Below are 100826 nucleotides of genomic sequence, written 5' to 3'. Positions count from 1 at the left end.
CTCACCCGTCCGCCGCTAACCATCAGGAGTGCAAGCACTCCTTCAAGTCCGCTCGACTTGCATGTATTAGGCACGCCGCCAGCGTTCGTCCTGAGCCAGGATCAAACTCTCCGTTAAAGTTAAGTTTGAACTGCTCATATCTTTTGACGAGGTATTGCTACCTCATTCACAAACGTTGCTCGTTGTTCAGTTTTCAAAGAACTTGTATTTCTATTTAAGCAGCTAATGTCTTGTGTCATCAGCGCTTAATTATTATATCCAATCGACATTTTCTTGTCAACAACTTTTTTTAAGTTGTTTTTGTTGTTTCTTTCAACAAGTTTCGTGTCGAAGTGACAAGAAATAATTTATCATATATCCCCCTATACTTGCAATAAGAAAAAAATTACATTTGATATAAAGTGATGAAGAGCGGTATATAATATGCCGCCCTTCATCCTTATTACCTATTAGCCGCTGTCATTCTGTCTGTTTGGTTCACTGTAATACGAGAATGCTCTCCGTCTCCGGTAATCAAAGCACCATCCTTAATCGTAACGATCCGATCACATAAGTCGAGCACACGCTCATCGTGGGTGACCATGACAGCAGCCTTTTGTCTAGATTTCACTTCGGCAGCGAGCATCTCCACTACTGCTCTGCCCCGCTTGGAATCAAGGCTCGCTGTTGGTTCATCTGCTAGTATAAGATTAGCGTCATTCATCATCGCTCGTGCGATCGCAACACGCTGCCGCTCTCCGCCAGACAACTTATCCGGATAGTGATGCATGCGATGCACCATATCCACTTCTTTCAGCAGTTCCACCGCTCTATCATTCGCAATCTGGTCGCTGCATTTCGCCAGCTTCGCCACTAGACGCAGTTGGTCAATTACCGTTAGATAAGGGACTAGATTAGAGGATTGAAATACAAACCCGATATGCTCTAACCGAACACGGTTAAGCTTTCCCGGAGATACAGCAGTAACATCCGTTCCTCCAATCATAACGCGGCCGCTCGTTGGTGTAAGCAGTGCACCTGCAATAGAAAGAAACGTACTTTTCCCCGAGCCCGATGGGCCTACAACCGCCACAAACTCACCTTTTCCCACACGAAGTGATACTTGCTTAAGTGCCGTTACTACCGTGTCCCCTTCCCCATAGCTTTTACTCACTTTATCCATTACGAGTATATCTGTCATCTACTCCACCCTCCCAATCGCTTCTATGGCATCTACCTTCGCAATTCGACGAAGTGACAATAACGCGCCTACGATGGAGACCCCGATAAGCAGTACCGAGAATGGCGCAAGTACACCTACTCCCAATTCAAACGGCATCGTATCCGGGAACATAGAGGTCATCCCGAAGGTTAACCCAATACTGAGCGCAACCGACACAATCGCAAGCAGTGCCACTTGACCTATTAGATTGGAGGCCAGGTAAGAGGTGCTCGCCCCAATCGCCTTAAGAACGCCGAACTGATTCGTTTTTTGCAACGTAATAACATAGAAGAACACAGCCTGAACAAAAGCTGCAATTACCACCAAGAAGGACAGCATCATGGACAGCGAGCTCTGTTCTTCCTTATATCCTGGAATCCCCTTTAGCGCCTCCTGCTTCGTCGCGAGCTGAATTCCTTCTACATTATCAGTAAGAGTCTGTTTGATTGCTTCATCTCCAGTAACCGCTACTGCATTTAGATGTGGCATTCGCTGGTCAAGGGAAGTCATAAGCGACTTCAATCCCTCCATGTCCATAAAGACGACCGGCATATGACTTATCGACTGATGCTCCGCAAAACCTACTACTTTCAATACTGCGTCAGTATCTTTAATACGAAGCGTATCTCCCAACTTAACACCCTTCGTCTTAAGCGATGCATCCACTACAACCTCATGGTTCCCGCTCCCGGACAATGATCTCCCTTCCGTAACCTTCGGCATAAGAATGCTGTTATGTTCAATGGCGAACAGCGTTACATCTACTTTCTTGTCCGCCTGCTCTGACGCCACTGTTAGCATCGTCTGAATAAGTGGAGCTGCAGCCGTTACTCCTTCTTGTGCTCTTATCTCTTCAAGCTTCTCCTCCTTAAGTGAGGAACGATTCAATTTATTATCGCTATCTGCTTGGAAGACAAGATAGTCTGCATTCATTTCCTTAATGGCTGACGTTGTTGCAGCTGATAGACCATTCGCAAGCCCTGATACGATAAACGTCAAACAGGCAACCAGCACCATAATGAGTCCAATCAGCATAAATCTCGATTTGGCATGCTTCATTTCTCGAATCGCCAAGAACATCTCTCTTTCACTCCTATCTACTACAGAATATGAATTCAAAGGCAGCGGCCTACCGCATAGCAAGCCTTTTCTGCTTCGGTATTCCGAGCCAAGCTCTAACCGAACTTCTCTGTGAACATGTTCTTATTGTAGATAGGCTTCATGAACCGAATATGAACATCCGATTACAGTTCGACTTATTATAGAAGGAAGAATTAAAGTTATCAGCGTGTTCGACACCTGATCATGATTGAATGGGGAAAGCAATAATACTAGTACTTATGAAGGAACAACTTCACCGTGGATACGGGGCACAAATTCATTGTCCAAATGAGGGGCAATCGTCTGCCTACAAAAAAAGAGCAAGTATTTACCCCATGATGAGATAAATACCCGCTCCTATTCTTGCAGCAATTATAGCAATTACATTGTTATATTCAATTCAATACGAGCTGCACTCTCTGGAAGCTTCACACGAAGCTCCTGACGTGCTGCATCATAGCTCCAACCAGACGCTTGCTTAGCCAACTGCTCAGCAGATACGGATTCGCCGAGTTCGCCAACGCTCTTCGGAGCAGATGCAAGACCAATCAGGCGGAAACAGATGCTGTCACGCTCGGAATCATAGCCACGTGTTGTATATTCCGTAGACAACTGAATGCACTGTTCGGACTCAGTCACTTGGATCAACATTTTGTTCCATTTGCCGTTCTCATATTCGAACGTCAAACCATCATCCTCATACCACTCCAATTGAGAAGTATGGCCTGCACCTTGCAAGTAAGCCACTGCCGCCACATATTCTTCTACAGCCTTCTCGCCTGCATGCTGACGTACTGGGCCTTGCAACAGAATAGCTCCTGAGCGAACGAAGATCGGAAGCTTATCAAGCGGTGCATGCACATGAATATGCTGCTTGCCTGCAAAGCGCTCCCCGCTCCAGTAGTCCACCCACTCGCCTTCTGGCAAGTATACGGAACGATATTGCGTATTCGGGCGGTAAATCGGTGCAATAATAACCGAATCACCCACCAAGAACTGATCGCACAGGTTGTATACTTCAGGATCTGTCGGGTATTCCAGTACAAGCGGACGCATGAATGGAAGCCCTGTTGTTGAAGCTTCATAGAACCAGTGATACAGGTAAGGCATCCATTCATAACGCATCGAAATGTACTGCTGGCAGATTTTCTCGATTTCTTCACCGAACGACCATGGCTCCTGACGAAGCATATCGATCGCACTATGGTTGCGGACATATGGGAAGAATACGCCCATTTGCGTCCAGCGAGCAAGCAATTCGCCGCTAGTATGGTGTGCAAATCCACCGATATCTGGACCTGCAAACGGAACACCGGATACACCCAGGTTCAATACCATTGGCATTGCCATAGACATATGCTCCCAGAAACTGCGGTTGTCGCCTGTCCATACGGCTGCATAGCGCTGCACACCGCTGTAGCCTGCACGTGTCAAGACGAACGGACGCTTGCCTTCAAGCAACGCCTTTAAGCCTTCGTAGCTTGCTTGGGACATGAACATGCCGTACAAATTGTGAATTTCACCATGCGTCTTGCGGTCCCCTTCATTTTTATGAATGACGTTCACGTCCATCGTCTTCGTTTCATTGAAGATTGCTGGCTCGTTCATGTCGTTCCAGATGCCATCGATGCCGAGTTCGGTATAGAAGCTCTGCTTCTCCTTCCACCAGTCACGCACGCGTGATTCCGTGAAGTCTGGGAAAGCACTCTCTCCAGGCCATACTGGCCCTGTGTAGATTTCGCCTTCCGCTGTCTTACAATAATAGTCGTTGTCGACACCTTCCATATATACCGCGTACAACGGATCCTTCTTCACGCCTGGATCGACGATCGGCACGATGTGGAAGCCAAGCTCCTTGAGCTGATCCATCATGTCCTTCGGATTCGGGAAACGATTCTCATCGAATGTGAAGACACGATATCCGTTCATATAGTGAATGTCGAGATGGATAACATCACATGGAATTTCCTTCTCACGGAACGTATGAGCCAAGTTCAATACTTCCTGCTCATCCATGTAGCTGTAACGGGATTGGTGATAGCCAAGTGCCCATTTCGGCGGCAGCGGCATACGGCCAGTCAAGTCGCCGTAACGGATAATAACATCCTTCATCGAAGGCCCTTCGATCCAATACAAATCGAATTCGCCTGTCCATGTTTGCATCATCGCCATATCAGCAAACGTACGCATATCGAATACGGTTTTGCCTGGATTATCCAAGAACAAGCCATAGCTGTTGCCTTGGTTCAATACTGTTAGGAATGGAATGGATTGATACAAAGCTTCCATTTCCGGCACATGCGGTGCATATACGTCGGAGTTCCACATCGTATAGCGCTCGCCGCGCTTGTCGAGGAATCCTGTTTTCTCACCTAGTCCGTAAATATGGTCGTCCTTGTCCAGGGCAACAAATGCCGTATAGTCGCCCACGGATTCACGGTTACGCTGCAGGCTGACCAATTCTACATTTGGCTGGCTCTCGTTGCTAATGCGGAACGCACCAGATTGACGATCCACTTCGAGAAGCGTGTGGCCGATTGTAATAGATACAAGCTCCTCCGTAGTAGACCACTTCATCGTTTGTGGAATACGACTGTCCTTGTTCACGATTGCCGGGGACGTCTTCCAGTCCGGCTGATGTCCTCTATATGTCTTGATGCGGATTACTCCGGCACCAACTGAAGTGATTGCGAGATTGAAGTATTTACCGACTAGCCATAACGAACCATCTTGCTCAGCAACACGAGAGATCGCTCCTAGCTGTACACCTGTCTGTGTATGTGTCTGTTCACTTGCATTGTCCGGATGTATAGCTGCACTAGTATCTTGCATGATAATCCCTCCGCTGTTCTACCCTAGAATTTGTATCGTCCGCTTTTTGATCACGAGATCATTTACGATGCAACCGGGCATCGAGTCTTGCATTTACTCATGGAGTTCATGCAACCTTCCCAATGATGAAAAGCGGACTTTCTTTCTGCCTAAGTTAAAACCTTCATTTCCCTCTGCACATACCGCAGGCTCATCAGCCCTTGCTTGCACCTGCTGTCAAGCCTTCCACGAGGAAGCGCTGCAGGAACAAGTACAGTAGTGCAATCGGAACTGCGATCAATACCGCACCAGCGGCAAACATCGTAAAGTTCGTCGATGCATTATTGACCATGTCCCACAGTCCAATCGCCAGTGTGTAGTTCTCTTTGGAGCGAAGGACGAGACGGGCGAAGATAAAGTCACCCCATGCGCCGGCAAATGTCATCAGCCCTACGTACGTAATCATCGGCTTTGACAATGGCAGCATGATTTTACGGAATACAATCCAGTGCGTCGCACCATCGATGCGAGCGGATTCCTCCAAGCTCTTCGGAATCGTATCGAAGAAGCCTTTGACAACAAATGCCCCTAGCGGCGCACCCGCTGAATATACGAGAATCAACGCGAAATGCGTATCAAGCAAGTTCAATTGCATCAGCAAAATGTAAATCGCAATCATACTCATGAAACCTGGGAACATCCCCAGTACAAGCATCCCAGACATGAGGTTTTTACGGCCATAGAACCGGAACCGAGATAATGCGTATGCCGTCATGACGACGAGAATGACACCGAAGATCATATTGAAGGTTGCAATCTTCAATGTATTCAAGTACCACAGTCCATATTGATATTCCTTAGAAGTAAACAAGCTTACGTAATGTTCAAAAGTCGGATTGCTTGGAATGAGCGAATCACTGAACAGCGAGGTACCCGGACGAATGGATGACATAACGATCCAAATTGTCGGATACAGGACGCATACTGCAATTGCAATAAGCAGCAAATAACTGAAGGACAGACGAATAAGCGACTTTTTCTTAGCTCCTGTACTCATTGGATCATGTCCTCCTCTTTGAATGATTTCGTCCGGCGGTAACTCCAGATCGACAGAGATGCAACAATAATAAAGATGATAATACCGATCGCTGCTGCGATGTTGTACTTGTTGTTATCGAGTGTCAGCTTATATAACCACGTAACAAGCAAGTCGGTGCTTCCCGCGTACTGGTACTCACCATTTGGCGGGTTACCGTTCGTCAGCAAGAAAATAACGTTAAAGTTGTTAATATTACCTGCGAACTGACCAATCAAAATTGGTGCTGTTGAATACAGAATCATCGGCATCGTAATGGCCTTGAACTTATGCCATGCAGTTGCTCCATCTACCTCAGCCGCTTCATACATATCTTTAGGAATGGTTGTCAAGATCCCGATAACAAGTACCATCGTAACGGGAATACCTACCCACATGTTGACAATCAATACCGTTACTTTCGCCCAGAAAGGATCAGAGAGCCATGGAAGCTTACCTAAGCCGAAGTAGCTCAAGTATTGGTTGATCGGCCCAAATTCTCCGTTAAACATGTTCTTCATAATCAAGAACGACAACATTTGTGGAATTGCGTATGGGATGATGAAGATTGTGCGCCACATGGTCTTCATTTTCACACCCGGTTGTTGAATCAAGAGTGCGACCAGAATACCGCCGAAGTAGCAAGTAACGGTAGCAAGTATTGCCCAAATGATGGTCCATGTCAGTACGCCATAGAACGTGCCGCTCCATGTACCAAGCTGTAGAAGATCAACAAAGTTCTGGAATCCAACCCAGCTGACCAGATTTTTCGGTGGAACATGATCCGGTGCAGAATAGTTCGTAAAGGCAAGCAAAATCATAAAGATGATCGGCATGATCGTAAAGAACAATACCGCTGTTGCTGGCAGTGCCAGGAACAAGTAAGCAAACTTCGTTTCTTTGACATATGCCAAACTTTCAAGGAAGTTATTCGGTTTCTTGCCTTCTTCCCGCAGCTTCCCAACTGCTTTCGCGTCTTTGACGACGAGTACGTATATCCAGATGAAGATAAACAAGACAAGAAGTGTGATTAATCCGGTAATGAGCAAATGAATAGAATGGTCACCATGTACGGGTTTGTACACTCTCCCGACCTTAACCATTTGGGATGTTTGTGTTCCGAGCGTGTATATTCCCCATATCGCTCGCGGCAAATAGTTAATCAGGTAAAATAGTCCGACTGCTTCAAGCAGCATCAGCAAAATACCTTTGAGGTACTGACGATTAAAGAGTTGCCCCAATCCCCAGAACAGAGCAGACAACACAGCTGCCTTCTTGCCTGTGCCAGGCGAAGCTTTCATTGGCGACGGCTCTTGCGAAGGACTATTCGTATGGTTTGCGGTTGTCGACACCGATTGTGTAGTGCTCATATCGCCTTTCTCCTTTCCTACTCTCCAATAGCTATCCAATAAGTATGCATGGTAGGCATGTATCTAGGAGGTCTGTCTAACAAACAGCCCGGGCAAGCGTGATTCACTCCCCGGGCCACTTGTGTTACTCCTTACTTGATCGCATCTTTTATTTGTTTAACGGCGTTATCAAGCGCTGCCTTAGGATCTTTGCCTTTATTCAAAATGTCTGCCAAGCCTGCGGCCATTGGGCTCCACACGTTACCCATCTCAGGGATAACCGGCATTGGGTAGGAGTTCTTGAATTGCTCAAGTACAGCTACTGTGAATGGATCGCTTGTTACTTTTGGATCTGCTGCTGCTTCTTTATTAGAAGGAACAAGACCGTTCAATTCGTAGCTCTTCAATTGAGCTTCCTTCGTGGAAGCGAACTCTGCGAACAATTTCGCTGCATTTGGATATTTCGTGTAAGAGTTAACATACCAAGCTTTTACACCAGAGAATGTTTTGGACGGTTGGCCGTCAATGCTAGGAATTGGAGCTGCACCCAGGTTAATGCCTGTTTTCTTCAAGTCTTGGATTGCCCAAGGCCCATCGACGTTCATTGCCAATTGGCCGTTCGCGAACAAACCTTTCTTAACATCGCCTGTTACGTCAGACGTCGTAAGTGGAAGCACTTGCTTCGCAAAGTTTTGCAGGAACTGAGCACCCTTCAATGCGCCTTCGTTGTTCAAGCCAACGTCTGTCTTGTCAGTGCCTTCTTTACCGAATACATATCCTCCCGTGGAAGCGAGGAACAAGTAGTCATAGTAGAAGTTTCCGATTTCCCACATGTACGTATATTTTTTATTTTTCAAGTCATTCATTTTCTTCGAAAGCTCAATTACTTCTTCCATTGACTTAGGTGCTTCTGGAACAAGATCCTTGTTGTAGAACATGATGAGTGTTTCTACGGAACGCGGATAGCCGTACAGCATTCCGTCGTAGCTTGTTGCGTTGATTGCCAATTCAGAGTTTTGTGCACGTGTTTGCTCTTCAAAGTAATCGTTCGGCAAAAGAAGTCCGGCTGTAACTGCCTTACCCAAGTTATCGTGTGGGAATACGACTACATCTGCCCCGATGCCAGCTGGCCCATCATTCATCAGCTTGTTTACTTGGTCAGGTGCTGCTACTTCTTCGTATTTCACGTCAACATTGTACTTCTCTTTGAATTGCTTCGCGATTTCTTCCATAAACGTGCGAGATTCTTTACTTTCCCATACGAGAAGGGATGCGCCCTCTTCCGGCTTAAGCTCTTCGTCGCCTGCACCGTTATTCGCTGTTTCCTCATTCGTCGTTGAGTTGTTGTTCGCAGAGGAGGAATCTTTCCCGCCTGTGGAACATGCTGTGATTGTAAAGACCATCATGACTGACAACAACATTGCTACCCATTTCTTCATGTTAGAAATAGCCCCTTTCAATTCTGGTACAGGATCTGCATGGACAATGCGCAAAGGTGAAGGCTGATGTTGTATTTCAAAGCAATTGCGCTATATTTATGCAAACCTTTGCACAATGAAGTAAAAAAAATGATTCCTTGCTAGTTATAGTGTTGTAAACGGTTACCTTCAAATCGAATTATACACACTGTGCCTATGCATGTAAAGCGTTTGCATAAAACTTTTTTTTGCATTATACTTTGGGACATCAACGGAATATTTTCCATTATTAAGTGAGGTTTCGATTATGGCAGTAACCATTATAGATGTAGCTGAGAAAGCCGGCGTGTCTCCATCTACGGTATCGCGTGTTATTTCCAATGACTCTCGTATCAGTCAGAAGACAAGCCGTAAAGTACGTAAAATCATGGATGAACTCGGATATCACCCGAACGTGATGGCGAAAAGTCTTGTTACGAAAACGACGAATAATATTGGCGTTATCCTCCCCCGCCCTGCGGATGAGTTGTTCCAAAACCAATTCTTCTCCGAAATAATTCGAGGAATTGTGAGTAAAGCTGCGGCATGCCATTACGATGTATTGATGACCTCAGCAACAAATGAAGAGGAAGAAATTAAAGCAGTCGAGAGACTTGTACATGGCCGCAAGGTAGATGGCATTATCCTATTGACTGCACATAAGGATGATCCGAGCATCACTTTCTTGCATGAAAAGAAGTTCCCATTCGTGCTTGTCGGACGCAGTGAGCATTATGCCGATGTTACTTCTGTCGATAACGATAATATTGCAGCATCACAAGCCATTACACGTCATTTGATCGAACTTGGGCATAAACTAATCGCGTTCGTCAGCGGCCCATTCGAACTGACCGTATCAAAGGATCGTCTGGATGGCTACAGTAAAGCTTTGTTAGAGGCCGGCATTCCATTTGATAACAATTATACATTTGAAGGCGCATTCACTCCGGAATCCGCGGGTCAGATTACAGAAAAGCTCCTTCAGCTGGAGCAGCGACCTACTGCGATTATCGCCATCGACGACGTAGTCGCATTCGGCATTATCCGTACGCTCTGGAACAACGGGCTGCGTGTTCCTGAAGATTTCAGTGTTGTGGGCTTCAATAATACGCTATTGGCTGAAATGTGCTTGCCGCAAATCTCTAGTGTAGATATCGGTACGCATCAGATGGGTCAATCCACGGTGCAAGCTCTTGTACAGCGCATTAAGGGCGATGGCTTTGATCAAGCCCGAATTCTTATCCCTCATCAAATTATTTGGAGAGATTCTGTGCAAACGCCTGCATCAGAATAGTTTGTATGAACGATAGTTTAGTAGATCTATGAGTAATTCTGTGAATAGTGCTGTTCGTAGTGCTGTCCGTAGTTCTGTCTGTAGTTGTTCGAGCGGTTGCTGTTGCTTGAGGTTGTGGACATATGTGTAATTGAATCAATCGGATCAACTCTATAGTTTGAAATACATCGATATAACCTGCAACGAGGAGAATGATCTCATGACCATATCTAGCAAGTGGATGAATTGTTTACGAACGGCATTTCTCGTGTCGGCCATTTCTCTCGTTTTTACAGGCTGTCAGTCGCAGGCGACTGCTCCTTCTTCAGATAAGACTGTGCAGGATAATAAATCTACCGAAGCTGCCTCGGGGACAGTCACAAGCAAGTTGAAACTGGCTGATGCGTTGACGCCGATGGGGACAAGCAATGGGGTCTACTATGAAATTTTCGTTCGCTCCTTCTACGACACGAACGGAGACGGAATCGGTGACTTAAATGGCGTTACGGCGAAGCTTGATTATTTGCAGGAACTCGGGGTTAAGCACCTCTGGTTAATGCCAATCAATCCTTCCCCGTCTTATCATGGTTATGATGTAACGGACTATTACGGAATCAATCCGGATTACGGAACGATGGACGACTTTAAGCGTCTGCTTGAAGAGGCCCATAAGCGAGACATCAAGATTGTGATGGATTTCGTGGTCAATCATACGAGCAGCGAGCATCCGTGGTTCAAGGAATCAATGAAAGGCAAAGACAATCCAAAACGTGATTGGTATATGTGGGCCGAGGATTTGAAGCTTGATCCAGCAATAAGAGGCGCTTGGGGGCAGCAGGCTTGGCATGAGAGAGACGGAAAGCATTATCTCGGTGTCTTCTGGGAAGGCATGCCCGATCTGCATATGGACAATGCTGAAGTACGAGCCGAAATCAAAAAAGCAGCACAATTCTGGCTGAAGCTCGGTGTAGATGGCTTCCGATTGGATGCAGCCAAGCATGTATATGAGGACTTTTACAATACGAGTCAGAATCCAGATGTCGTGCAGAACAATCAAAAATGGTGGCAGGAATTCCGCCAAGCTGTTCAAGAGGTAAATCCTGAAGCCTATCTCGTTGGCGAGGTATGGGATTCTCCAGCGGTTATTGGACCCTTCCTTAAGGATGGACTGCACTCCGCATTCAACTTCGATATGGCGAAGCGGATGATTTCGATGGTGCAGGATGAGAAGGATTCCGATATCGGTTCGATGATGAGCCGTATCTATACGTTTTACAGTAAGCAGTCAGACGGCAAGTTCGTCGACGCTCCATTCCTGACAAATCATGATCAGAATCGGGTCATGAGCGAGCTTCAAGGCAATGTGAATCATGCCAAGATGGCTGCTTCCGTACTGCTGACACTGCCAGGCAATCCATTTATTTATTATGGTGAAGAAATCGGCATGCTAGGCTTGAAGCCTGACGAACGCCTACGTGAGCCAATGAAATGGACGGCAGATGAGAAAAGTGCAGGGATGACTACATGGGAGCCCGCCTCTTCAAATAAAACGGTGACTCCTATAGAGCAGCAGATGAAGGATCCGAGTTCACTGTGGAGCCACTATAAAAAGCTGATTGCGTATCGCAATTCGGATAAGGCGCTGCAGCAAGGCGGCATTCAATCGTATAAAACGAACACCTCTGAAGTAGCCGGCTATTACCGTGTAACGAAGGAAGATGCGCGTCTTGTGCTCCACAACTTGTCCGGCAAGGAGCAACAGATACAGTTGTCAGCGGACACGGCTGCTGTACTGGAGACATTGGTGTTCTCTAGTGTGGACGGCGCTGCTCTGAAGGATGGAGCTTGTACTCTTCCGCCATACAGTACGATCGTGTTAGCGCCATAGACATTTGCATTTGGAGTTTATAGGCTTCTGGTGAAATGGAGTGCAGTTGTCTAGCGCTGGTGATGTCTTTCTGTTTCGGCTAGGTTAGCTATGTAAAGCTATTCGTTTATTTTATTCATATTGTTAATTGTTAATGATGTTCTGATTAATACGACCATGTTAAGGGAGGACTTTAGATGTTACTCGAAGCTATTTATCACCGTCCGAAGCAAAATTGGGCTTATGCGTATGACTGTAAAACCATTCATGTTCGCATCCGTACGAAGAAAAATGATGTTGAGCGTGCTGCCGTTTATTTTGTGGACAAGTTCGATTGCGAAGGCGGTATTAGTAGAGCGGATATCGTTCCGATGACATGTTTGTATCAGGATGAGCTGTTCGACTATTGGCAAGCAGAGATTGTCCCTCCTTTCCGTCGCTTGGCCTATGCCATTAAGCTAGAGTCCGGTACTGAGCATGTATGGATGACTGAGCGCGGATTCCAAGAGGAAGATCCTGCGCCTGCCCATCGCTGGTTCGAGTATCCGTTCTTGAATCCAGCAGATATCTTCACTCCCCCAACATGGGTAAAGGATGCGGTATTCTATCAGATCTTCCCTGAGCGCTTTGCGAACGGTGATAAGAGCAATGATCCCGAAGGTGTGCTGCCATGGGGCGGAGAGCCAAAGCCGGATAATTACTTCGGCGGGGATTTGCAAGGGGTTATTGATCACTTAGATCATTTGGAGAAGCTGGGTATTACCGCGATTTACTTTACGCCGATCTTTGAGGCGACTACGAATCACAAGTATGATACGAAAAATTACATGCAGGTAGATCCTCATTTTGGCTCGAACGAAAAGCTGAAAGAACTGGTCGAAGCCTGCCACAGCCGAGGCATTCGCATTTTGCTTGATGCAGTGTTCAATCATAGTGGTTATGCGTTCGAACCTTATCGGGATGTGCTCGAAAAGGGAGAGCAGTCCGCTTACAAAGACTGGTTCCATGTTCGCCAGTTCCCATTAGAGGTTGTGGACGGGATTCCAACATTCGATACGTTCGCATTTACACCGATGATGCCAAAACTGAATACAGAAAATCCAGAAGTGAAGAAGTATTTGCTAGAAGTTGCACGCTATTGGATCGAAGAAGTGGGCATCGATGGCTGGAGATTGGACGTGGCCAACGAGGTCGATCACCAGTTCTGGCGTGAGTTCCGTCAAACGGTGAAGGCTGTGAATCCAGACGCTTATATTCTCGGCGAGATGTTCCATGAAGGCATGATGTGGCTGCAGGGTGATCAGTTCGATGCGGTTATGAACTATCCATTCACGTATGCATTGCATGATCTCTTCGCTGAGGAAAAGGTAGACGGATTGCAGTTCTCGCAGGCGATCCAACATCAGTTAGCGAGCTATCCACAGCAAGCTAATGAAGTGATGTTCAACCTGCTCGACAGCCATGATACGACTCGCCTGCTTACGCTGTGTGGCGGCGACAAGCGCAAAATGAAGCTGGCTGCCTTGTTCCAACTGACGTTCCTCGGTACGCCGTGCATCTATTACGGTGATGAAGTAGGCTTGGATGGCGGACATGATCCAGGCTGCCGCAAATGCATGGAATGGGATGAAGCGAAGCAGGATCAAGATCTGCTGAGCTTCTATCAGGGCGCAATTGCGCTTCGTCACGCCAATGCTGCGCTTCGTACAGGAAGCTTCCGCTTTGTCCATGCCTTGGAGAGCGACCGAGTAATAGCGTATGAGCGCGCTGCTGAGGATGGACACTGGTTGTTCGTGTTGAATGCATCTGAGGAGAAACGCACAGTGGATGTAGCAGCATTCGATGGATGCGATGGAAATTGGACGGACGTTGAGCTGGTCAGCGGTAAAACTGGCCGTGATAAGGTGCAAGGTTCTAGTACCGAGTTGCAGGTTGAAGTTGAGGGCATGAACTGGCGGATATTGAAGATGGAGAGATAATCTTCTTCATGTAGAAGAAAGGATCTTCTAGTGAAAGCTAGAAGTCTAGTTGATTGAGTATGGAATGTTCATTCTTGCTTTGCTCACCTACTTAAAGAAAAAGTAGACCGCCCTCTCGCAAAGGTATGCGGTCTACTCCTGTAGATTTGCTCACTTCGATAAAGCCAACCGCTCATCTAGCGGTTATTGTGGGAAGAAGGTCGCAGTTACCGCTGCGATCTTCTTTTTATTATACACAAATTTTATCATACATATTCTTACTGTTCAATGATGCGATTGCTTAATCAGCCGTTTAGAAAGCAACTGTACAGGTGCAATACATGTCGTTTGTGAGACGCATATCATTGATGATGTATCGATATAGTCACTAATACAGTCAGAGATGTAGTCATTTATACGAATACTGATGCTGTTACTACAGCAGTTTTAAGCAATTGATATTGCACTCCCTGGTTTAATCTCTGACATATCTACTAATTAGCTTATACTCCGGCCATTTCTTACCCTTACTCTGCGGAACTTCCTGTGCCAAGCGCCTCATTCAGCAACTGGATCAGCTCATTCTCGTCAGTAATGACAGGGATTCCGAGCTGCTCAGCTTTGGCGAGCTTACTGCCTGCCTTCTCCCCTGCGATAACCAGATCGGTCTTCTTCGATACGCTGCCAGTTACTTTCGCTCCACATGCTTCCAGCTTGGCAGTCGCTTCATCGCGTGTCAGCAATTGCAGGGAGCCTGTTAATACGACTGTTTTGCCATAAAACATCGAATCTGTATTTACCTCAGCCGGCTTCTCAGCGGATTGCGGCTTCACACCCAGCTCCAACATGCGGTCGATGCTTGCACGGTTAATCGGATCCGCGAAATACGTTACGATACTGTCTGCTACAATCGCCCCGACATCCTGAATCGCCACAAGTTCCTCTTCAGAAGCCTGCATGATGTTGTCCAGCGTGCCGAAATGCTCAGCTAATGCCTTTGTCGTTGTTTTGCCCGTATTCGGAATTCCGAGCGCGAACAAGAAGGCCGGCAAATCACGTGTTTTACTCTTCTCAAGTGCTGCCAATAAGTTGCTCGCCTTTTTCTCTCCGAATCGATTCAAGCCAACCAATTGATCAAGTGTAAGTGCAAACAGGTCGGACGGCTCATGTACATTCAATTCATCGTGCAACTGCTCGGCAGTCATGACACTGAATGTTTCAATGTCCATCGCATCTCGCGAAGCAAAGTGCGCCAGACGTGCTACGATTTGCGGCTTGCAGTTCAGCTTGTTATTGCAGAACAAGTGAGCACCCCGCATCTCAAGCGTGTAACCGCAAGACGGGCATTCCGTCGGATAAACGATTTCTTCGCCGCCTTCCTCATCAGGAACACGTCCAAGAATCTCTGGAATGACGTCGTTCGATCGACGAATAAAAACGCGTGCGCCAAGCGCATGTTTCAAGTTTTTCCGTTCGATATCACCAATGTTGTTCAGTGTGCAGTTCTGTACCGTTACACCAGCCAGCTCAACAGCTTCAACTCGGGCTACTGGCGTAATCTTGCCGGTACGTCCGACTTCCCAGCTTACCGATTCGAGCACGGTTGTCGTTTCTTCCGCCTCGAACTTGAAGGCTACCGCCCAACGCGGGAACTTATCTGTGTATCCGAGCACCTCGCGGGTACGCATATCGGTCAGCTTGACGACAGCTCCATCAATTAAGTAATCAAGGGATGGACGTTGTTCCTGAATCTGATGAAGTTCATCACGAACCTGCTCAATCGTATCGAAGTACGTAACATACGGGTTCACCTTGAATTGATTGTCCTTCAAAAATTGCATCATTTCCTGATGGTTATCGAAGGCAACCCCATCGGCATAGCCCACGTTATAGAAAAAGGCACTCAGCTTCCGCAGTGCTGTCACCTGAGGATTCAAGTTGCGAAGAGCTCCAGCCGCTGCGTTGCGAGCATTTTTGAGCGGCTCTGCTGCCGTTTCATTATAAGCCTCAAGCACGGACAGGTTCATAATGCCTTCACCTTGAACTTCGATTGTCCCTTCTTTGAAAGGAATAGACAGAGGCACGGAACGGATCGTCTTTACCTGCGGCAAAATCCCCTCGCCAATGACACCATTGCCACGTGTAGAAGCCTGTACTAGCAATCCATCCGTATAGGTCAAATTAAGTGTCAAGCCATCAAACTTCAGCTCCACGACATAAGATGGATCCGGCAGCGGCTCCTCGTTCGGATGCTTCGTGTTATAATCCTGGATCAGCTTCAGCACACGCTGATTCCAAGCGAACAAATCCTCTTCATCCTGCGCTTTGTCCAAGCTCCATAGACGGGATAGATGGCGATGCGGCTCAAACCCCTTGAGCAGATCGCCCCCAACCCGCTGGGTAGGAGAGTCGGGCAATACGGTGCCTGTCTCTTTCTCCAATGCTACCAATTCATCATAAAGCTTATCGTATTCTTTGTCCGAAACGACAGGATTGTCCAGCGTATAATAATGGTGATTGTATCGATGTAATTCCGCCACGAGTTGTTCCATGCGGGTTTGCGCATTCGCATTTGTCAAAGAGGTGGCTCCTTCCTCATTTCAAATCATCTATTGGATAGTGGTAGTCTACTTATACTTTGTTAATCGGGGCAAAAGCAGCCAATAACCGCTTCACACCCACTGGCGCAGGGAAGGCAATTTGCAGCTCCGTATCCGTGCCCTCACCCTTAACCGACACGATCACGCCTACGCCCCACTTGGCATGGGATACTTTGTCCCCTGGCTGATAGTCTCCGGGTTGGGCTCCCGCTTGCTTCACTTTTTCCGCTGCTGATGTTACTGTCACACTTGATCCGCTACTTGCGGCTGCTCCAGCTCCACCTGAAGCACGCCATCCTGTTTGAGCGCTGCTTCCAATGCCTCTCGTGCCTGGAGCTTGTGCTCCACCACCGCCTGAATAACCTAACCCACGCCCTCCGTATGAAGCAGAAGCAGCATTGCGGCCGTAATGATCCACCCTTCCATAGCGTGTGCCCTCTGGCGTCGCGTCTTCCTTAACTTCATCCGGTATCTCCTGCAGAAAACGTGAAGGAGGATTGGCATTTGTTCGACCAAACAAAGTACGTGTACGTGCGCAGGTAAGGAATAATTGCTTCTCAGCACGAGTAATCCCTACGTAAGCTAGTCGTCGTTCTTCCTCCAGCTCCTCATTGTCGCTGAATGCACGGCTGTGCGGGAATACCCCTTCCTCCATACCTATAATAAAGACAACTGGGAATTCCAAGCCTTTTGCACTGTGCATCGTCATCAAGATGACGGCATCTTCCTCTTCGTTGCCTTCCTCGTCGTTCATCGAATCAATATCTGCGATCAGTGCAAGATCCGTCAGGAACGAAATCAAGGACTTGTCCTCATTGCGCTGCTCGAATTCCTGAGTAACGGACAAGAACTCGTCGATGTTCTCGAGACGTGCCTTCGATTCCAGCGTATTCTCACGCTGCAATTCCAGCTTATATTCGGACAGTTCAAGCATTTTTTCCGTTAATTCCGTTACGGACAAATACTCCACCATATGATTCAAATTATCGATGATCGCGCGGAACTCACGCAGCGCGCCCTTGGTTTTCGGCGAAATATCAAGGGCATCCATGTCAGCGATAACCTTCATCATCGATACTCCACGAGTAGCTGCTGCTTCAGCCAGCTTATTCATTGTCGTGGCCCCAATGCCCCGCTTCGGTACATTCACAACACGCTCTAAGCTGATATCATCATCCATATTCGATATGAGACGCAGATAGGCAAGCAAGTCCTTAATCTCTTTGCGATCATAGAACTTAACGCCTCCGACGATCTGATACGGAATATCTGACTTAATCAGAATTTCCTCGATAACACGGGATTGCGCATTCGTCCGATACAGTATCGCATGGTCGGCGTAATGCTTGTTCGCCATATGGTTCTTTTTAATCTCGGATGTTACGAAGTAACCCTCATCATGCTCTGTATCTGCTTGATAGAGCTTAATCTTCTCTCCCTCACCCGATTCCGTCCACAGCTTCTTCGGCTTGCGTCCAGTGTTCAGCTTAATGACTCCATTCGCGGCATTCAGAATATTGGAGGTCGAGCGATAGTTCTGCTCCAACATAATCGTCGTAGCCTTCGGGTAGTCACCCTCGAAATTCAGAATGTTCGTAATATCGGCGCCGCGCCAGCGATAGATCGACTGATCGCTATCCCCGACGACGCAAATGTTTTGATGCTGATCAGCCAGCATCCGGCACAGCATATATTGCGCACGGTTCGTATCTTGATACTCGTCGACGTGAATGTATTTGAATTTCTTCTGATAGAAATCCAATACTTCAGGGACGTCCTTGAACAATTGAATCGTCGACATGATGAGATCATCGAAATCAAGCGAATTATTGCTCTTTAGACGTTTCTGATACATCGTATACACCTTGGCTACAATTCCATCAAAGTGGTCGCCAATCTTCTGTTCGAAGCGGCTTGGCGTCAGCAATTCGTTCTTCGCTGTACTAATTGCAGCTTGTACTGCGCGTGGATCGAATTTTTTCGTATCCAGGTTCAATTCCTTCATGCATCCGCGAATAACGGACAACTGATCCCCTGAGTCAAGAATCGTGAAGTTCGAGGTAAACCCGATACGTTCAATATCTTTGCGTAGGATTCGCACACACATGGAGTGGAATGTGGATACCCAAATGTCTCTTCCATCTGGGCCAACCAGCTTGGATACCCGCTCCTGCATCTCTCGTGCAGCCTTGTTTGTAAACGTAATGGCTAGGATGCTCCATGGCGGTGCCTTCCTCGTAGCGATTAGATATGCAATGCGATGCGTTAGCACGCGCGTCTTGCCTGATCCCGCTCCCGCCATAATGAGCAATGGCCCTTCAGTGGTCTCAACAGCGCGTCGTTGTTCAGGGTTCAAGCGCTTGATAGCGTCTTGAATGTCGATGGAAGCCCCGTAGCTTCCATAATTATTCGAATACGAATTCGAGTTTGAGTTGGTGCTACCATTGGAATCCGGTCGTAAAAAGTCAAACATTTCGTGCGCAGTCTCCTTTCTGCAGTTATGTGAGATGTATTTATTTAGGTCGATAATTTGGTAAGAAAAACTCCCGGCAGTGCAGCCATGTAAACACACCAGACTATTTATACCTAAGAGTGTCTGTTTTAAATGATCATTAGAAAAGCTATATCGTTAGCTTAGTTTCCTTTACTGCATCTACAGTCGCGAGGGCAGCTTCCAAGTCGTCATAAACGACATTGCCTACAACTACTGTATGAGCTGAGGTAGCCGCTTCTTGGGCTTGCTTTACCGTACGGATTCCGCCCCCATAGAACAACTGGGCTTGCGTCAGAGAGCGTTTCACCTTCTTAACCAGCTCCATATCGCCAAACATGCCGCTGTACTCCACATACACGACAGGAAGGTGCATCAGCTTATCCCCTGCCTGAGCATATGCAGCCGCTTCTGCTGGAGATAATTGCGTGTCTGCTCCTGTAATCTTAGCTGCTGTCGCTTTTGGATTCAAAATAATATATCCTTCTGGGATTAACAAATCCCACGGGATCATATAACCATATTGTTGAATCGCTTCACGATGCTGGCCTATAAGCCAATTAGCATTCTCCGTATTCAGCACCATCGGAATCATATAGGCATCAAAGCCAGGCACGACCGCATCCAATTCGGACACTTCGAGGACGACCGGCAGCTCATATCGCCGTATGCGGGACATAAGGTCTACCGTGTTCTCAAAAGTGACTCCGCTCGATCCCCCGACCATTATGGCATCAGTTCCAGATAAACATACACGATCCAGCGCCTCATCGCCAATTTCTTTGTCCGGGTCAAGCTTGAATACGTGCCGCCAGTCATCTATCGGTTGCAAAGGCGTCTTCACGTTGCGTTTCCTCCAGGTCTGCCGCTCATGGATGTAAGTGGTGCGATGAGCGACCTTAATAATAATGTTCTATATTGTAGTGTACCAGAAATAAGCCTATGGGTGGAGGGAAATGGGTGCCAGATATGAGGCAGGGAAATAAGAGTGAATAGAATGTATGTTCTTATTGTAATGGAAAATGCGTTGAAAGTGAACATGTCCTTTTTAGGTTCCTTACTTTCCAGCTACATAATCCTCGTTTGCTATAGGGTTACGTATGCTTTTCATGCTTCCTTATATAAAGAAAAAGTGCTTAAATTTGTGTTCCTACAAGGAACATACTTCTAGCTGATATGTTATAATCACTACAGTTAGATAACATGTCGAGGAGTGTCAATTTATGAGTTTGCCTGTTCAATTGAACAAGAAGCTCAGCCAAAGTACGAATCTTCTCATTGCAGAGGACATTGCAGCTTATAATCGAAAAACAGAACGAATCAAGCTATCCATTAATATAGGATTAATATCTATAGAATACATTCTGTATATAATCGGCTTTCTTACACTGTTCTATTATAAAGTTGTATCTGATTACGATTCGTTTACTTGGAGCGAGCTTCACACCAGCATTGCTAAAATACCAGTACTTGCTGACTACGCGTTATTGATTGGCATCATTTTTACGATTTATACGGCAATGCTGTATCAACAAGGGATGTTTAAAAGAAATCGCGATATCCGAATGATTGATGATACGATCTCAGCAATAAAAGCTGTTTCAACTTCATTTCTAATTGCATTAGGAATTGCATTCTTTTTAAAAACAAGTATCGTATACTCTCGTGTGCTCATCCTAATGCTAGCGATTCTTATGGTGTTCATTTTCCTCTTATCTCGAATTATGAGGAATTATGCTCAAGTTCTTTTGCATCGTTCGAGAAGATACAATAAAAACGTATTAATAATCGGCGCAGGCAAAGTCGGAATACAGATTCGAAATCATGTTATGGCAAACACAAGCTGCCATTTTGTTGGATTTTTAGATGATTATAAAAATAGCGATCAAGTATTAGGCACTATTCAGAACATCGAGCAGCTCATCGCTCGTCATAAAGTACAGGAAATCTATATTACCATTCCATCAGAAAAGAACATCATAAATGAACTTATAACCTCCATTCGGAAGTATGACGTTCAAATCAAGATTATTCCTGAGCTATTCGAATTGGTGACCTCCAGTATCTCATTTGATCAAGCTTACGATTATCCTTGCATTGAAATTGTGAAAACCCCTCTTAGAGGACTGAATTTGTTTTTAAAACGAGCGGCTGACATCATATTATCCTTACTTGGCATTATTATGATTTCTCCGATCCTGTTGATCGTCGCTCTATTTATCAAATTCGACTCTAAAGGGCCTGTATTCATACATCAAAAACGAATCGGAAAAAATGGCGCTCCGTTCCACATGCACAAGTTCCGTTCTATGGTTAATAATGCAGAAGAGCTAAAAGAGCAGCTTGAAAAGTATAACGAAGCAGATGGCCCAGCATTTAAAATGAAAAACGATCCTCGTATCACTAGGGTTGGACGGTTTATTCGGAAATTTTCAATCGATGAGCTGCCACAGTTATTTAATGTGCTAAAAGGTGAAATGAGTCTTATCGGGCCTCGTCCACCATTGCCAAATGAAGTGGAGCAATATAGCGATTTCCAATGGAGACGATTAGATATCCGCCCTGGAATTACAGGATTGTGGCAGGTTAGCGGTCGCAGTGACATTAATTTTGATGAGTGGGTTAAGTTAGACTTATACTACATTGAAAAGTGGAGCATTTCACTTGAGTTAAAGATCTTGATCAAAACAATCCCTGTAGTCCTAAAAGGTGAAGGCGCTTATTAATGTACATATGGTACTCACGGTTTTAGAATATATATAAAAACAACAAATGCACTCTCTTCTATAAGCAAACCATGAAGAGTGTGCATTTTATTATGAGGACGGGATTAGCTTTTTAATTAGCTTTGATACAGCATTTAATGTAATGGAGATGATAAACTTTGCACCGATCCCCATATACATTAGGCCAGTTACCCAAATCGGATACTTCGAACGATAGTGTTTATTATAAAACAATGCCATTGCCCTGTGAAATTCATATGTTATTCGCATAGGCTTATTCCGACTACTAGCACGTTTATAATGCAATATTGTGGTCTTCGGATAATAGTAATTCGTCCAACCTGCTTCCTTTAAACGATAACACCAGTCCGTATCCTCAAAATACATAAAGAAAGACTCATCCAACAACCCTACATTTTCAATTGCCTCTCGCCGTACCATCATAAAAGCTCCTACCAAACAATCGATCGGATATGATTCATTCGGATCAAGATCCTCGCGATGGTAAGCGTTGATTTTCGGGTGTTTGGGAAACAATTTCGATAACTTGGACACGTAATATAACGTAGCCAAAGGAGTTGGAAAGCCCCGCCGACACGCTTTATCCAATGAACCGTCGGGCAGCAGCACTTTACACCCGGAGGCTCCAACTGTCGGATCGTCATCCATGAATCGGATCATGATACCGAGCGTGTCAGGTTCGATAACGGTATCCGAGTTCAAGAGTAGAACATATCGCCCCTGAGCAATGCGCATGCCCTGATTGTTCGCCTTCGCGAAGCCTAGGTTCTCAGTGTTGGGGATCAGTCTTACTTGCGGAAATTGCTCTTGGATAACGGATACAGAGTCATCCCGCGATGCATTATCTATAAGAATGACTTCGTAACTATAAGCTGTTATAGATTCATATACTGATTTTAGACAGTTCAGTGTTAACTGTTTGGTGTTATAGTTCACGATGATAATGGATAAGTCTATCATTTTAAAATGTCTCCCTTAATCATCATAAGACGAAAAACGAGATTGTCCAGCATGGACTGACGGTACAGTCTAGTAGTTAATGAATACCTTATTCGATCGAAAAAACCTCGATTAGGCAGTAGAAATTCCATTAGTTCTCTTCTAAATTCTTGAGACAAATGCTCTCCCCAGCATCGTTCAAATTCTTTGGCTTGATTCCAGTAAATTTTGTCATGGCAATGTTTGAGATAATTGTCACACTTCTTCATTATTCTCTCTTTGATGCCATTCTGCCCACCAACAACATTGCCTTGATGCTGTCGATAATAAATACTAGGTTCATGATCATATATGATTTCCCCGAAAGCAGAAACAGTCAAGTATACCCACCAATCATGCATAACGATTTTATTAGGATTTGGTAAGTTACTCGTTATCATTTTGGCCGCTGAACGATTTATCATTATCGTAGCACCAACAGCAATGTTCTCAATTAAAGCATTATAAAAAGACGGGTCGCGCTGTGGAACAGGGGGCCAACTATTAAGCGGCTGCAGCATTTCATTTACCATTAGAGTCGGCGTTACGTACATGATGGGTCGGTCTCCAGAATATTCCCTCAGAGAACGTATTCCCCGCTCCAGCCTATCTTCCATCCATACATCATCTTGATCACAGAAGCAGATATACTCCGTATCCCTATGGACATGGCTCGAAAAGAGATCAAAAAAACTCGCTATAACGCCTATATTTTGCTCGTAGAAAGCTTCCACCTGATTAGGAAATTTACATATGTAATCTTGAATAATGGCTTTTGTTTTATCAGATGAGCCGTCATCTCTTATCGTAATGAAGAAATGAGAGTGAGTCTGATTCAGCAGACTCTCAAGCTGCTCCCTCAGATATTTTTCCCCATTATAGGTCGAAACAAGAATCTGTACTTTATCGTGTTTTCTCCCCACTCTCATTCACTTCCCATTCTACTTTTGGTTCAAAAAATCTTGCAATGCCTCTCGCCAATGACGAATCGGTACAAAGCCATTCACACGTATAGCCATCGGTTCCATAACAGAATAACGCGGACGTTGCGCTGGGCGCGGAAACTGTTCCGTCGTGCAAGGCTCAACTATTACGGGCATCCCTGCCTCTTCAAATATCGCTTTCGCGAATTGGCACCATGTGCAAGTTCCCGAATTGGAAGCGTGATAGATGCCATACTTATCAGTTATTACAAGTTGCTCCAAAAATAATGCCAGATCACACGTATATGTCGGTGATCCCCACTGATCATCAACGACCTGCAACGAGTCTCGCTCCTGGCCTATCTTCAACATCGTTTTGACGAAGTTGTTGCCTGAAGCTCCATACACCCATGATGTTCTCACAATGAACCAACGAGAACATAACGATTGGATCAAGTGTTCTCCTGCTCGTTTTGACTTGCCATATACAGTTAACGGATTGGTATTATCATACTCATGATATGGACTTGAATTGTTTCCATCAAATACATAATCCGTGCTTATATAGCACATTTTTGCATTTACTCTTTCTGCAGCAACAGCTATATTTCTTGTTCCAATAGCGTTTACTAAATATGCATTATCTTGATCCGTTTCCGCATTATCCACTGCTGTATAGGCTGCACAGTGAATGATCGCTTCCGGTTGAAGCTCATTAATTACACGATTGCACATTTTATCGTCTGTAATATCTAGCTTGACTCTATCTAATCCAATTACATCGTGACCTTTTTCAGAAAAAAGGCGGACTACGTCCGCCCCTAATTGCCCATTAGCGCCTGTTACGAGTATCTTCACACTTTACTCCCCCAGCCGTGTCCCATATTGTTGGTCATAATAGGCCTGATACGCACCAGACTGTATTCTTTCCCACCATGACCGATTGTTCAAATACCAGTTTATCGTCTCTTTAATCCCTGTTTCAAACGTATGCTTTGGCTTCCAGCCCAATTCAGTCGTGATCTTAGTTGCGTCTATACCATAACGACGATCATGTCCTAGTCTATCTTCAACATACTTAATTAATGATTCCGGTTTTCCAAGCTGCTCCAATATCGTTCTAACAATATGAATGTTAGTACGCTCATTATTACCGCCTACATTATATACTTCGCCATTGCGACCTTTGTGAATAACCAAATCAATAGCACTGCAATGATCCTCAACATACAACCAATCACGAATATTAAGCCCATCCCCGTAAATCGGGAGCTGCTTGTCATTTAAAGCATTGGCGATCATTAATGGAATTAACTTTTCAGGAAACTGATACGGTCCGTAGTTATTTGAGCAACGCGTAATATTGACAGGAAGACCAAACGTTTCATGATACGCCCTAACGAGCAAATCCCCTCCTGCCTTACTCGCAGAATAAGGACTATTTGGTGTCAGTGGTGTCGTTTCGCTAAACAATCCAGTCTCCCCGAGAGTTCCATAAACTTCATCTGTGGATACTTGCACGAACTTGGTAACTCCGTATTTCTTAGCAGCATCGAGCAGTACTTGCGTTCCAAGCACATTCGTCTTCACAAAGATTTCAGGCTCAAGAATGCTGCGATCCACGTGGGATTCAGCCGCGAAATTTACGACAACATCTATACCTTCACTGAATAATTGTCCCATTGCTTGTGCGTCAGCAATATCCGCCTTCTCAAAGCGATAATTCGGGTTATGCTGAACGTCTGACAGATTTTCTAAATTACCTGCATATGTCAGAGCATCTACATTAACAATTTTATATTCAGGGTACTTATTCAGCATATAGATGACAAAGTTGCTGCCGATAAATCCGGCGCCACCTGTTATTAGTAATTTCATAGGGCTAACTCCTATTCAAAATTTATTTCCGCTTCTTGAAGGGTAGGATGTAATTTATCTTTATCAGACAATATTGGCTTGGATGTCGGCCAATCAATACCTAAGGCTGGATCGTTCCACAGAATCCCACGATCATGCTCAGGTGAATAGTACTCATCCACTTTATATAAAACTTGAGTATTAGACACTAATGTACAAAAACCATGTGCAAATCCCTTAGGTACCAAAAGCTGTCGATGATTGTGTTCGCTAAGAATGACTCCAACCCATTGACCGAAGGTTGGTGAATTCTTGCGAATATCAACGATGACATCATATATTGCCCCAGATATTACCCTAACTAATTTTGTTTGCGCCTTAGGATTAAGCTGATAGTGCAATCCTCTAATCACGCCTGCTTCAGCAGATAGTGACTGATTGTCTTGCATAAAATTAAATGAAATAGCTTGTTCCTGCAACTTCTGTTCATTATAGCTTTCCATAAAAAAGCCCCGGTGATCTCCATGGATCACCGGTTCAATTACATATGCGCCTGAGAGAGATAGTTCTATTACCTTCACATTACTGCACTCCTTACAACTTTAATTTCCCGAATTCTTCTCCGAACGTAATATCTTTAGCGAGCTCATTCGCTTTTGCTAGTGATGCATGAGTGCCCGCATCCGTCCACCAACCTTGAAGAATATCAAACGTAAGTTCATTACGCTTTATGTAAGCATTATTAACGTCTGTAATTTCAAGTTCCCCACGTCCAGATGGCTTAAGCGTCTTAACAATATCAAACACCGTGTGGTCGAACATATAAATCCCTGTAACCGCATAGTTGCTTTTGGGTTGTTCTGGTTTTTCCTCAATCGAAACAATATGATCGTCTTGCAATTCTGCTACGCCATACCGCTTTGGATCATGAACCTCTTGAAGGAGTATTTTAGCTCCATTTTTCTGTTGACGGAAGTTGTACACGTAGTTGGAGATATCATCTTCAAATACATTATCCCCAAGGATGACAACCATTTGATCATCGCCTACAAATTGTTCCGCTAAATCAAGAGCCTGTGCAATCCCACCAGCCTCATCTTGGACTTTGTAGGTGAAGCATACTCCCATATCGGATCCGCTTCCTAGAAGATTAACAACCTCTCCCATGTGTTCCTTACCCGTGACAATAAGAATATCCTCTATATTTGCCTTTTTTAATTTGTTTACCGCATGGAATATCATGGGGTATTTCCCAACGGGTAATAAATGCTTGTTAGTTACTTTCGTTAAAGGGTAAAGGCGTGAACCTGTACCTCCTGCAAGAATAATCCCTTTCATAGTCCACCCATCCTTACTTTTTTTACAAACAAAGAAAACATAGCTCTAATACTCATGCATCATTCTCAACTGCTAAGATGGAATTATTTTGAAATCAAAATAACTCCAATTACAATGATACCCGCTCCTATCCATTTTGTTAAGGAAACCGGTTCATTAAATACAATTAAAGCAACTACCATACCAAATACATACGCTAGACTTTGAATTGGATATGCAGTGCTTAATGACATTCTTGAGAGAACAGCAAACCATACCAAAGTTGCTAAAGCATACAACAATAAACCTGCAAGAATATGTGGAGTAAACATTGCTTTCCAAGAAGTAGCTAGTGTAACTCCACCCATTCTATCTAAACCCATTTTAAATAAGACTTGACCTGCTACGAGCATTATAATATTCATCAGCAGAAGCAATGCATTCATTTATTTTTCTCCTTTTTATGCAATTCTTCCGTCAACCGAATAACTTCTAATTTTAGCAATCCCAATTCTTGTGAGAGTTCTTTTACTTTTGTGGAAGACTTAGATGCATTTATTGTCATGGAAAATAAGATCGCATAGGAACAAAAGGAAACTAGTAAAAATAAAGCATTTACAGGCAATTCTATCCCCATCGCGTGAGCAAGAAATCCAATAAAATTAGGGAAAATAGATATCATAAGTATGATAAGCATCAATATTAACCACAACATTGTATATTTTAATTCTAATCTATATTTCTTGATTAAATTGAATAGAAATAAGGCACAAACTATTGCTCCAACTATTAAAATAACTTGTAATTTTAATGATATCATACATAACCTCTAAACGATTTGTTTTCTAAATCTATCTATTAAAATGGCTAAGGATACCTTAAGCATATAATAAAGAGATTTGAATGTAGTAATAGAAGACTTTCCTTCCTTTCTTTCTTGCATAATAACTGGGACTTCCTTTATACGATAACCATTTCTCAATAGGTACATGATTGATTCAGGTTCTGGATAATCTACTGGGTATCTTTTTGAAAACTCATTAATAACTTTTTTGTTGCATGCTCTAAATCCAGAAGTAGGATCTGTTATTACTCGTTTTGATAAAAACTTTAACAAGTATGTAAAATAAGCAATACCAACTCTTCTCATGAACGTTGATTGGAACCCTTCTTTATTAATGAATCGTGAACCAATCACCATATCTGCTTTCTCCTCAGTAATGTACCGAACTAAATCCATAATATATTCCGGTTTGTGCTGACCATCTCCATCAACTTGAATTGCTATGTCATAATCATGTAGCCTAGCATATTTATACCCAGTCTGTACCGCCCCACCAATCCCTAAATTACATGGTAAGTTGATAGTCAAGGCATTTATATCGTTACAAATAGATTGAGTATCATCTGTTGAGCAATCATTTATAATTAATATATCTACTGCACTATCACATTCAGAATTAATTTTGCTTATTAATTTTTCTATATTTTTTCCTTCGTTATAGGCTGGGATTATTAAAAGAATTCTCATTCTAACTAAAACCTCCATCATAAGGAAATGTTACCCTTGCGTTTTTTCTGTATGTGCATATATATGAAAGTGAGGTTTTCCATAACTTATTGTTGTAAATATTTTAGAATCCCCATGATTCACAGTGTTAGATCAGTAAATAATAACTAAATACGATTTCTCTTACTCACTATATCTTCATAAGGGATTCTAAAATAAACTGTTCATTAATAACTAACTTTATAAATAGACCAAGGATCAACTTTATCACGATACAATAAAGAAATATCGCCTCTTCGAAGTAAAGAGTCTGGTACCTCTACACTAGTAAAAATATATTTTACCCCTAACTCCCTAACGGTTTCAATCGGAATATAGATAATGCGATTTGTGCCATTCACCTTTTCACTTTTTTCATGATCAAAAGTTGCAAATTCTAATGGCCCCTCAGTTAACCGCATATCAATATGTGCAAACTGATTCCACATGTCAATGAACTTATGTTCCTTGTCAATAACACTCATCATTTTCCAATCTGGATAATAGTAGGTACCAGTCGTTCTTGCAACTCCTTGAGCAGAAACTAAATTTGAAATAGTAGGGCTTCCACTAACCATCCATCTTCCACTATCCATATTGTTTAACTCTCTAATTTTTTTCATTGTAGTTTTTTCAAACATTGAATCCAAGCCCTGGGTAATAGGATTCACCATACAAGTAGAGACAATTGAAAGTAGTGTGAGCAATCCCGCAAACTTGCGTATTTCTTTTTTTCCTCCAATTAGTAATAAATAACCCATGTAACTTAACAATGCAACGATAATTATCATTATTGCAGTTCCTGCGGTAAATGATTTAAAAAAACCAAAAACATTTTCACTATTTGTTAATATACAAAGTGTCAAAAAACCAACGGTTCCAGCTATTAGGCTTGCATTTTTATTTGAATAACATCCCGCAATCTTTCTCTCCAGTAAAGGTAATAAACAAATAATTAGTAAAGTAAAACCAAATCCATATGCATATGTTATTCTTACTGGATAAGTAAAGCTCAATAATGTGATCTTGTTAATAAAAGAAGAGCGTGGGAGCCAAGCAACTAGCATAAGCATTACTGAAGCACCAAATAATAAACTAGGTAATAACAATTTATTACGATTCCGCCAAATAAGCCCCAAAGTAACAATTATCAAAAAAGGAATAAATGTATAAAATTGACTGATTTCACTGGCATTCAAAAATTGTGGCCAATGAACGCTTGCTGTAAAAACATTTACAAACTGATATAACTCATAATCCCACGGTAATGATATCCATGGCCTACTAGATCCAGGATATATAGTGTTCATTATAGTCGTCATTGCTGGATTAGATTTAGAATAAAAATGAACTATAATACCCAAAAAAGGTGCAATTGCAAGCACATAATGAACTAATTTCTTTAATGCAAATGGTTTTTTACTTTTATTATCAATAATTAGATAAACAAGAATAGCCATAAAAATATAGGCTAGCGGCACTTGTGTTGCAGGATACATTGTTAGTGCATATACCAATGCAAAAAATCCTACCCCCAGCAAAGCAAGAAATTTACTAATGCTTTTTGTAGAGTTTAGATATTTATTAAAAAGAACTAAAGCAAATTGACCACTCATTAACATTAACATGAGAGTCTGTGAAAGCCACCACTGAACAGGAGGTGCAAAAGAAATAATAAGGGCTGTAAATACTGCATACCGATAACGTTTTGTTAGTAATAGACCCATTTCAAAAGAGGCCATAAAAAGTAGAACTATGCGCGACCACCAATAAAAGGAAAAGGCGTATTCAGGTGAAAGAATGAGGAAGCCCCATAAATCGGGACGAGCAATAATAACAATATCTTTTACAGGCGCAAACGCTGATACAACCATATCGTTGCCATCAAAACTTAAGTTTGTATTGAAATAGGATAATGGATCACTCCCCATTACCTGTGCAAAATAGTATGGTTTTTCAGTAGCCCACTCATCACCACGAATACCTTGTGGAATCCCCAGCAAAGTGCTCTGCTTATAATTTTCTGTATTACCTTGTAGCATTCCGTCGTAAAACCCTAGCGAAGAACCCGTAAAGCGCCCTCCAACCATTAAGAGTAAGAAGACTGCAGCAAAAATGTAGCGATATTTTATTGATTTTTTAATGCCAAAATATAATATAAGACCAAAAATAAAAAGAAAGATGAAAATAAAATATACTCTCCCTGTGGAAAATATCAATGCAGGAGAAAAGTAACGATATAGCGTATTCCATTCAAATATCTGTGCTACTCTGGCAATCGTACGAAACAGTACTACATCTATTAGTAATGCAAACAAAACAGAATAGAGTAGTACAAGAAGGAATCCTAAAATTCTTTTTTCTTTTTGTCTCGAACAAATGATCTTATTACTTCCTATCAAAATTTTAATGAACCAAATAATCACTTTTTTGAACAAAGACAGGATTTTATTCCCTATTAATAGCATTAAAGATAACCCTATAAAAATCAATTCTTTTCGTATTAAGTCCTGTCTTATAGTGGCATGCATATCATTTAGAAGGTTCATAGAGTAAATATGACCATCAGAACCAGAAGTATGAATCTGTATAACATTATTTTCAATATTATAACTATCTATATCATTAATATTATTGAACTTGCGCATAAATTCTTTACTATCATAATTCACCTCGTAAATCGGTGACTTCAGAATTGTAAAAGAATGAACTTTATAAGAAGAGGCAATAGTTCCAAAATCTATCCGAAGCTTATTCAACTTTTCTAAAGATAATGGGACGGATATTGTTTGAATTCCGCCCCCAGATAATAAAGTGTCAGGCCCCATATGCGTGTCGTCAAATGGATAACCTTCCAAAGAATTGTCATAATAAAAACTTAGATTCACATCTGCTCCACCTGTAGAAACTTTCATCTCAATCGATGGTTCAAATAAATTGAATACAACTAAATTACAAATTAAAAAAAAGGAGAGGGCTATTACTAACCTTTTATTTTTCATAACTATCTCTTTCATCTATTGATTGGCTCCTGTATCCACATATATGTGTATATTTATTAACTTTATCTAAACAACTTTACATGAACCTTCTTTAAGAATGCTTTAAATCCTTGGTTTCGTATAACAGAAATCGCTTTGGAAGAATAACTTTTGGATTTTTTCATGATTTTCCCTGAATTTAATTTTCTCGCAAAGTGGTCATTTCCATATTCAAAAGGATTTTCGATACTAAACATTACGTCATAATCTTTACGATATAATTTTCTTATAGAATCACTTACTTTTTCTCCAGATGAATAGCAGCTATAAGACCACTTCGTCTTTGATATCGCATCTGAATCATTTGAATCATGAATTACAGAGTAACTAGAATATAGTTCTTTAAACGGGTGATCCCCTTCAGGAAGCCATTCTCTCATGCATTTTTGCGCAGAATCACCATATCCAGAAAAATGAATAAAACGCAAAGGATCCCCTTTAACATAAACTCCGTCTTCTTTTTTTGTCATTTCGCAATTTAAAAGCGACCATGGAGCAAAATCATATCCTCTATGTTTAAATATTTCGACATCAAAGAAGCAAGGGGCTAAATCAACCCACTTTTGATCTGTGAACACGCCATTAGCGATGTCATCATAGCAAAAGAGATATAGGCGATCAGCCCACCAATTAATAAATTTTTGTGCTTCATCACTTCGATTCACACCTAAGAAACCTAAATTATAGACACCATGAGCAGTACTGGAAAGTTCCATATCAATATTTCCAGGATCGAGCAAATGAGGACATAGAGCAATTGGTCTCTCATTTAAGAGTCCTCTTAGTTCTACAAAATCGGAATAAACAAAAATATCAGGATCAAGATAAACAAACTGCTGTTCACCAGGAAACGCCTTATACAAATATCTGAAAAATTGTCCTTTAACGGAAGTAGAGGCTTCGACAATTGCATGCTTAAAAATAAAACGATCAAAATTACCTTCCCAAGCATCCTTAGCTAAAACAATATGATCAAAATAAGGGTATTCATACTGCGGTAAGACTTCACGCTCCACTAAACAAACTACAAAAACGGAATCTGGAATATTTTCTTTGACTGATTTAGCTAATGCACGTGCCTTATGTAAATAGTTAGCGCATATCGATGTGAATATTATCATTTCTTACCTCGTTTTCATTTCATAATGTATTTTTTAATGATTGTTTTCAATAATGGTATACGCTTTATTTTTTCTAAAATAGTTATACCATCTTGTAGTGCTCTGTTTAAAAATATTTGTTCAATAAGAGCTGCTCTTAGACCGACCGCATATTGATCCTTATACTTCTCATAGAGTACAGGATGATGTTCATATATATGTCTATATGTTTCTTGAACAATTTGGACATTAGTCATAAATTCTGTTGTACGTGAAGTAGGTTTAATTCTATACCGGAATAGAACTTCTGGGATCTGATGAATCTCACGACCTATTTCCAAAATAGAAAGCCAAAAGTCATAATCCTCCATTCCATGCTTCATGTTTGTATTAAACCCGCCAACATTCTCCCAATCTTCTTTGTAAAACAATGCTGTTACAAAAACGATATTATCTAGAAGCATTTTTTCTAAAGAATAGTTAGGGAGATCCCACCGCCCACTTCGCTCACCAAACAACTCCGCAAAGCAGTAAACAACCCCTACTCGTTCATCTTTCTCCATAATGCTCACAGCTTTTTCTATATACTCTGGCTCGATAATATCATCAGCATCTAATGGCAAAATATATTTCCCTGTTGCTTGCGAAATCCCTTCATTTCTTGCGCCTGCAGGACGAAGTCTTTTTGTTTTTAATAGTTTAATGTTGGATTCAGATATATTATCTAGAATTTGTAGCGTGTTTGGATCATCTGACCCATCATCAATAATTATTACTTCAATATCTTTGTAAGTTTGAGCATTTACAGAAGCTAACGCCTCTCTTATATATGCCCCATCGTTGTAGCAAGGCATTATTACACTAACTTTACTCACCAGATCCCCCCCTAGTAATGCCACCAAACAGTAATACCTTTAACATTGTTTTAAATCTACGATTTCTCATTTCTGTTGTAATATGATGCAACACACTTTGTGTTTCATCTAATCTATACTTAACATTATCCATTTGTTCTTTCATGTTTATCAGTTCCATTTCCATCTTTTCTAGCTGAATTTTTTTTATATTATTTTGTTCTTCCATCCCCGTTATTTTAGCGGCAAGGAATTTGTTTTCAAATACTTTCTCTTCCAATTCATAGTTAATCTGATTAATTACTACTTCATTCTCCCCTAATTTAGTATTAAGGTGATTGTTGATTGAAATTTGTTCCCCAACCTTTTTTTCACTTAACCACAGCTCTTCTTCCTTTTTCTGATATCCGATCGTCCAATCTAAAATCGTACAAGTGAAAAATATCTTAATGTATGTTGCCCTTGAAAAATCTCCATTTATCAAGAATTGTGGATCATAAGTGTAAAATTCGTAGCCTACACCATCCGTGTATTTTTCAGCATTAAGTGAACTTACATTCATTACCGTTCCATCTGTTTCGATTTTCTGTATTTCAATGCAGCTCGCCTGTCCTTCAAGCGGATCAAATCTCAAGCTTTTAGCATCTCTTAATTGTTTCTGTGTAAATAACGCGACAAAGCCGGAAGAAGTATACATTGAGTTATTGCTTTCATAATTGGCATCTGAAAATCCATTACCCAAATCCAAGAATAAGCTACTGCGTAACACATTCTCTTTCATTTTCTGTGTTGCTGCTTTTTCCAAATCAATAGGAACGATATCTTTGGAAAGACTGTGTAAGTCCTTAATACCTACATACTGATTAATAAAGTGAGATTCCCAATTCAGGAAACATTCCTCAACATCTACATTGATACCGATTAAATCATACAATACTGGTTTCGTCAAAAACCCACAAAAATCGTGTTCCTCTGCAAATTGTTTCAGCATACGCCAAAGAATAAACTCCATCGGTATCTGACATGATTTATGCCACTCATAATCTATAACTAAATAACGGTCATTATCCACAAAAATATTACCTGAGATCATATCTACATTGACATTGTCATTCCATCGAAGTTCCTGTTCACATTGCTTGTTCCCAAATATCTCTCCGAAAGCTTGCGAATAAGATTGTTTTTGCAATGGTACGTTCCAAAACAATACCTTTCTAAAGTGATTGATATGCGAAAAAAACTTCTCACTATCATTTTGTTGGCATGTTTTGATCAAAATTTCTTCTAAACTATCTTCCGTTATAAAAGGAAATGATAAGACGTCACCATTTTGTTGGCACTCTATATTGTTTAAAATACCACTACCATATTCATAATTACTAAAGCGCTTCATTGTAAGCAAATGTTCATGCCCCGCTGGCAACAGAGCTTTTTTATATACATTTTTCTTGTTAGTGTCAAAATAAGTACAGATTTGAAACTTTTCATTTCGATTTGCGCTCAATTTAACATACGAGACATTTGCCGGCTCTTCATCGGGTTCGACAGCAACTTCTACTAAAAACGAATTACTGAATTTATCTATGACACCCAGTTTCATAAGTGAAACATAAACTTTTCTTTCTTCGAAAAGTTTAACTCTGGACATGTCCATTGGATAATCGAAGCTGGACGGCTTTCTTTCAAGTAGCGTCTCATCTGTAAAGATTTCCGACGGGAACTTATAATCAGGATAAGGATAATAGTATTTTATCGAACATAGCCCAGCTTTGCTTATTTGTTCATCTAATTCTATCTTAGAGAAAGTCCTAACTTTCTCACCATTGTCGTATTCGTTCAAACCAGAAAAAAATACCCCAGTATGATCTTCTTTTGAGCCAGAAAAATATTTAAGTCCCATCCTATTTTCAATCGACAATAGTATTTTTCCTTTATCGTTCAAATGCATTGCCGACAATTTCAAGAAATCTATATACGGCTGCTCACTCTCAATCATATAAGCAGCATACTCTAGTACACCATTAATAATAATATAGTCAAACTTGGATTCTATCGGCAATTTTTGAAAGTCGCAAACTACTATTTCCAGGTTGTCAAAATGCTTATGACGTTGATAATTAATTTCTGCACGTCTTTTTGTCAACTCTACAGCAACTACTTTTGAACCAAGCTCACATAAAAGTCCTGTTAAAGCGCCACAACCAGCACCAATTTCTAAAATGCGGCACCCCTTTTTAAATGGGAACCAATTTAAAATATTATGACGGAGATGGGACATATGGTAAACAACAGGCCATCTTCCATCTTTATGCCAGTCACATTTACCACTTATTGCGTACTGCAGTAATTCAGATTCTATATCTCCATCAGAGTATACATCGTCAGTACTTGGTACGTAATAATCAAGATTAAATTTAGCCATTCAACTCCCACCCCAGTCTTGAAATCATTATTTTTTTCTACTTCAATTCACGTCGCTTTTTGGAAGCCGTACTCGCTTGCCCAATATCAAAATGTACTTGAATGTCACTAATTTGATCATCTATTATGGTAAATGATTTGATAGATGAATAATTATCTATCTCTGTCAAGAAAACTCTATCATTTATAAATGAAAAATAATAAGGGACTCCTTTCATGCCCAATAGGTCATAGATATCTTCACAATTCGTTTCAAGTTGATTTAAATCCTTAATTCTAATCAATCTTGGTTCTATTTCACCATTCCCAGTTTGATATACAGTTATATAGAAGTATGAACCTATTTTAGCAATATCATTCATGCCAAGTAGCTCAAATGGGACTGTATACTCGTCAATTAGGTTAAAGGATAAATCAGCTATTTCAGCTACAATAATCTTCCCTGGACCTGATACAAAATACATTTTCCCATCAATGATACTAAATGATCTAATATAGGCGCTTCCCAAATACTCAGGTTTCACAACTTTTTCTATAATTACTTTCTCCCCAGTATTTCTTAACACAAATACATGTTGAGAGGATGCAGATAACCCGTAGAACAATCCACTCTTACTGTCATACACAATTTTATTTGGTTGTTGTCCGATATTTGTCAACGATTGAATTTCTACAAAAGAAGTACCTGTTTGTCGAATAACCTTTATAGTATCATTTTTGGAATCATCGATTAATAAGACTTCACCATCACTTGCAATGATATGAGGATTATGAAATAAAACTTCTACCGTATTCCAATTTTCTAAAGGCGCAGTGATACTGTCACTATAAATAATTCGGTGATGCCAGCAATCAACGATGAAATAAGATTCATTAAACTTTGTGATGTATGTCGGAGAATACAATCTTTCTTGATATCTATCCACACTCACGGTTTCATTTTCTTTTTTCTCGTAATAATTCATACTACTCATGTATGCATTACTAACTTCAACCGTGTTTCCAATCATCTTCACTTTTCCTCGTTCAAGCCATATCACTCGGGAACACATTTCGCGAATTTGTTCGATACTATGCGACACCAGAATAACCGTTGCTCCACCGTGAATTAATTCCCTCATTCTTTGAGAGCTCTTTTTTTGGAAATGCGCGTCACCAACGGATAAAATCTCATCTACAATTAAGACATCGGGGTTAACAAGTGTAGCAATAGAAAAAGCCAGTCGCATTGTCATACCTGATGAAAAGTTACGAACAGGAACATCCATAAATTCTTCAAGTTCCGAAAATTCGACTATTTCGTCATATTTACTTTCTAGATATTCTTTCGAATAGCCAAGTACGGCTCCATTTAGAAATATATTTTCTTTTGCCGTCAAATCAAAATCAAAGCCCGCACCAAGCTCAAGCATAGGGGCAATGCTTCCTTTAACACTTACGGTACCTTGATTTGGCGATAAGATTCCCGAAATGATTTTGAGCAATGTGCTTTTACCAGCTCCATTACCACCAACAATACCTACTACCTCACCTTTTTTAATAGAGAAAGATACTCCATTTAAAGCTACAAACTCTTTATATTCTAATTTTCCGGTAAGTTTCTTAACCACAAATTCCTTGAGACTCATGATGCGATCATTCGCCATGCGGAATTTCATAGATATATTACTTAGTTCAATCAAGCGAATCCTTCTCCTTATAGATTAAGTATGAATTTGTTTTGTGTTCGTTTGAATACATACATTCCAACTAATAGGGATATAGCTGCAAAAGCACCACAATATACCCATGCCTTCAGAATTGGCACTCCATTATATAGAATAATAAATCTTAAAAATCTAATAAAATGATACATAGGATTAAAGCTTAATAAAGACAGCATGTGTGACGGAAGTATAGACTCCGGATAAAAAATAGGAGTCAAATACGTCCATATCGTTAGTAGTACCCCATATAAAAACTGCGTGTCTCTAAAGAAAACCATTAATGAAGATAACATTAGAGAGAGACCTAATGTAAATATAAACATACAAGCCAATACATATAAAATAGATATATGAGCAAAAGTAATGCTCATTCCTGACGCTATAATTACAATGTAAAGTGCCAACAAGGAAAATAAGAAATTGACCCCTGTAGACAGGACACGAGAAAGCGGATAAATGTACTTTGGAATATAAACTTTGTTTATTAATGAAGCATTTTGAATAATGCTCGCCATTGATTGAGTAGTAGCTTCTGTTAGATAATTAAACATAACAATCCCACTTAACAAATAAACAGAGTAATTAGGGATATCGAACCGGAATAAACTAGAAAACACCATATACTGCACAATAGATATAAGCAAAGGATTCAAAAGGCTCCAAATAATCCCTAAAAATGATCTTCTGTACTTTGTTTTAAAATCTCTTTTCACTAATTGAGAAAGTAAAAAACCATATTTACGATAAATGTTAATAGTTTTAGTAATCATATGCTTAACCCCACAAGTTCAAAATAATAAATAAAACAAACCCCCAGATAAATGGGCGTTTTTTTTCTTAAAAGAATTTATTTGCTTGTATTTAAAACGGTTTGAGTAATCAATTCCAACTTTTCAAACTCCTTTCACTTAAATGAAAGATATTACCATATTCATCTAAATTGTAATTAATCAATTTAAACTTCATACCGACATAAGCTACTTAACATTCTCTGGGTGATTGTATGTTCGATAATTTATGCTAAAATTGAGTTTATAATTCGTTAGTAAAGGAGCGTAAAAATTGTCGACTTATGGATATACTGGCTCCAAAGCCAAGAAAAACAGCGAAGCCTCCAAAGCACCATGGCTGCTGCTTGGAGTCATCATCTTATTCTTACTATGGTCCTCATTCAAAGTTGCACTATTTAACGGACAAATGGCAGATTTCGATCAACCAATATATGTAGCTGCATTATTATCCGCTATTATAGCTATGATAGCCATCGCTGTTGGTTGGAAGCAATTTAATTGGTCTAGCCGCAAAGACTTATTGTCTCTCTGCGTATTCTTATTGCCTGCCAGCTTCGCGTTATCTACGATATCAGCAGCATCAAATTACTTGGCAGTCAACATGTTAATTATCATGCTGATGTACGGCATATTTTTTGTCGCTTCTTCCATTATAGCGCAAGATGGTGTCGTAAATCGAACATTAAATCTAGCTATCATGATCATTTCTTATATCGTCGTCTTTTTTGGATTGTTTCATTGGTTAGGAAATGGACCTGGTGTGACGGCACTTATCAAGTGGCTGGGGATTTCAACAACGCCATCTGGAGCATACTTGAATGCAGTTATGAGTGACTCTAATGGCGAGCGGCTGGCATCTGTCTTCCAATATGCAAATACATACGCTGGTTTTTTAATGGCATTTCTGTTGGGAGCGTTACTCTTCATTAGTAAGTCTCAGAATTGGTGGAGGAAATCTGTCCATTCATTTATGATTGTACCCATTATGTTATCCATCTTTTTAACTTTATCTCGTGGTGGACTACTTCTCCTCCCCGTTGCGTTTATCGTTGTTCTTGTTTTTTTAAAGCCATATCGTCAATTGATGTGGTTTATGCATTTAATTATCAGCGGAGTAATCACGGTTCTTATTTTGAATCCAGTTACTGAAATTGGTCTACGGGTTCAGAAAGATTTTTCCGTATCTGATTCCTTGAAGGGCTGGGCCTATATCATAGTCGGCTCTATACTCTCTGCAGCAATATCTTATGCACTTGAACGCTGGATTTCGCCGTGGTTAGAACAAAAAACAACTACAATTTCTAATAAACGATGGGGAAGTTTCCTAATACCTGTCGGCGGAGCAGTTTTGGCAGGTCTTCTGTTATTTGTTCTTATTGGAACGAATGTGAAAAATATGCTTCCTGAGAACATTGCAACACGGTTGGAAACTATTAACTTCCAACAACATAGTGTTCTCGAACGTATCACATTCTATAAGGACTCACTGAAACTCGTAGCGGATTACCCGTTAATTGGTGCCGGTGGAGGCGCTTGGGCCGCTCTTTATGCGAAATATGAAAACAATCCCTATGACATTCAACAAGCACATAGTTTTTATATGCAATACTTAGTTGAAACCGGGATCATCGGGATTCTCATTCTTATGGCTTTTCTTATCTATATTTATTGGAACTACATCCGATCATATATAAACGCCAATGATCAAGAACGAGATAGTTACTTTTTGTATTTCATTCTTTCAACGAGTATTCTTATTCATAGTGCAATGGACTTTAACATGAGTTATGTGTACATCGGTATACTTGTTTTCATATCTCTTGGGGGGATGACTGCATCCATTAAGTCAAAGCCAATCGAGAAACGTACACAAAAAAAATACCAGATTGCATTGACAAGTATTCTAGGAGTAGTTGGTATCGGTCTTTTCATCACTTCCATTCTCTTTGTTCAAGCATCTAGCTCGTTTGCAAGTGCAAAACAAATCGTCCTTGCAACTCAGGATTTTAACAAGACGATGGATCAGTTAAGAAAAGCAAAGAGCATTCGCTCTACTCACCCGGAATACGCAGCTTTCGAAGCACAACTATACATGTCAGTATATGAACAACAAAAAGACGAACAGTTCTTTACAGAAGCGGAAAAAGTATTGAAAAATGCACTGGGGGATAACCCTCATAATAAGTCGCTCCTATTGCAGCTAATCAAGCTTTATAACATAAAGGGGCTGGATGAGCAGGTCTATGCAGTATATTCTCAGAATGCCCCCAACTTCCCTTGGGATATGAAATGGTATGAAGAATATATGGACGTAGCTTTACGTGAAGGGTATAAATCTATAACAACAGCGCCAGATATAAAAGACGGTTATTTGGATGAAGTCATTGCCGCTTTCGAGCATGTCAAGGCAGGCGTGGAGCACTTGAAGACATTGCCGAAAGGACAACTTCAAGGCAATCCATTTTACGTTACTTCTAGTATGGCTATGAATGCTGGACGCGCATATGTAATGAAGGGAGATCCTGCTAAGGCGGCTGAAGCAATGAAGCCATACTTGCAAGAGAACTTAACTGACTCGAACAACCCTGAGGACAACCCTGGGAATAACCGTGAGCTCGCACGCTGGTACGTAGCCGCGACGATCCAGCAGGGGCAAGTAGATCAAAATTGGTATGATAAGCTTGTGGCACTAGGTTCAGACCAAAAAGAGCAGATTGATCAAATCGTGGGAATGAGATTTAAAACTGAATAAACGAATGGATACAACAAAAAGGAACGTTCTGATATCGGAACGTTCCTTTTTCTATTACCTTTATTTTTCATACTCAACTATCATACGCTTCATATACTCAAGTAAATCTCCCCGTAGCTCTGGGCGCTGCAGCGCGTAATGCAGTGTCGTTTCAATGTAGCCAAGCTTCTCACCAACGTCATGCCGTTGACCATCGAAATGATAAGCTAACACATTTTGTTCTGCGCTTAGCTGTGCAATCGCATCGGTAAGCTGTATCTCTCCATTAACCCCAGCTTTTTGCTGTTCTAGCAATTCAAAAATACGCGGTGTCAGTATATAACGTCCCATAATGGCCCAGTTAGAGGGTGCCGATTCTTTGTCTGGCTTCTCTACAAGCTGTTCCGCACGAATAATCCTTTCTTCTACAGCAGAACCTGCTACGAGTCCATAACGGGATACATGTTCCCAAGGGACTGGCTGCACACCAACAACCGAGGATTCGTAACGATCATATACGTCGATCATTTGTTTCAGGCAAGGTACCTCTGCTTGTACGATATCGTCTCCAAGCAGTACAGCAAATGGTTCGTTTCCGATAAATTTGCGAGCACACCATATTGCGTGTCCTAATCCACGGGGCTCTCTTTGCCGGATATAATGAATGTTGGCCATCTCGGAAGATTTCCGTACTTCCTCTAACAGCGCTAATTTATCTTTCTCCAGCAGGTTATGCTCGAGTTCAAAGTAATTATCGAAATGATCCTCGATAGCCCGCTTTCCCTTACCTGTAACAATAATGATATCCTCGATGCCGGAGTCTACAGCCTCTTCCACAATGTACTGAATCGTCGGCTTATCGACAATCGGCAGTATTTCTTTAGGCATTGCTTTTGTTGCAGGCAAAAAGCGCGTACCCAGCCCTGCAGCTGGAATAATTGCCTTTCTAATCTTCATCTTAAGCCTCTCCAATCTCTAAATCGTTCATCTATCTCCGCTCAAACCTGATGCTATCTTTAGTATACATGAAAAGGGATCAAGAAATATACTTACCAAGGTATACGTCATTGATATTATTACTCATTTAACTTATTGCTCCTGTTCAGTATCATAGTTAACGTAAGTAGCAATAATATGCATCCAACTTTTTTGATGAATCCCCTTCTGTACTTCCTCTTTGGATAAAACATACAGATTACTCACCATAATTAGCACATGTCATGGACTCGAAATGGACGCTTCCCTAACAAAAAGACCCGAACCCAGATTTCCATGCAGTTTCCTACATATTTCATCTGGTTCGAGTCCATTATTGTAGCTTTACGTTATTAAGTTAATAACAACTACTTACTTCACCAACTGCCCACGCGTTACGCCGAGCTGGTTCGTTGCCTTCAGCTTGCGCCATACTTCCGTGCCGCTGATTTCACCGCGAAGTGCACGGCCGTACAGGTCGATTACCTCTTGCACTTGCTCTGGCGTTTCCTCCAAGAACTCGACACGGTATGTGCCAACGCCAAGCTCCAGGAAGTTAACCAAATACTCTGCACCCGACTGCTCAATCGCGTTGTACACGGTATTACGGCAGCCCTCGTCTACCCGAACAGGGTGGGACATGCCGATGCGGTCACGCAGGGATACACGGTGCTCCTCGCACGGACGACCGCAGTTCGTGTAGTCTGTTCCTTCGCTTAGGAATGTGCAGTACACGCAGTGCTCGGTATGGAACATCGGCAAATGCTGATGGATGACGATCTCCAGCATCGATGTATCTGCATGACGCAGCATATCGACCATTTGCTGAATGTTCAAGTCATATGATGGTGTAATGCGATCCAATCCTGCTTCCTTGAACAGCTGTACCGTCTTATGGTTCGCCACGTTCAAGGAGAAGTCCCCGATCAGCTGCGGGAACGGCTCGCCTTCCGGCTTGCCAGGGCAGATGGCCAGCTGCGGATCATTTGCAGCCTGCTCTATAACCTCTTGGCTAGGCATCCCTGATGACGCCCTCTTGCTCTCCCATTCCGCCTTCTCCAACTGGTAGTAATTCAGTGCACCCGTGTTGCGGACGAGCACTGCATCCGGCTTCAGGTTCAAGATGTTGCGATGGTATCCGTTCTCGTTCGGCATATGGATGCGCGGCGTTACCAGTGCAATCGGCTTGCCTGCTGCGCGGCATGCTTCAATGGCAGCAGGGAACTGCTTAATGAATTCAAAGTCAGCGTAAATCAACGATACATCTGTCTTCACGGCAGCCTGCACCTGTTCCAAGTTGCGGCACATCGCTGTCAACTGAGCACCGCCAAACGGTACTGGCGTCTGCTCCTTAACAGCATCACCCATAGCCGCGATATCGTGCTTCACGTATACCGGCGGTTTCGGACGTTCTCCTGCAAGCTCCTCCACGGCATGGCGGCGAATCGCATTCAACTCGCGCATCGGAACGATAACATCGCCTTCAAGCGCCGATTCCAATGCCTCAAGCTGATACACTGTACCGCCCAGACGACCGAGTTGCTCACGCAAGAATGCCTCGTCCATCGGACGTTTTTGTGCAACCTCAAGCGGAAGCTCCGAATCCACTTGAACGACTGTTCCCTTTTGCACGTCCGTCCACCACGTACGCAGTGGCTCGCCAGCACGGCCTTCAACACGCACATGCACAGGGAAGACACGGTAAGGCTTGTCCGTCTCAAACGTGGCACGCATACGCTTATCGAGCGCCTGGTCGCTCGTCTTCCAGATCCGATCCCCAACATGAACGCGGCGCAAGTCCACGTCATTGCGTCCTGGCACGATGTCTACAATCCAGCCTTCCTCCGCTTCGCCTTCCAGCTTCACGCCTTGACGACGCAAATCGTAGATGCGTCCGCCCTCTTCCTTCTTCGTCGGATCACCAGCATCGAAGCCAATGCCGTCGCCGCGCTTCAGAGGCGCTTCCAGTTTACATACGACACCGTCACGCAGCACCTGCTGCACCGTACCCACATATACACCGCGGCTCTTCGGGAACGTTCCGTCCACAAGCTGCTTGTTGTTCGTCCCTTTCAAGAAGCCGTGCGTGAAGCCGCGAGAAAAGCTTTGCTGAAGCTCGCGAACTTCTTCCTTAGAAGGGCCTGCCCAATTGCCATCGAAATAGTCATCAATCGCTTTGCGGTACTTGCTCACCACGTTCGCCACATATTCCGGCTGCTTCATGCGCCCTTCAATTTTGAAGGACGTAACACCCGCTTCAATCAACTCTGGCACAATATCAATCGCCGCCAAATCCTTCGGCGACAGCAAATATGTCACATCACCCATCGGCTGATGCTCCCCGTCAACCATCATGTCATACGGCAAACGGCAAGCCTGCGCGCATTCCCCTCGGTTCGCCGAGCGGCCGCCCCACATTTCGGACGTTAAGCATTGTCCAGAGTAGGACACGCACAACGCACCATGCACGAACACTTCCATCGGTACGTTGGCCTTCTCACCGATCTTTTGAATTTGCTTCAGGTTGTTCTCACGGCCAAGCACAACACGTTCCATGCCATACGGCTTCGTAAATTCAGCCGCTTCTGGTGATGTAATCGTCATTTGTGTTGAGCCATGAATCGGGAAGTCAGGCGAAATTTCGCGAATCATTTTCACCAAGCCCAAGTCCTGTACGATAACCGCGTCTACACCCGCATCAATACAAGCCTCGATAAGCCCCTTCGCATCCTCAAGCTCATTTTCGAACACCAATATATTAAACGTCAGAAATCCTTTAACCCCATAACTATGCAAAAACGCCATAATGTCCTGCAAATCATCCATCCGGAAATTGTTCGCACGCGCACGTGCATTAAACTTCTCTACTCCGAAAAAGATCGCATCCGCGCCATTTGCCACTGCGGCACGCATGCAATCCCAATCGCCAGCCGGCGCCAGCAGCTCAATATCTCCACGCTGTATCCCTTGCTTCATTGTCGACATGCTCATCCTCCAAGCTAATTTATCCATTGCCGCATGATGCGGTCATCTCTATCTACTTATTTAAATATGCTTCAATTAGTATAGCGATCTTTACGCCGAAACTCCAGCATAGCCTAGAACTTCCTGCTCACTATGCCGTATACCTGCACGTAAGCTTGCTCGAAGCAGAGTCGCGTAAGGACATTTCCACCTACAACTAGACAACCAGCTGCACACGTAAGAAAAAGAAAAGCATCCCGCCATAGCTTGGCTAGGATGCTGTCTGCATCATGACTTCTTATTCGTCACTTGCTCCGTAAATTGAAAGGATTCCATCGTACGCTTGAAAGAGTCAAGCAGTTCTGGTGTTCGGGCCGTATCATCCACGGAGTACACGAGTGAGAACACCTTGCCTTCACGCGCAATTAACAGCAAATTCACGGTGAAGCTCAATTGACCGGCCTCACTGAATACTTTCATCTCGACCACATAAGCTTTATTGCCCTGAACCGTCGTCTTCTCTTGTTTCACGATCTCAACCTTGGTGTCGCCTTCCCCTTTATAGTAATCTTCCCATCTTGCAAGCGCCTCTTCTACTGTTCGCACTTGATCGACATACACGGAGAAATCACTATCCGGCCGTGAATAATAAGCAATCATGCCTTCGTCCATTTCAACATCATAGTTCTCTTCTCCCCAAGCATAGAACCCGCTCGTCCACCAATCCGGTACCTGCAAGGTAAATCCATAATTCGGAGCTTTGCGAGGTGAGCTGACAGACCAGTCCTTGTACCAGTCTTCCCCTTTCGGGAAGTCTTCGGGACTTTCAAGATCTTTCTTCACACTTCCATCAACCTTCACCGAGGAAAACAAGCGGTTTCCAAGAGAAATACCCTCTGAATTATCCGGACAATGATAGATCATCAAATATTGCACACCTTGATCGACAACGAGCAGATGCATGCTCACCTTCCAGTTCTTCTCGTCGACTTTGCTTTTTATTTTAATGGATTTTGCCATTTTCCCATCTGCAAGTTTTACGTCCTGCTCAGGATCGACCTGCAAATACTCAGACTTGGTGGTCTTTTTCATATAAGATAAATGTTTTTGCGCATATTGGTCGATCGTCAAACCAGGTGCAGCAGTGGCAATATTGTAATTGGCAGACTGTTCCCAATTTTTCGACCCATACGATTGGAAATACGTATCAGACGATGCCCACTCTACCGGCAAATCCATTGTCAGCCCTTTGCCCCACAACTCCGTATTGCGGTAGCCGTCCTTCACCGAGCTGATATTGGTTGCAGCACCAGCGGAAAAGCTCGGACGGAACGTATTTATGAACGGGACGTACTGCAGCATCTGCTTCGGTCGCTGCGCATTTGCATCAAATATACGGACGATGTATCGCTTGCCGTTGGTGCTGAACACACGCGCTAAGTACATATCCTCTTCATTTATAAAGACAGATTGTGCGTATGCAATCCCATCAACCTTGCCTGTGCTTGCTTCATACATTTCAGACTCATCGTCTAACTCTTCCGTTTGCAGATACTCCATTAATTGCTGTTCCGACGCTTGCCCCTTGAACGTATCTGCCCAATGCTCAAGCGGCTTCGATGCCCAATCCAGCGCATTGATTATTACATAGACATGTTCTGTTGGATCCGCAAACATAACAGCGAACTCCTCAGGGGATAAGCTCTCATGCGTCCAGCCCTTAGGGAGTACCATATTCCATTGATAGTAGGAATCTCCAACACGCGCAGCCTTCGCACTCACATCTACAGCAGCACCTGCAAGATTCCCTGCCTGTTTCCAGCGCAATACAATCGATTTATCCTTATCCACCGAATAAGTTGCACCAAAAGCTTGTGCCACCTGCTTCAACGGCACCATCGCAGTACCGCCAGTCATTTCCGGGGCTACTGCCAGTGTGACAAGCTTGCCGTTCAGCATCGCCTGCTTCTGGCCGATTCTCATCCGAATGGAGGCAGCATCGCCTTCCAATATGACTGCATTATCCTGTTCCCATTTCAAGGCCGCATCGAACACATTCGTGAAGATACTAAGCGGCACCATCGTTGTTCCTTGACGAACGTATGGCTTCACAATCGCTAACTTCTCACCGTTCCATGTCGCACTCGTACTGCCCACTTTCAATCGGAGCATCTCCTGCTGCCCAGCCGCGGCAGTTGCTGCCACAGCCGGAGACGGAGACACGTTCCACCCAATCGTTCCCGCTACGACGGCGGCTATTGTCATAATCGCTACACTCTTCCGCCAATGATGGCTCGAGAACGGATATCGAATCGTTTTCCCCATATGAAGCACTCTCCCCTTAGCTCTTCATCTATGAAATATTCCCTTCAGTTTTCATGCACTTCTACTTCTACTTCTACTTCTACTTCTACGTTACTTATCAGCTTCTGCTGACTTCTCCTTAACAGTAGGCTTTACTGCTTCACTCAGCACTATCATCTTCGCAACAAGATTCCCCTTCGACTGCATCGTTAGCTTTACTTGTTGCCCTGGCAAAAATGACTTTAGTGCCTCATGCACATCGACAAGAGTCTTCACTGGCTTACCGTTAATGGCATACAGCACATCGCCTTCCGTTATGCCTGCCTTCTTCGCCTGGGCGCTTACAACGTTCGTAACCTTGATCGGAACATCTGTCGGCAATCCAACATACGCAGCCCAGCTCTCTTCCAGTTCAACGCCAATCGAGGCCCGCTTCACCTTGCTATATTTGAAAAAGTGCTCCACAATCAAGTTTACCGTGTCAGACGGTATCGCAAATCCCATGTTCTCAATCCCTACAGCAGCGAACTTCAACGTATTGATGCCAATCACTTCACCATGCATATTCACAAGTGGCCCCCCGCTATTGCCGGGGTTAATAGCCGCATCCGTCTGAATCAGCTTGTAACTTGAATCAACAGCCCTGTCGATACCGCTAATAATCCCGGAAGTCGCAGAATTGCGCAGTGTAAACGACACTGGTGTTCCAAGTGCAACGACCCCTTCGCCCACCTTAAGTGTTGGGTTCGGACGTACAAATGTGGCAGGCTTCATGTTTTGTGCATTGATTTTAATCAGGGCAATATCACTTTCCTCATCAGCGAACCACTTGCTTACCGGATAGGATTTCCCTTCCGGCGTTACGACCACTGGCTTCTGCAGTGCTAAAATGACATGCGCATTCGTAACAATCCAGCCATCCTTGCGCACAACGACTCCCGTTCCGTGAGACAGCCAGTTGTCTGAATCATCTTCTGCATCGATCTGACGGCCAATAATCGATACAACGGATGGGCTTACCTTTTCCACAATAGTAGGAATATCATTAGGCTTGTACTGATATGTATTCGACTTGCTATCATATGTACCTTTGCCGCCGGCTACCTGCTCAAGCGCCTCCGCTTCTACATATACCTTGTCCTTCACCTTTACGGCTCGAAATGACGCCTCAGCACCTGCCGCAGTTGGCAGAACAGATGCTCCAACCAGCAAGGAAACGATAAAAAGCACAACTCTGTGTCTTCCCATTCTTCTAGATAACTTCACTTCTGATGCATGATTTGTATGTATTCTCTTCCCTTGCCCAACCATCCGGTTGCTCCTCCTCTTGCCCCCTATGAAATCAGGGCATTCCAATCTATGCTTCCATTCTCCTCCAACCTCAGATCATATGCAAGAAAAAAAAGACTCCTTGATGTTATCCACCAAGGAGTCTGTCTGTAGGACATGTATGTATCGCCTTATGTGATATGTGAAGATCAATTGTTCAAAGGCTTGATGGCGATTACCAACCCTGCACCATTACCCAATCCGCATATAAAAAGACAAGCAAGCTCACAACGGCGAAGCCGAGCGCAAATAGGTTGCGAGGACGCTGCTTGACTTGGCGTAGAACTGCCCAGATCAAGAGTAAAGTAAACGCAATCATAAATAGATCAAAATGCTGATAGGTGCTTTCGCTCTGTTGTGCTGCTTCGGCCAAAAACATGGTGTGACCTCCCTCTACACGTTCATTATACTCATATGCATCTATGTTATATTTACCCAGCAAAAGAATCAAGGCAAATTTTTCATATTTAACAAGATTGTCACCAATATTTCATGATTTATCCCTTGTCATTGAAACCCTGCATGATAGTTGTCATTGAGTGAGAGATTAGATGGACATGTTTTCGCCACATCATTCCGTACCTGTGCCTTTCACTTTACTTGGCTTAATTCTCCCGATGCCATTCATAAGAGAAATTGAATGTATTCATCAGAAATTATAATAGCACTTGTCTTCACCATGCATTGTCGCCTTGCTGGAAATATGTTACGATTACCTCATCTATAAAACATACTATTTATATCGGAATAAACAAGTTTAGAGGAAATGAGGGACTGCCAATGGCTTATGATCCAATTTGGATGCAAGACCCTGTAAAGCTGAATAAGTTCGAGTTTGTCAAAATGGAGAAGGACGGTCTTGATGTCATTCGCGATATTATCGAGACGTATGCGCAGCAAGGCTATGAATCCATCCCCGAAGATGACAAAGGTCGTTTCAAGTGGGCCGGTGTCTATGAGCAGAAGCCGAAGGACGGACATTTCATGATGCGCATCCGCATCAATTCCGGTATTATGTCCGCCGCTCAAGCTCGAACGCTAGCCGATATCGCTGAGCTATACGGCCGAAGCCTGATGGACGTAACAACACGCCAAGCGATTCAGTACCACTGGCTGAGAGTCGAGGACTTCCCCGATATCTTCAACCGTCTTGAACAGGTTGGACTCTATTCCTATGAGGCTTGCGGCGACTGCCCGCGAACGATTGTCGGCAATCCGCTTGCTGGCATTGATCCCAATGAATTAATGGATACAACCGATCTCGTAAATGAAGTAAATGATTTTTTCCTCTTGAATCGAGACTTTTCCAACTTGCCGCGCAAATACAAAATGTCGATTTCCGCCAACATCTATAACAATGCGCATGCTGAAATAAATGACTTAGCCTTCACCCCTGCCGTCAAAATCATTGATGATGAAGAAGTGATCGGCTTCCACGCCCATGTCGGAGGTGGATTGTCCGCCAAGCCGCACTTGGCGCAAAAGCTTGATATGTTCATACGCCCTGAGGAAGTGCTCAAGGTCGCCATCGGCGTAACGACACTATTCCGTGACAATGGATTCCGTGAGAAGCGCCATCATGCCCGTCTGAAGTTCCTTATCGCGGCTTGGGGTGTAGAGGCTTTCCAGAATCGCTTGGAGGAGCTGATCGGCAAGTTCCCTACTCGTGGTGAGGATAGAACCGTCGGCTGGCAAGCAGCCTACTTCGACGGCGTACATCCACAGAAACAGAACGGCCTCTTCTATATTGGACTCAACGTGCCAATCGGCCGGTTGGATAGCCACGAGTTCCGCCAGCTGGCTGACGCAGCTGAACAATACGGTGACGGATTACTACGGACAACGATGTCCCAGAACATTGTTCTGACTGGCATACCTGAATCTCACATTGACGAGGTTCTTGCTCTCCCCGTGCTGCAGCGCATTACGCCACATCCTAAGCCATTCATGAGCCGGACGGTATCATGCACAGGCAACGAATTCTGCAACCTAGCGATCGTAGAAACGAAGGAACGCGCAAGACGCGTAGCTGACTATTTGGATGAGCATATCACCGATCTGGATGAACAAATTCGCATTCACTTCATTGGTTGTCCTAACGCCTGCGGTCAGAAGCATGTCGCTGATATCGGCTTACAGGGCTCTCTCGTGAAGACGGAGCAAGGCATGGTCGATGCTTTCGATATCGCAGTCGGTGGCATACTCGGCCCGAATGCCCGTTTCAACACAACGTTGAAAGGGCGTGTAAAGGGCGACGACGTCCCATACGTCATAGAACAGCTCCTTCGCTTCTATAAAGAGGAGCGCAAAGCAAATGAGACATTCCATCATTTCTTCCTCCGTGTCGGTGCAGAAGCGTTCCAGCAGCGCCTGACCGAGATTCTAGCTGCTCCTATCGGCTAAGCCTAATGAGAGAGAATACATCCACCCCGCACCAGCCTCCCCTGTTATGAACAAGAGACCAACCTTAGCTAAGCGCTCTGGCTGGTCTCTTCATTTCACAGCATATGATTTATTGAGAAAAGTTCTGCATTATTACTTGTCTTCGTCCAGCATGCACCATACTCTGCGATTATTATACTGCAGCCTTCGTACGATTAATCGCCTTAGCTAAAAATGACTTGCCTAACATTGCTCCTAACATTACTTATCGTACCATGATTCAGCCTAACATGTGCTGTAAGTTGCCTTATGCCTATTACTCGTCCTTCAGTTGAATCTCCTCGTAAGAACGAATCATCACATCTGCGGATTCAGGCGCTGTATCAAATTGATTCGCTTCATCAATGAAGATTTGAAGACTTGAGCCAGCAGCGTGTCCCATTTCCATATCCCCAACCGAATCTCCGATCACAGCTATCTCATGTGGTTCCAGACCGATCTCTCGGCAGGCCAGCTCCACCATGTCCGGATAAGGCTTCCCTTGAGCTACACAATCATCGCCAACGACCGCATCGAAATAATGGCGGATTCCCATCTTCTCCAAATGCTGCTCAGATGGCCCCTTATCATCTGCTGTTACAACCGCCATCTTAAGTCCATGCTGACGGCAGCGTTCCAGAAACGGCACAACGCCTGTTACCGGGATTATATTAGCATGCTCCAGCAATTGCTCATTTGCCTGCTCAAACACCTCAGTTACCCGCTGCACAGCGCGGTTCCACGGCACTCCTTCTTTATAGAGCAAATAAGTCGCGATCGAAATCATCTGCGTCGGAGAACCCATCGCCAGTGGCCCTTGCCGATCATGCGAACGTATCGATCCATCTGGCTCGATGTGAACGCCTAAAATATATCCCGGATCTTCCGGCAAAGAGCCGCCCTCTTGCTTCAGCTCCTGTTCCAATCCCTTCATTACCGTCTCCGCCCACCAGCCCCACAGGCTAATGAACTGTAACAGCGTTCCATCCTTGTCGAACAAAATACCGCGCACCTTTGCACTGCAAGAACCTACTTGAAGCTGAACCATCTGCACCATCCTCTGCAAGATCATTATCGTTGCCCTACCATTTCGGCATACATAGCTCGGTCTCCTGCTGCATTCCTTAACTGCTTCAACATTTCTCGACATGGGATCGGGATGTTAAATGGCAATTCCAGGAGACACATCCAAAACACATTTAATAACACGTTCGAAAAACAAACTGCACAAAAAGGCACGGCCAGCTGTTATAAGCCGTACCGTGCCTGTATCGTACATCAATGAAACGATGCTGATTCTACACTTGCTGCGCTTCCCGATCCTTCTTCGTTAGCTGCTTCGTACGCTCCGCATCGCGCTCCAAGATCGGCTTCAAGTACTTGCCTGTATAAGACGCAGGTACCGTGACGACTTGCTCCGGCGTTCCGTGCGCAACGATTGTTCCGCCTCCGCTGCCGCCTTCTGGACCCAAGTCAATAATATAGTCTGCGGTCTTAATAACATCCAGATTGTGCTCGATAACGAGCACCGACTCACCGGAATCGACAAGTCGATGCAGCACATGCAGCAAGCGATCAATATCCGCAACGTGAAGACCTGTAGTCGGCTCATCCAGAATGTAAATCGTCTTGCCTGTGCTCCGGCGATACAACTCAGCTGCCAGCTTCACGCGCTGTGCCTCACCGCCAGACAATGTTGTCGCAGGCTGTCCGAGCTTCATGTACCCAAGGCCGACATCAAGCAATGTCTGAATCTTGCGATGGATACGAGGAACGTTCTGGAAGAACTCCACTGCATCCTCGATCGTCATTTCCAGCACATCTGCGATGTTCTTCCCTTTGTATTTCACTTCCAGCGTCTCACGATTGTATCGCTTGCCCTTACATACCTCACAAGGTACATAGACGTCAGGCAGGAAGTGCATCTCAATCTTAATAATCCCGTCTCCACGACATGCTTCACAGCGTCCGCCCTTCACGTTGAAGCTGAAGCGTCCCTTCTTGTAGCCACGGATCTTCGCTTCATTCGTTGAAGAGAACAGGTCACGGATATCATCGAATACACCTGTATACGTGGCTGGATTCGAACGTGGCGTTCGCCCAATTGGGGATTGATCGATATCAATGACTTTATCGATATGCTCAAGTCCTCGAATTTCCTTGTGCTCACCTGGGCGTACCTTTGCCTTGTTCAAATCTCGCGCCAGCGTTTTGTACAAGATCTCGTTGACGAGTGTCGACTTGCCTGAGCCGGATACGCCAGTTACTGCGGTGAAGACGCCCAGTGGAATCTTTGCATGAACGCCGCGCAAATTGTTCTCCTTCGCACCGCGAACCTCCAGCCAGCGTCCATCCGTCTTGCGGCGTTCCTCAGGTACGGGGATAAACTTGCGACCGCTCAAATAAGCCCCGGTAAGCGAGTTCTTATCCTTCATGATCTGCTTCGGCGTGCCTTCAGCTACAACCATACCGCCGTGGATACCAGCGCCAGGGCCGATATCGATAATATAATCGGCTGCAAGCATCGTATCCTCGTCATGCTCGACAACGATAAGCGTATTCCCGAGGTTGCGCATATGCTCCAGCGTCTGGATTAAGCGATCATTATCACGCTGATGCAGACCGATACTAGGCTCGTCCAAAATGTACAGAACGCCCATCAAGCTCGAGCCAATCTGTGTCGCCAAGCGAATGCGCTGTGCCTCTCCGCCAGATAGCGTTCCCGCTGCACGGTTCAAGGTCAAATACTCAAGCCCGACGTTCACGAGGAAGCCAAGACGCGAATTTATCTCCTTCAGAATGAGGTGAGCAATCAACTGCTCCTTCTCTGATAGCTCTAAGCCGCTAAAGAAACGCTGCGCTTCTCCGATAGAGAGCGAGGTGACATAGGCCATGTTCTCATTGCCTACCGTAACCGCCAAGCTTTCCTTGCGCAAACGATGCCCTTTGCAGGAGGCGCATGGCTTCGCACTCATAAACCCTTCAATATATTCACGGATGCCCTCGGATGCCGTCTCACGGTAGCGGCGCTCCAGATTATGAACGATACCTTCAAACGGCACAAAGGCTTCCTTCTTATGACCGAAATCATTCTCATATCGGAAGCGAACCTTTTCACCGCCCGTACCATTCATCAATTTGGACATCTGTTCCTTGTCTAATTGTGATACCGGAACATCCGTAGAAATTCCATAATGCTCACATACCGCAGCCAAGAACTGCGGATAGTAGTTCGACGTGCTGCCTGCCCATGCTTCAAAAGCGCCATCCTCAATCGTGCGCTCACGATCCGGCACCAGCAGTTCAGGATCGACAATCATCTTCATACCGAGTCCATCACATTCTGGACAAGCACCAAATGGACTATTGAAGGAGAACATGCGGGGAGCAAGCTCATCGATACTGAAGCCGCATTCTGGACAAGCCAGATTCGAGCTGAACACCAACTCTTCCTCGCCGATAATATCCACAATCAGCTTGCCGTCTGACAGCTTCAACGCTGTCTCAATCGAATCGGCGAGACGCGATTGCACATCTTCCTTCACGACAATTCGATCTACAACAACCTCGATATTGTGCTTGCGATTCTTCTCCAGCTCAATCGTCTCGGACACATCACGCAATTCTCCATCCACACGAACCCGCACGAAGCCTTGCTTTTGAATATCAGCAAATACTGTCTTATGCTCCCCTTTGCGTCCAGAAATGACTGGGGCTAGCAATTGCAGCTTCGTACGCTCTGGGTACGACATGATACGATCCACCATCTGTTCCACGGTTTGCGACGTAATCTCTATTCCGTGCTCTGGACAATGTGGATGACCGACACGTGCGAACAATAGTCTCAAGTAGTCGTAGATTTCCGTAACCGTACCAACCGTTGAACGCGGATTGCGGCTTGTCGTCTTCTGATCAATTGAGATGGCTGGAGATAGCCCATCGATGGAATCGACGTCCGGCTTCTCCATTTGCCCGAGAAATTGACGCGCATAAGCGGATAGGGACTCCACATACCGGCGCTGCCCTTCAGCGTAAATCGTGTCGAAGGCTAATGACGATTTGCCCGAGCCGCTAAGACCCGTAAGTACAACGAACTTGTCGCGCGGGATCGTCACATCGATATTTTTCAAGTTGTGGGCACGCGCCCCTTTAATCACAATATGTTCACTAGCCAATGGATTACCCCTCCTGCTCGTTCAGGTTCACTCGAACCACGTACGGCATCTAAAATTACTACTCTATATTAGTCCATCGCCTTCAATTCCAACAAAGCATCACGCAGTTCGGCTGCTCGTTCGAATTGGAGGTTCTTCGCGGCATCTTTCATTTCCGCTTCCAATCGCTGAATGACCGACTGACGATCCTTCTTCGACATCTTCTCGACAGACTTGCTGATATCGTACCCTTCCTTCGACTCCGCTGTCTTCGTCGCCTCGATCACATCGCGCACTTTCTTGCGGATTGTCTGTGGCGTAATGCCATGTTCCTCATTGAACGCCATCTGAATCTTGCGGCGCCGTTCGGTCTCCGTGATGGCCTTATGCATCGAATCCGTCATTTTATCCCCGTACATGATGACACGTCCTGATGCATTCCGTGCCGCACGCCCAATCGTCTGAATGAGCGAGCGTTCTGCGCGAAGGAAGCCTTCTTTATCTGCGTCCAAAATCGCAACCAGCGATACTTCCGGCAAGTCGAGCCCTTCACGCAGCAAGTTGATGCCGACAAGCACATCGTACACGCCCAGCCGCAAATCACGCAGCAGCATCATCCGTTCCAAGGTTTTAATATCAGAATGCAAATAACGCACCTTAATGCCGATTTCCTTCAAATAATCGGTTAAGTCCTCGGACATCTTCTTCGTTAACGTCGTCACAAGGACACGCTCGTCTTTATCCAAGCGAATGCGAATTTCTTCAATTAAGTCGTCAATCTGCCCCTTCGTAGGCCGTACTTCAATAATCGGATCCAGAAGACCTGTCGGACGAATAATTTGCTCTACCATCTTCGGAGTATGCTCAAGCTCGAACGGCCCCGGCGTCGCTGATACGAACACAGCCTGACCTACTTTCTGCTCGAACTCCTCAAACTTGAGCGGTCGATTATCCATCGCCGACGGCAAACGGAATCCATGCTCAACGAGCACTTCCTTCCGCGCTCTGTCGCCGTTGTACATCGCACGCACCTGTGGGAGCGTAACATGAGACTCATCGACCACGACAAGGAAGTCGTCAGGGAAATAGTCAAGCAACGTATACGGTGTTGCACCGCGTTCACGGAATGTGAGCGGTCCGGAGTAGTTCTCGATCCCCGAACAGAAGCCCATCTCCTGCATCATCTCGATATCATAGCGAGTACGCTGCTCCAAACGCTGTGCTTCTAACAGCTTGCCCATACTGCGCAATTCTTCTAACCTTTCTTCCAATTCACGCTCTATATTGACGAGAGCCACCTTCATTGTCTCTTCTCGCGTTACGAAGTGAGACGCTGGGAAGATTGCGATATGTTCACGTTCACCAATAATTTCACCAGTCAGCACATCTATCTCAGTAATTCGCTCGATCTCGTCACCGAATAGCTCCACACGAACTGCGTTCTCACCGTTCGAGGCTGGGAAGATTTCAACGACATCGCCCCGCACGCGAAACGTACCGCGTGTGAAGTTCATATCATTGCGCTGGTATTGAATGTCGACTAGCTTGCTAAGAATCGCGTTCCGCGGTTTCTCCATCCCCACCCGAAGCGACAATACGAGGTTGCCGTACTCCATCGGGGAACCCAAGCCATAGATGCACGATACACTCGCCACAATAATAACATCACGGCGTTCGAACAAGGAGCTGGTAGCAGAGTGACGAAGTTTGTCGATCTCTTCATTGATACTGGAATCCTTCTCAATATACGTATCGGAAGAAGGAATATAGGCTTCTGGCTGATAGTAATCGTAGTAGCTGACGAAATAAGACACAGCATTGTTCGGGAAGAATTCCTTGAATTCACTGCACAGCTGTGCAGCGAGAGTCTTATTGTGAGCAATAATTAACGTAGGACGATTCAACTGAGCTATCGTCTGGGCGATGGTGAAGGTCTTCCCTGTTCCTGTCGCTCCGAGCAGCGTCTGATACCGTTTCCCTTGATGGACGCCTTCAACCAATTGTTCAATCGCCTTAGGCTGATCTCCTTGAGGGGAGAACTCGGATACTAGCTCAAAAGGTCTGTCTTCCCTTTCAAAGTCCGTCACAACTTCACCACTTTCTATTTAATATCATGTAGATTTTATATGATGAACTGTATCTGTCAGAGCTTAGAACTGCATTATGCAGCCGTACTCCGACCCGTACAGCAAAACGCTACTGTAATGAAAATAAATTTCTGCCTCATTCTCTGTTTATAGGCATTTCATCCTGCTTATTCGCGCAAAAAACGCTCGTTCTGGGACACCCTAGGACTCTTGACTCAAAACTTTGGTACAGGCCCGCAAGCGCCCTCTTCCCCTAAACTTTACCCAATTTCCACCCGATAAACATATCAGGTACAGCATGGCGAAACAATGGGTTCGCTTAGGTCTGTTGCCATGATATAGTATGGATGCTGAAATCGTTGCAAAGAAGGATCCCGCATGAGGCGGACATCATCTTTACATATGAAAAATAAGAATGTTTGTTCCCTTTTCCATTATACTCTTTTCATCGATTGGATGCAAATGGGAAACACTGAACGGGAGAGAGGATTATCTATGGACAAAACTACTGTAATTGGCATTCTTGCCGGCTTAGCTGCACTCATCGGAGGCTTCCTGTGGGAAGGTGGACAAATGGGTGGCCTGTGGGAGAAAACAGCTGCACTGATCGTCTTCGGCGGAACGATTGCCGCTGTCGTCATCAGCTTCCCGGGCAATCGGCTACGCAGTATCCCGAACGCGCTTAAGATGGCGTTCGGCCGCAACTCAACAAACGCACAGCAATTAATCGACGACATCGTCGCTATGAGTACTGTCGCTCGCAGAGAAGGTGTCCTCGCCTTGGAGAACGATGCTCACAAGCATGAGAACGGATATTTGCGTGATGGCATCATGATGATTGTAGACGGAACTGATCCCGAGCTCGTGAAGCAGATGATGGAGCTGGAGATGGACGCCATCGAAGAAAAACATGAAGGCTATGCAAAAATATTTGAAGCAGCTGGCGGTTATGCGCCAACAATGGGGATTATCGGAACCGTTATGGGTCTTATCCACGTTCTCGGCAATTTGTCAGATCCGTCTTCGCTCGGACCATCCATTGCCGTTGCCTTCACAGCCACCCTATACGGGGTTGCAACCGCGAATATCATTTACTTGCCGATTGGGAGTAAAATTAAAGCGCGCAGCATGGAAGAATTACGTGTCATGGAAATGATCGAATATGGAATTTTAGCGGTACAAGCCGGCGAGAACCCGCAAATTATTCGCAAAAAACTCGGCTCATTCCTGCTCGCCGAAGACTCCTTCGAACCACTCAAGTTGGTTCCAGAAGCAAAGCGGGGGATGATTCATGAGACGCAGAAATAGAAAATCAGGAGCACACGCTGAGAATCACGAGCGCTGGCTTATTACGTACGCGGATCTCATCACCCTGCTCATGATCTTCTTCGTCGTCATGTATGCCATGAGTAAGATTGATGTGGATAAATATGAGTCTCTGTCTGAAACACTGCAGGTATCCTTCCGCAATACGGATACGTCCTTAAAGGGCTCCACCATTCTGGATGGATCCTATGCGAAGCCAGGACAAACAGGAGACAAACAAACCAAACAAGACGGAGCCGACGGCAAGGACAAGGAAGAAAAAGCCGTGGCAATAGGTACAATTACGAACAAGGATCTGGCTTTCCGCAAGCAAGAGGCAGAGCTGAAAAACTTCATGGGTGTCATCCAGCAATATATCGATGAGAACAAACTGGGCAGCCAAATCACCGTATCTGATACGCCAAAAGGAATCGCCATCCGAATGAGCGATCGACTGCTGTTCGATTTAAGTCGTGCTGAATTGAAGGATGATGCACTCCCTCCACTGAAGAAGCTTGCTACCTTACTTCCGAAGCTGAGTACATCCATTAGCATTGAGGGACACACGGACAACTTACCGTTCGCCCAAGGCGGCCGCTATAAGGATAACTGGGAGCTATCCGCTGCACGAGCCCTATCCGTTCTTCGTTACTTCGTAGATGATAACAAGCTCGATGCCGCACAATTCCAAATTGCCGGCTATGGCGAAACTCGTCCACTTGTGGATAACGACACAGAGCAACATCGTCAACAAAATCGACGCGTAGAAATCATTGTTCTGCGGAAAATGGTGCAATAGACGTTCGTTAGCTGATTCAAGCGCATGGTTATCCAATAGTTATTCACAGGATAAACCGTACTTATCCACGTTATTCACGGACTTATCTACAGAATGTTAACAACTTGTCGACAAAATCATATATTTCAATCCTATTATCCACAATCCACAAGATTAGATATATTTGAGTTCAAAAAACAAAGGGATTAATTAGAGTAGTTGCACAACTGACTCTGATTAATCCCTTTTTGTTAAATGCTTAATCTCGATTCTCGTATACAAATCCCACTCAGTTTGCTGTATATCCCCAAAAACAATTGAGTAGATTGGATTCCCGAAAATTATTATCCTTACTATGCTCGATTATCCACATCTGTAGGCATTGATGCATTCAACGTCTTCGCAGCCTCACTCATGTGGTCTGCAGACTGCACATCGTTCTCTGCTTGCTCGCGCAGCTTACGCTTTGCTCCGCGCTTGGAACGAGTCCAAGGCACTAACAAGTATGAAAATAAGGACGGAGCCCGTGTAACTGCTACATATTCAACCCGATCATCAGGAGCAAGCAATACGCCCAGCTGATGGTGCTCACCAGCATAAATAGCCCGCTGCAAGAAACGAACCTCACCTGATAAGTTGTTCACTTCCAGCTTACAGAACGCGGAATTCATACGGAGTGCCTGATGCAGCTCCGCCTTCGTCCTTACCTTCACACCGTTCACCTTCACAATCACTTCACCTTGCATAATACCAAGCTCCGCTGCCGGACTATTCGGCAGGACAGCCAAAATGCGGAGTCCTCCAGCATCTTGGGTGAACACCGGACTATGTTCCGCTTCTTCTCTGCGACTCAACCAGATTAAGCCCTCATGCATGCCGATCGCTGCAATTGCGGCCACAGGCACAAGCGGCGCCCACCAAGCAGCAGCTAATGAAATCGCAAGCAACAGTGACGCATACGCGAACAAACGCGTACTGCTTAGCGCTGCTTTCTGCTGTGGAAGCTTCGTAAACGTCAGCTCGGAGAAGCCAATAACAATCGGAAACGCAATGAGTGACCAACCATGCTGCCACAGTTCTCCACCGAACAACGGCGTCCAAGGCAAAGCTGCTCCCTCACCCGCTGGAAAGAGTAGAAGCAGCGGAACTGGCCACATGCTCTGCATGCGATAGGCCCCGACGACGCGTCCACGCTTGCTCTCCATGAACATCGGCCCAGCCATACGCGCTGCCTGCTTGCGAATAAGGACAGCTTCAGCCGCATGCAGAAGTGCGACAAGCACCAGCAACCCAGCAGCGTCCATCCCACGCACTGAAGCAACGGTATCCCCTAGCCATCCATCTGGATTCCATGTTGTCACCCATGTATTTAATACAAATTGTATAATAGCAAGCAAGCCTGCCGCATAAGCAAGACACAGAAATCGAACACGAATAAGCAACAGCACGAGAGCAATGATCCACAGCAGCACGATCACTTCCCGTGTTAGAGACACGCCGAGTCCAATTGCAGCGAACGTTACGAGGATGCCTGAAATCAAGCCACCGAGCCATGCATGCCAGGTATGGGTGATCCAGCTGTGCATCTTCACTGCGAACAGTCTTCGCTCCAGAATCACTTGCCTGCGATAGTGCATGGCAATGAGTAGAATGGACAGCCAATAAAATGGCGAGATCAGCCATTGCAATACAGCCTCGCCTACCCGAATACTGATATCCACCAGCAGGTTCACATGATTCGCCCCTCTCCATCACCAATTAGACTACGCACTCTATCTATGCTGAACACGTACCCTCTAGGCTGCCCACCTGCAGCCATCCTTGTCTTCAAGCTTACTAACCATCTTGCCTTCAAACCAAATACCCACTTTCTATAACCCTTTATAACCTTAATGGAGACGAACTTTATACGTAATACATTACTCATCACGTATCCATTTACCCGAAAACCCAATCTTGCAATCAAAAGAAAAAGAAGGCCGAAGCCGAAGCTCACGACCTTCTTTATATTCGACAGCATTTAGCGGATTTCCTTCTTCAGTACATCAACCGCCTTATGCAGCTGTGCATCGTTCTTTGGATCCCGCATGGCCTTAACAATCGCCTGCTCAAGCTGTTCTCCCGTCTTTGCGTCAACCTTGCCCGTGACGGTCAGCTTAGATGCTTGCTGGAACTCCTTAACGGCAGCCTCTGTCTCTTTGGAGAAATAGCCATCCTTACGACCTGGCTTGTAACCAAGTCCATCAAGCATAATCTGAACATTCTTGACATTCGCATCATTCATATCAAATGCGAGCGTCTTATCCTTCGGAACAGGAGCGACATAATAGAAGTCAGGCTGCTGAATCGCAATATCTGGCTCGATGCCCTTCTGATGAATCCAATTGCCTTGCGGCGTTAACCACTTCGCAATTGTAATCTTGATCAGACCGCCATCTCCAGAATTATAGCTCGTCTGTACTGTTCCCTTGCCGAATGTATGCTCACCGATGAGCTTCGCTCCAGCAGATTCCTTCAACGCGCTGGCCATGATTTCAGAGGCACTGGCGCTGCCCTTATTCGTCAGCATCGTGACCGGATATGGCTTCAGCTTCGCAGTCCCCTTAGACAAGTAGCTGCTGCGTTCTTTGTTCCGATCCTCCACTTGAACAATGGACTTGCCTTCCGGAACGAACAGCTCTGTCATCTTCTGCACAATATCGAGCACACCGCCCGGATTGTTACGCACATCGATAACAAGCCCCTTCATTCCCTGCTTCTCCAGCTTTTCAAGCTCTTCCTTGAAACGATCGAACGTATTCAATGAGAATTGACGAATCTCAATATAGCCAATATTTCCATCCAGCATCTTTGGATATACAGTTTCCATGTCTACTTCGTCTCGCACAACGACGAGCTCAAGTGGAACTGTTTGCCCTGCCCGCTTGATAAGTATTTTAGCCTTCGTACCCTTCGGGCCGCGGATTTTCGCTACTGCCTCGTTTAGATTTTTGCCCTCCAGACTCTCGCCATTTACGGAAATCAGCACGTCCTTCGGCTTGACACCGGCCTTCTCAGCAGGTGATCCCTTAATCGGCGATACTACCGTCACTTCGCCGTTCTCCATCGTCACTTCCGCGCCAATCCCAGTAAAAGCACCTTCAATGCTATGATTGAATTGCTCCGCTTCCTCTTTCTCCATAAAGGAGGAGTAAGGATCATTAAGCGCGGCGATCATGCCATGAACAGCGCCATTTACAATCTTGTTGCGCTCAACGGCGGTAACGTATTTATTCTCGATAATGCCTAACGCCGAGTTCAGCTTCTGCATCTCGCTCGCTGATAAACCATTGCCTGTCGATGCAGCTTGTCCACCACTCGCAAATATCGGCAAGTCCATTACTGTAAACGTTAAGGCACTGCCTGTCAGCATAGCCGCTCCGACGAGCAGAGCGACGGTTCGCCCTTTGAATGACATCGAATCACCGCCTTTGTCTTCCCTATGTTCCCTACGCTTACTCAGTCAACATTCATCTTAGTATATGTCGAAACTGCCATTTTTATTTCAAATAAGGTTCCGGATCAACCCGTTCTCCATCCACGCGAACTTCGAAGTGGAGGTGGTTGCCTGTTGCCCGGCCTGTTGCACCTACCTCTGCAATCTTGTCGCCACGTGAAACTTGGTCACCCTTCGATACTTTAATTCCACCGTTGCGGATATGTCCATACAGGGACCAAACGCCATTTCCATGATCGATGACGACACAGTTGCCGTATCCAGACCACCATTCTGCAATCAGAACTGTACCTGATTCAGCAGCATAGATATCTGTACCTCCCGGCGTGGCCATATCGAGACCGCTATGGAACGCTCCTTGTTTCCCAGTAATCGGATCCGTGCGCGAACCGAATCGTGAAGAGATATAATAATCATCATGAAGAGGAACCGCAAATTTGCCGCCCGAGTACGCTGAGCTCGACGGGTTCGAACTGCTTCTTGGCTTCGCTTTCGGCTTTGGCTTCTCCTTCGGCTTCATCAGCTCATTCTTCTTACGGAGCAGCTCGGCACGTTTTTTCGCAAACTCAACGAGCAGTCTGTCCTGCTCCTCACTCGCGTCATCTGACTCGTCAATTTGCTTATTATAGCTTGCAATCATGACTTCTTTTTCTTTTTCCTTCAGCATTAAGTCCTTCTTCGCATTATCGAGCTTCGCATACAGCAATTTTACTTGCTTCAGGTTCGTCTCGATCTCCTGCTTCTTCTGGACTACAAGCTGCTTGTCACGCTTATGCTCCGCCAATATTTCCTTATCTTGTTCAGCGATCGATTGCAATGAATCGAATCGATCCAGGAAATCAGAAAAGCTTGTCGCACTAAACAATACATCTATGTAGGACACGACGCCGTTCGTATACATCAATCGCACACGCGTATCCAGCAAATCCTCACGTTCATCAATTCGTTTGTTGACCTTCTGCAGTTCATCTGCTGCCTCAGCCAAATTTAATTCTGTTTCATCTATTTGATGAGCGACATTCGCCATCTCATTAGCTTTCTTATCAATCTCAGACAGAAGATAGTCCATATCCTTCTGCGTCTTTCCAAGCAACTTCGTTGCTTCGGCCTTCATGGACTTCGCTTCTTGCTGCTTATTCTCCGCTTGACGCATCTCACTCTGAAGCTGCTTCAATTGCTGATTGACCTTGTCCAACTCTGATGCTTGTCCCGTAGATGGCGGCGCCATCGAGAAGACAATTGCAAAGCTTGCGAATAACGTGATCCACTTCTTCAAACCAGTACTCCGTTTCAATCCGGTTCCTCCGATCTCCCCCGATTTGGGCCCTATCATTCATACGCTGCATTTCGTGGGTGCTATCTATACTTTCAAAAATTTACGAATGGAAATCGTACTTCCCCATGTGCCAATCAAAATGCCTAGTCCCACTAGAGTGCTGCCAACAAGCAGCCACGCATCCTGCAGTGGAATAAGCTTGACCATCTGCAAGCCCAGCTCAAAATTCGTCACGAGCTGCTGATACCCGTAAAATAGCAGTCCAACTGTAATTAGTGACCCAACAATGCCTAGGAGAGCCCCCTCAACGAAGAACGGTCCTCGGATGAAGGAATTGGTTGCCCCAACAAGCTTCATAATGCTAAGCTCGCGCTGACGAGCCATAATCGTAACTTTAATCGTATTCGAAATAAGGAACATCGCTGTAACAGCTAGGCCCGCTACAATAACAAGGCCGAAGTTGCGCACGGTTGCCGTTACCTTCAGCAAGGTATCGACCGTTCCTTTCCCGTAATTGACCTTCCACAGCGGCTTCGCGCTATTCGTATCATTAATGGCACTAATCTTCTTCGCGACTATGCCAATCGTTGCTGGATCGTATACTTCAACCGTGAAAGAATCCGGAAGCGGATTCGTGTCCTTCGTATACCCGTTAAGCAGTTCCTTGCCATCTTCACCCAAGTTCTTCTCCAGCAGCTTCATGCCCTCTTCCTTGGAGATTGGGATAACCTTGCTTACTTCTGACATATTGCCGATGTCTGTAGCGACTAGTTCCTTCTGCTCTTGTGTTGCATCAAGCTTCATATAAACTCGAATTTGTACCTTGTTATCAATTTGCTTCGTCATCTCGTTTACATTCAACGACAATAACATGAACACACCTAATATAAACAACGAGATCACTATCGTACTAATCGATGCGAAAGACATCCATCCATTGCGGAAAATACTCTTGCTTCCTTCTCTGACATGGCGGGACAGTGAATTAAAAATCATAGCCGTATTCCCCCCGTGCCTCGTCACGAACAATAAGTCCCTGCTCGATCGCAATAACCCGCTTGCGCATCGAATTGACGATATCCTTGTTATGAGTAGCCATGACAATCGTCGTACCGCGGAAATTAATTTCCTCAAGCAGCTTCATAATTCCCCATGATGTCTCTGGATCGAGGTTCCCCGTTGGCTCGTCAGCCACAATCACAGATGGGTTATTCACAATTGCCCTTGCAATCGCGATTCGCTGCTGTTCTCCCCCAGACAGCTGTGCCGGCAGACTGCCCATCTTATGCTTCAATCCAACCAGCTCAAGCACCTCAGGCACACGACGCTTAATAACCTTCTTCGGCGCTTCGATTACCTCCATCGCGAAGGCAACATTCTCATAAGCAGTCAGCTTCGGCAAAAGCCGAAAGTCCTGGAACACGACACCGATATTGCGCCGAACGAACGGAATCTTGCGCTGCTTCAGCTTGCCGATATTGAATCCACTTACGAAAATTTGCCCCTTTGTAGGCACTTCTTCTCTATAGATCAATTTCATGAATGTCGATTTCCCAGCTCCCGACGGTCCAACCAAATAGACGAATTCATCCTTATCAATTTGGACGGATATGCCGCGCAATGCGTGAGAGCCGTCTTGATACGTTTTCCATACATCTTGCATTTCTATCAAATAATCACACCCTAAGTTTAAAAGATCAGCTAATATACATTCGACATAAGTGCTCTAATTCCTTTAAAAGAAAGGAAATTTCAACATCTTTTTACGCATAGCACCACATTCAGCTATCATTCCGCGTTCTATAGCAGCTAACGCCGTCGGAAGCAGTTCGGCCCTTGCTGTAGTCCTCCCCTCCAACCAGCTAACGCAATGTTCCCTTGTTCTCTACACTCATCGAGTCAAGTTTGCTATTCAAGTCGCATATAGTATGAAAATGAATAAATCAAATCTTCTCGTCCTTAGGCTTGCTTCAAGCAAGGACGCTCTTCTTCATTTTTTCATAAGCAGGAGGCTATTGCAGTGAAAAAAATCCATGCACTATTTATAACCGTTGCCTCGCTCTTGTTGGTAGGTACTGCGGTATGGGGCTTGGCTCACAGCTATGCTTCACAGCCAACAATCCCTCCCAACGTACATCTGTCCACTTGGAATATCGGCTCTCAATCTATGGATGCCTTCCGCGACCAATTAAAAGCAAAAATTAAGCAATTGGAGCAAACGCCATTCGAATTCTCCTTCGATGACACGAACGTTGAACCAGTCAGAACTACACTTGCTGATCTCGGCGTTACCTATGATGCGGAGCCTATTTTACGCGCACTCGACAAGATGAAGGAAGGCTCTCTCTGGGAACGAATTCAAGCACGCTACTATTTCCCGACATCATGGACACTTCAATTCCGCTGGAATAAAGACGTGTGGGCGAAGCGCTTGACTCCAGACTGGGAGGAAAATACATTCGGCAAGCCCGTAAATGCACAGCGGGAAATCACGAAAGACGACACCATTCGCTACACACCTGAAAAAACAGTCCTTCGCATCGACCGATTACAGCTGGAACAACTCATCCGTACCTCCATCCCACACACGTGGAATGAAGGGCAATCCATTGCACTACAGGTACCACTACAAAAAACAGCCCCACCAGTCACGATAGCATCGCTGAAAGCGGAGGGGATTGAACGAAAGATTATTGAGTTCTCAACCAGCTTCGTGCAAGCCAGTGACGGGCGCACCCATAATGTCAACGCAGCTGCCCAGACCATTCATGACATGGTGCTGAAGCCTGGTGAGGTTTTCGACTACGATAAAGTCATTGCTGAAACGGAAAAAAAATACGGCTTCAAGGAAGCTCCCGTCATCTTCAACGGCAAGCTTGTGCCCGGCATTGGCGGAGGCATTTGCCAAGTATCGAGCACCTTATACAATGCAGTACTTCGCACTGGTCTGGAAATCGTCGAGCGACGCAATCATTCCTTACCTGTCTCTTACTTACCAATTGGGTTAGATGCCACCTTCTCTCAGGGCTATATTAATTTCCGCTTCAAAAACACAACCGGCAAGCATCTTATTATTCGAACTGCTGCTGAGGACGATCGGCTCATTATTAAATTTTTCGGCACAATGGATAAGGATGTATCCTATCGGATGGAAACCAAAACCTTGAAGGTACTGGAGCCAACGATTAAATATGTGAAAAATCCAAATCTCCCTATCGGCAGCCATGAGACGATCCAGAAAGGGAAACAGGGCTATACGGTAGAGTCTTACCGGATCAAGCTCGTTAACGGCAAAGAGGTCGAACGCAAAAAAATGTTTGTGGATACGTACAGACCACAGCCGACACTTATAGCGGTCAATACAGGCGGATCGGAGCAGTCTTCTTCGAAAAAGGATCAGAGCCCGATTTTAGAGGATGGTGTCAACGGGCCGGTATTCAACGATTAGCTAACTGGGGAAATATGTTGAGGTTCAATAGTAAGAGCCCTCCTTCAGCCAATGATGAGGAGGGCTCTTACTCGTGTAAGCATAAAACTATATTGCGGCAAACCAATGATGGACGTAAATCAATCACCATCTATGCAGAATTAGAAATGCGGTGAGGCAACGACCAGCGCCACGTCCTCTTATAGAATGAAGTTGGATCCGGATGCAAGGCGAGATCATTCAATCTACGCCGCCGTACCCAGCATTGAAAGGAGTTTCTCCCTTTCGAGGTACAGAACATTGCATTACGCATCCCGCTTCGTTCGCTGCCGCGGCATATCTGTAAGCTGATTGACAGATACGATGTCATTCCGTTTTTTGCGTGGTGGTGTCCAAAACTGTTCATTTCCTGGCAAGTCATCGAACCAAGCAGCTTCATCGGGACAATCAAGCTCCATGAACGCGCCATAATTGCCCTCTCTTGATTGATGATACTTTAGAAAAGCCTTTCCGTTCTCAATCGCCAAAATTTCAATTTTGCCTGATGTATGGCTCATGGATAACCTAACCCGCTTACCAAGACCTGAGGTCTTCGCCTTGGCTGCTTCAACGAGTTGGTACGCTTCCTTTAATGGGAGGACGAATTCACTATTACCAGCAACCGGCCGGTTAATAAAGAAATAATACGGGGTTACCCCAGCCCATGACAGCTTATCTAGCAGTTCTCCGAGTACCTCAGCATCATCATTAATTCCCCGCAATACCGGCGTCTGATTGACTACGATAGCTCCAGCTTCGTGCAGTGCTTGGAATCCGCGCTTCGCTTCTTCTGTAATTTCTCGTGGATGATTAATATGGGCCATCACATAAATCCGGTGGTCAGGTGTTGAAAATTCACGAATCGTCTCCAGCAATAACTCATCTTCATAAATCCGCATCGGATTGAAAACGGGCAGCTTGGAGCCCAATCGAATAATCTTAACATGAGGGATATCGCGCAGACGTTGTAAAATCATGCGCAGCTTCGGGGTGGCTAGAATCAGACTGTCTCCGCCGGTAAGCAGGACATTGTTAATCTCGGGATGTTCGGCAATGTAAGTGAGTCCGGGATTCACATCGGACATCGCTTCTTTGACATCGTTGCGGAATAGTCGCTTACGGAAGCAGTATCGGCAATAGGCGCCGCATACTTCCGATACAATTAATAATGCGGTGGATGAATACTTATGCTGGCAGCCAGGGACTACGTAGTTTGTGTCCTCGTCTGAGGCGTCCCATCGTCCGTACTCTTTCAGTTCCCCGGTATTCGGGATAACAAGCTTCCGAATCGGGTCATTGGGGTCGTCCCAATCAATGAGGTTCAAATAATAATCGTTGACGCGGAATACAAATTTCTCGGTAATCTGCTTGAGCCGTTTCCTTTCCGTCTCGGGCAACTGTGTGACCTTGTCGATATCGGTGACGTACTTCGGCTGAGGCATTAGCATTCCTCCTTATGAAGTTTGATCGTGCATATGCACATAGTTAATTATACACATGTTTACATATTCAGGCAATGGAAGGGGTGAACCTACGAAGCGAAACCTCCCTCCAAATGCAAAATAAGCACAAGCGCGTCAGCGCCTCACAGGACGCTATTAACGCGCAGTGCTCTCGATAAGTTGAATTGCATGATTTCGTGTCGATGCTGAATACTATCGCTAATCCCATCCAACAGAAATCAGCCTACCGTCAACTCCTATGCTAGCTTGATCCCACCGTTGGCTTCAATCCAGAGCGCCTTCTGTGCCAATGCTTGTTCTGCCCGCCCAATGGCGGCCTCCACCTGCACCGTTGCTGTTCCGCCGTATACGTTGCGTGCATTGACAACTTGCTCAGGTTGAAGGACAGCATAGATACGATCATCGAACAGCTCAGAGAATTGCTTAAACTCCTCCAGAGTCAGATCAAGCAGGTATTTGTTCTGTTCAATACAGTACAGCACCGTCTTGCCGATAACTTCATGCGCCTGACGGAATGGCAGTCCCTTGCCAACGAGGAAATCTGCAATGTCAGTTGCGTTGGAGAAGTCCTGACGCACTGCCTCCCGCATGCGGCTGCGATTCACCTTCATCGTAGCGATCATCGGTGCAAATAAGCGCAGTGCTCCGTCCATCGTATGCACAGTGTCGAACATGCCTTCCTTGTCTTCCTGCATATCCTTGTTATAGGCTAGCGGCAATGCCTTGAGTACCGTCAGCATGCCCACGAGATTACCGTATACCCGCCCTGTCTTTCCGCGGACTAGTTCCGCGACGTCTGGATTTTTCTTCTGCGGCATAATACTGGAACCCGTGCAGAACGCATCGTCCAGCTCCACGAATTGAAATTCAGTGCTCGACCAGAGCACAAGCTCCTCACACAAGCGGGACAAGTGCATCATAATCAGGGAAGCGTTCGACAGGAACTCCACAATGAAATCCCGATCGCTCACTGCATCAAGACTGTTCTCATATACGCGGCTGAAGCCAAGCTGCTTCGCGGTGTAATGACGATCAATCGCAAATGTCGTCCCCGCGAGCGCACCCGCTCCAAGTGGAAGCATATCAATGCGCTTATAGCTGTCCGTCAAACGCTCGATATCGCGCTCGAACATTGCGACATACGCCATCAAGTGATGGGCGAATAGAATCGGCTGTGCACGCTGCAAATGCGTATAGCCAGGCACGATTGTATCCACGTTTTCCTTCGCCTGCGCAATAAGTGCTTCCTGCAGCTGAACGAGCAGCTCAACAAAGGTGATCACACGCTTGCGTAAGTACAAGTGCATATCGGTCGCCACTTGGTCGTTGCGGCTGCGTCCAGTGTGCAGCTTGCCGCCCACCGGGCCAACAAGCTCAATGAGCGCTTTTTCAATATTCATATGAATGTCCTCATCGGATACGGAGTAATCCAGCTCCCCGCGGCGGATCATACTCGCGACCTGATGAAGTCCATCCGTTATCTGATCTACATCCTCCTGCGGCAATATACCGCAAGCCCCCAGCATCGCCACGTGAGCAAGGCTGCCCTGTATATCCTCTTCTGCCATTGCTTTATCGAATGTAATCGAAGCTGTATATTGTTCAACGAGTTGATCCGTCTGTTTCGTAAACCGGCCGCCCCATAGTTTGCTCACGATGCTCTCCCCTTCCTGTGTTACACGCCCGCTTCTTGCAAGGAAGCCCCATGAACCTTCGTACCATGCACGCCGGCAGCGACTTTAAGACGCAGGGCGTTCAAATGAATAAAGCCTGTTGCATCATTTTGATCGTATGCCTGAGATGGGTCTGCCTCCATCGTTGCGATATCTGGATTGTATAGACTCACCGGACTCTGTACGCCAGCGCCCATCACATTCCCCTTGTACAGCTTAAGCCGTACGCTGCCCGTCACATGCTTCTGGCTTTCGTTGACGAGTGCTTGAATCGCAAGCCGCTCCGGTGCGAACCAGAACCCGTTGTATACTGCAGCACTGTACTTCGGAATAAGCGAGTCACGGATATGCATTACTTCGCGATCCATCGTCAACGATTCCATGATGCGGTGTGCCGTAAATAGAATCGTACCGCCCGGTGTCTCATAGACGCCGCGGCTCTTCATGCCGACGAAGCGGTTCTCTACCATATCAACACGACCAATGCCGTGCTTGCCGCCAAGCTCATTCAATGTCTCCATTACCTGCAGAGGGGAGAGCGCCTCTCCGTTAACCGCAGTACAATTGCCTTGCTCAAATGTTAATTCGATGAGTTCAGACTCATTCGGCGCATCCTCTGGGGAGACACTCAGCACGTACATGCCTTTATTCGCATCTGCTGTTGCGTCAAACCAAGGATCCTCCAGCATGCCGCTCTCGAAGCTAATGTGGAGCAGATTGCGATCCATCGAGTATGGTTTTTCCGCAGAAGCCTGCACCGGAATCCCATGCTTCTCTGCGTAGGCGATCATCTCAGCGCGTCCTGGGAAGTCAGCGCGGAATTGCTCCGAGCGCCAAGGCGCAATGACTTGAATGTCCGGTGCCAGCGCCGCTGCCGTCAGTTCAAAGCGGACTTGGTCATTCCCTTTGCCAGTTGCACCATGAGCAATCGCCGTTGCGCCTTCCATACGAGCAATCTCAATCATCCGCTTCGCAATGAGCGGACGCGCAATGCTCGTGCCGAGCAGATATTGCCCTTCATACAGCGCACCTGCCTGGAACATTGGGAAGATGAAGTCCTGCGCAAACTCTGCACGCAAATCGTCGATGTAGACTTTGGATGCACCTGTTGCGATTGCCTTTTCTTCAAGGCCCTCTAGTTCTTCCTTCTGCCCAATGTCCGCGGTAAACGTAATAATCTCTGCGTCATAGGTTTCCTTTAGCCATGTTAGAATGACGGATGTATCTAAGCCGCCTGAATAGGCCAGCACAATTTTGTTCTTTGCCACGATGACTCCCCCGTTCAATATGCTTCAAATGCTGTAGAGATGAGGTTCGAAGTTCAGTAAATTTCAACAAAGCCCGATAAGGTTCTGTCCTGTTTGTGTCCATCAACTTGATCAAGTTTCCCTATTCAGCCAAGTGAGTGTCCACCTCAATTGATTTAGGTCGTTACGATTTAGCCCCATGTAACATAAGTGCTCCTAATGAAGTAAATGCCTGCATATTCTCGTTTGCAATAGCAGACCATCTATCGATCAAATTCGATCCATAAATACGTTACTCTCCCATCAAGGAAGCCATAATCGCCTTCTGCGCATGCAGACGATTCTCCGCTTGATCGAAAATAACAGAGTGGCCTCCATCAATAACACCTTCACTGACTTCTTCACCACGATGTGCAGGCAAGCAGTGCAGGAATATATAATCAGGCTTCGCATACCGAGCTAATTCTTCATTCACTTGGAAGTTACGGAATGCTTGCTCACGCTTCAACTGCTCCGCCTCGAACCCCATGCTTGCCCATACGTCTGTATAGACCACATCGGCGTTCGCGATTGCTTCCTTCGGATCACTCGTAATGAGCACTTGAGATCCTGACTGCTGCGCCTGCTCGCGGCTTTGCTTCACAATGCCTTCATCCGGCATATATCCCTCGGGCGATGCGACAGCGACATGCATCCCCAGCTTGCTTGCTCCCATCAGCAGTGAATTCGCCATATTATTGCCATCCCCGATATAGGCCAGCTTCAAGCCTTGCAGCGTTCCTTTTTTCTCATATATCGTCTGGAAATCGGCCAGCGCTTGGCATGGATGATTCATATCCGTCAATCCATTAATAACCGGTATGGTAGCGCCGCGCGCCAAATCTATGACCGTGCGATGGGCAAACGTTCGGATCATAATGCCATCCACGTAGCGAGACAGCACCTGGGCGGTATCCCATATTGGCTCCCCGCGGCCAATTTGCAGATCATTTTTACTCAAAAACAATGCCTGGCCGCCGAGCTGGTACATCCCTACTTCGAACGATACACGCGTGCGGGTGGATGACTTCTCGAAGATCATACCGAGTGTCTTCCCCTTCAGCGGCTGATACACCTCGCCTGCCTTCTGCTTCCGCTTCAGCTCAATCGCGAGATCGATCAAATATTGCAATTCTTCCATCGTATAGTCAGCGAGCGCAATAAAATCGCGTCCGCGCAAATCAATTGTAGATGCTGTTGTTGCCATCAAGGCCACCTCCGTATATAGTCGCTGTCTTCCCATCCGATCTGTGCACACGCTCCGATTGCCATCTATGCCGTAGCAACAACCTCTGAACGCTTCACTAATACATCGTGGATAATTGCCACAGCCTCTTCGATTTCTTCGTCAGTTACGAACAGATTCGGAAGCAAACGAATCACATTCGGACCAGCGCTAATGAATAGCAAGCCTGCCTGCTGTGCCTCCTTAATCATATCCGCCACAGGTTCCGCGCACTCGATACCAACAAGAAGCCCGAGACCTCGTATATCCTTCACTAGCGGTACATCGCTCAACTTCACCCGCAGCGCATTAAGCAAGGTCGTCCCCTTCTCCGCCGCCCGCTGCGCAGCCTTCTCTTCCAGCATCGTCTCCAGTGTGCCTACTACAGCTGACATCGCGAGCGGGTTGCCGCCGAAGGTCGAGCCATGTGTGCCCGGACTGAACGCTGCCCGCAGATATTCCTGCGCCAGCATAGCTCCTACTGGGAAGCCGCTCCCGAGCCCCTTGGCTACGGTAAAGATATCCGGCTGAAGGCCGTAATGCTCATGTGCGAACAATGCTCCTGTACGCCCCATTCCCGTTTGTACTTCATCCACGATGAGAAGAAGCCCGTGCTCCTTGCACAATGCAGCTACTTCTTGAGCGAATGATGCCTTGATCGGGAAGACACCTCCTTCTGCCTGCACGATTTCAAGCATAATCGCTGCGGTATTGTCCGTTATCGCAGCTTTCAGCGCTTCACTATCGTTAAACGGTACATAACGGAATCCTGCTGGCAGCGGAGCGAATCCATCCTTCACCTTGTCTTGACCAGTTGCTGTCAGCGTCGCCAAAGTGCGGCCATGGAAGGATTGATGAAACGTAATAATTTCCGACCGCCCTGTCTTAGCAACTGCTGTATGATAGCGTCGCGCCAGCTTAATAGCTGCCTCGTTCGCTTCCGCTCCACTATTGCAGAAGAATACAGCATCTGCACATGTATTCGCGGTCAGCAGCTCCGCCGCTTGCACCTGCTGTGGGATATGGAACAGATTCGAAGCGTGCCATAACGTATCCAGCTGCTCTTGTACACGCGCCTTGACCCTCTCCGGTACATGTCCCAAGTTCGTTACAGCTATGCCGCTCATGAAATCCAAGTAGCATTTCCCCTCATTGTCCCATACGCGGCTCCCTTGCCCCTTGACCAGTGCAATTGGATAGCGGGCATACGTTGGGAACAAAGCGCTAGCTTCCTTCCCGGCATCTATATTCTTCGTCATCGTCTCCACCCCTTCGTTCAGTCTGCTACTCTGTTCACAGCCTCTCAGCTGCTGCATTCTTCCATCTAAAAAATCCAACCTTCAATTTATTCCATGTCTTAATAGGTCATCTATGACCTAACAATTCGAGTTCCGATCGCTTCCCCGGCCATCAATCGGCGCAGCACATCAGGTTCAGATCCGTCAGCAATAACAACCTCCTGCACGCCGCCCTCCAGACATTTCATCGCAGCCTGCACCTTCGGGATCATCCCTCCGTAAATATCGCCACTCTCGATCATCGCCTCAACTTCCTCAATCGTCACAACGGGAAGTACAACTTTCCCTTCTGGGCCGTTCCTCATAATGCCGGGTACATCCGTTACCACAATAAGCTGCTCCGATCCGAGATAAGCCGCTACAGCACCTGCTGCAGTATCAGCATTGATGTTATAGCGTTGGCCTGCACGATCTAGACCAACTGGCGCAATCACAGGTATGTGATTCAAGTCGACCAATCCAGCCAGCAAGGATGCATTGACATGGGTCACATCTCCGACAAAGCCTACTTGTGCCGCGTTAGGTACCGGCTCCGCCTGAATGAGTCCACCATCTGTTCCCGACAGCCCAATCGCCTTAGCCCCTACTTGTGTGAGGCGCCGTACGATTTGCTTGTTGATCTGTCCGGCGAGGATCATTTCGACGACGTCAAGCACAGCTTCATCAGTCCTACGAAGCCCGCCGATGAATTCGGACTCGATACCGAGCTTATCCAGCATGCCTGATATCGCAGGCCCACCGCCATGCACGATTACAGGAACTGTACCTTCCTCCTGAAGCTGATGAAGCTGTTCATAGAACGAATTCGGCAATGCTGCCAAGGTGCTTCCCCCGCACTTCATGACGAACAGCTTTACAGCTGTAGCCGCCGATGACTGCTCTATGCCCTGAGTTTCTGTCGTTGCCATACTCCCACGCCGCTCCTTCCCACTCTTGCTTTACACCGCTTAATGAAACTTTACACTTGCTTGCAGCTTATCTAGCCTCTCCGATGTCTCTCTCTTATTTCCTATCCCAATACTGTGCGCAAAAAGAAATCCGCTGCTCGTAGCGCTGCTGTTGCTATGTCACTGCAGTCCAGTTACTGCAACAGATCACGACCTCCATTTGCCTCGCTCTATGTTCGGTACGCCGCATTGATGCGCACGTAATCATAAGTTAAGTCACAACCCCATGCCTTGGATTCGCCAGCTCCCATATGTAAATCAACGTGGAAGATGACTGTATCTCCCTTCAAATAGGCAAGCGCCGCCTCTTCATCAAATGCAACCGGTGTTGACTGCTGAAGCACAGTGATTGGCCCCATATGAATATCCACCGTATCTGGATTAACCGGCTGCCCCGCATAACCCACAGCTGCTATAACCCGGCCCCAGTTCGCATCTGCACCAAATACAGCTGATTTCACAAGACTTGATCCAACAATCGACTTGGCAATCGCAGATGCCGCCTCATCTGATACAGCTCCAGTGACACGCACCTCAATCAGCTTCGTCGCTCCTTCTCCATCGCGAGCGATCGCTTTAGCAAGCTGTTCACACACATAGTGGAATGCTGCTGCGAACGCTTGCCATGCTTCATGCTGCTCATGGAGAGATTCATTGCCTGCCATGCCGCTCGCCAGTGCGATAAGCATATCGTTCGTGCTCGTATCCCCATCCACCGTTATCATATTGAATGTCTTGTTCGTTGTGGAACGAAGCAAGCCTGCCAGTGCCTCTTGGCCGATTGATGCATCAGTCGTTACGAATCCAAGCATCGTAGCCATGTTCGGATGAATCATTCCCGAGCCCTTGGCGCACCCCGCAACCGTAACTTGCTTGCCATCAACCATGACGACCGCACATGCTTCCTTCTTCACCAGATCTGTTGTCAAAATCGCTTGTGAGAACTGCTCTGCACCTTCTCCAAGCTCCGTCAACTTCTTAGGAAGCTCCACAATCCCTCTCTCCACGCAATCCATCTTCAGCGGCTCTCCAATGACGCCTGTGGATGCAACAGCCACGTAATGCGGCGCAATTCCAAGCTGCTCTGCAAATGCGCTGCGCATCCGGTAAGCATCCGCTTCCCCTTGCTTGCCTGTGCATGCATTGGCATTTCCACTGTTCACAATAATGGCTTGCAGCTTGCCCTCTTCCTTCAAACTAGCACGCGTTACGGCAAGCGGCGCCGCTTGGAATACATTCGTTGTATACACGGCAGCTGCTGCAGCAGGAACGTCGCATACGATAGCTCCCAAATCATTGCGTTCGGATTTCTTCAAGCCGCAATACAGCCCACTGGCCCGAAATCCATGAGGTGTTGTTAGTGATCCATCGATAATGTTAAATAATTGCACCTCTGTGCTCAGAGCTTGCGTTTGCATCCCTATCAACCTTCTTCTTTATCAAAGTCGTACATCTTTTTCATTGGATAGCTTCATGCTATCCGTATTTATGTTCACGTTACGGGTATACCGGTGTGAGCATCAGCCCCGTCGCCTCGTCCCATCCCATCATATGATTCAAATTCTGTATCGCTTGGCCTGCCGCGCCCTTGACGACATTGTCGATAACGGAAATAATCGTTACCCGCTTTGTTCTCCGATCTACGGCAAAACCGATATCACAGAAGTTCGATCCGAACACTTCCTTCGTTGCCGGCCACTGTCCTTGTGGACGAATGCGAACGAATCTCCGTCCTGCATAATACTCTTGATAGAGAGATATAAAGTCCTCTTCGATATATGTCCCTGCAAGCGTCGCATACATCGTGCACATAATGCCGCGAGTCATCGGCGCCAAGTGCGTGGTGAACGTCACCGTTACTGGCTGCTGTGCAACCTCGCTAAGAACCTGCTCGATTTCCGGGATATGCTGATGCTTGTTAACTTTGTAGGCCTTGAAGTTTTCATTAATCTCCGCATAATGAACGCCTAAGTTTACACCTCGACCAGCTCCGGATACGCCGGATTTCGCATCAATAATGAGACTGTCAGGTTGAATCCATCCTGCTTGCAGTGCTGGAATGAGTCCGAGCAGCGTTGCCGTTGGGTAGCAGCCTGGATTGGAAATGAACTTACGCCCTTCTGCATATCCACGTTCTGGGTACAACTCACACAAGCCGTACTTGGCTTCCGCTAGCAAATCTTCCGGTGGAGCAGCGTGCTTATACCATGTCGTATATAGCTCGCCATCCTTAATGCGGAAGTCCCCGGACAAATCGATAACAGCGAGTCCTGCCTCCAGCAACTTCGGCACCAGCTGTCCGCTCACGCCGGAAGGAGTTGCTGTAAACACAACGTCTGCCTTCCTTCGCATCTCTTCCACATCCACCCCGTCCAACGTATCGCACATCACTTCATGCAAATGCGGATATCCGTCTGCAATGCGTGCTCCTGCGCTTGATGCTGAAATGACTGATGTGATCGTGACATTCGGATGATTCAATAACAGCCGGATAAGTTCGACACCGCCGTAGCCAGTGGAACCAACAATGGCTACTCGTACATGCTTCTCTTGATTCATTCCACTCTCTCCATTCCTCACTACTCTCGTATAAGCTCCTGAACGTATGCTTCGTTGTGATCGGTATAAACTCTGAGGTATTGCTACTGCCCTGAAATAACTGACACGTATAGGAAAATGATTCCTCATGAATAATATGTATCATTATACGACTGTATTTATATAAATACAATGACTTTTCCATGAAATTTCATTTTCTTTACGAAAAAGATAAAAGGATGGATCATGATACTAAGGGGAGATATCGCCCAAAAACCCATGATACATAGGGATTGCGGAGATAAATGATCTGACTTTACAATGAGGATAACTTGAACGCAAATAAAAAAAACGCAGTTCTATTCTACATACATGCGGGGCATGATATGCAGAATAGAACTGCGTTTTATGAATAAAATCGAACAGCTTATGCAACGAATGAATATCTTGTAGACCTTATTAGGCATAAGTGTGACTTGCTCTTCTTGCTCTTTTTACGCTTGCACCTTGAATCCCTCGCCTAATACCTCATTCGTATCACTAATAATGACAAATGCCTGTGGATCCACAGAGCGGACGATCGCCTTCAGCTTATATACTTCGCTCTGACCGACGACGACCATGAGCACGGTGCGTCCTTCGCCCGTGTAGCCGCCTTCGCCCTGCAGCTTCGTCAATCCCCGATCAAGATCATGCAGAATCGTATCCGTAATTTTATCGGCTTCATCACTAATAATGAATGCAACCTTCGTATAACCCAAGCCTACCTGGACCACATCGATCGTCTTGCTCGTGACGAACAAAGCGATGAGTGCATACATGGCGTTTTCAAAGGAAAGCATGAATCCGGCAAGCAAAATGATAAACCCGTCACAAATCGCGACGGACAGTGCAATATTGATTTTACCGAAAGTACTCAGCAACTGTGCCGTAATGGCATTGCCTCCGGTAGAGCCACGACCGCGGAATACGATACCTAGACCCAAGCCAATCCCTATTCCACCGAAAATAGCCGCAAGCAGCGGATTATCCGTAGCAGGCCCTAAATGTTGTGTGAGATAGATAAAGGTCGGCAAGGAAACGGAACCTACAAGTGTCCGAATCCCGAACTGCTTGCCTAGCAAGCATACCCCTAAAATGAAGAGCGGTATATTGAATGCATACTGCGTAATTGCAGGGTTCCACCCAAATTGACTCTCCAGCAAGATGGATAGACCCGAAATGCCCCCTGATGCGATCTTGTTCGGCAGCATTAATGTATTGAACGTAAGCGCCATAATAAAGGCTCCAAGGAAAAGCAGGGCGTAATCCATTACTGCCCGCATGGGATGATCATATGGAAGCAGTAAGCCATTGTTGTTACGCCGAGGTTTCCTCGATTGAGAAATAGATGAATCCGATGTATGGGGCATAATGTCTCTCCTTCGTAAATACACAGTATGGTATTGCAGCTATGGTAACGTCGTACTCGGTGGTGTCACATAATTCTCTGCAGTGCTGCCGTTTTGCCGGCGTTGAACCATTTGGCGTTGTTGCAATACTCGGCAGTGCCGTAGTACTTAGCGGAGTCACACTACTTCACAGTATCCCAGAACTCCGCGGTGTCGAATTACTTGGCAAGAAATCTGTATCCTGTGCCATGAACCTATCTTATTATGTGCACTCTCTTGCATGGTAAAGCATTCAAGCACAACAAAAAACCTGCCCCAATCAAAGATCGGCGCAGGTTTTCGCAGTCGGTACCAACATATTTATGCTTCAGATGATGGTTGAATTAAGGTTCTCAAGTACGCGTCAATAAACGTATCCAAGTCGCCGTCCATCACGGCGCCGACATTTCCGGTTTCCACCTGCGTCCGGTGGTCCTTGACCATGCTGTACGGATGGAATACATAGGAGCGAATTTGGCTTCCCCATGCGATTTCCATCTGATCACCACGGATTTCTGCTAACTGCTTCTGTTGTTCCTCAATCTTGCGCTCATACAACTTGGAACGAAGATGAGTCATGGCACGCTCACGGTTCTTGATCTGCGAACGCTCCGTCTGACATGTTACGACGATGCCCGTTGGAATATGGGTAATCCGAACAGCAGAATCCGTCGTATTGATGTGCTGACCCCCCGCACCACTCGCACGGTACGTATCGACCTTTAAGTCCTCTGTACGGATTTCAATTTCTGCGTCGTCTGTAATCTCAGGCACGACGTCGCAGGATACAAATGATGTATGTCTGCGGCCAGAGGAATCAAATGGCGAGATACGAACGAGACGATGCACACCCTTCTCCGTCTTCAAATAACCGTAAGCGTTATATCCTTTAATAAGCAGCGTCACGCTCTTAATGCCCGCTTCGTCGCCTGGCAGATAATCCAGTACTTCAACCTTGAAGCCGCGCTTCTCTGCCCAGCGTGTATACATGCGCAGAAGCATTTGGCCCCAATCTTGAGACTCGGTACCGCCTGCACCTGGATGCAGCTCCAAAATGGCGTTCATTTTATCATAAGGCTCGCTCAGCAGAAGCTGAAGCTCGAAATTCTCAATACTGGCCAGGAGTTGTTCAACATTCGCTGTCAGTTCCTCAGCTAGTGATTCATCGTCTTCTTCCTCTGCCAGCTCGAGCATCATTTCATTGTCGTCATAATCCTGCTTCAGCTTCCCATACTGGTCGACAATGCTCTTGATTGCATTCATCTCAGAGATAAGTCCTTGCGCTTTGTCATTGTCATCCCAGAAGTCCGGTGCTGCCATTTTCTCCTCGAAGTTGGCAATCATCTCTTGCTTCAGATCGAAGTCAAAGAGACCCCCTAAGGTTTGTAAGTTTAGCTGCGATGCTGCGCATATTGTGTCGTACACTTGCGTCGATCATCATTATACCACCTCGGCAAAATTGGTTAGGAAGAGAGCAGTGTCGCTTCCTTCTCCCGAACAACGGGCGGCTATACGGCCGCCCGTTCGGGTCTATCATGTGGAGAGCTGCGCATTGGCCTCTATCCACCATGAATATGCTGTTTATTACTGTCTATGCAGCGGTGTATATCCGATGCAAGAGTATTCATGACTATAATCGGCATAAAACTCGTTCAGCCAATTAGTCTTGCTTACCGTGACATTGCTTATATTTCTTGCCGCTTCCGCAAGGGCACTGGTCGTTGCGGCCAACCACTTCGCCCTTTACAACAGGACGCTTCTCAGCAGGTTCTGCATTCGTAGACATCTTGCTCTCTTCTATGACAGCTTGACGTTCTACATTCTGCTCTACTTGAGCCTTCATAATGTATGTGGACACTTCTTCTTGGATCGAAGCTACCATGCTGTTGAACATTTCGTAGCCCTCGAATTGGTATTCACGCAGCGGATCCGTACCGCCGTAAGCACGAAGGTGAATCCCTTGACGCAGATGATCCATCGCATCGATATGATCCATCCACTTGGAGTCTACGGCACGAAGCACGACAACCTTCTCAAATTCACGTACAAGTTCCGGCCCGATGCGCTCTTCGCGTTCTGTATATTTCTCCATAACCTTGCCGAACAGGAATTCCGTAATTTCTTCTTTTTCCTTGCCCCACAGGTCATCCTTCGTAATTGTACCCTCGTCAAGCATTTGACGATGCATGTAGTTCACGACTTCGTCCAGATCCCAGTTCTCTGGGATATCATCTTCATTACAGTGCGCATCTACGACGCGCTCGATGCATGGCTTGATCATATCCAACACGATTTGGCGGATATTCTCGGAATCAAGCACTTCAAAGCGCTGCTTGTAGATGATACCGCGCTGTTGGTTCATAACGTCATCATACTGAAGGACGACTTTACGCAAGTCGAAGTTGTTGCCTTCTACTCGCTTCTGTGCAGATTCCACAGCACGCGTAATCAGCTTGGACTCGATAGGCTGATCCTCTTCAAATCCAAGACGCTCCATCATGCCAAGCACGTTATCCGCACCGAAACGACGCATCAATTCGTCTTCCAAGGACAGATAGAACTGCGAGGAACCTGGATCGCCCTGACGCCCAGCACGTCCACGAAGCTGGTTATCGATACGACGGCTCTCATGACGCTCCGTACCGATAATGTGCAAGCCGCCTGTTTCCTGTACGCCTTCACCCAAGATAATGTCCGTACCGCGACCCGCCATGTTCGTGGCGATAGTGACTTGGTTCGGTTGACCTGCGCTAGAAATGATATTCGCTTCCTCCGCATGGTACTTCGCATTCAAGACTTGGTGCTTCACACCCTTGCGGCGGAGCATGTCAGACAAGCGCTCCGAGTTCTCGATCGACACCGTACCAACCAAGACTGGCTGACCATTTTTGTGGCGCTTCACGATTTCTTCTACAACCGCGTTATATTTCGCATTTTCCGACTTATAGACGACATCCGGAATGTCTTTACGTTGGTTCGGCTTATTCGTCGGCACTTGGATAACTTCCAAGCCGTAAATGCTCTTAAATTCTTCTTCCTCTGTCTTCGCAGTACCCGTCATACCAGCAAGCTTGCGATACATACGGAAGTAGTTCTGGAATGTAATTGTTGCGAGCGTCATGCTCTCATTTTGCACCTCAAGGCCTTCTTTCGCCTCGATTGCTTGGTGCAAGCCGTCGCTATAGCGACGGCCAGCCATCATGCGGCCTGTGAACTCGTCGACAATAACAATCTCGCCGTCATTTACGACATAGTCAACATCCAGACGCATAATCGCGTGAGCCTTCAACGCTTGTTGGATATGGTGATTCAACGTTACGTTCTTCACATCGAACAGGTTCTCCACGCCGAGTGCTTTCTCCGCCTTAGCCACACCTGCTTCTGTAAGTGCAACTTGACGCGTCTTCACATCAATCGTGTAGTCCTCTTCACCTTTCAAGCGGCTAACGAACCGGTCTGCAACGAAGTACAGCTCTGTCGACTTAGCAGCTTGTCCAGAAATGATAAGCGGCGTACGCGCTTCGTCAACGAGGATGGAGTCCACTTCATCAATGATTGCGAAATTCAGTGGACGTTGAACCATTTGCTCTTTATAAAGCACCATGTTGTCACGCAGATAGTCGAACCCATACTCATTGTTCGTACCATACGTAATATCGCACGCATATGCTTCCTGCTTCATGTTGTGGTCCATACCAGAGAGGTTCAAACCAACTGTCATACCCAGGAAATTGTATACTTGAGCCATAATCTCGCTGTCGCGGGATGCCAAGTAATCGTTGACGGTAACGACGTGAACGCCTTTCCCTTCCAACGCATTCAAATATACAGGAAGTGTTCCGACGAGTGTCTTACCTTCCCCTGTCTTCATCTCAGCGATCTTGCCTTCATGAAGCACCATACCACCGAGCAGCTGTACATCATAATGACGCATGCCCAGCGTACGCTTTGCAGCTTCACGCACTGTAGCAAATGCTTCTGGCAAGAGCTGATCCAATGTGTCGCCCTTTGCAAGACGCTCACGGAATTCCACCGTCTTCGATTGTAATTGTTCATCGGATAATTTCTCGAATTCGGGTTCCAGACCGTTAATAACCTCAACCGTCTTCAAGAGCCGCTTAACTTCGCGTTCGTTGGCATCGCCGAATATTTTCTTTACAAGTCCTAGCATGCTTAACCCCTTTCACGCAAATCCGATCGTGATTTTATGGCCGTTCTCTATCCTTCATTCAAGCTTCTACACAAGAACGGTAACATCGACTCGTTTTGCAATAAATTGTAACAGTTTCAACAGGGTCCCGCAACCGCCGCTGGGCATGTTTTCGGCGATCTTTCATCACATTTTCACACGAATGTAGCGGCATACCGTGGGCTATCCTGCTTCCAGCAACAAAAAGAAAATTTACACTATATTAAAAGAAGGTATTTGAAAATGAGGTACAAATCGCACCTTCTGAAAACTCGTACTATTATATATACGTGAAAAGAGCCCATTCCGTTGTGGAAATAGGCTCAGTCCTTTTTTGGTAATCGGGTGAGCTCTCTGCCCTACATGGCAGCTGAGAACTCAATGTGCCCGTTCTTAGCCTTGTTCAATCAATCCGTAACGACCGTCATCACGGCGATATACAACATTGACTTCCTTGCTCTCCGCATTCGAGAATACGAAGAAGTTATGGCCAATCATATTCATCTGCAGGATTGCTTCTTCTACGTCCATCGGCTTCAGTGTGAATCGCTTCGTCCGTACGACTTCCAGCTCATCCTCTTCCTCCACCGCAACTGGTGCTGCTGTAGACTGTTCACGGAACAGCTGCTCTGCCGCCGCACCAACCTGACGGAACTTGCGGTTGGCTTTCGTTTTATGCTTGCGGATCTGCCGTTCCAACTTGTCTACGACGCCATCGATCGATGCATACATGTCCTTGCTTCGATGTTCGGCCCGCAGCAGCAAACCCGGTAATGGAATTGTTACTTCAATACTGTGTACATCCTTAATGACGCTGAGTGTAACGTTAGCGCCTGAAGCAGGGGGAGTTTCAAAATACCGTTCCAGTCGGCTCAATTTCTTCTCGACATAGTCAAGCAGTGCGTCTGTGACTTCAATGTTCTGACCTCGAACTTTATATTCCATATAGCACTCCTCCTTTGGATACCTTTATTATACCATAGCTATGATGGAGGAATCAAAAAAACGGTTACAATCCGTTTACAATTCCGTATCTTTATTTACCCTTATCCTCAGGTTATAAAACGGCTTACATGTTTGTCGATGAGCTGGAATCAGAACCTCGGGATAGTTCAAGAAAAACTAAAAACCCCTGGCATTCAAGCCAGGGGTGTGTAGCTAATCGGAATCATATATAATTCGACTCACGTCGGTATGATTACAGTTTGATTACGTTAGCCGCTTGTGGACCGCGAGCGCCTTCCACGATATCGAATTCTACGGATTGACCTTCTTCCAAAGTCTTGAAACCGTCAGTTTGGATAGCGGAGAAGTGTACGAATACGTCGTTGCCTTCTGCAGTTTCGATGAAGCCATAACCTTTTTCAGCATTGAACCATTTTACTTTACCTTGCATGTCGATAACATTCCCTTCATCTTCAAATGCCGTGAAGTTTTTATCCTTCACAAGTTCGACTATATCACCGGATGGAAGCGTTGTCAATGAGGAAAGGGATATTTTTCTTATTATTCAATAATACAGTTCCTACACTTCTCATACTCTAATTATATTTATGACGTAAATAGTTTAAAATTCTTATTTTTCAATGGATAAATCACTCTCTGTTATCGTTTGAAGCAATTGAACAGCTAAATCGGAAGACGTGAATTGCTCTTGTTCTTCGAGTTGAAGCTTTTCAGTAATACTTGATTTAGGAGCTATTGGCTGCGAAGCGGAAGGATTAGTTTGGAAAGCGACATCTTGCCATGGTCCAGCACCAAGATGATTGACAGCTCTTATGCGAAGTTGATATATGGAATCTGGTGTCAAATTTACAAAATTCGCAGTTCGGGTCAAAAGCGTAAAGGATTGCCCATTGTTCTCGATTTCATACATAAACGCATGAGGGACAGCGTTCCAGCTTAATGTTGCGCTCTTGTCCGAGATTGCAGTTAGAGAGACCTGTGGAGCTTCCTTAGGGATAGCAATCGGTTCGGATGTATTATTCACCGTAACTTGAGGCGTTTCAGCCTTCGAATAATAATAAGGATTTAACCCGGAATAAAAATCTACGACTTTTCCAGTATCCGCATTGATAACTAAATACGAGGTTGGGTCAAAATCTTCTGTGTAACGCGGAGTTTCTAGCCCGAATACATCAGTTCTTTTTATCACCCATTGTCCGGGACTTGTTCCAGATTGGGTATAAGTCATTTCACTGTTAATCATGTGTACCTTTTTTACTTGAATAAATAACGCCTTCTGAACGGTACCCGTATATGGAGAAGAGTAAGAACCGTCGACGGCAGCTACTATAGAACTAGCTCCTTTAAAATAACTAATTGACTGCGAGCGTTTAAAAGATCCCGTCGACCATGAATTCTCCAACACTCTCTCCCAATTCATATTCCCTTGTTGAGAGATTTTATTCCCGTTTACATAATAGTCGTCAGCATCGTCCTTAATTAAAATTACAGATGCATCTGGGGCAATGTAAAGCACTTGTGCCGAAGCCGCATAAGCTGAAGACAAGCTAAAGGAGCTAGTCCCTAGCAATACGACAAAAGTAAATACAATAAATCGTGCAAAACTTGTTTTTAATCTCATTTTTCATCCTCCTACAATTTTATGAAGTAAAATCTTCTAGAAGGCAATTTCTAGATATATTGTAATATATTAAAACCTATTGAGTAAAGTTTTTAGCCAGAAGTTCAGCTGCATAAAACAATATTTCATCGGATTTTCACAACTTACGGAAGCGATCCTTTTAAATCTAGTAAAAATCACTTTTCATCATGCCATTAGGGTATACAAACCATTTCCCCAATAATGTATTTCTTATAAAAAAAGACTGGCTATCTGTCATTTCAAATGACAGATGAACCAGTCTCTCTCTAATTTTTATCTATTAGTTATACGTATACGTAACCTTATTGCTCTCTTGGCCATCTGGATTTACAACTTTCACTTCTAACGATCCCATTCCTGGAGGTACTACAGCCGACATACGAATTTGCGATATATATCTAACCGAAAGAGCCTCGGTATCGCCAAAGTATACTTTACTTCCGCTTACAAGGTTTTTGGCATTAATATAAATCGTGTCTCCTCCTGCTGCCGGACCGCTTGTTGCCGAAAGGAAATTAATGATTGGCGCTGGTCCAAGCACCGGTGCTTCATACGTGAATGAAGTTGTTGCACTTTCACCGTTAGCCAAAGTAATGATGACAGGCACATTTCCAGGATTCAAATTTGCCGGTGATTTAACTTTAATTCTTGTATTTGTAAAGGAATCTATCGGAACTTGTACTCCATTAAATGTTACAGTCATATCGGCTTCAAAATTAATGCCATTGATTGTAATATTAGTTCCGCCTTCCATTGGCCCCTTATTAGGAGTTATGGAAGAGATAGATGGTTGTACCAAAGTATAGGCATATCCGTTAGGTACAGTAAACGTCCCCTTATCCGGATTGATGACAGTAACGTCGACTGTTTGAACATTAGTTACTGCAGGCACAACTACCGCAATACGCGTGCCACTAACCGAATCGACTTTACCTTCTTGATTTCCAAACAAAACTTTAACGCCGCTCTTGAAGTTTTTCCCGTTCAGATAAACCCTGTTCCCTCCAGTAGTAAGACCACTAGCAGGGTTAATTAATGTAATGCTGACAGGCTCTGGTTGAGGCTCTTCATACGTGAAGGATATGTCCTCTACACTCGTTTGCCCATCAGGGTTTTTCACAGTTACCTTAACAACTTCTGGTGTTGCCCATTCAGGGGTTGTCATTTTTAGTTGCTTATCCGAAACGAAAGTTGCTTTCATTTCCACATCATTAAACAACACGACAGCGTCTTTAATGAAATTCTCGCCGTTCACTGTGACGCTTGTTCCGCCTTTTAAGTCGCCTTTACTTGGAGTCAACGCTTTAAGTACAGGTTGAGGAATTGGGGCCGGCTCCATATATGTGTAGCTGTTCTTCAACTCAGCTTCCTTCAAATCCGGATTAACTACCTTTACATCAACGGTAGCTGCTGTATCCGAAGAAGGAACAACTACAGAAATACGGGAAGGCGACATGAATGTTGTAGCGCCCTCTTTATTATTAATAAAGGCTTTAATTCCAGACACAAAGTTCGAACCTGTAATATAAACCGTATTGCCTCCAGTCATTTCTCCCGAATCAGGAGTGATACCGGAGAGCGTCGGTGGAAGATATTCTGGATTTTGATAAGTAAACCCGTTCGGCAGCATTGCTTCCTTCGTATCAGGGTTAACTACTTTTACATCTACAGAACCTTCTGATCCAGCAGGTGATTTAATTAGAACACGTTGGCTCGAAATGAATGACACTACTTCAGCTTCAGTTGCACCAAAGTATACTTTTGCCCCTTGTTCAATATTTTTCCCATTAATGTAGATTTCTTCTCCACCAGCGGGCAATCCTTTGTCTGGAGCTACCGAAGTAATTTCTAATTTAGGCTTCTCAGGTTCTTTATACGTAAATCCTTCTGGTATCGTTAAAGAACTTCCATCTGGATTTGTCAATACAATATCTACTTTTCCTACTTGAGCAGCTGCAGGAGTGGTTACCGACAAATAATTCGTGCGATTGGTATTTACAGTAGCAGCTTGATCACCAAACTTAACGCTAATGTTAGGAGCAAAGTAGTTACCTGAAAATGCAACTTGAGTTCCGCCAGTTATCAATCCTTCATTTGGCGAATAATCAGTTACTTCTGGCTTGGCAATATATTTATATGTGCCTGATGCTGATTGTCCGTCCGTATTTGTTACCGTTACAGTAACCGCACCTTGCTTCCCTTCTGGAACTACAACCTTTAGATGCTGTTCATCTACATAAGTAACATCTTTACTTTCCGCGTTATTGAAAAGAACGCGGACACCAGTTTTAAAATTGTCACCTGTTATTTCAATCGTATTACCACCTTTAGGATGCCCTGAAGGTTCAATAATGGACGTGATTTCTGGCGCAGGCCACTTCACTTTAATTTTACTATTCGTTATTAGCTTGCTTCTATCGGCACCAGCGTAATCTTTGTAGGTAACGATAGAGTCATTCGTTGAAGTATTAAAAATACCTGTTTCAGCTTGAGTTTTAGGTCTGATCTTATAAGTGAATTTCAGTGTTTTATTCTTTAATTCTTTGAAACTCCATGTTAACTTATTTCCTTCAACTGTCGGCTGCGGAATATTATCGAGATACGAATCTGGTACGAGTTCAAACTTTTCATTGACATACTCGGTTACCTTCACATCATAAGCACTAGCAATACCAATTTCTTTGACGATCGCCCCGTATATGTCTTTTAGACCCACCGATCCAAGTACGAAGTGGTGATGGTCAAATGTTGTCGCCATTTTGCGAAGAAGCAAATTTGGCCCGCTAGTATCGGGATTATCATTCTTATTTAATAGGGCGATTGTATAGAATACAATACCTGCTTCTTTAGCCTTTTCTGCCATTTTTAATGCTGTACCGTAAGGATCTGGCCCCGGTTCAGTTGCATCTCCATCTGTAAGAATAAGAATAACCGGTTGGGCTCCTTCACGTGGATCACGTTGTAGCTCAGCTATTGCAGTATCAATAGCACTTCCTGTTGCCGTACCTCCATTTGCAGTAATCCCGCTAATATAGGATTTCACCTGCGAAGCATCCGCAGTCAACTTTGAAACTCCAATATTGTTCTGGGAACTGTAATCAACAACACCTACACGGTGCACGGATAAATCCATTAAATCAATAAACCCGTTAGCCGCTTCTTTAGCAGCCTCCATCTTATTCTCCGTTTTCATACTGCCCGACTTATCGATAACGAGAATAACATCATTAGGCTTAATAACTGATACCGGCGGAGTACCTTGGACATTTAATTCCACGGTTGCTTCTTGCTTCGTCGATATTTCTGCAGGAGTGATTGTTCTATTTACTTGAACATAATCACTTGCGGCTCCTTGCACTTGGCCCGGAGCTACAATACCGCTGACCATAAGAACAAAGGTCAGTAACATTGAGAGAGAACGTTTCATTTTTTAGATTTACCCCCATCATTTAAATGTATCAAACAATGAACCCGCTTCATAAGGAGAAAATAGATCATACTGCTTTTTTAGTCTGTTGCCTTGTTGCAAATTATTAATATTCTTCGCTACTTCTTGATGATGCAGCTCTAGCAAATCTTTTATTTGCAGCTCTAAATCATAGCATTTCTTAAAAATATTTTGTGCTTGATCCTTTACTCCTAGCGGTAGGGGTTCATTGGAGATAGCTAATATGCCTTTTACAATATGTTTTTGGGAGAATTCATAATCCTCTAATTGCTGATACCAATCATCGCTCCCGCTTTGGATCGTATAGAAATATTGCTGAGTTATCTCTAACAATTTGTGAGCAAGGTCAATCAATGAACCTGACTGAATCATTACTGCTTTACCAACTTGATCGCTTCCTGCCATGTATCTCGTAGCTCCTCCATCATAGTTATGACCTCGCGCAATACGTCTGTATTCATATGAATACTTGCGTATGTAAGCCTTTCCTTAAAATACTCATAAAGGCTCAATAGCTGTGACGAGATTTCATATTTCATATCTAATGTCACTTGTAATTCATCAAGGATATCCAGAGCTTTAGATACAAACGTACTCTTTTCCGAAAAATTCTTGTTATTCATGCTTGCTTCTGTTTGCTTCAGAAACCGAATACATCCGTTATACAGCATCAGCGTTAATTCTTCTGGCGTAGCGGTCATGATTTGTGTCTGGTAATATCGGTTCATTGCTTGCTGCACGTTAGATTACCTCTTTTCATCAATGATTGCTCCAACTACAAGTTGTTGTAGTTTGGCTACTAATTCTACTATTTTTTCTGGAGGGATCTCTCGAATTAGTTCATTGGTTTCTTTATTATAAATCTTGATAAGCATGGAGCCTGTCGTTTGATGCAGCTTAAATTCATATCGCTGAGGAGCTCCTTCGAGCGTCTTGTTGACTTGATTTATAGCATCAAGGATTGCCTTCTCCCCGACAGATAGCCCCATTACCTTTTGCTTTTCCTTTAAAACCCCATATTCTGTTCCAACATGCTGCAGGGGGGGAGAAAGATCTACTCGAGTTGGTATCTCATTTGTAGTTAAGGTATTGGAAATACCTTGTACCTTCATCGTAATCCTCCTTATCCTTACTGCATATTTTGCATTAGGAAATTCAGTTGACTATTATTTTGAACTATCGCTTTCTCCATAGCAGCAAATTTTTTGTAATATCCATCTTCTTTTTTGAGCATTTTTTGTTCAAGCATTTTTATGTCTAACTCCATTTTGCTTGATTGTTTACCCAATTCAGTGGAAGCATCAACATATGAATTTCCTATTCTTCCTGCCTTTTTATTCAAGGCGGAAATTGTATCATTCAATTTGCGATATGTTCGATGCAAGAACCCTTCTTGGTTGCTATTAGCGTCAGTCCTTGTTAAAACTGATTCCACAGCTTGAGGGTTCTCTTCTAACATCTTCATTAATTTCTTTTCGTCTATGACAATTTTGCCCGCATCTTCTGAAAATTGTTTGGCGTTATTGTCAAATTTGGTGGTAGATAAACCAATGTCAAATAACGACATCGTTCCACCGCTTCCATCAGGGATTTCTGCAATCATAAAAGAACGCAACTCACGGGCAAGGGAATCTAAAGTATTGTCGTTTTTCAGAAGCCCTTTCTTTGTGTATTTCTCCCATTCTTTTATTTCATCTTCATTCATTTCTTTTTTCTGTTCTTTTGTTAACGGATCATAACCTTTAACCGTTTTTTCCTTTGTTAACTTATTAACAAGCCCAATAGCATCGTTATACACTTTGACGAAATCTTTGATTTTATTCATCAAATCGCTCGTATCAGAAGTGTTTTTGATCGTCACAGGCGCTGTCGTTTTTTGGAGAAGATCGTAAGTGACTCCATCTTGAGTAAACGTATTCGATGAACGGTTGGATTCTACACCATTAATGATGACGGTTGCATCTTTGCCATTCTCTACTTTTCCATCCATTCCAATCGAGCTCATGAAACTGCCTTTGTTGTCGGAAACTTCTATTTTCGACTGGGTACCCGTTTGTTTGCCTATAAATACAAACTTATCTGCGGCAGAATCATAACTCAATACAACACCTGCATTAGATTGGTTGACTTTATTCATGATTGATTGAATCGTATCATCTGCTTTGTATTGTACCTCTACTCCGTTAATCTCGAATGACAAATCACCGGCTTGAACATCCGGTACCGTATTAAATTTATCCTTATTCGCTATTAACGAAGAATCTAAATCTAGTCCAGTCCCTTTTGTTACTTTGCCCACGCTTTGTTTCATTGCCTGAGATGCGAGTTCTTTTACTTCAATAGAGGTTGTAACTTTAGATGGATTGCTGCCACTAACTTTGACCGCATTCTCGTTAGATGACGTTGCTTTTACTGATGTAAAAGAAGCCCCAAAACGAATTGCGTTCGCATTGTCCTTCAACGCCATTAGCTTTGTATTTACTTCTCTATACATATCCGTACGTAGTCGTAGTAAATCTCTATTTTGTGTCTTCTTAACGAGTGGAGCACGTTCCGCTCGCATCAAATCCGATACGAGTTTATCAATATCAAGTCCAGAAGATGACATTCCATTTATCCGAATCGGCATTTTTCTCACCTCTTAACCATTAATTCGAGCCTTTTCGCAGCTAGATTACTATTTGGTGCTGCTAGTAAATAATATTTTTTTGCTAGCACCATATCCCCCGTCACCTCATAATACACGCCCAGATTGTATGCAGCCAGATATGAACCGACACCACTTGTAGTAGTATATTTTGTAGTTTCCCCTAACTCTAATGCCGATTCAAAGCAACTTCTTATTTCCGCCAGATTACCAATTTCCATATTCAATATACCTAACTGAAAATAAATATCTGGATAGTCCGCATACATGCCTTTATGATTCTCTAATAATACAATGGCATCTTCATTTAGATGAGCAGCGTGCAATAATTTAGCAAAATGCAAAATCATAGATGCATGAGACAACGACGGTGCTTCCATATATTCACACGCATTTAAGAAAGCTTCACACGCAGGTTCATAATTATCGACAACAGCATGCAGCTTTCCTATTTGGTACCATATATACCCATTCCTAGGTTGCTTTTTTATTACTTGCTTATACAATTCTAAATAAAACTCATACTTTTGGTTTTCATAGTTTTCTTTTTGATATCCATAGTGATGAATTATGATGTCAGAAAGCAGAAATTTGGCGGGGACATCATGCTCAAATAACTGTTCATGGACAACTCCTCGAAAAGAAAACTTGTTTTGTTTCGGAAACAACCTTACCATACGATGAATTGTTGAATCACCTTCATCGATATTTTCAATAAGTACTGCAGCCGGTATACCTGGATACTTCTTTACATACTGCTTGATGCGCTCGTATGCATTCGTGCTTAACCGTTCATCAGCATCTAGGACTAATATGTGAGTTCCAGTTGCATGACTGAGCGAAATATTACGGACACTTGCAAAATTTTGTTCCCAAGGAACTTGAAATAGCTTTACTTTCGGAAATGATTTTGCAATTTCTACTGTATTATCCGTAGAGCCCGTATCTATTACGATTACTTCACAGTTGTCAGGAATACTATTGAGACATTCTGCTATATGCTTTTCTTCATTTTTAACAATCATGCATATACTTAGCTTCATTAATATGCTCCTATAAGAAAGGAGTCCACTGAAACAGTGGACTCCGATAAATCTTAAGACTTAACCGATTAGCGCAACAATTGCAGTACGCCTTGAGGCGCTTGGTTAGCCTGAGCCAACATCGCAGTCGATGCTTGTTGCAAGATGTTGAATTTCGTGTAAGCCATCATCTCTTTAGCCATATCAGTATCACGTACGCGAGACTCAGCAGCTTGCAAGTTCTCGGACGTTGTACCAATGTTGTTGTACATATGCTCTAAGCGGTTTTGGAAGGCACCCAATTCAGAACGAGCTGAATTGACTTTACCAATTGCAGTATCGATAGCTTTCAATTCTTTAATAGCATTGTCTTTCGTTTTTACGTCAGTAAATGCCAAATCATCGATTTTAGCCTTAGACATGTCAAGATCGACTTTGTCTTTGTCAGTACCGCCCAATTGGATATTCAAAGTGTTTGCGGTTCCATCCAACAACTTGATTCCGTTAAATTCAGTGTTTCCTGCAATTTCACCAATTGCGGAAGCAAGTGCTTGGTATTCCAAATCCATGGAAGCCAAGTCACTAGCATTGTATGTGCTAGTAGATGCTTGTGTAGCAAGTTCTTTCATGCGAGTAAGCATGTCAGATACTTCGTTCATTGCACCTTCAGCCGTTTGAACCAATGAAATACCATCTTGAGCATTGCGCATACCCTGGTTCATGGACTTGATTTGTGCACGCATTTTCTCGGAGATGGACAAGCCAGCAGCATCGTCAGCTGCACGGTTAATCCGGTAACCGGAAGAAAGCTTTTCACTGGATTTTCCTTGTTGAATGTTGTTGAAAGTCAGGTTGCGGTGAGAGTTCATCGCGTTTAAGTTGTGGTTGATAATCATTGATTATTCCTCCCTGATTCGTAATTACTACATCCTTGTAGTATAGGGTTTTCGCCCTACAATAATATTATCGGTTCCATTTCCGTATTTGTTATAGTTGGACGAAAATTTTTTATCATTTTTTGATTTTTTTTAGCATATCAATATCGACATAGTGAGCTACCGCCTCTTGATTTGTCGCCTTTATCTCTTCAACAAGTTCCTTGCGCAATATGACAACATCTTTTGGGGCGGAAATACCTATTTTTATTTGTTCTCCATCTACGCTAACGATCTGGATTTCGATATCATTATTTAATACTATTGACTGTCCTTTCTTTCTAGTAAGTACCAACATACCTATTCGCCACCTTCCTTAACCGCATCAAATAAAGGAGTCTTGCTAGAGTATGTCTTATTGTCCTGAATAACGAATTGCATTGCCAATCCATTATCCACATTCATTACCAGGGGTGCAGCATAGTTCACTGTAGAAGAAGTGAATGGATCCTTTATCGTAACAATATTCATGACTAAAGCATCATTAGGATCATTAAGCTTCAGTCCCTCCTTGCAACTATTATCGAGAATGAATGAGTAATCGTTCTTCCAATCAAACGGGTTAATTACCACGAATTTAATTTCAGAATTATCTAAAGCTTCCAATTGATAAAACGATGTTCCCTCAATTTCCTTCAAATCAAATGCATCAAAATCCTCAAAACCTAAAATGCTTCCCTTAAAGGAAAATTGCCGACTTATCATTTTGACTCCTCCTACAAAAAAAGCTACAGCTGAAAGCCATAGCATTAGATAAATTGATCGATATTATTAACATCTATTTTAATATAGTTTTTCTGCTGAAGGTAGATGTCTATCTTGTTAGGAGTATACGATATTTCTGGTTTACGCGGAGTATACTGGATGTTCGTTTCTCCCAATGTCCAGCTTATTTGTACTTGGGCTGGAGTATAATTGACATGAACATTATTGCTGGACGCTTCTCCTGTATATTGAATGCTTGATTCTTCATTGAAACGTTGTCTAGCAATATCTGCGATAGCATTATTGCCACCCTTGAAATTGGCTAGTTGATTACCCTCATCTACAATTTTCGATAGGTTTATCATGAATTGCTGTTTCATTTGTCCATAGACCAACTGTAACCATTGTTCATGACTACCTTTACCCAATGCCAACCAAGCATTCGCGGAGTCAATTTCCAACAACGCACCATGAGTAACTACTTCCATTTGTGCAGGCTTGTGCGAAATTTCAAGGTTTCCACGTGGAGAAGACATCTGATGCCTCCCCCACGTGGTTTGCATGCCCAGCTTCGAAAATTGTTGTTCGATCCTTACTTGCGGAAGTTTCATAGCAACACATCCGAAATAATAGAATTAATTATCTTAAATAGTCTAACAGGCTAGTTTGAACAATACGAGCTCCCGTTGCCAACGATGCCTGATATACACTTTCATCTTGTTTCAGTTTCATTATTGTTTCCGCCATATCAGCATCTTCCACTTTTGCTTGCATCTCGGTCAAGTTCATCTCCAAATTCCCTAACCGTTCTGAAATCAAATCAATACGATTCGTCTTAGCCCCTACTTCTGAACGAACTTCATTTATCTTAGCTAACCGAGATTTTAACTGATTTAGTTCACCACGTGCCGAATCTTGATTTCCTGCCTTCAAAGAATCCTGGAGCCGCTGTAACACACCGAAAAGATTATCGGCATCACTCGGATTACCAAATACATCCATACCGGTCACATTGATTGATAACCCGGCCCCTTCTGCGAACCGGTATTCGATACCCGCAGTATCAGTAGTTTGCTTATCGGCGTTAGATTTATCGTATGGCATGATATCAGTTAATTGTCCGTTAAAAATGTACTTGCTATTCATTTGACTATTGCTTAACGAGATGATTTGGTCATAAATCTGCCCCATCTCCACATTTACTGCGTTCATCGCTTCTTGGGGATTTGTCCCATTTACAGCCTGCACCGTGAGTTCATTCGCACGCTGAACAATATCGTTCACTTGATTAAGGACGGTGTCCGTATAATCCAACCATGATTTTGCTGTATCGGCATTCTTTTGAAATTGATCATTAATCGACAAATCACTGCGATATCGTAATGAATATGTAATTCCGACAGGATTATCAGATGGCTTATTTAATTTTTTTCCCGTTGATAATTGTAACTGTCTATCATCCATTCGACTCAAATTATTATAAATATTTCTAGTCATTTGCAAATGCATCATACTAGGAGTAACACGTAATGCCATAGCTCATTCCCCCTTATCTTATCTACCCACGACTCCCATGCCATTGATGACTTTATCTAAATTCTGATCCAAAGTCGTCATGAAACGAGCTGCTGCTGCATAGGCATGTTGGAATTTAATTAAATTCGACATTTCCTCATCCATAGAAACACCACTGACGGATTGCCGTCGAGATTCAATTTGATCAACTAGAATTTGGTTGTTTTCTGTCTGTCTAATTGCTTCAAGACTTTCAACGCCCATTTGTCCGAGAATAGAACGATAATAATCATCCACCGTTCCTTGTGTTATCCCGTTGTTGCTTGAAATCGCATTGAATTTAAATGATGACTCTTTCAATTGCGACATCAATAGAGCAAGCGTGTTATTACCTTTTACTACCTCATCTCCGTTCTTGCCTGTAATGGTGCGGAGTGATGAAGCGATAAGGTTCGGATCCTTTAGAATTGCAGGATTCAGCTGAATAGAAGAAGCAGTAATCGGCCCCCCGTTTTTAGATGTGAAAAACTCCACTCCTTTAGTAGCTGGGGTTCCAAATACGTAGCCTAATTGATGAAGACCATTTAGTCCTTTTACTTTTACTGTAATATCATTTTTTAATGTTCGATCTGCAATGGCGCCATTGTATGTTATATTGCCTAAGGTTGTTCCATCTGGAATAACTGAACCAGATGGTATCGTAATTTCTACCTCTCCAGTAGCAAGCGTATTAGCTAGTTGATTCAGCTGTTCTAAATAATCTTTTACTAAAACGTCTCTTGATTTTACGATCCCGAACATTTCACCGCTCGTTAATCCGTTGCCGTATGCACCTTCCCAATCAGCGGCAGTCGTATCCAATGATTGTCGACCTGATACAATCTCTATCCCACCAGCAGTTATATAGTAGCCATCTTCTTGATCGGATACCTGAACATTCGCCAACTTCGACAGTTCATCAACGATATAGTCACGTTGATCCCGCAAATCATTAGCATTGTCGCCTAGTCCCTCTATCCGATAAATTTCATAATTTAATTGTGAAACTTGTTTAGAAAGAGTATTAATATGATCTGCTTTTACTGTCACGCTTTGACTAAGATCGTTTTGCATATCAGTCATTTTTTTACTTGTTTCATTAAAGGCATCTATTAATGCCAAAGCGTTCTCTCGGACGATTTTCCGGGAAGTTACGTTTTCTGGATCTTTACTAAGCTCTGACCATGATTTCCAAAAGTTATCCATTACCATACGAATACTGGAATCAGAAGGTTCATTAAATACTTTTTCTAACTTGGTTAGGGTATCTGCTTGGATTTCCCATTCTCCCAACGAACGGTTCGCATTCCAGTACTGATCATCTAAGAAACGTTCACGAATACGCTTAATATAATTAAATTCTACACCAGTTCCAAGTTGCCCCGGAACTCCTGAACGAGAAAATCCTGGGGCCTCTATCGGACGAGATTCAACAAGATTTACTACCTGTCTTGAGTAACCCGGCGTATTAGCATTAGCAATATTGTGTCCTGTTGTATTCATCCATGCTGTATGGGCAAATAAACTACGTTTTGCAGTTTCAATGCCATGAAAAGTTGATCGCATAATGTATCCCCTTGTCCTAATAAGTTAGGCTTTCGTATCAAAAAATGTCTTGTTTCTCGACGAGCCATGTTGCTGATCTGGACGCTGATAGAATCCATCATCTTCAGCACCCAAGAACATATTCAATGAAAAATCTACAAATTCAAGTGACTGTTGGATAAGCTGTTGATTCTGAAGGTTAACTTTTTTTAATTTTTCAATTGTTCGTGTTAATTCTTCTTTAGAGCGAAGCAGTTCCACACGTTCTTCCGCCTGAAATACAAGCCGGGCAATTTCCGTTACCGTCAAATTCAGCTGGGATCGAATGCCCTTCTCCAGTATGAACTGCTGTGTTGCCTGCTGCCGATCCTCATCCACCTCTGCGACCTGTTTCAAAAGTCTGGATTCTTTCGTCATCAGTTGCGACAAGCCTTCAACATCGTTCTTGATAATCACTTGTTTCTTTTCTTCTGCAATATCAAGTAACTGTTTATGCAGATCGTTCAGGAGCGTTAGCGTTCCAATGATTTGCTGCACACTCACACCTGTTCCTCCGCTCATTCGTTCTCCTTACGGAACAAGGGAAGCAGCTTCTCCGCAATCTTGTCCGCTTCCACATAATAGGTTCCGGTAGATACAGCCTTCTTCAAATCCGCAATGCGATCACTACGTGCAGGATCATTCACCCGATTCTGTGCGTCAAGCATTTCCTGCGCTTCAGTCGAGATGATCAGCTCATCCTTGCGGGAAGGCTTCTGCGATGCACGATTCATTGCCTGTTGTTTCTGAGAATATTGGATCGCGCCAAGACGCTGTGTTTCATTAATTTTCATCCCATTCACCTCGTTCCATAAGACAAACTTATATCGCTATCCATCATTGATGAAGCACCCATTACATCTTTCAATATTGCCTTTTGACTGCTTCATTCCATCTTATCAATAAGAAAAGCCGATAACCTTTACTAAGATTATCGGCGCAGTGTCAAGAATTATTTAGATGTATTGTCATGAATATTATGAACTTAATCTAAAAAATCTCATTTCAGAGAGTTTTGTTATTGACAAACTCCAAATTTGAATTATTCGCGTGTCCGTTTCGTATCAATGACACGGTAGGCGCCATCCCCCATGCGAGAAGCTTCCTTCTTCTCATCTGCACCAACTACTGTCTGTGTAAGCTCTTTCACAAGGCGAGTTCGGCAAGATTCGCACATATTCCCTTCGCGTATCGGCTGGCTGCATATTTCACATTCATAAGTCAGATTCGGTGCCTGATATATGGAAATGCGCCCTTCTTTAATAAAACGCGTGATTTGACGAACGCTTACTTCTGTTGCTTCACTCAGCTCATGCATCGTGGCTTGACGTGCTTCACGCAGATAAGCAGCACAGCGTTCATACTCCTGTTCGATTTCTTTCAAGCAATTTGGACAGAGATCTCGGAACGCCTTGGCAAAAAGAACTCCGCAGCGCAGACAATTGCTCAGCTCCATGTCATTCGCCTCCTACGATGCTTCATTTCTTCATCATATCGCAATATTCGGCAGATGACGAGCAAATTTTTATTCATAAGCCTTGCACACTTTACATACCAGCTGGAACAGCCTCTTATAAGCTTGAGGACGCAACTCATTCCTCAGCCTTCCAAACCGTAATCGCCGCTCATCTCCGAGACGAGTAGTCGTACTGCGCTCCTCTTTGTCTATGCCCTCGCCCACGTATAGCTGACAATCGAGACCGGACAGTCAAGATCCCTGCATAAGGACGATAGCTTGCGAGAACAGGCTCTTATCGTACTCCCTGTTGTATATACATCGTCAATAAGAAGTACCCGCAATTCAGCCGCGTTGCTCCCTTCTCTCCCCTTACAAGCACCCCAGACCTCTTGCAGGCTTCTCCCCGCCCATTGATGCTGCTTGAACGCATTAGATATGCTTCGCTCCCTGCCTATTCGAGATTGCTTGCTCTGCTTCTCTGCATCCTGTGTGCGCTCCAAAAGCTCTACGACTGGCCTTCCCCATTCTCTGCCCAGCGCCCGTGCGAATTGCTCTGCCTGATTGAATCCACGAACTTGGATACGCTCAAGAGTAGTTGGTACAAATGTAATGAGATCTGGCAGAATCGCCTCCCGCCTGCCTTGGAACAACGAGGGGATCCCACCACCTCTAATGATTGGTCGCCGTTCCCACACGGTGGACAGCAGCGGTTCATAGGCAAGCTGCATCATCCTGACCATGAGCAGCTCATACACCCGATCTCCCTTGAATTTATACTGAGACAGCCATTGCTTCATTTGTTCGTCATATCGCACCACGCTTCGATTAGCTCTTAGACCGTCATTTCGCAAAGGATGACGCGGACAATCTGGACAGCGAATCGCTCGTCCGCAATACTCACAGCCTAATTCACGAATCCATGGGATTAGATTGACACACTTATAGCACACCAGAGACATAAGGCTCTGTTCGTGGGGATAAAGTGGACGTAGAGCTGTATCGTTCATCCGAATGGATCTTTTGCAAATGATACATGCCTGCTGACTCGGACTAAGCATCCCG

The 100826-nt window shown here is 44.6% G+C and carries 76 protein-coding genes and 1 rRNA gene (1 of these 77 only partly in view); 9 read left to right on the top strand and 68 right to left on the bottom strand.

Annotated elements, in window-relative coordinates; genetic code table 11:
* The 7 genes from BP95_RS0124280 to BP95_RS0124250 all read right to left on the bottom strand — a co-directional run.
* Nucleotides 1-117, bottom strand: a 16S ribosomal RNA gene (locus BP95_RS0124280); the annotation flags it as partial.
* Between the two features lie 325 nt (nt 118-442).
* Nucleotides 443-1180 (bottom strand): ABC transporter ATP-binding protein, encoded by a 738-nt coding sequence (locus BP95_RS0124275; RefSeq protein ID WP_021257052.1) that lies wholly within the window; start codon nt 1178-1180, stop codon nt 443-445.
* Nucleotides 1181-2281, bottom strand: a complete 1101-nt coding sequence (locus tag BP95_RS0124270) for an ABC transporter permease (protein WP_028533449.1) — start codon at nt 2279-2281, stop codon at nt 1181-1183.
* Between the two features lie 402 nt (nt 2282-2683).
* Nucleotides 2684-5134, bottom strand: coding sequence for a glycoside hydrolase family 31 protein (locus tag BP95_RS0124265; RefSeq protein ID WP_028533448.1), 2451 nt, complete (start codon nt 5132-5134; stop codon nt 2684-2686).
* 193 nt (nt 5135-5327) lie between these two features.
* Nucleotides 5328-6170 carry a sugar ABC transporter permease gene (locus tag BP95_RS0124260; RefSeq protein ID WP_021257055.1) on the bottom strand — a complete coding sequence of 281 codons (843 nt, stop codon included), beginning with the start codon at nt 6168-6170 and terminating at the stop codon, nt 5328-5330.
* Nucleotides 6167-7489, bottom strand: a complete 1323-nt coding sequence (locus BP95_RS0124255; protein ID WP_028533447.1) for a carbohydrate ABC transporter permease — start codon at nt 7487-7489, stop codon at nt 6167-6169. Before BP95_RS0124255 ends, BP95_RS0124260 begins: the two co-directional genes overlap by 4 nt.
* A gap of 200 nt (nt 7490-7689) precedes the next feature.
* Nucleotides 7690-8976: a sugar ABC transporter substrate-binding protein gene (locus BP95_RS0124250; protein ID WP_021257057.1), complete on the bottom strand. Its 1287-nt coding sequence runs from the start codon at nt 8974-8976 to the stop codon at nt 7690-7692.
* 286 nt (nt 8977-9262) lie between these two features.
* Between BP95_RS0124250 and BP95_RS0124245 the strand changes: the two genes are divergently transcribed.
* The 3 genes from BP95_RS0124245 (at nt 9263) to BP95_RS0124235 (ending at nt 14113) form a co-directional block, all read left to right on the top strand.
* On the top strand, nt 9263-10288 hold the full coding sequence (locus BP95_RS0124245; protein WP_028533446.1) for a LacI family DNA-binding transcriptional regulator: 1026 nt from the start codon (nt 9263-9265) through the stop codon (nt 10286-10288).
* Between the two features lie 199 nt (nt 10289-10487).
* Complete coding sequence (locus BP95_RS0124240; RefSeq protein WP_231515186.1) at nt 10488-12155, top strand: alpha-amylase family glycosyl hydrolase; 1668 nt, start codon at nt 10488-10490, stop codon at nt 12153-12155.
* 176 nt (nt 12156-12331) lie between these two features.
* Nucleotides 12332-14113 carry an alpha-glycosidase gene (locus BP95_RS0124235; RefSeq protein WP_028533444.1) on the top strand — a complete coding sequence of 594 codons (1782 nt, stop codon included), beginning with the start codon at nt 12332-12334 and terminating at the stop codon, nt 14111-14113.
* 506 nt (nt 14114-14619) lie between these two features.
* Here the strand turns inward: BP95_RS0124235 and ligA are convergent.
* The 3 genes from ligA to BP95_RS0124220 all read right to left on the bottom strand — a co-directional run bounded on the left by ligA (nt 14620) and on the right by BP95_RS0124220 (nt 20027).
* Nucleotides 14620-16644, bottom strand: coding sequence for an NAD-dependent DNA ligase LigA (gene ligA, locus BP95_RS31280; protein ID WP_036667589.1), 2025 nt, complete (start codon nt 16642-16644; stop codon nt 14620-14622).
* Between the two features lie 79 nt (nt 16645-16723).
* Nucleotides 16724-19165: a DNA helicase PcrA gene (gene pcrA / locus BP95_RS0124225; protein ID WP_021257062.1), complete on the bottom strand. Its 2442-nt coding sequence runs from the start codon at nt 19163-19165 to the stop codon at nt 16724-16726.
* A 148-nt stretch (nt 19166-19313) separates the two neighbouring features.
* Nucleotides 19314-20027, bottom strand: coding sequence for a heptaprenylglyceryl phosphate synthase (locus BP95_RS0124220; protein ID WP_021257063.1), 714 nt, complete (start codon nt 20025-20027; stop codon nt 19314-19316).
* 379 nt (nt 20028-20406) lie between these two features.
* Between BP95_RS0124220 and BP95_RS0124215 the strand changes: the two genes are divergently transcribed.
* Complete coding sequence (locus BP95_RS0124215) at nt 20407-21909, top strand: sugar transferase (protein ID WP_021257064.1); 1503 nt, start codon at nt 20407-20409, stop codon at nt 21907-21909.
* A 90-nt stretch (nt 21910-21999) separates the two neighbouring features.
* Here BP95_RS0124215 and BP95_RS0124210 read toward each other — a convergent pair whose 3' ends face one another.
* The 15 genes from BP95_RS0124210 to BP95_RS0124140 form a co-directional block, all read right to left on the bottom strand.
* Nucleotides 22000-22887 carry a glycosyltransferase family 2 protein gene (locus BP95_RS0124210; RefSeq protein ID WP_036592685.1) on the bottom strand — a complete coding sequence of 296 codons (888 nt, stop codon included), beginning with the start codon at nt 22885-22887 and terminating at the stop codon, nt 22000-22002.
* Nucleotides 22887-23837, bottom strand: a complete 951-nt coding sequence (locus BP95_RS0124205; RefSeq protein ID WP_028533442.1) for a glycosyltransferase family 2 protein — start codon at nt 23835-23837, stop codon at nt 22887-22889. Before BP95_RS0124205 ends, BP95_RS0124210 begins: the two co-directional genes overlap by 1 nt.
* Nucleotides 23838-23849: 12 nt before the next feature.
* A complete protein-coding gene (gene rfbD / locus BP95_RS0124200) occupies nt 23850-24689 on the bottom strand; it encodes a dTDP-4-dehydrorhamnose reductase (protein ID WP_028533441.1) in 840 nt (279 codons plus the stop codon).
* Nucleotides 24690-24692: 3 nt separating this feature from the next.
* Entirely contained in the window at nt 24693-25709 is a 1017-nt protein-coding gene (rfbB, locus tag BP95_RS0124195) for a dTDP-glucose 4,6-dehydratase (protein WP_028533440.1), read from the bottom strand.
* A gap of 11 nt (nt 25710-25720) precedes the next feature.
* Nucleotides 25721-26269, bottom strand: a complete 549-nt coding sequence (gene rfbC / locus BP95_RS0124190) for a dTDP-4-dehydrorhamnose 3,5-epimerase (protein WP_028533439.1) — start codon at nt 26267-26269, stop codon at nt 25721-25723.
* A gap of 13 nt (nt 26270-26282) precedes the next feature.
* Nucleotides 26283-27026 (bottom strand): sugar phosphate nucleotidyltransferase, encoded by a 744-nt coding sequence (locus BP95_RS0124185; RefSeq protein ID WP_028533438.1) that lies wholly within the window; start codon nt 27024-27026, stop codon nt 26283-26285.
* A gap of 83 nt (nt 27027-27109) precedes the next feature.
* Nucleotides 27110-27451 carry an EamA family transporter gene (locus BP95_RS0124180; RefSeq protein ID WP_028533437.1) on the bottom strand — a complete coding sequence of 114 codons (342 nt, stop codon included), beginning with the start codon at nt 27449-27451 and terminating at the stop codon, nt 27110-27112.
* Nucleotides 27448-27825 carry a DUF2304 domain-containing protein gene (locus BP95_RS31275; RefSeq protein WP_028533436.1) on the bottom strand — a complete coding sequence of 126 codons (378 nt, stop codon included), beginning with the start codon at nt 27823-27825 and terminating at the stop codon, nt 27448-27450. Before BP95_RS31275 ends, BP95_RS0124180 begins: the two co-directional genes overlap by 4 nt.
* 9 nt (nt 27826-27834) lie before the next feature.
* The gene (locus BP95_RS0124170) at nt 27835-28536 is read right to left on the bottom strand and encodes a glycosyltransferase family 2 protein (RefSeq protein WP_028533435.1); all 702 of its coding nucleotides are present in this window, start codon (nt 28534-28536) and stop codon (nt 27835-27837) included.
* Between the two features lie 206 nt (nt 28537-28742).
* Nucleotides 28743-31571 carry a DUF7657 domain-containing protein gene (locus tag BP95_RS0124165; RefSeq protein ID WP_028533434.1) on the bottom strand — a complete coding sequence of 943 codons (2829 nt, stop codon included), beginning with the start codon at nt 31569-31571 and terminating at the stop codon, nt 28743-28745.
* A gap of 47 nt (nt 31572-31618) precedes the next feature.
* Complete coding sequence (locus BP95_RS0124160; protein WP_028533433.1) at nt 31619-32716, bottom strand: glycosyltransferase family protein; 1098 nt, start codon at nt 32714-32716, stop codon at nt 31619-31621.
* 14 nt (nt 32717-32730) lie between these two features.
* Nucleotides 32731-33570, bottom strand: coding sequence for a glycosyltransferase family 2 protein (locus BP95_RS0124155; protein WP_028533432.1), 840 nt, complete (start codon nt 33568-33570; stop codon nt 32731-32733).
* Entirely contained in the window at nt 33563-35971 is a 2409-nt protein-coding gene (locus BP95_RS32125) for a class I SAM-dependent methyltransferase (protein WP_051614178.1), read from the bottom strand. The genes BP95_RS0124155 and BP95_RS32125 overlap by 8 nt, the downstream gene beginning before the upstream one ends.
* A 37-nt stretch (nt 35972-36008) precedes the next feature.
* Nucleotides 36009-37652 (bottom strand): ABC transporter ATP-binding protein, encoded by a 1644-nt coding sequence (locus BP95_RS34110; RefSeq protein ID WP_231515185.1) that lies wholly within the window; start codon nt 37650-37652, stop codon nt 36009-36011.
* Nucleotides 37653-37666: 14 nt separating this feature from the next.
* Entirely contained in the window at nt 37667-38446 is a 780-nt protein-coding gene (locus tag BP95_RS0124140; protein WP_028533431.1) for an ABC transporter permease, read from the bottom strand.
* Nucleotides 38447-38738: 292 nt separating this feature from the next.
* On the opposite strand from BP95_RS0124140, the gene BP95_RS0124135 reads away from it, so the two are divergent.
* Nucleotides 38739-41219, top strand: coding sequence for an O-antigen ligase family protein (locus tag BP95_RS0124135; protein WP_028533430.1), 2481 nt, complete (start codon nt 38739-38741; stop codon nt 41217-41219).
* A gap of 60 nt (nt 41220-41279) precedes the next feature.
* Here the strand turns inward: BP95_RS0124135 and galU are convergent, their stop codons facing one another.
* The 5 genes from galU to BP95_RS0124110 form a co-directional block, all read right to left on the bottom strand.
* Nucleotides 41280-42155, bottom strand: coding sequence for a UTP--glucose-1-phosphate uridylyltransferase GalU (galU, locus tag BP95_RS0124130; RefSeq protein ID WP_028533429.1), 876 nt, complete (start codon nt 42153-42155; stop codon nt 41280-41282).
* A 390-nt stretch (nt 42156-42545) separates the two neighbouring features.
* Complete coding sequence (locus BP95_RS0124125) at nt 42546-45158, bottom strand: U32 family peptidase (protein ID WP_028533428.1); 2613 nt, start codon at nt 45156-45158, stop codon at nt 42546-42548.
* Nucleotides 45159-45425: 267 nt separating this feature from the next.
* Entirely contained in the window at nt 45426-47462 is a 2037-nt protein-coding gene (locus BP95_RS0124120; RefSeq protein WP_028533427.1) for a stalk domain-containing protein, read from the bottom strand.
* A 90-nt stretch (nt 47463-47552) separates the two neighbouring features.
* Nucleotides 47553-48752: a S1C family serine protease gene (locus BP95_RS0124115; protein WP_231515184.1), complete on the bottom strand. Its 1200-nt coding sequence runs from the start codon at nt 48750-48752 to the stop codon at nt 47553-47555.
* Between the two features lie 193 nt (nt 48753-48945).
* On the bottom strand, nt 48946-49149 hold the full coding sequence (locus BP95_RS0124110) for a DUF2759 family protein (protein WP_021257086.1): 204 nt from the start codon (nt 49147-49149) through the stop codon (nt 48946-48948).
* 401 nt (nt 49150-49550) lie between these two features.
* On the opposite strand from BP95_RS0124110, the gene BP95_RS0124105 reads away from it, so the two are divergent.
* Nucleotides 49551-51173 carry a nitrite/sulfite reductase gene (locus BP95_RS0124105; RefSeq protein WP_028533425.1) on the top strand — a complete coding sequence of 541 codons (1623 nt, stop codon included), beginning with the start codon at nt 49551-49553 and terminating at the stop codon, nt 51171-51173.
* Between the two features lie 295 nt (nt 51174-51468).
* Here BP95_RS0124105 and BP95_RS0124100 read toward each other — a convergent pair whose 3' ends face one another.
* From BP95_RS0124100 to uvrB, 3 genes are all read right to left on the bottom strand, one after another.
* The gene (locus BP95_RS0124100; protein WP_028533424.1) at nt 51469-52239 is read right to left on the bottom strand and encodes an HAD family hydrolase; all 771 of its coding nucleotides are present in this window, start codon (nt 52237-52239) and stop codon (nt 51469-51471) included.
* Nucleotides 52240-52489: 250 nt separating this feature from the next.
* Nucleotides 52490-55366 carry an excinuclease ABC subunit UvrA gene (gene uvrA / locus BP95_RS0124095; protein WP_028533423.1) on the bottom strand — a complete coding sequence of 959 codons (2877 nt, stop codon included), beginning with the start codon at nt 55364-55366 and terminating at the stop codon, nt 52490-52492.
* 68 nt (nt 55367-55434) lie between these two features.
* Nucleotides 55435-57432 (bottom strand): excinuclease ABC subunit UvrB, encoded by a 1998-nt coding sequence (gene uvrB, locus BP95_RS0124090; protein WP_028533422.1) that lies wholly within the window; start codon nt 57430-57432, stop codon nt 55435-55437.
* Between the two features lie 495 nt (nt 57433-57927).
* On the opposite strand from uvrB, the gene BP95_RS0124085 reads away from it, so the two are divergent.
* Together BP95_RS0124085 and BP95_RS0124080 are read left to right on the top strand one after the other, a co-directional pair.
* The gene (locus BP95_RS0124085; RefSeq protein ID WP_021257091.1) at nt 57928-58740 is read left to right on the top strand and encodes a flagellar motor protein; all 813 of its coding nucleotides are present in this window, start codon (nt 57928-57930) and stop codon (nt 58738-58740) included.
* Nucleotides 58724-59536 carry a flagellar motor protein MotB gene (locus BP95_RS0124080; RefSeq protein WP_021257092.1) on the top strand — a complete coding sequence of 271 codons (813 nt, stop codon included), beginning with the start codon at nt 58724-58726 and terminating at the stop codon, nt 59534-59536. The genes BP95_RS0124085 and BP95_RS0124080 overlap by 17 nt, the downstream gene beginning before the upstream one ends.
* A gap of 332 nt (nt 59537-59868) precedes the next feature.
* On the opposite strand, the gene BP95_RS0124075 is transcribed toward BP95_RS0124080, so the two are convergent.
* From BP95_RS0124075 to ftsE, 5 genes are all read right to left on the bottom strand, one after another.
* On the bottom strand, nt 59869-61248 hold the full coding sequence (locus tag BP95_RS0124075) for a PDZ domain-containing protein (RefSeq protein WP_021257093.1): 1380 nt from the start codon (nt 61246-61248) through the stop codon (nt 59869-59871).
* Nucleotides 61249-61535: 287 nt separating this feature from the next.
* The gene (locus BP95_RS0124065; RefSeq protein WP_021257095.1) at nt 61536-62972 is read right to left on the bottom strand and encodes a S41 family peptidase; all 1437 of its coding nucleotides are present in this window, start codon (nt 62970-62972) and stop codon (nt 61536-61538) included.
* A gap of 82 nt (nt 62973-63054) precedes the next feature.
* Nucleotides 63055-64305 carry a murein hydrolase activator EnvC family protein gene (locus BP95_RS0124060; RefSeq protein ID WP_021257096.1) on the bottom strand — a complete coding sequence of 417 codons (1251 nt, stop codon included), beginning with the start codon at nt 64303-64305 and terminating at the stop codon, nt 63055-63057.
* A 66-nt stretch (nt 64306-64371) separates the two neighbouring features.
* Nucleotides 64372-65283, bottom strand: coding sequence for a permease-like cell division protein FtsX (ftsX, locus tag BP95_RS0124055; protein WP_021257097.1), 912 nt, complete (start codon nt 65281-65283; stop codon nt 64372-64374).
* The gene (gene ftsE, locus BP95_RS0124050; RefSeq protein WP_021258837.1) at nt 65273-65959 is read right to left on the bottom strand and encodes a cell division ATP-binding protein FtsE; all 687 of its coding nucleotides are present in this window, start codon (nt 65957-65959) and stop codon (nt 65273-65275) included. The genes ftsX and ftsE overlap by 11 nt, the downstream gene beginning before the upstream one ends.
* A gap of 348 nt (nt 65960-66307) precedes the next feature.
* On the opposite strand from ftsE, the gene BP95_RS0124045 reads away from it, so the two are divergent.
* Complete coding sequence (locus tag BP95_RS0124045; RefSeq protein ID WP_028533421.1) at nt 66308-67735, top strand: VanW family protein; 1428 nt, start codon at nt 66308-66310, stop codon at nt 67733-67735.
* 284 nt (nt 67736-68019) lie between these two features.
* Here the strand turns inward: BP95_RS0124045 and BP95_RS0124040 are convergent, their stop codons facing one another.
* From BP95_RS0124040 to BP95_RS0123895, 30 genes are all read right to left on the bottom strand, one after another.
* Nucleotides 68020-69195 (bottom strand): KamA family radical SAM protein, encoded by a 1176-nt coding sequence (locus BP95_RS0124040; protein WP_028533420.1) that lies wholly within the window; start codon nt 69193-69195, stop codon nt 68020-68022.
* A 257-nt stretch (nt 69196-69452) separates the two neighbouring features.
* Complete coding sequence (gene argH / locus BP95_RS0124035; RefSeq protein ID WP_021257101.1) at nt 69453-70871, bottom strand: argininosuccinate lyase; 1419 nt, start codon at nt 70869-70871, stop codon at nt 69453-69455.
* Nucleotides 70872-70891: 20 nt separating this feature from the next.
* Entirely contained in the window at nt 70892-72157 is a 1266-nt protein-coding gene (locus tag BP95_RS31260) for an argininosuccinate synthase (RefSeq protein ID WP_021257102.1), read from the bottom strand.
* A 271-nt stretch (nt 72158-72428) separates the two neighbouring features.
* Nucleotides 72429-73382, bottom strand: coding sequence for an ornithine carbamoyltransferase (argF, locus tag BP95_RS0124025; protein ID WP_021257103.1), 954 nt, complete (start codon nt 73380-73382; stop codon nt 72429-72431).
* 65 nt (nt 73383-73447) lie between these two features.
* Nucleotides 73448-74659 carry an acetylornithine transaminase gene (locus BP95_RS0124020; protein WP_028533419.1) on the bottom strand — a complete coding sequence of 404 codons (1212 nt, stop codon included), beginning with the start codon at nt 74657-74659 and terminating at the stop codon, nt 73448-73450.
* 110 nt (nt 74660-74769) lie between these two features.
* Nucleotides 74770-75606, bottom strand: a complete 837-nt coding sequence (gene argB, locus BP95_RS0124015; protein WP_021257105.1) for an acetylglutamate kinase — start codon at nt 75604-75606, stop codon at nt 74770-74772.
* A 209-nt stretch (nt 75607-75815) separates the two neighbouring features.
* On the bottom strand, nt 75816-77063 hold the full coding sequence (gene argJ / locus BP95_RS0124010; RefSeq protein ID WP_051614177.1) for a bifunctional glutamate N-acetyltransferase/amino-acid acetyltransferase ArgJ: 1248 nt from the start codon (nt 77061-77063) through the stop codon (nt 75816-75818).
* A 79-nt stretch (nt 77064-77142) separates the two neighbouring features.
* On the bottom strand, nt 77143-78204 hold the full coding sequence (gene argC, locus BP95_RS0124005; protein WP_028533416.1) for an N-acetyl-gamma-glutamyl-phosphate reductase: 1062 nt from the start codon (nt 78202-78204) through the stop codon (nt 77143-77145).
* A 473-nt stretch (nt 78205-78677) separates the two neighbouring features.
* A complete protein-coding gene (locus BP95_RS0124000) occupies nt 78678-79595 on the bottom strand; it encodes a YitT family protein (RefSeq protein WP_028533415.1) in 918 nt (305 codons plus the stop codon).
* Nucleotides 79596-79934: 339 nt separating this feature from the next.
* Nucleotides 79935-81051, bottom strand: a protein-coding gene (gene prfB, locus BP95_RS0123995) for a peptide chain release factor 2 (RefSeq protein ID WP_138189568.1) whose coding sequence is annotated in 2 segments (ribosomal slippage) — nt 79935-80978 and nt 80980-81051 — 1116 coding nt in all. Because the reading frame shifts where the segments join, the coding sequence is not laid out codon by codon here.
* A gap of 222 nt (nt 81052-81273) precedes the next feature.
* Nucleotides 81274-83784, bottom strand: a complete 2511-nt coding sequence (gene secA, locus BP95_RS0123990; RefSeq protein ID WP_021257111.1) for a preprotein translocase subunit SecA — start codon at nt 83782-83784, stop codon at nt 81274-81276.
* A 411-nt stretch (nt 83785-84195) separates the two neighbouring features.
* On the bottom strand, nt 84196-84747 hold the full coding sequence (gene hpf / locus BP95_RS0123985) for a ribosome hibernation-promoting factor, HPF/YfiA family (protein ID WP_021257112.1): 552 nt from the start codon (nt 84745-84747) through the stop codon (nt 84196-84198).
* Nucleotides 84748-85000: 253 nt separating this feature from the next.
* A complete protein-coding gene (locus BP95_RS0123980; protein WP_021257113.1) occupies nt 85001-85198 on the bottom strand; it encodes a cold shock domain-containing protein in 198 nt (65 codons plus the stop codon).
* Between the two features lie 180 nt (nt 85199-85378).
* Nucleotides 85379-86389, bottom strand: coding sequence for a fibronectin type III domain-containing protein (locus tag BP95_RS0123975; protein WP_028533413.1), 1011 nt, complete (start codon nt 86387-86389; stop codon nt 85379-85381).
* Between the two features lie 301 nt (nt 86390-86690).
* Nucleotides 86691-89837, bottom strand: a complete 3147-nt coding sequence (locus BP95_RS0123970; protein ID WP_028533412.1) for an IPT/TIG domain-containing protein — start codon at nt 89835-89837, stop codon at nt 86691-86693.
* An 18-nt stretch (nt 89838-89855) separates the two neighbouring features.
* Nucleotides 89856-90263, bottom strand: coding sequence for a flagellar protein FliT (locus tag BP95_RS0123965; RefSeq protein WP_021257116.1), 408 nt, complete (start codon nt 90261-90263; stop codon nt 89856-89858).
* Entirely contained in the window at nt 90230-90598 is a 369-nt protein-coding gene (gene fliS, locus BP95_RS0123960; protein ID WP_021257117.1) for a flagellar export chaperone FliS, read from the bottom strand. Before fliS ends, BP95_RS0123965 begins: the two co-directional genes overlap by 34 nt.
* Nucleotides 90599-90604: 6 nt before the next feature.
* Nucleotides 90605-90970: a flagellar protein FlaG gene (locus tag BP95_RS0123955; protein ID WP_021257118.1), complete on the bottom strand. Its 366-nt coding sequence runs from the start codon at nt 90968-90970 to the stop codon at nt 90605-90607.
* A gap of 17 nt (nt 90971-90987) precedes the next feature.
* Nucleotides 90988-92487 (bottom strand): flagellar filament capping protein FliD, encoded by a 1500-nt coding sequence (gene fliD / locus BP95_RS0123950; protein ID WP_028533411.1) that lies wholly within the window; start codon nt 92485-92487, stop codon nt 90988-90990.
* Between the two features lie 5 nt (nt 92488-92492).
* A complete protein-coding gene (locus tag BP95_RS0123945) occupies nt 92493-93548 on the bottom strand; it encodes a glycosyltransferase family 2 protein (RefSeq protein ID WP_028533410.1) in 1056 nt (351 codons plus the stop codon).
* Between the two features lie 68 nt (nt 93549-93616).
* Nucleotides 93617-94423 (bottom strand): flagellin N-terminal helical domain-containing protein, encoded by an 807-nt coding sequence (locus tag BP95_RS0123940; RefSeq protein WP_028533409.1) that lies wholly within the window; start codon nt 94421-94423, stop codon nt 93617-93619.
* 115 nt (nt 94424-94538) lie between these two features.
* Nucleotides 94539-94760, bottom strand: coding sequence for a carbon storage regulator CsrA (gene csrA / locus BP95_RS0123935; RefSeq protein WP_028533408.1), 222 nt, complete (start codon nt 94758-94760; stop codon nt 94539-94541).
* A gap of 2 nt (nt 94761-94762) precedes the next feature.
* Nucleotides 94763-95167, bottom strand: coding sequence for a flagellar assembly protein FliW (gene fliW, locus BP95_RS31255; RefSeq protein WP_051614176.1), 405 nt, complete (start codon nt 95165-95167; stop codon nt 94763-94765).
* Nucleotides 95168-95211: 44 nt separating this feature from the next.
* Nucleotides 95212-95778 (bottom strand): DUF6470 family protein, encoded by a 567-nt coding sequence (locus tag BP95_RS0123925; RefSeq protein WP_028533407.1) that lies wholly within the window; start codon nt 95776-95778, stop codon nt 95212-95214.
* Between the two features lie 28 nt (nt 95779-95806).
* Nucleotides 95807-96703 (bottom strand): flagellar hook-associated protein FlgL, encoded by an 897-nt coding sequence (gene flgL / locus BP95_RS0123920; RefSeq protein WP_021257125.1) that lies wholly within the window; start codon nt 96701-96703, stop codon nt 95807-95809.
* 18 nt (nt 96704-96721) lie between these two features.
* Nucleotides 96722-98287: a flagellar hook-associated protein FlgK gene (gene flgK / locus BP95_RS0123915; protein WP_021257126.1), complete on the bottom strand. Its 1566-nt coding sequence runs from the start codon at nt 98285-98287 to the stop codon at nt 96722-96724.
* Between the two features lie 24 nt (nt 98288-98311).
* Nucleotides 98312-98827 (bottom strand): flagellar protein FlgN, encoded by a 516-nt coding sequence (locus BP95_RS0123910; protein WP_231515183.1) that lies wholly within the window; start codon nt 98825-98827, stop codon nt 98312-98314.
* Nucleotides 98824-99099: a flagellar biosynthesis anti-sigma factor FlgM gene (gene flgM / locus BP95_RS0123905; protein ID WP_028533405.1), complete on the bottom strand. Its 276-nt coding sequence runs from the start codon at nt 99097-99099 to the stop codon at nt 98824-98826. The genes BP95_RS0123910 and flgM overlap by 4 nt, the downstream gene beginning before the upstream one ends.
* A 248-nt stretch (nt 99100-99347) precedes the next feature.
* Nucleotides 99348-99761 (bottom strand): TIGR03826 family flagellar region protein, encoded by a 414-nt coding sequence (locus BP95_RS0123900; protein WP_028533404.1) that lies wholly within the window; start codon nt 99759-99761, stop codon nt 99348-99350.
* A 209-nt stretch (nt 99762-99970) separates the two neighbouring features.
* A protein-coding gene (locus tag BP95_RS0123895; RefSeq protein WP_139170717.1) for a ComF family protein crosses the window boundary here: on the bottom strand, nt 99971-100826 show its 3' portion. The gene runs 47 nt beyond the window's last position; the window shows 856 of its 903 coding nt (coding positions 48-903); its start codon lies beyond the right edge, outside the window; the stop codon is at nt 99971-99973.

Source organism: Paenibacillus sp. UNC217MF (assembly GCF_000686865.1).
Lineage (GTDB): Bacteria > Bacillota > Bacilli > Paenibacillales > Paenibacillaceae > Paenibacillus_B > Paenibacillus_B suaedae.
The sequence above is the reverse complement of the archived record's forward strand: the minus strand, read 5'-3'. Positions and strand labels throughout refer to the sequence as shown.

What these genes read in the sequence shown, in the direction of transcription:
- BP95_RS0124245 (WP_028533446.1), top strand. Translation starts at nt 9,263, where the DNA reads ATGGCAGTAACCATTATAGATGTAGCTGAGAAAGCCGGCGTGTCTCCA.
- BP95_RS0124110 (WP_021257086.1), bottom strand. Translation starts at nt 49,149, where the DNA reads ATGTTTTTGGCCGAAGCAGCACAACAGAGCGAAAGCACCTATCAGCAT.
- BP95_RS0124170 (WP_028533435.1), bottom strand. Translation starts at nt 28,536, where the DNA reads ATGAGAATTCTTTTAATAATCCCAGCCTATAACGAAGGAAAAAATATA.
- BP95_RS0123980 (WP_021257113.1), bottom strand. Translation starts at nt 85,198, where the DNA reads ATGCAAGGTAAAGTAAAATGGTTCAATGCTGAAAAAGGTTATGGCTTC.
- flgL (WP_021257125.1), bottom strand. Translation starts at nt 96,703, where the DNA reads ATGGCATTACGTGTTACTCCTAGTATGATGCATTTGCAAATGACTAGA.
- BP95_RS0124125 (WP_028533428.1), bottom strand. Translation starts at nt 45,158, where the DNA reads ATGTCGACAATGAAGCAAGGGATACAGCGTGGAGATATTGAGCTGCTG.
- BP95_RS0124020 (WP_028533419.1), bottom strand. Translation starts at nt 74,659, where the DNA reads ATGACGAAGAATATAGATGCCGGGAAGGAAGCTAGCGCTTTGTTCCCA.
- BP95_RS0123910 (WP_231515183.1), bottom strand. Translation starts at nt 98,827, where the DNA reads ATGAGCGGAGGAACAGGTGTGAGTGTGCAGCAAATCATTGGAACGCTA.
- BP95_RS0124165 (WP_028533434.1), bottom strand. Translation starts at nt 31,571, where the DNA reads ATGAAAGAGATAGTTATGAAAAATAAAAGGTTAGTAATAGCCCTCTCC.
- BP95_RS0124180 (WP_028533437.1), bottom strand. Translation starts at nt 27,451, where the DNA reads ATGAATGCATTGCTTCTGCTGATGAATATTATAATGCTCGTAGCAGGT.
- BP95_RS0124270 (WP_028533449.1), bottom strand. Translation starts at nt 2,281, where the DNA reads ATGTTCTTGGCGATTCGAGAAATGAAGCATGCCAAATCGAGATTTATG.
- BP95_RS0123940 (WP_028533409.1), bottom strand. Translation starts at nt 94,423, where the DNA reads ATGATTATCAACCACAACTTAAACGCGATGAACTCTCACCGCAACCTG.
- pcrA (WP_021257062.1), bottom strand. Translation starts at nt 19,165, where the DNA reads ATGTTTGACTTTTTACGACCGGATTCCAATGGTAGCACCAACTCAAAC.
- BP95_RS0124085 (WP_021257091.1), top strand. Translation starts at nt 57,928, where the DNA reads ATGGACAAAACTACTGTAATTGGCATTCTTGCCGGCTTAGCTGCACTC.
- BP95_RS0124265 (WP_028533448.1), bottom strand. Translation starts at nt 5,134, where the DNA reads ATGCAAGATACTAGTGCAGCTATACATCCGGACAATGCAAGTGAACAG.
- BP95_RS0124115 (WP_231515184.1), bottom strand. Translation starts at nt 48,752, where the DNA reads ATGGTTGGGCAAGGGAAGAGAATACATACAAATCATGCATCAGAAGTG.
- fliD (WP_028533411.1), bottom strand. Translation starts at nt 92,487, where the DNA reads ATGCCGATTCGGATAAATGGAATGTCATCTTCTGGACTTGATATTGAT.
- BP95_RS0123925 (WP_028533407.1), bottom strand. Translation starts at nt 95,778, where the DNA reads ATGAAACTTCCGCAAGTAAGGATCGAACAACAATTTTCGAAGCTGGGC.
- BP95_RS0124080 (WP_021257092.1), top strand. Translation starts at nt 58,724, where the DNA reads ATGAGACGCAGAAATAGAAAATCAGGAGCACACGCTGAGAATCACGAG.
- BP95_RS0124255 (WP_028533447.1), bottom strand. Translation starts at nt 7,489, where the DNA reads ATGAAAGCTTCGCCTGGCACAGGCAAGAAGGCAGCTGTGTTGTCTGCT.
- BP95_RS0124105 (WP_028533425.1), top strand. Translation starts at nt 49,551, where the DNA reads ATGGCTTATGATCCAATTTGGATGCAAGACCCTGTAAAGCTGAATAAG.
- argJ (WP_051614177.1), bottom strand. Translation starts at nt 77,063, where the DNA reads ATGCAAACGCAAGCTCTGAGCACAGAGGTGCAATTATTTAACATTATC.
- BP95_RS0124275 (WP_021257052.1), bottom strand. Translation starts at nt 1,180, where the DNA reads ATGACAGATATACTCGTAATGGATAAAGTGAGTAAAAGCTATGGGGAA.
- fliW (WP_051614176.1), bottom strand. Translation starts at nt 95,167, where the DNA reads ATGATAAGTCGGCAATTTTCCTTTAAGGGAAGCATTTTAGGTTTTGAG.
- BP95_RS0124185 (WP_028533438.1), bottom strand. Translation starts at nt 27,026, where the DNA reads ATGAAAGGGATTATTCTTGCAGGAGGTACAGGTTCACGCCTTTACCCT.
- BP95_RS0123965 (WP_021257116.1), bottom strand. Translation starts at nt 90,263, where the DNA reads ATGGCAGGAAGCGATCAAGTTGGTAAAGCAGTAATGATTCAGTCAGGT.
- argB (WP_021257105.1), bottom strand. Translation starts at nt 75,606, where the DNA reads ATGGCAACGACAGAAACTCAGGGCATAGAGCAGTCATCGGCGGCTACA.
- flgK (WP_021257126.1), bottom strand. Translation starts at nt 98,287, where the DNA reads ATGCGATCAACTTTTCATGGCATTGAAACTGCAAAACGTAGTTTATTT.
- BP95_RS0124250 (WP_021257057.1), bottom strand. Translation starts at nt 8,976, where the DNA reads ATGAAGAAATGGGTAGCAATGTTGTTGTCAGTCATGATGGTCTTTACA.
- BP95_RS0124260 (WP_021257055.1), bottom strand. Translation starts at nt 6,170, where the DNA reads ATGAGTACAGGAGCTAAGAAAAAGTCGCTTATTCGTCTGTCCTTCAGT.
- BP95_RS0124140 (WP_028533431.1), bottom strand. Translation starts at nt 38,446, where the DNA reads ATGATTACTAAAACTATTAACATTTATCGTAAATATGGTTTTTTACTT.
- BP95_RS0124215 (WP_021257064.1), top strand. Translation starts at nt 20,407, where the DNA reads ATGAGTTTGCCTGTTCAATTGAACAAGAAGCTCAGCCAAAGTACGAAT.
- BP95_RS0123975 (WP_028533413.1), bottom strand. Translation starts at nt 86,389, where the DNA reads ATGAGATTAAAAACAAGTTTTGCACGATTTATTGTATTTACTTTTGTC.
- argC (WP_028533416.1), bottom strand. Translation starts at nt 78,204, where the DNA reads ATGAATCAAGAGAAGCATGTACGAGTAGCCATTGTTGGTTCCACTGGC.
- BP95_RS0124160 (WP_028533433.1), bottom strand. Translation starts at nt 32,716, where the DNA reads ATGATAATATTCACATCGATATGCGCTAACTATTTACATAAGGCACGT.
- BP95_RS0123970 (WP_028533412.1), bottom strand. Translation starts at nt 89,837, where the DNA reads ATGAAACGTTCTCTCTCAATGTTACTGACCTTTGTTCTTATGGTCAGC.
- galU (WP_028533429.1), bottom strand. Translation starts at nt 42,155, where the DNA reads ATGAAGATTAGAAAGGCAATTATTCCAGCTGCAGGGCTGGGTACGCGC.
- csrA (WP_028533408.1), bottom strand. Translation starts at nt 94,760, where the DNA reads ATGTTGGTACTTACTAGAAAGAAAGGACAGTCAATAGTATTAAATAAT.
- BP95_RS0124120 (WP_028533427.1), bottom strand. Translation starts at nt 47,462, where the DNA reads ATGGGGAAAACGATTCGATATCCGTTCTCGAGCCATCATTGGCGGAAG.
- BP95_RS0124065 (WP_021257095.1), bottom strand. Translation starts at nt 62,972, where the DNA reads ATGTCATTCAAAGGGCGAACCGTCGCTCTGCTCGTCGGAGCGGCTATG.
- BP95_RS0124100 (WP_028533424.1), bottom strand. Translation starts at nt 52,239, where the DNA reads ATGGTTCAGCTTCAAGTAGGTTCTTGCAGTGCAAAGGTGCGCGGTATT.
- BP95_RS32125 (WP_051614178.1), bottom strand. Translation starts at nt 35,971, where the DNA reads ATGGCTAAATTTAATCTTGATTATTACGTACCAAGTACTGACGATGTA.
- BP95_RS0124205 (WP_028533442.1), bottom strand. Translation starts at nt 23,837, where the DNA reads ATGAGAGTGGGGAGAAAACACGATAAAGTACAGATTCTTGTTTCGACC.
- BP95_RS0123955 (WP_021257118.1), bottom strand. Translation starts at nt 90,970, where the DNA reads ATGAAGGTACAAGGTATTTCCAATACCTTAACTACAAATGAGATACCA.
- argF (WP_021257103.1), bottom strand. Translation starts at nt 73,382, where the DNA reads ATGGCAACAACAGCATCTACAATTGATTTGCGCGGACGCGATTTTATT.
- ligA (WP_036667589.1), bottom strand. Translation starts at nt 16,644, where the DNA reads ATGGAACAACTCGTGGCGGAATTACATCGATACAATCACCATTATTAT.
- BP95_RS0124240 (WP_231515186.1), top strand. Translation starts at nt 10,488, where the DNA reads ATGACCATATCTAGCAAGTGGATGAATTGTTTACGAACGGCATTTCTC.
- BP95_RS0124235 (WP_028533444.1), top strand. Translation starts at nt 12,332, where the DNA reads ATGTTACTCGAAGCTATTTATCACCGTCCGAAGCAAAATTGGGCTTAT.
- flgM (WP_028533405.1), bottom strand. Translation starts at nt 99,099, where the DNA reads ATGAAAATTAATGAAACACAGCGTCTTGGCGCGATCCAATATTCTCAG.
- BP95_RS0124040 (WP_028533420.1), bottom strand. Translation starts at nt 69,195, where the DNA reads ATGCCTCAGCCGAAGTACGTCACCGATATCGACAAGGTCACACAGTTG.
- rfbB (WP_028533440.1), bottom strand. Translation starts at nt 25,709, where the DNA reads ATGAAATTACTAATAACAGGTGGCGCCGGATTTATCGGCAGCAACTTT.
- BP95_RS31275 (WP_028533436.1), bottom strand. Translation starts at nt 27,825, where the DNA reads ATGATATCATTAAAATTACAAGTTATTTTAATAGTTGGAGCAATAGTT.
- BP95_RS0123900 (WP_028533404.1), bottom strand. Translation starts at nt 99,761, where the DNA reads ATGGAGCTGAGCAATTGTCTGCGCTGCGGAGTTCTTTTTGCCAAGGCG.
- BP95_RS0124000 (WP_028533415.1), bottom strand. Translation starts at nt 79,595, where the DNA reads ATGCCCCATACATCGGATTCATCTATTTCTCAATCGAGGAAACCTCGG.
- ftsX (WP_021257097.1), bottom strand. Translation starts at nt 65,283, where the DNA reads ATGATTTTTAATTCACTGTCCCGCCATGTCAGAGAAGGAAGCAAGAGT.
- secA (WP_021257111.1), bottom strand. Translation starts at nt 83,784, where the DNA reads ATGCTAGGACTTGTAAAGAAAATATTCGGCGATGCCAACGAACGCGAA.
- hpf (WP_021257112.1), bottom strand. Translation starts at nt 84,747, where the DNA reads ATGGAATATAAAGTTCGAGGTCAGAACATTGAAGTCACAGACGCACTG.
- BP95_RS0123945 (WP_028533410.1), bottom strand. Translation starts at nt 93,548, where the DNA reads ATGAAGCTAAGTATATGCATGATTGTTAAAAATGAAGAAAAGCATATA.